The 115,343-nt window shown below is 63.3% G+C and carries 95 protein-coding genes, 1 tRNA gene, 2 pseudogenes and 1 riboswitch (1 of these 99 only partly in view); of the genes and pseudogenes, 58 read left to right on the top strand and 40 right to left on the bottom strand.

Going from position 1 to position 115,343, the window contains the following annotated elements:
- The 12 genes from AC07Y9_RS07145 to AC07Y9_RS07090 all read right to left on the bottom strand — a co-directional run.
- On the bottom strand, positions 1–546 hold the 5' portion of the coding sequence (locus AC07Y9_RS07145; protein WP_102678358.1) for an MMPL family transporter. It extends 1,794 nt beyond the left edge of the window; only the first 546 of its 2,340 coding nucleotides appear in the window; its start codon is at positions 544–546; its stop codon lies beyond the left edge, outside the window.
- Positions 530–1,222 carry an outer membrane lipoprotein carrier protein LolA gene (locus tag AC07Y9_RS07140; protein WP_102678357.1) on the bottom strand — a complete coding sequence of 231 codons (693 nt, stop codon included), beginning with the start codon at positions 1,220–1,222 and terminating at the stop codon, positions 530–532. The genes AC07Y9_RS07145 and AC07Y9_RS07140 overlap by 17 nt, the downstream gene beginning before the upstream one ends.
- Positions 1,219–1,644, bottom strand: coding sequence for an acyl-CoA thioesterase (locus AC07Y9_RS07135; RefSeq protein WP_102678356.1), 426 nt, complete (start codon positions 1,642–1,644; stop codon positions 1,219–1,221). Before AC07Y9_RS07135 ends, AC07Y9_RS07140 begins: the two co-directional genes overlap by 4 nt.
- Positions 1,637–3,181, bottom strand: a complete 1,545-nt coding sequence (locus AC07Y9_RS07130; RefSeq protein ID WP_087089808.1) for an HAL/PAL/TAL family ammonia-lyase — start codon at positions 3,179–3,181, stop codon at positions 1,637–1,639. The genes AC07Y9_RS07135 and AC07Y9_RS07130 overlap by 8 nt, the downstream gene beginning before the upstream one ends.
- A complete protein-coding gene (locus AC07Y9_RS07125; RefSeq protein WP_085533556.1) occupies positions 3,162–4,115 on the bottom strand; it encodes a lysophospholipid acyltransferase family protein in 954 nt (317 codons plus the stop codon). The genes AC07Y9_RS07130 and AC07Y9_RS07125 overlap by 20 nt, the downstream gene beginning before the upstream one ends.
- Positions 4,112–4,846, bottom strand: a complete 735-nt coding sequence (locus AC07Y9_RS07120; RefSeq protein ID WP_102678355.1) for a glycosyltransferase family 2 protein — start codon at positions 4,844–4,846, stop codon at positions 4,112–4,114. The genes AC07Y9_RS07125 and AC07Y9_RS07120 overlap by 4 nt, the downstream gene beginning before the upstream one ends.
- Positions 4,847–4,944: 98 nt before the next feature.
- Complete coding sequence (locus AC07Y9_RS07115; RefSeq protein WP_102678354.1) at positions 4,945–6,624, bottom strand: acyl-CoA synthetase family protein; 1,680 nt, start codon at positions 6,622–6,624, stop codon at positions 4,945–4,947.
- Positions 6,621–7,166 carry a COG4648 family protein gene (locus AC07Y9_RS07110; RefSeq protein ID WP_102678353.1) on the bottom strand — a complete coding sequence of 182 codons (546 nt, stop codon included), beginning with the start codon at positions 7,164–7,166 and terminating at the stop codon, positions 6,621–6,623. The genes AC07Y9_RS07115 and AC07Y9_RS07110 overlap by 4 nt, the downstream gene beginning before the upstream one ends.
- Positions 7,163–7,417, bottom strand: a complete 255-nt coding sequence (locus tag AC07Y9_RS07105) for an acyl carrier protein (RefSeq protein WP_102678352.1) — start codon at positions 7,415–7,417, stop codon at positions 7,163–7,165. Before AC07Y9_RS07105 ends, AC07Y9_RS07110 begins: the two co-directional genes overlap by 4 nt.
- A 9-nt stretch (positions 7,418–7,426) precedes the next feature.
- Positions 7,427–7,687: a phosphopantetheine-binding protein gene (locus AC07Y9_RS07100; RefSeq protein WP_007926834.1), complete on the bottom strand. Its 261-nt coding sequence runs from the start codon at positions 7,685–7,687 to the stop codon at positions 7,427–7,429.
- Positions 7,662–8,477, bottom strand: a complete 816-nt coding sequence (locus tag AC07Y9_RS07095) for a lysophospholipid acyltransferase family protein (RefSeq protein WP_102678351.1) — start codon at positions 8,475–8,477, stop codon at positions 7,662–7,664. The genes AC07Y9_RS07100 and AC07Y9_RS07095 overlap by 26 nt, the downstream gene beginning before the upstream one ends.
- Positions 8,453–9,184, bottom strand: a complete 732-nt coding sequence (locus AC07Y9_RS07090) for a beta-ketoacyl synthase chain length factor (protein ID WP_102678350.1) — start codon at positions 9,182–9,184, stop codon at positions 8,453–8,455. The genes AC07Y9_RS07095 and AC07Y9_RS07090 overlap by 25 nt, the downstream gene beginning before the upstream one ends.
- Before the next feature lie 333 nt (positions 9,185–9,517).
- Between AC07Y9_RS07090 and AC07Y9_RS07085 the strand changes: the two genes are divergently transcribed.
- Positions 9,518–10,288 carry a ParA family protein gene (locus AC07Y9_RS07085; protein WP_007926828.1) on the top strand — a complete coding sequence of 257 codons (771 nt, stop codon included), beginning with the start codon at positions 9,518–9,520 and terminating at the stop codon, positions 10,286–10,288.
- 125 nt (positions 10,289–10,413) lie between these two features.
- Here the strand turns inward: AC07Y9_RS07085 and trxC are convergent, their stop codons facing one another.
- Positions 10,414–10,848: a thioredoxin TrxC gene (trxC, locus tag AC07Y9_RS07080; protein WP_007926827.1), complete on the bottom strand. Its 435-nt coding sequence runs from the start codon at positions 10,846–10,848 to the stop codon at positions 10,414–10,416.
- Positions 10,849–11,074: 226 nt separating this feature from the next.
- On the opposite strand from trxC, the gene AC07Y9_RS07075 reads away from it, so the two are divergent.
- Complete coding sequence (locus tag AC07Y9_RS07075) at positions 11,075–11,371, top strand: type II toxin-antitoxin system HigB family toxin (protein ID WP_023970158.1); 297 nt, start codon at positions 11,075–11,077, stop codon at positions 11,369–11,371.
- Positions 11,368–11,769 carry a helix-turn-helix domain-containing protein gene (locus AC07Y9_RS07070; RefSeq protein WP_007926825.1) on the top strand — a complete coding sequence of 134 codons (402 nt, stop codon included), beginning with the start codon at positions 11,368–11,370 and terminating at the stop codon, positions 11,767–11,769. The genes AC07Y9_RS07075 and AC07Y9_RS07070 overlap by 4 nt, the downstream gene beginning before the upstream one ends.
- A 4-nt stretch (positions 11,770–11,773) precedes the next feature.
- Here AC07Y9_RS07070 and selO read toward each other — a convergent pair whose 3' ends face one another.
- The 5 genes and pseudogenes from selO to AC07Y9_RS07045 form a co-directional block, all read right to left on the bottom strand.
- A complete protein-coding gene (gene selO / locus AC07Y9_RS07065; protein ID WP_102678349.1) occupies positions 11,774–13,237 on the bottom strand; it encodes a protein adenylyltransferase SelO in 1,464 nt (487 codons plus the stop codon).
- 48 nt (positions 13,238–13,285) lie between these two features.
- Entirely contained in the window at positions 13,286–16,636 is a 3,351-nt protein-coding gene (mscK, locus tag AC07Y9_RS07060) for a mechanosensitive channel MscK (RefSeq protein ID WP_102678348.1), read from the bottom strand.
- A gap of 35 nt (positions 16,637–16,671) precedes the next feature.
- Positions 16,672–18,414 (bottom strand): potassium/proton antiporter, encoded by a 1,743-nt coding sequence (locus AC07Y9_RS07055; protein ID WP_007926822.1) that lies wholly within the window; start codon positions 18,412–18,414, stop codon positions 16,672–16,674.
- Positions 18,415–18,625: 211 nt separating this feature from the next.
- Positions 18,626–19,489, bottom strand: coding sequence for a methyl-accepting chemotaxis protein (locus tag AC07Y9_RS07050; RefSeq protein WP_371858162.1), 864 nt, complete (start codon positions 19,487–19,489; stop codon positions 18,626–18,628).
- Positions 19,481–20,236, bottom strand: a pseudogene (locus AC07Y9_RS07045) (MCP four helix bundle domain-containing protein); the annotation flags it as partial. The pseudogene AC07Y9_RS07045 and the gene AC07Y9_RS07050, both read right to left, overlap by 9 nt.
- Positions 20,237–20,531: 295 nt before the next feature.
- Here AC07Y9_RS07045 and AC07Y9_RS07040 point away from each other — a divergent pair.
- A complete protein-coding gene (locus tag AC07Y9_RS07040) occupies positions 20,532–20,762 on the top strand; it encodes a hypothetical protein (protein ID WP_007926810.1) in 231 nt (76 codons plus the stop codon).
- Complete coding sequence (locus AC07Y9_RS07035; protein ID WP_009041856.1) at positions 20,759–21,061, top strand: cell division protein ZapA; 303 nt, start codon at positions 20,759–20,761, stop codon at positions 21,059–21,061. Before AC07Y9_RS07040 ends, AC07Y9_RS07035 begins: the two co-directional genes overlap by 4 nt.
- A 101-nt stretch (positions 21,062–21,162) precedes the next feature.
- Here AC07Y9_RS07035 and AC07Y9_RS07030 read toward each other — a convergent pair whose 3' ends face one another.
- Both AC07Y9_RS07030 and putA read right to left on the bottom strand, forming a co-directional pair.
- Positions 21,163–22,965 (bottom strand): acyl-CoA dehydrogenase, encoded by a 1,803-nt coding sequence (locus tag AC07Y9_RS07030; protein ID WP_102678346.1) that lies wholly within the window; start codon positions 22,963–22,965, stop codon positions 21,163–21,165.
- Positions 22,966–23,241: 276 nt separating this feature from the next.
- The gene (gene putA / locus AC07Y9_RS07025; RefSeq protein ID WP_102678344.1) at positions 23,242–27,195 is read right to left on the bottom strand and encodes a trifunctional transcriptional regulator/proline dehydrogenase/L-glutamate gamma-semialdehyde dehydrogenase; all 3,954 of its coding nucleotides are present in this window, start codon (positions 27,193–27,195) and stop codon (positions 23,242–23,244) included.
- 461 nt (positions 27,196–27,656) lie between these two features.
- Here putA and putP point away from each other — a divergent pair, with 461 nt between their 5' ends.
- Together putP and AC07Y9_RS07015 are read left to right on the top strand one after the other, a co-directional pair.
- Positions 27,657–29,141, top strand: coding sequence for a sodium/proline symporter PutP (gene putP, locus AC07Y9_RS07020; RefSeq protein WP_007926806.1), 1,485 nt, complete (start codon positions 27,657–27,659; stop codon positions 29,139–29,141).
- A gap of 160 nt (positions 29,142–29,301) precedes the next feature.
- Entirely contained in the window at positions 29,302–30,138 is an 837-nt protein-coding gene (locus tag AC07Y9_RS07015; protein WP_007926805.1) for a 23S rRNA (adenine(2030)-N(6))-methyltransferase RlmJ, read from the top strand.
- 92 nt (positions 30,139–30,230) lie between these two features.
- Here the strand turns inward: AC07Y9_RS07015 and msrA are convergent, their stop codons facing one another.
- The 4 genes from msrA to aceE all read right to left on the bottom strand — a co-directional run bounded on the left by msrA (position 30,231) and on the right by aceE (position 38,544).
- Positions 30,231–30,878, bottom strand: coding sequence for a peptide-methionine (S)-S-oxide reductase MsrA (gene msrA / locus AC07Y9_RS07010; protein ID WP_087089829.1), 648 nt, complete (start codon positions 30,876–30,878; stop codon positions 30,231–30,233).
- 73 nt (positions 30,879–30,951) lie between these two features.
- Positions 30,952–33,645: a putative bifunctional diguanylate cyclase/phosphodiesterase gene (locus tag AC07Y9_RS07005; protein ID WP_102678343.1), complete on the bottom strand. Its 2,694-nt coding sequence runs from the start codon at positions 33,643–33,645 to the stop codon at positions 30,952–30,954.
- A gap of 310 nt (positions 33,646–33,955) precedes the next feature.
- Complete coding sequence (gene aceF / locus AC07Y9_RS07000; RefSeq protein ID WP_102678342.1) at positions 33,956–35,887, bottom strand: dihydrolipoyllysine-residue acetyltransferase; 1,932 nt, start codon at positions 35,885–35,887, stop codon at positions 33,956–33,958.
- Between the two features lie 11 nt (positions 35,888–35,898).
- Positions 35,899–38,544, bottom strand: coding sequence for a pyruvate dehydrogenase (acetyl-transferring), homodimeric type (gene aceE, locus AC07Y9_RS06995; protein ID WP_009041862.1), 2,646 nt, complete (start codon positions 38,542–38,544; stop codon positions 35,899–35,901).
- Positions 38,545–38,925: 381 nt separating this feature from the next.
- Between aceE and glnE the strand changes: the two genes are divergently transcribed.
- The 15 genes from glnE (at position 38,926) to AC07Y9_RS06920 (ending at position 57,424) form a co-directional block, all read left to right on the top strand.
- On the top strand, positions 38,926–41,865 hold the full coding sequence (glnE, locus tag AC07Y9_RS06990; protein ID WP_102678341.1) for a bifunctional [glutamate--ammonia ligase]-adenylyl-L-tyrosine phosphorylase/[glutamate--ammonia-ligase] adenylyltransferase: 2,940 nt from the start codon (positions 38,926–38,928) through the stop codon (positions 41,863–41,865).
- 140 nt (positions 41,866–42,005) lie between these two features.
- Positions 42,006–43,040, top strand: a complete 1,035-nt coding sequence (waaF, locus tag AC07Y9_RS06985) for a lipopolysaccharide heptosyltransferase II (RefSeq protein WP_007926799.1) — start codon at positions 42,006–42,008, stop codon at positions 43,038–43,040.
- Positions 43,041–44,102 carry a lipopolysaccharide heptosyltransferase I gene (gene waaC / locus AC07Y9_RS06980; protein WP_053259389.1) on the top strand — a complete coding sequence of 354 codons (1,062 nt, stop codon included), beginning with the start codon at positions 43,041–43,043 and terminating at the stop codon, positions 44,100–44,102.
- Positions 44,102–45,223 (top strand): glycosyltransferase family 4 protein, encoded by a 1,122-nt coding sequence (locus tag AC07Y9_RS06975; RefSeq protein WP_009041865.1) that lies wholly within the window; start codon positions 44,102–44,104, stop codon positions 45,221–45,223. The genes waaC and AC07Y9_RS06975 overlap by 1 nt, the downstream gene beginning before the upstream one ends.
- On the top strand, positions 45,223–46,029 hold the full coding sequence (rfaP, locus tag AC07Y9_RS06970) for a lipopolysaccharide core heptose(I) kinase RfaP (protein WP_053259391.1): 807 nt from the start codon (positions 45,223–45,225) through the stop codon (positions 46,027–46,029). Before AC07Y9_RS06975 ends, rfaP begins: the two co-directional genes overlap by 1 nt.
- On the top strand, positions 46,029–46,763 hold the full coding sequence (locus AC07Y9_RS06965) for a lipopolysaccharide kinase InaA family protein (RefSeq protein ID WP_007926795.1): 735 nt from the start codon (positions 46,029–46,031) through the stop codon (positions 46,761–46,763). The genes rfaP and AC07Y9_RS06965 overlap by 1 nt, the downstream gene beginning before the upstream one ends.
- Positions 46,760–47,512, top strand: coding sequence for a lipopolysaccharide kinase InaA family protein (locus AC07Y9_RS06960; protein WP_102678340.1), 753 nt, complete (start codon positions 46,760–46,762; stop codon positions 47,510–47,512). The genes AC07Y9_RS06965 and AC07Y9_RS06960 overlap by 4 nt, the downstream gene beginning before the upstream one ends.
- The gene (locus tag AC07Y9_RS06955) at positions 47,512–48,966 is read left to right on the top strand and encodes a lipopolysaccharide kinase InaA family protein (protein ID WP_102678339.1); all 1,455 of its coding nucleotides are present in this window, start codon (positions 47,512–47,514) and stop codon (positions 48,964–48,966) included. The genes AC07Y9_RS06960 and AC07Y9_RS06955 overlap by 1 nt, the downstream gene beginning before the upstream one ends.
- Before the next feature lie 278 nt (positions 48,967–49,244).
- Complete coding sequence (locus AC07Y9_RS06950; RefSeq protein ID WP_007922192.1) at positions 49,245–51,002, top strand: carbamoyltransferase family protein; 1,758 nt, start codon at positions 49,245–49,247, stop codon at positions 51,000–51,002.
- Entirely contained in the window at positions 50,986–52,116 is a 1,131-nt protein-coding gene (locus tag AC07Y9_RS06945; protein ID WP_102678338.1) for a glycosyltransferase, read from the top strand. The genes AC07Y9_RS06950 and AC07Y9_RS06945 overlap by 17 nt, the downstream gene beginning before the upstream one ends.
- Positions 52,116–53,012 (top strand): antimicrobial resistance protein Mig-14, encoded by an 897-nt coding sequence (locus tag AC07Y9_RS06940; RefSeq protein WP_101336652.1) that lies wholly within the window; start codon positions 52,116–52,118, stop codon positions 53,010–53,012. The genes AC07Y9_RS06945 and AC07Y9_RS06940 overlap by 1 nt, the downstream gene beginning before the upstream one ends.
- Entirely contained in the window at positions 53,009–54,415 is a 1,407-nt protein-coding gene (locus AC07Y9_RS06935) for a PIG-L deacetylase family protein (protein ID WP_102678337.1), read from the top strand. Before AC07Y9_RS06940 ends, AC07Y9_RS06935 begins: the two co-directional genes overlap by 4 nt.
- Positions 54,416–54,499: 84 nt before the next feature.
- Positions 54,500–55,456, top strand: coding sequence for a glycosyltransferase family protein (locus tag AC07Y9_RS06930; protein ID WP_102678336.1), 957 nt, complete (start codon positions 54,500–54,502; stop codon positions 55,454–55,456).
- Between the two features lie 54 nt (positions 55,457–55,510).
- Complete coding sequence (locus tag AC07Y9_RS06925) at positions 55,511–56,272, top strand: glycosyltransferase family protein (protein ID WP_102678335.1); 762 nt, start codon at positions 55,511–55,513, stop codon at positions 56,270–56,272.
- 48 nt (positions 56,273–56,320) lie between these two features.
- Positions 56,321–57,424 (top strand): glycosyltransferase, encoded by a 1,104-nt coding sequence (locus AC07Y9_RS06920; RefSeq protein WP_102678334.1) that lies wholly within the window; start codon positions 56,321–56,323, stop codon positions 57,422–57,424.
- Here the strand turns inward: AC07Y9_RS06920 and AC07Y9_RS06915 are convergent.
- Entirely contained in the window at positions 57,410–58,015 is a 606-nt protein-coding gene (locus AC07Y9_RS06915; protein WP_102678333.1) for a BUD32 family EKC/KEOPS complex subunit, read from the bottom strand. The two genes, AC07Y9_RS06920 and AC07Y9_RS06915, sit on opposite strands and share 15 nt — an antisense overlap.
- Positions 58,016–58,122: 107 nt before the next feature.
- Here AC07Y9_RS06915 and AC07Y9_RS06910 point away from each other — a divergent pair, with 107 nt between their 5' ends.
- From AC07Y9_RS06910 to hldE, 5 genes are all read left to right on the top strand, one after another.
- The gene (locus AC07Y9_RS06910; RefSeq protein ID WP_102678332.1) at positions 58,123–59,295 is read left to right on the top strand and encodes an O-antigen ligase family protein; all 1,173 of its coding nucleotides are present in this window, start codon (positions 58,123–58,125) and stop codon (positions 59,293–59,295) included.
- A 15-nt stretch (positions 59,296–59,310) separates the two neighbouring features.
- A complete protein-coding gene (gene msbA, locus AC07Y9_RS06905) occupies positions 59,311–61,119 on the top strand; it encodes a lipid A export permease/ATP-binding protein MsbA (RefSeq protein ID WP_007922170.1) in 1,809 nt (602 codons plus the stop codon).
- 186 nt (positions 61,120–61,305) lie between these two features.
- On the top strand, positions 61,306–62,010 hold the full coding sequence (locus tag AC07Y9_RS06900; RefSeq protein WP_087089857.1) for a sulfotransferase family 2 domain-containing protein: 705 nt from the start codon (positions 61,306–61,308) through the stop codon (positions 62,008–62,010).
- Complete coding sequence (gene cysC / locus AC07Y9_RS06895; RefSeq protein WP_087089859.1) at positions 62,003–62,614, top strand: adenylyl-sulfate kinase; 612 nt, start codon at positions 62,003–62,005, stop codon at positions 62,612–62,614. Before AC07Y9_RS06900 ends, cysC begins: the two co-directional genes overlap by 8 nt.
- 102 nt (positions 62,615–62,716) lie before the next feature.
- Positions 62,717–64,141 (top strand): bifunctional D-glycero-beta-D-manno-heptose-7-phosphate kinase/D-glycero-beta-D-manno-heptose 1-phosphate adenylyltransferase HldE, encoded by a 1,425-nt coding sequence (gene hldE / locus AC07Y9_RS06890; RefSeq protein ID WP_007921454.1) that lies wholly within the window; start codon positions 62,717–62,719, stop codon positions 64,139–64,141.
- A 53-nt stretch (positions 64,142–64,194) separates the two neighbouring features.
- Here hldE and AC07Y9_RS06885 read toward each other — a convergent pair whose 3' ends face one another.
- The 4 genes from AC07Y9_RS06885 to AC07Y9_RS06870 all read right to left on the bottom strand — a co-directional run bounded on the left by AC07Y9_RS06885 (position 64,195) and on the right by AC07Y9_RS06870 (position 67,636).
- On the bottom strand, positions 64,195–65,166 hold the full coding sequence (locus tag AC07Y9_RS06885; protein ID WP_007921453.1) for a hypothetical protein: 972 nt from the start codon (positions 65,164–65,166) through the stop codon (positions 64,195–64,197).
- Positions 65,167–65,207: 41 nt separating this feature from the next.
- Positions 65,208–66,020, bottom strand: a complete 813-nt coding sequence (locus AC07Y9_RS06880) for an aldo/keto reductase (RefSeq protein ID WP_102678331.1) — start codon at positions 66,018–66,020, stop codon at positions 65,208–65,210.
- Positions 66,017–67,192, bottom strand: coding sequence for an NAD(P)/FAD-dependent oxidoreductase (locus tag AC07Y9_RS06875; RefSeq protein WP_102678330.1), 1,176 nt, complete (start codon positions 67,190–67,192; stop codon positions 66,017–66,019). The genes AC07Y9_RS06880 and AC07Y9_RS06875 overlap by 4 nt, the downstream gene beginning before the upstream one ends.
- Positions 67,193–67,303: 111 nt before the next feature.
- Positions 67,304–67,636, bottom strand: coding sequence for a DMT family transporter (locus tag AC07Y9_RS06870; RefSeq protein WP_007921448.1), 333 nt, complete (start codon positions 67,634–67,636; stop codon positions 67,304–67,306).
- A 109-nt stretch (positions 67,637–67,745) separates the two neighbouring features.
- On the opposite strand from AC07Y9_RS06870, the gene AC07Y9_RS06865 reads away from it, so the two are divergent.
- Both AC07Y9_RS06865 and waaA read left to right on the top strand, forming a co-directional pair.
- Positions 67,746–68,630 carry a LysR family transcriptional regulator gene (locus AC07Y9_RS06865; RefSeq protein WP_162235116.1) on the top strand — a complete coding sequence of 295 codons (885 nt, stop codon included), beginning with the start codon at positions 67,746–67,748 and terminating at the stop codon, positions 68,628–68,630.
- A gap of 23 nt (positions 68,631–68,653) precedes the next feature.
- Positions 68,654–69,925, top strand: coding sequence for a lipid IV(A) 3-deoxy-D-manno-octulosonic acid transferase (gene waaA, locus AC07Y9_RS06860; RefSeq protein ID WP_102678329.1), 1,272 nt, complete (start codon positions 68,654–68,656; stop codon positions 69,923–69,925).
- Positions 69,926–70,049: 124 nt separating this feature from the next.
- On the opposite strand, the gene AC07Y9_RS06855 is transcribed toward waaA, so the two are convergent.
- Positions 70,050–71,489, bottom strand: a complete 1,440-nt coding sequence (locus AC07Y9_RS06855) for a TolC family outer membrane protein (RefSeq protein WP_102678328.1) — start codon at positions 71,487–71,489, stop codon at positions 70,050–70,052.
- A gap of 196 nt (positions 71,490–71,685) precedes the next feature.
- Positions 71,686–71,790: riboswitch (TPP riboswitch) on the top strand.
- Positions 71,791–71,965: 175 nt separating this feature from the next.
- On the opposite strand from AC07Y9_RS06855, the gene thiC reads away from it, so the two are divergent.
- Positions 71,966–73,855 carry a phosphomethylpyrimidine synthase ThiC gene (gene thiC / locus AC07Y9_RS06850; RefSeq protein ID WP_007921432.1) on the top strand — a complete coding sequence of 630 codons (1,890 nt, stop codon included), beginning with the start codon at positions 71,966–71,968 and terminating at the stop codon, positions 73,853–73,855.
- Positions 73,856–74,029: 174 nt separating this feature from the next.
- On the top strand, positions 74,030–75,322 hold the full coding sequence (cytX, locus tag AC07Y9_RS06845; RefSeq protein WP_102678327.1) for a putative hydroxymethylpyrimidine transporter CytX: 1,293 nt from the start codon (positions 74,030–74,032) through the stop codon (positions 75,320–75,322).
- Here the strand turns inward: cytX and AC07Y9_RS06840 are convergent.
- Complete coding sequence (locus tag AC07Y9_RS06840; RefSeq protein ID WP_102678326.1) at positions 75,291–76,037, bottom strand: RsiV family protein; 747 nt, start codon at positions 76,035–76,037, stop codon at positions 75,291–75,293. The two genes, cytX and AC07Y9_RS06840, sit on opposite strands and share 32 nt — an antisense overlap.
- 223 nt (positions 76,038–76,260) lie before the next feature.
- Between AC07Y9_RS06840 and AC07Y9_RS06835 the strand changes: the two genes are divergently transcribed.
- From AC07Y9_RS06835 to AC07Y9_RS06795, 9 genes are all read left to right on the top strand, one after another.
- Positions 76,261–76,878 (top strand): NUDIX domain-containing protein, encoded by a 618-nt coding sequence (locus AC07Y9_RS06835; RefSeq protein ID WP_087089873.1) that lies wholly within the window; start codon positions 76,261–76,263, stop codon positions 76,876–76,878.
- A complete protein-coding gene (locus tag AC07Y9_RS06830) occupies positions 76,869–77,321 on the top strand; it encodes a DUF1249 domain-containing protein (RefSeq protein ID WP_007921426.1) in 453 nt (150 codons plus the stop codon). Before AC07Y9_RS06835 ends, AC07Y9_RS06830 begins: the two co-directional genes overlap by 10 nt.
- Before the next feature lie 99 nt (positions 77,322–77,420).
- Positions 77,421–78,236 carry a 3',5'-cyclic-AMP phosphodiesterase gene (cpdA, locus tag AC07Y9_RS06825; RefSeq protein ID WP_102678325.1) on the top strand — a complete coding sequence of 272 codons (816 nt, stop codon included), beginning with the start codon at positions 77,421–77,423 and terminating at the stop codon, positions 78,234–78,236.
- A 116-nt stretch (positions 78,237–78,352) separates the two neighbouring features.
- Positions 78,353–78,961 carry a YqiA/YcfP family alpha/beta fold hydrolase gene (locus AC07Y9_RS06820; RefSeq protein WP_007921424.1) on the top strand — a complete coding sequence of 203 codons (609 nt, stop codon included), beginning with the start codon at positions 78,353–78,355 and terminating at the stop codon, positions 78,959–78,961.
- A gap of 42 nt (positions 78,962–79,003) precedes the next feature.
- A complete protein-coding gene (gene parE, locus AC07Y9_RS06815) occupies positions 79,004–80,911 on the top strand; it encodes a DNA topoisomerase IV subunit B (RefSeq protein ID WP_007921422.1) in 1,908 nt (635 codons plus the stop codon).
- Positions 80,911–81,894: an esterase-like activity of phytase family protein gene (locus tag AC07Y9_RS06810; protein WP_102678324.1), complete on the top strand. Its 984-nt coding sequence runs from the start codon at positions 80,911–80,913 to the stop codon at positions 81,892–81,894. The genes parE and AC07Y9_RS06810 overlap by 1 nt, the downstream gene beginning before the upstream one ends.
- On the top strand, positions 81,891–82,412 hold the full coding sequence (locus tag AC07Y9_RS06805) for a retropepsin-like aspartic protease family protein (protein ID WP_053259412.1): 522 nt from the start codon (positions 81,891–81,893) through the stop codon (positions 82,410–82,412). The genes AC07Y9_RS06810 and AC07Y9_RS06805 overlap by 4 nt, the downstream gene beginning before the upstream one ends.
- A 10-nt stretch (positions 82,413–82,422) precedes the next feature.
- Positions 82,423–84,681, top strand: coding sequence for a DNA topoisomerase IV subunit A (parC, locus tag AC07Y9_RS06800; RefSeq protein WP_009041892.1), 2,259 nt, complete (start codon positions 82,423–82,425; stop codon positions 84,679–84,681).
- Between the two features lie 179 nt (positions 84,682–84,860).
- Complete coding sequence (locus tag AC07Y9_RS06795) at positions 84,861–85,574, top strand: PqiC family protein (protein WP_102678323.1); 714 nt, start codon at positions 84,861–84,863, stop codon at positions 85,572–85,574.
- Between the two features lie 235 nt (positions 85,575–85,809).
- On the opposite strand, the gene AC07Y9_RS06790 is transcribed toward AC07Y9_RS06795, so the two are convergent.
- A complete protein-coding gene (locus tag AC07Y9_RS06790) occupies positions 85,810–87,354 on the bottom strand; it encodes an AhpA/YtjB family protein (protein WP_102678322.1) in 1,545 nt (514 codons plus the stop codon).
- Positions 87,355–87,488: 134 nt separating this feature from the next.
- Here AC07Y9_RS06790 and serB point away from each other — a divergent pair, with 134 nt between their 5' ends.
- Complete coding sequence (gene serB / locus AC07Y9_RS06785; protein ID WP_009041895.1) at positions 87,489–88,703, top strand: phosphoserine phosphatase SerB; 1,215 nt, start codon at positions 87,489–87,491, stop codon at positions 88,701–88,703.
- A 71-nt stretch (positions 88,704–88,774) separates the two neighbouring features.
- Here the strand turns inward: serB and asd are convergent, their stop codons facing one another.
- The 3 genes from asd to AC07Y9_RS06770 are packed head-to-tail and all read right to left on the bottom strand — an operon-like array spanning position 88,775 to position 92,050.
- On the bottom strand, positions 88,775–89,635 hold the full coding sequence (gene asd, locus AC07Y9_RS06780) for an archaetidylserine decarboxylase (RefSeq protein ID WP_053259415.1): 861 nt from the start codon (positions 89,633–89,635) through the stop codon (positions 88,775–88,777).
- Positions 89,636–89,652: 17 nt separating this feature from the next.
- Positions 89,653–90,468 (bottom strand): thiosulfate sulfurtransferase, encoded by an 816-nt coding sequence (gene rhdA / locus AC07Y9_RS06775; protein WP_102678321.1) that lies wholly within the window; start codon positions 90,466–90,468, stop codon positions 89,653–89,655.
- A 43-nt stretch (positions 90,469–90,511) separates the two neighbouring features.
- The gene (locus tag AC07Y9_RS06770; RefSeq protein WP_102678320.1) at positions 90,512–92,050 is read right to left on the bottom strand and encodes an HDOD domain-containing protein; all 1,539 of its coding nucleotides are present in this window, start codon (positions 92,048–92,050) and stop codon (positions 90,512–90,514) included.
- A gap of 166 nt (positions 92,051–92,216) precedes the next feature.
- Between AC07Y9_RS06770 and motA the strand changes: the two genes are divergently transcribed.
- Entirely contained in the window at positions 92,217–93,068 is an 852-nt protein-coding gene (gene motA / locus AC07Y9_RS06765; RefSeq protein ID WP_007921402.1) for a flagellar motor stator protein MotA, read from the top strand.
- A gap of 3 nt (positions 93,069–93,071) precedes the next feature.
- Positions 93,072–94,112 (top strand): flagellar motor protein MotB, encoded by a 1,041-nt coding sequence (gene motB / locus AC07Y9_RS06760; protein ID WP_102678319.1) that lies wholly within the window; start codon positions 93,072–93,074, stop codon positions 94,110–94,112.
- Between the two features lie 85 nt (positions 94,113–94,197).
- Here motB and rsgA read toward each other — a convergent pair whose 3' ends face one another.
- Positions 94,198–95,229, bottom strand: a complete 1,032-nt coding sequence (rsgA, locus tag AC07Y9_RS06755; protein ID WP_007921400.1) for a small ribosomal subunit biogenesis GTPase RsgA — start codon at positions 95,227–95,229, stop codon at positions 94,198–94,200.
- A gap of 107 nt (positions 95,230–95,336) precedes the next feature.
- Here rsgA and orn point away from each other — a divergent pair, with 107 nt between their 5' ends.
- Together orn and AC07Y9_RS06745 are read left to right on the top strand one after the other, a co-directional pair.
- The gene (gene orn, locus AC07Y9_RS06750; RefSeq protein WP_007921399.1) at positions 95,337–95,879 is read left to right on the top strand and encodes an oligoribonuclease; all 543 of its coding nucleotides are present in this window, start codon (positions 95,337–95,339) and stop codon (positions 95,877–95,879) included.
- A gap of 183 nt (positions 95,880–96,062) precedes the next feature.
- The gene (locus tag AC07Y9_RS06745; protein WP_169915460.1) at positions 96,063–96,677 is read left to right on the top strand and encodes a trimeric intracellular cation channel family protein; all 615 of its coding nucleotides are present in this window, start codon (positions 96,063–96,065) and stop codon (positions 96,675–96,677) included.
- Here the strand turns inward: AC07Y9_RS06745 and queG are convergent.
- Positions 96,659–97,738 (bottom strand): tRNA epoxyqueuosine(34) reductase QueG, encoded by a 1,080-nt coding sequence (queG, locus tag AC07Y9_RS06740; protein WP_007921396.1) that lies wholly within the window; start codon positions 97,736–97,738, stop codon positions 96,659–96,661. The two genes, AC07Y9_RS06745 and queG, sit on opposite strands and share 19 nt — an antisense overlap.
- Positions 97,739–97,801: 63 nt before the next feature.
- Here queG and AC07Y9_RS06735 point away from each other — a divergent pair, with 63 nt between their 5' ends.
- From AC07Y9_RS06735 to AC07Y9_RS06675, 13 genes and pseudogenes are all read left to right on the top strand, one after another.
- Complete coding sequence (locus AC07Y9_RS06735) at positions 97,802–98,662, top strand: NAD(P)H-hydrate dehydratase (RefSeq protein WP_102678318.1); 861 nt, start codon at positions 97,802–97,804, stop codon at positions 98,660–98,662.
- Positions 98,650–99,120 carry a tRNA (adenosine(37)-N6)-threonylcarbamoyltransferase complex ATPase subunit type 1 TsaE gene (tsaE, locus tag AC07Y9_RS06730; RefSeq protein ID WP_009041903.1) on the top strand — a complete coding sequence of 157 codons (471 nt, stop codon included), beginning with the start codon at positions 98,650–98,652 and terminating at the stop codon, positions 99,118–99,120. The genes AC07Y9_RS06735 and tsaE overlap by 13 nt, the downstream gene beginning before the upstream one ends.
- A gap of 3 nt (positions 99,121–99,123) precedes the next feature.
- Positions 99,124–100,551 (top strand): N-acetylmuramoyl-L-alanine amidase, encoded by a 1,428-nt coding sequence (locus AC07Y9_RS06725; protein WP_202949036.1) that lies wholly within the window; start codon positions 99,124–99,126, stop codon positions 100,549–100,551.
- The gene (mutL, locus tag AC07Y9_RS06720) at positions 100,548–102,458 is read left to right on the top strand and encodes a DNA mismatch repair endonuclease MutL (RefSeq protein ID WP_102678317.1); all 1,911 of its coding nucleotides are present in this window, start codon (positions 100,548–100,550) and stop codon (positions 102,456–102,458) included. Before AC07Y9_RS06725 ends, mutL begins: the two co-directional genes overlap by 4 nt.
- Positions 102,458–103,429, top strand: coding sequence for a tRNA (adenosine(37)-N6)-dimethylallyltransferase MiaA (miaA, locus tag AC07Y9_RS06715; protein WP_053259423.1), 972 nt, complete (start codon positions 102,458–102,460; stop codon positions 103,427–103,429). The genes mutL and miaA overlap by 1 nt, the downstream gene beginning before the upstream one ends.
- A 93-nt stretch (positions 103,430–103,522) precedes the next feature.
- Positions 103,523–103,783 (top strand): RNA chaperone Hfq, encoded by a 261-nt coding sequence (hfq, locus tag AC07Y9_RS06710; RefSeq protein WP_007921378.1) that lies wholly within the window; start codon positions 103,523–103,525, stop codon positions 103,781–103,783.
- A 12-nt stretch (positions 103,784–103,795) separates the two neighbouring features.
- Positions 103,796–105,097 carry a ribosome rescue GTPase HflX gene (gene hflX / locus AC07Y9_RS06705; RefSeq protein WP_007921372.1) on the top strand — a complete coding sequence of 434 codons (1,302 nt, stop codon included), beginning with the start codon at positions 103,796–103,798 and terminating at the stop codon, positions 105,095–105,097.
- Positions 105,098–105,193: 96 nt separating this feature from the next.
- A complete protein-coding gene (hflK, locus tag AC07Y9_RS06700; RefSeq protein ID WP_007921369.1) occupies positions 105,194–106,363 on the top strand; it encodes an FtsH protease activity modulator HflK in 1,170 nt (389 codons plus the stop codon).
- Complete coding sequence (hflC, locus tag AC07Y9_RS06695) at positions 106,363–107,232, top strand: protease modulator HflC (RefSeq protein WP_102678316.1); 870 nt, start codon at positions 106,363–106,365, stop codon at positions 107,230–107,232. Before hflK ends, hflC begins: the two co-directional genes overlap by 1 nt.
- Before the next feature lie 315 nt (positions 107,233–107,547).
- Complete coding sequence (locus AC07Y9_RS06690) at positions 107,548–108,735, top strand: ATP phosphoribosyltransferase regulatory subunit (protein WP_009046692.1); 1,188 nt, start codon at positions 107,548–107,550, stop codon at positions 108,733–108,735.
- Positions 108,736–108,789: 54 nt separating this feature from the next.
- Entirely contained in the window at positions 108,790–110,082 is a 1,293-nt protein-coding gene (locus AC07Y9_RS06685; protein WP_009041907.1) for an adenylosuccinate synthase, read from the top strand.
- A 474-nt stretch (positions 110,083–110,556) separates the two neighbouring features.
- Positions 110,557–111,249: pseudogene (locus AC07Y9_RS06680) on the top strand (methyl-accepting chemotaxis protein); the annotation flags it as partial.
- 21 nt (positions 111,250–111,270) lie between these two features.
- Complete coding sequence (locus tag AC07Y9_RS06675; RefSeq protein WP_371858161.1) at positions 111,271–112,155, top strand: methyl-accepting chemotaxis protein; 885 nt, start codon at positions 111,271–111,273, stop codon at positions 112,153–112,155.
- Between the two features lie 62 nt (positions 112,156–112,217).
- Here AC07Y9_RS06675 and AC07Y9_RS06670 read toward each other — a convergent pair whose 3' ends face one another.
- The 3 genes from AC07Y9_RS06670 to AC07Y9_RS06660 all read right to left on the bottom strand — a co-directional run bounded on the left by AC07Y9_RS06670 (position 112,218) and on the right by AC07Y9_RS06660 (position 115,096).
- Positions 112,218–113,783, bottom strand: a complete 1,566-nt coding sequence (locus tag AC07Y9_RS06670) for an ABC transporter permease (protein WP_102678314.1) — start codon at positions 113,781–113,783, stop codon at positions 112,218–112,220.
- Entirely contained in the window at positions 113,783–114,808 is a 1,026-nt protein-coding gene (locus tag AC07Y9_RS06665) for an extracellular solute-binding protein (RefSeq protein ID WP_053259427.1), read from the bottom strand. The genes AC07Y9_RS06670 and AC07Y9_RS06665 overlap by 1 nt, the downstream gene beginning before the upstream one ends.
- 201 nt (positions 114,809–115,009) lie before the next feature.
- A tRNA-Leu gene (locus AC07Y9_RS06660) sits at positions 115,010–115,096 on the bottom strand.
- Positions 115,097–115,343 lie beyond the last annotated feature (247 nt).

Below are 115,343 nucleotides of genomic sequence, written 5' to 3'. Positions count from 1 at the left end.
GCCGATGTCCAGTTGCACCGCGCCACGTTGCGGCTGGCTGTTCTGGATGCGTCCGGTCAGGCCCAGCCAGTCGTCCTGGCTCGGGACCAGGCTGAAACTGCTGAAGGGGTCGAACAGCGCCTGGACGCGTTGCTGGATAAAAGCGTCGGGGTGCTCGATCAACTGCTGGCGGTCGGCGGCGCCAAGCATCGCCAGGCGCCCTTGCAGCAATTGCGTGCGCAGCGCCGGCAGGTCGGCCTGCAGGTTCCACTGGACTTTCTCGAACAGCCCGCTGGCCTGCCATTGCTCACCCAGGCGCTGGGCCATGGCGATGGCCTGCTGGCGCTCGGCGTGGCCCACCAGCACCAGCATTTCGCGGTTCAGCGGCTCCTGCATGCGTTGCTCGGCCTTGAGCTCCAGGGCATCGGGGTCGGTGCCCGGCACCAGCTCCATGAGGTTGGCCGACAGCGGCGCGCCATGACGCCATTGCCAGCCGGCCAGGGCCAGCACGGCCACCAGCAGGAGCAGGAACAGCCGCGGCCACCAGCGCTCACTCGGCAAAGTCATGTTGCTCCGCGTCGCTCAACGGCTGGTTGCTGATGCTGTCGTGCATCTGCAGCACGGTGCTGTCGCCCTGGGTTTCCAGCAGCTCGATGCGCTGCACCAGTTCGCCACCGTCGATGTTGATCTGGTTGAACACCTGCTTGAGCAGCAGCGAACGTGGGGTCAGGGTCAGTTTCCAGGCCTTGGCGTCGCCGGCCAGGGCCAGCTCGAAGTCCCGTTGCAGGCCGCTGCTGTCGCCTTGCAGCACGGCGAGGAACAGGCGGTTCTGTTCGGCCCCGGCGCTCTTGTTCGGCAGCATTTGCCAGCCGCTGCCCTCCCGGCGGGCGATGCCTTGGCCGGTGATGCGGTAGTCCTGTTGCAGCGGTGTTTTCAGCAGCCACAGCAGGCCATGGTTTTTCGCCAGGACGAAGCTGCCCTTGCTGGTCAGCGGCTGGGGCAGGGCGCGCAGGTGTTTCTCCTGGACGAAGCTGCCGTGGATCACCTCGGGCTTGGCCAGCTGGTCGCTGAGCTGTTGCAGGTCGAAGGCATTGGCCAGGCCCGGCATCCCCAACAGCACGAACACTGTAGGAGCGAGCTTGCTCGCGAAAGAACGCAGAGCACCGCGGGGTGACAGGTAACGTGCGTAATGATTGACGATTTTCGCGAGCAAGCTCGCTCCTACAGGAAGTGGACGCGTCATGGCAGCGATCTCTCGACGGCATCGGTGAACACCTTGGGCGAGGCCAGTTGCATCTCGCGGCTGGCGATCTCCACCGCCACCTGCACCGAGCTGGCGCGGGTCAGGCGTTCGCCGGTTTCCAGGTCGCTGATCAGGTAGTTGATCTTCAGGCGGTTTTCCCACTCCACCAGGCTGGCGCGGACCTTGAGCTTCTGGCCGAACACTGCGCCGCGCACATAACGCAGTTGCAGGTCGATCACCGGCCAGGCGTAGCCGGAATCGCGCATCTGCTGGTAGTTGTGGCCGAGCTTGTCGAGCAGGGCGCAGCGCGCCACTTCCAGGTACTTCACGTAATGCCCGTGCCAGACCACATGCATGGTGTCGACGTCGAAAAACGGCACCTGGATCTCAGTGTCCGCGTGCAGCACGCCCCGACTACGCATGCAGCCTCCAGTGTTGCTCGGCAATGCGTTGCAGGCACAGGCGCAGTTCGCCTTCCAGGGCGCGGTCCTCGATCACCGGCGGGAAGTCCTTGGCCAGCTCTTGGTGCATGGCGGCCAGGGCCGGCGGCAACGGCCGCGCGTCCTCGGCCCGGCCGCGCAGCCAGACGCCCTGGTTGGCGGCCAGCAGGGTAGCGGCGGCGACCTGTTCGGTCAGCTCCAGCACGCGGATTGCATCGCGGGCGGCGATGGTGCCCATGCTCACCTTGTCCTGGTTATGGCATTCGGTGGAGCGCGAGAACACGCTGGCCGGCATAGTGTTTTTCAGCGCTTCGGCGGTCCAGGCGCTGGTGCCGATTTGCACCGCCTTGAAGCCGTGGTTGATCATGGCGCGGTCCGCCGGGGCGCCGGACAGGTTGCTCGGCAGGCCGTGGTTGTAGCGCTCGTCCACCAGCAGCGCGAGCTGGCGGTCCAGCAGGTCGGCGACGTTGGCCACCAGGTTCTTCAGGCTGTCCATGGCGAAGGCGATATGCCCGCCGTAGAAGTGCCCGCCGTGCAGCACGCGTTCGGCTTCGGCGTCGATGATCGGGTTGTCGTTGGCGCTGTTCAGCTCGGTCTCGATGAAGCCACGCAGCCAGCCCAGGCTGTCGGCCAGCACGCCCAGCACATGGGGCGCGCAACGCAGCGAGTAGCGGTCCTGCAGGCGGTGCAACGGTGCGGTCGGCGCGTCGATGGCCAGGTCCTGGCGCAGCCAGGCGGCGACTTGCATCTGCCCCGGGTGCGGCTTGGCGGCGAACAGGCGCTCGTCGAAGTGCTCCGGGTTGCCCTGCAAGGCGACTACGTTCAGCGCGGTGATGCGCGTGGCCAGTCGCAGCAGGTAGTCGGCGCGGGCGAAGGCCAGGCAGGCCAGGCCGGTCATCACCGCGGTGCCGTTCATCAGCGCCAGGGCTTCTTTCGGGCGCAGCACCAGCGGCTCCCAGCCCAGCTCGCGGTGCACCTCGGCCGAGGTCCGGCGCTCGCCGCGGAACATCACCTCACGCTCGCCGGACAGGGTCGCGGCCACGTAGGACAACGGCGTCAGGTCGCCGCTGGCGCCCACCGAACCTTCTTCGGGGATCAGCGGCAGGATGTCGTGTTCGAGGAACGCCTGCAGGCGCTCCAGCAGTTCCACGCGCACTCCGGACACGCCATGGCACAGCGACTGCAAGCGCGCCGCCAGTACCGCGCGGGTGGCTTGCGCGTCCAGCAGCTTGCCCAGGCCACAACCGTGGAAGGTGTACAGATGACGGGGCAGCGCCTCGACGTGCTGCAGCGGCACCGCGACCACACAGGAGTCGCCGTAGCCGGTGGTCACGCCGTAGATCACGCCTTCCTTGTCCAGCAGCGAATCGAGGAATTGCGCGCCCTTGGCGATGCGCTGGCGGAATGCGCTGTCGCCTTGCAGTCGGGTCGGCGCCTGACGGTTGGCCAGGGCCAGCACGTCTTCGATGCGCAAAGGGAGTTCGCCGAAGGTTACCGGCTCAAGCGGATGCGTCGTCATCGGTCTTCCAGAAAGGGTAAAAGTTGAACCATTGTTGGGGCGCTTCGAGGCAGTACTGGCCCAGGCGCTCGGCGTAGCGGGCAGTCCACTGGGCGATGACCTGTTCGCGGTCGCTGCGCTTCCACGCCACGGCCTCGGTGAAGGGTTCGAGGAACACTCGATAGCGGCCATTGTTCTTCAGGCACAGCAGCAGGTTGACCGGGCATTTCAGCAGGCCCGCCAGCAGCCACGGCCCTTGTGGGAAGGGGGCCGGATGGCCGAGGAAATCCACCCGTACGTTGCGCCCGCCATGCAGCGGTACACGGTCGCCGGCAATCGCCAGCCACTCACCGCGATCCAGGCGCTGGCTCAGTTGCAGCATGACCGCCGGATCCAGCTCGCTGACCTGGATCAGCCGCAGGTTGGTGGCCCCGGCCTCGCCCAGCAGGCGATTGAAACGCTCGGCGTGCTTGGTGTGCACCAGCACGTTCATGGTGACCTTTTCGCCCAGCTCGGCCAGGGCGCGGCAGACTTCCAGGTTGCCCAGGTGCGCGCCCACCAGCATCTGTCCGCGGGTGCCGCGCAACTGGTCGCGCAGCCGGGCCGGGTCGACGATCTCGATCTGTTCCAGGCGCAGCTTGCCGTTCCACACGTCGAGCTTGTCCAGCAGGGAATCGGCGAATGCCATGAACTGGCCGAAGACCCGCCAGTGGCTGGGACGCAGCTCGGCCTTGCCGCTCCAGTCGGCCAGGCGCTGCTGGTACAACCAGGCGCTGCGGCGGGCACCGCGGCCGAACAGGAAGAAATAGAACACGATGATGTACAGCACCGGGCTCAACACCCGGCGCCCGAGCACGCGCACGCCGAAGGCGGTGAGCTTCATCAGCCAGAAGCTGCCGCGCTCTTTGTGCTCGGCCCAATGTTGCTTGTCCTGCTTGTCGTGTAGCGCCGTCATGCTTGCCACCGTCGCCAGAGGATCAGCGGCGCGCGCAGCAACATGCCGAAGAACAGCCGGGCGTGCATGCTGGAGATCAGCAGGTTGTCGTGGAACAGGCGAAAGTGCGACAGGCCATCCGCCGGGTAACGGACCTGGGTCGGCAACCAGCGCATCGGCTGGTTGCGCCAGGCCAGGCGCACCAGGATATCGGTGTCGAAATCCATGCGCTGGCCGATCTTCACCGAGTCGATCAGCGCCAGGATGGGCGGCAGGGGGTAGACCCGGAAGCCGCACATGGAGTCGGGGATCTGCAACGACAGGGTATTGATCCAGACCCAGACGTGGGTCAGGTAGCGCGCGTAAAAACGGCCTTTGGGCACGCTGGCGTCGTACTGTGGATAACCGCAGACCAGCGCTTCGGGGTGGGTGCGGGAGGTGGCGATAAAGTTATCCACATCGCGCAGGTCGTGCTGGCCGTCGGCGTCCACTTGCAGGGCGTGGCTGAAACCCAGGCGCGAGGCTTCGCGCAGCCCGGCCATGACCGCGCCGCCCTTGCCCTGGTTGACCGCGAGCTTGACCAGGAACACCTGTTCGCGCTCGGCCAGCTGCTCCAGCACGGCGGCGCAGGCCGGGCTGCTGGCGTCGTCCACCAGCACGCAGGGCAGGCCGCTGGCGAGCAGGGCGTCGACCACCGTCGGCACGGCGGCTTCATGGTTGTAGACCGGGATCACGGCGCAGGGGTTATGCATGGGGGTTGCCTCCCGGGCGTCCGCTGCGCGGCCGATCGCAGCCTTCGGCAGCGGCTACAAGAAGCCGCTGGGGGCTGCGCTTGCCTGGGGTCAATAACTTATCCACAGGTGTTCTCCAGCAGGATGCGGCCGCTGGAGCAGGCGGCGCTGTCATTGCGATAGGCGAAGTAGAGTTTGCCGCGCTCATGATCGAAGCGCAGGTGCAATTGCACCTGGTCGCCGGGGCGCACCAACTGCTGGAACTTCAGCACTTCCATGCCGGCAAAGCGCCCCGGCAGATCGAGCAACTGCTGGCCCAGCGCCAATGCCCAGTCCACCTGGACCACGCCCGGCAGCACCGGGGTCTGGGGGAAGTGGCCACTGAAGTAGGCCAGGTCCGGCGGGATTGCCAGTTGCAGGCTCCATTCGCCGTCGGCCTCGAGCTGTTCCAGCACTTCCGGCGCCCGTGGGCGCGGGGCCAGCAGCAGGGCTTCGATGTCGGCCTGGGGCAGCTTGCCCTGGCTGTTCAGGGGCAACTGGCGCAGCAGGCGCCAGCGGCGCGGGAGCGCCAGGGCCTCGCAATGCTGGCTCAGGTGCTGGCGCAGCGCTTGCGTGAGGGCCCGACGACCCTGATTGCGCAAGGCGTGCAGGCCTTGTTCGCTGAGGACCAGCAGCGCGCCGAGGGAAGCGCGGTTTTCCCGGACCACCCCAAGGCGCGCTTCGGCGACCCAGGCATGCTCGGCCAGGGCCTGTTCCAGCATCGGCAGGGAAATGCGTTTTTCTTCCAGCTTGACGATCCGGTCCAGGCGCCCGAGCAGCTCGAAACGCCCATCGGCGGCGATGCACGCGGCATCGGCGGTGTGTTCGATATGCCCGGCCGGCAGGTAGGGCGAAGCGATCAGCAAGGCGCCGTCGCTGTCCTGGCTCAACTCGACCCCAGCGAAGGCTTGCCACAGGCTGTCGCCCTGGCGCCAGGCGATGCCGCCGGTTTCCGAGCTGCCGAGGATCTCCGTTGGCCATTGTCCAAGGCGCTGGTGCAGGCCTTGCGCGGCGTCGGCAGGCAGTGCGCCGCCGGAGGAAAACACCCGGCGCACCGGGCTCAGGGCCGGCCAGTCGAGGTTGTCGCCCATGCGCTTGAGCAATGCCGGGCTGGCGACCCAGGCAAAGGCCGGGTGTTCGCGGCTGGCGCGCTGCAGGTCTTCCGGGAACGGCAGTTGCCGACGCACGAAGGTGCGCCCGGCGCAGAGCGGCCAGAGCACACGGAACAGCAGGCCGTAAATATGTTGGGTGGCGACGCTGCCGATGATGCAGGCCTGGCCCAATCCCTCGCCCCACAGTTGCTCCAGGGCCTCGACTTCGTTGGCCAGCTGGCGCAGGGATTTGTCGATGCGCTTGGGTTCGCCGCTGGAGCCGGAGGTGCACAGGCTTAGGCGGCAGCCGTCGAGATCCAGTTCGGCGGCGGGCAATGGTGGCTGGTCGAAGTCGGCCAAGTGGGCATCGCCCGGCTGGTCGGTCAGCCACAGATCGACCTGGGTCGACCAGCGTTGCCGGGTCTGCAGTTGCAGGTCGGCGGGCAGCAGTACGCTGACCCCGGCGCGCCAGGCGCCGAGCAGGGCGATGGCCAGTTCGGCGGCATCTTCCAGGTGCAGGGCCAGGCGCTGTACGCCCCTGGTCTGCAAGCCCGCGGCCAGGCTCAGGGCCTGGTGCCGCAGGTGGCTGTGATCGAGTGCCGGTTCGACCGTGACGGCCCGTTCCGGCAGCGACTTGAGCAGCAGCTGCTCAAGTTTTATCCAATTCATGCGCGGCCTCGTACGCGTTGTCGTAACAGCCATTCAATGGCAAACAGCAAACCCATCAACCCGTAGGAGATCAGGCCGTTGTACAACGTCCACCAGCTCAGCGGCGCCCATAGGGTCAGGGCCGCGGCGAGCAATCCGTTACAGAGGAAAAACACACTCCAGGCGACAGTCACCTGGCGGGTATAGCGAATCGCCTTTTCCGGTAGCGCAGGCTCGCTGAGGCGGGCCAGGCGTTCAGCCACCGGCGGACCGAATTTCAGGCTCAGGCCGAACAGCGTGAGCATGAAGCCGCTGATCAGCACCGGGTACCAGCGCAGTAACAACGGGTTATCGAACAGCGCCAGCAGCAGGCAGAAGACCAGGGCGGCGCCCGCCATCCACAGGCTGCCGGGGCGCCGTTCGCCGGTCAGTGCCCGGGCCAGCCACAGGCCGCCGAGCAACAGGCCGAACTGCCAGGGAGCGAAATGCTCCATGCCGAAATACACCGCAAAGGGATACAACAGGCCCGCCAGCAGCAGGCCAAGGCCGATCAGCCGGCTCATGCGGCCGGCTGGACCAGACGGTATACCGCCTCGACCACGTCATTGACGGTACGCACCGACTTGAATTCCTCGGCGGCGATTTTCTTGCCGGTCTTGCGCTTGATGTGATCGATCAGGTCGACGGCGTCGATGCTGTCGATTTCCAGGTCCTGATACAGATTGGATTCCAGGTTTACGCGTTCCGGTTCCAGTTCGAAGAGTTCCACCAGGGCATCACGCAGGGTGTTGAAGATGTCGTCACGAGTTTGCATGGTCCGGTCTCAAGCTGCCTGTTTTGCAGTGACGAACGCCGCAAGGCTCGCCACGTTGGTGAAGTGATTGCGGGTGTCCTTGGCGTCGGCGTCGATCTTGATGCCGTAGCGTTTCTGGATCGCCAGGCCCAGCTCCAGGGCGTCGACCGAGTCCAGGCCCAGGCCTTCACCGAAGAGCGTCTGCTCGTTGCCGATGTCTTGCACGCTGATGTCTTCGAGGCCCAGGGCATCGATGATCAGCATTTTAATTTCCTGGTGCAGATCGCTCATCTTCGGCGAGCTCCTTAATGAAGTAGTGATGCAAATAATCGTTGAGCTTGCGCGAGGCCTGCGGTGCGGGGCCTTGGGCGGCAAAGGCATACGGGTCTATATCGGCTCCGACGCGAAAACTGAAGTGCACACGGCGCATCGGGATGCGATACCAGGGTTCGGCCTTGGTCAGGGTGGTCGGGCTGACCTTGATGACCACCGGGGTGATGATTCTCGCACCCCGCAAGGCGATTGCCGCGCCCCCCCGATGAAAGGCCGGCGCCTGGCCCGGCGGGGTGCGGGTGCCTTCGGGGAAGATCACCAGGGTCTGGCCGTTGCGCAGGGCTTCGCCGGCGGCGTCGAGCATGTCCATGCTGCCGTCGTTGCTGATGTATTCGGCTTCGCGTATCGGGCCGCGAGTGAACGGGTTCTGCCACAGGCTCTGCTTGACCACACAGTTGGCGTTGCGCACCAGGCCGATGAGGAACACCACGTCGATCAGCGACGGGTGGTTGGCGATGATCATTTGTCCGGGGCGGCCGAGCTTTTTCGCGCCTTCGACGTCATAGGTCAGCACGCCGCTGCGGGCCATGAACCGGATGAACAGCCAGAACAGCCGGCCAATGGTGCGCCGTGCGCGCTGGCGATGCGCTTCGGCGTCGCCGGGCAGGCAGGCGAGCAGCGGGAAAATCACCAGGCGCAGGCACAGGCCACCCAGGCCGAACAAGGCGAAGCTCGCCGCGGTGGCGACCAGGCGCCAGTAGTAGGCGTCGCGGGGTTTTGTGTTTACAGGTTGCGTTGCCAGTTCCATACACGGTTCTTCCAGGCATGTTGGCAAAAGGTTTGCTCGCCGAGCAGGGTACGCAAGAGATTCAGGGCATGGGGCCACTCGGCGCGTGGCGCTTCCTCGGTGGCGGTATCGAGCGTCAGTTGCCACTCTTTGCCGGGGGTCAGCAACAGGCCCACCGCATAGGGGAACGGCACGTCGTCGATCCAGGTGGCATAGGCGGCGGGCGGCTGCTCTTCGGTGACCACCAGCAGCACCGCTGGGGCGCCTTCCTCAAGCAGCGCCGCGGCCTCTAGCATGCCATGTTCGAGGCCGTCGCCGGCAGCGGCGAGGGCAGTCATTTCGCTGGTCTCGCCACGCATGATCGACCACAGGCCGATCACCGCGTTGTGCACCGAGAGGCTGAACTGGGTCGGGGACAACGGCTGGTCGGCCGCCAGGTCGCTGAGGATGTCGAAGGTGCGCGGCGTTTCGCCATGCCGGGAAATAAAGACCAACGGTAGCTGTTCCAGGCCTTCGGCCAGCGGCCAGCCCACGCTGAAGGCCATGCGGGCCAGACGGCTGAGGCGCCGGCGCTGCATGGCCGGTAGAAACGACACGTCCGGGGCCGCATCACTGCTCTGGAGCACGACCGGTTGTCGGCTCCAGGCCTGCCAATCGTCCACGCTTTCGAGCCCAGGGGCCCACGCGCGCCATTGAGCGATGTTGAAGTTGATCACTTGAAAATTCATCCCGCCCCTGCGGGCTTACTTGACGTGGTCAGGCGTTTCGATCGCGACTCACCTGCCACGGAGCTACAGCCGAGTGGCGCGCATTATCCCGGTGTGACTGGCTGGTAGCAAACATTGGTTATGTTTCGCTCAGTGAAAATGACCCGCTCGACAGCAGAAAAGTGTCATTTGGCCATTATCGAATGGTACAGGTCGGGAGCGCGGGGACTTTACAAGAAAGTCTAGGCTGATTCTGGCCACTGGAACTGGTTTGGCGGTCTGCCGTCAGCGAGGTAGCGAAGCGGCGGCACTGGCTACTACACTCGGTGATCTTTGATGCAGGGAGGTTCTGACATGCGGCGCGTGGTGTTCAATCAGAAAGGGGGAGTCGGCAAGTCGAGCATTGCCTGCAATCTGGCGGCCGTAAGCGCCAGCGAGGGGTATCGCACACTGCTGGTGGACCTGGATGCCCAGGCCAACTCCACTCAATACCTCACCGGCCTGACCGGCGACGACATCCCCATGGGGATCGCCGACTTCTTCAAGCAGACCCTGTCTTCCGGACCGTTCTCGAAGAAGAATCAGGTCGATATCTACGAAACGCCGTTCGACAACCTGCATGTGGTGACGGCCACCGCCGAGCTGGCGGATCTGCAGCCCAAGCTTGAGGCGAAGCACAAGATCAACAAGCTGCGCAAACTGCTGGACGAGTTGGCCGAGGACTACGACCGGATCTACCTGGACACCCCGCCGGCCTTGAACTTCTATGCGGTTTCGGCGCTGATTGCTGCCGATCGCGTATTGATTCCTTTCGACTGCGACAGCTTTTCCCGCCAGGCGCTGTACGGCCTGCTGGCGGAAATCGAAGAGCTCAAGGATGACCACAATGAGGATTTGCAGGTCGAGGGTATCGTGGTCAACCAGTTCCAGGCCCGCGCCAGCCTGCCCCAGCAAATGCTCGATGAACTGATCGCCGAGGGCCTGCCGGTATTGCCGGTGTACCTGGCCAGTTCGGTGCGCATGCGCGAATCCCACCAGGCCAGCCTGCCGCTGATCCACCTCGACCCCCGGCACAAGCTGACCCAGCAGTTCGTCGACCTGCACAACCTGCTGGAAAGCGCCTGACCTTCTTCCGTAGGAGCGGGGCCTGCCCGCGATGAGTGCCTGACATTCAACATCGTCGTCGGCTGTCAGACCGTTATCGCGGGCAAGCTTCGCTCCTACAGTTCAAGGCGATTTCGAAATAGCGATCAGATGCCCTGGCTACGCAGCCAGCTCATCAGCTGCGGTAACGGGAAGGCGCCACTCTGGCGTGCCACTTCCCGTCCGTTCTTGAACAGAATCAGGCTCGGAATCGAGCGAATTCCCAACTGCGCCGACAATTGCTGATTGGCCTCGCTGTCGAGCTTGGCCAGCCGGCACTTGCCTGCCAATTGCGCCGCCGCCTGCTCGAACACCGGCGCGAAGGATTTGCACGGCCCGCACCAATCCGCCCAGACATCCACCAGCAACGGCAGGTCGCCCTTGATCTGGCTGGCGTAGTCGCCTTGTTTCAACTCGAAAGGCTGGTTCAGTAACACCTGGCCTTTACAGCGTCCGCATTTGGGCTGATCGCCCAGGCGCTCGGCGGGGATGCGGTTCAACCCATTGCAATGGGGGCAGGGGATCAGCAGTGGATCGGACATGAGGGGGGCTCCAGGGTAAGTGGCCAATAGCTCCGATCTGGAGGCTGTGGACCGGTTTATCAAGCTGTTGCATGCGCTCATACATCTTTGCACGGCAACCGCAGGCTCGGTTCTAGGCTGGAGAGAGACGATGCTCCGTGCCATTGGTCCGAGAGCATTTATAGCAACTTGCGATAAGTTGTCTCACCCTCTAGGCTGCCATAGCAGTATGCGATAAGGACTTTGCATGCGTGTAATCACGGCTAAACGAATTTGGGATGCCAAGGAAAAATGGCCGCACTCGGCCAAGGCGTTGGATGATTGGTATCGCGCGCTTAAACGCAATCGGCTTGCGGATTTTGCCGCGATGAAGGCGATGTTTCCGGCGGTGGACAAGGTCGGGCCGCTGCATGTGTTCGATATCGGTGGCAACAAGATACGGCTGATTGCATTGGTCCGTTACACGACGCAAAAGCTCTATATCCGCCATGTGTTGGACCACCGTGAATATGACCGGGGTAAGTGGAAGGAGGATCGAGGATGAGTGCATTGATCGAGCAAGTGGCCGAACACTGGCAGTTCGTTGCGCCGTTGCTGCGCAAGCCAAAAACCGAGGCGGACTACGACAGGCTGGTTCAGGCCCTTGACGAGTTGCTGGACCTGACAGGGGAAGACGAGGCCCATCCTCTCAACAGCCTGGTGGACATCATCGGGGACTGGATCGAAGCCTACGATCTTGAACATCGCCCGATGCCTGTCGCCAGCGGAGTAGATGTGTTGCGCTACATGATGCGCGAACACGGCCTGACCCAGAGCGACCTGCCCGGTGTCGGCGCGCAGTCGGTAGTCTCGGAGATCCTGAGCGGCAAGCGTCAGCTCAACCTGCGGCAGATCCGCTGGCTGGCCGAACGTTTCAAGGTCTCGATGGAAACCTTTATCTGACCCCTCAGGACGAGCAACTGATTTCCAGGTGCTTGCCCCATTCGGGCGGGCGTTCGGCGTAGCTGTCCATGCCGGCCTGTTGTTTGAACGGCTTGCTCAGTACCGCGTGCAGGCGGCGCACCTCGGAGTAGTCCCCTTGTTCGGCGGCGTCGATGGCCTTCTGTGCCAGGTAATTGCGCAGGATGTACAGCGGGTTGACCGCGTGCATGCGTTCCCGGCGCAGCTCCTGACCCTGGATCGAATCACGGGCGACCCGGGCCTTGTACAGATCGGCCCAGGTATCGAAGCCCTGGCGGTCGACGAAGTCGTCGCGCAGCCGGGCCACGGCCAGTTCCGCCGGCTCATCCCCCAGGCGACGGAAGAACAGGCTGTAGTCCACGCCGCTGCCCTGCATCAGTTGCAGCAGCCGTTCCACCAGCTTCTGATCCTCGTCTTCGGCGCTGGTCAGGCCGAGGCGGCGGCGCATCAGGTCCAGGTAATGGGCCTGGAACAGCGGCAGGAACAGGCCGAGGGTTTCCCGCAGGGCCTCGACACTGATGAAGGGCGTCAGCGCCTGGGCCAGGGCGCTGAGGTTCCACTGGCCGATCGGCACCTGGTTGCTGAACGAGTAGCGCCCCTGGTCATCGGAATGGTTGCAGATGAAATGCGCATCGAAATCGTCGAGGAAGGCGAACGGCCCGAAGTCGAAGGTCACGCCGAGGATCGACATGTTGTCGGTGTTCATCACTCCGTGGCAGAAACCGTAGGCCTGCCATTTGGCGATCAGTTCGGCATTGCGCTCGACCACTTCGCGGAACATCGCCAGGTAGGGTTCGGGCTGCTCCAGGCACTCGGGGAAGTGCATGGCCAGCACGTGCTCGCCCAGCTGTTTCTGCTGCTCGGGGCGTTTTGTGTAATAGAAGTATTCGAAGTGGCCGAAGCGGACATGGCTGGGCGACATGCGCAGCAGCATCGCCGCGCGCTCCTGCTTCTCGCGCCAGACCGGGGTGTCGGAGCCGATCACGCACAGCGCCCGGGTGGTCGGAATACCCAGGGCGTGCAGCGCCTCGGAAGCCAGGAACTCGCGGATCGACGAACGCAGTACGGCGCGGCCATCGCCCATGCGCGAGTAGGGGGTCTGGCCGGCGCCCTTGAGGTGCAGGTCCCAGTGCTCGCCGGCGGCGTTGTACACCTCGCCCAGCAGCAAGCCGCGACCATCGCCCAACTGAGGGTTGTAGGAGCCGAACTGATGCCCGGAATAGACCATCGCCCGGGGCTCTGCTTCGGCCCACAGCTTGTGCCCGCCAAACAGTTCGGCGAACACCGGGCTTTGCGCGGCCTCGGGGTCCAGGTCCAGCAGCGCCATGGCCGCCGGGCTGGCCACCACCAGGCGTGGGCGGTCGATCGGCTCGGGCAGCACATGGGTTGAGAACGCATCGCCCAGGCGGGCGAAGCGATTGTCGAAGGTCAGTTCGTCGAGGGCTTTCAACGGCCATCTCCAGCAGAATGTCCGAGCATTCTGCTAGGGATAGCGTCCTTAGTCGAGCCTGCTGGGAGGCGGTTCCTGCAGCGGTTTGCCGTCGGGCAGCGGGACAATGGTCTTGGTCTCCGGCTCGATGGGCACCATCTTGTATTCCTGGCCATGGAGGTTCTTCAGGTAGACCTCCATCTGGCGGAACGAGATGTTGATGTGCTGCTTCTTGAACTCGCGGTTGATGAAGCGGTTGACCTCGTCGAGCACCGGGTTGCGGTCCCCCAGCTCGCGCACGTGCATGCGCAATTCGTGGTCCAGGGTGCTTTCGCCGAAGTTGAGGAAGTACACATGGGGCTCGGGTTCTTTCAGTACCCGCGGGTTATCGCGGGCCGCCTTGAGCAGCAGTTCCTTGACCAGGTCCAGGTCCGAGCCGTAGTCGACGCCGAGCTTGAGGGTCACCCGGGTGACGGTGTCGGTCAGCGACCAGTTGATCAGTTGCCCGGTGATGAAGGTCTGGTTCGGGACGATGATGTCCTTGCGATCGAAGTCGGTGATGGTGGTGGCGCGGATGCGGATCCTGCTCACCGTGCCCGACAGGTTGCCGATGGTGATGGTGTCGCCGATGCGCACTGGCCGCTCGAACAGGATGATGATGCCGGAGATGAAGTTGGCGAAGATCGCCTGCATGCCGAAGCCCAGGCCCACCGACAGCGCAGCCACCAGCCACTGCAACTTGTCCCAGCTGACGCCGAGGGTCGACAGGGTCGAGACGAAGCCGACGCCGGCAATCACATAGGACAGCAGCGTGGTGGTCGCGTAGGCGCTGCCCTGGGCCAGGTTCAGCCTGGACAGCACCAGCACCTCCAGCAGCCCCGGCAGGTTGCGCGCCAGGGCGAAGGTGATGCCGACGATGATCAGCGCGCCGAGCATGTCGCCGATGCTGATGGGCACCATGCTCATGTTGGCGCCGGTGCCGCTGGTGTATTCGTAGAGGGTGATGTTGTCCAGGTAGGAGAACACGCTGATCAGGTCCGACCAGACCCAGTACAGCCCGGCCATGAAACCACCGAGCAGGGCCAGGCGGATCAGGCGCAGGGACTGTTCGTTGACCTTCTCGATGTCCAGGGTCGGCTCTTCGACCACCGCTTCGCCGTCGCCGCTTTCCTTGGCGGCCTGGCGTTTGGCCAGGGCCCGCTGGTAGGCCAGGCGCCGGGCGGCGACGCCCAGTCCACGGACAAAAGTGGCTTCGATCACCAGCCAGAACATCAGCAGGTACAGGGTATTGATCAGGCGGTCGCTGAGCTTCAGCGCGGTGTAGTAGTAGCCGAAGCACACGGCGATGAACAAGGCGATCGGCAGCGCGGTGAACAGCACCGCCACCGCCTTGCGGAACAGCGAGGCGTTCTGGTGCGTCGGGCTGCTCAGCAGCAGGCGGCTGAGCAGCCAGGCCATCAGGGCGTAGCAGGTCAGGACCACGGCGATGCCGAGCACGTCATCGGCCAGCGCCGCCGGTTGATGTTCGGCCACGGCGACCACGGCCACCAGGGCCATGACCACCAGCCCGAGGCGGCGGATCCAGCCCTGGAGGAATTCGACCTGGGGCTTTTCCCAGCGAAAGTGCAGTTCCGCCACGCCGCCGGGGGCGAGGATCCGGTAGGCGGTATAGAACACCAGCCAGGCCTGGGCCATCTGCAACAACGCCGCGCCGAGGTTGGCGTTCTGTCCGCGGGCGTCGATCTGCAAGGCCAGGCCGCACAGCGCCAGGCCAAGGGCGACCGGCATCGCCAGCAGGATGTTGACCAGGATCGCCTGCGGCGTGTGCCATTGGCTGTCGCGCTTGAAGTGACCGATGTCCTTGTGAACCTTGGTCAGGCGCTGGTACAGGTTCTTGCGCCGCCACAGCAGGGCCGCGATCAGGAGCAGCAATGGCAGGAACAGCAGCGGCCGTTGCGCCAGGCCGTCGGCCAGCTCGCTCAGGCTGGACGACCAGGGCAGGGTGGTGACCTGTTTTTCCAGGCGCAGCGGCACAGCTTGCAGCCATTCGCCGTCCAGCGGCTTGTTGCTGGGAATCCAGAACATCTGTTCGTCGAGGGTCGCGCGCAGGCTTTGCGAGGTGCTCAGCAGCTGCTTCTGATTGAGCTGCAGGGTGATGGATTCGTTGAGCAGGGCGCTCAGCTCGCGGCTCAGGCGTTCCAGCAGGTCGGCACGGGTGATGGCCAGGTCCAGCAGGGTTTTGCGCAGCTGCGGGGTGATTTGCTCGGACGGTTGGGTCGCCAGCAGGTTGTCGACATAGCTGCTGGGGCTGCTGATCAGTTCGCGTTGCTGGTTGACCTCGAACTGATACAGGCGGATGTCGGCGATCTGGTCCGCCAGGTCGCGGTCGAGCCGCAGGTGCGGCAGCGCCTGCTTCTGTTTATAGAGGATCTTCGACAGCAGCAGGCTGCCCTTGAGCACGCTGATCTGTTCGTCCAGCGCGGCATCGCTCTGGGTCACGCTGTCGAGTTGCTGCTTGGTCTGCAGGTTCTGCTGGGTCAGCTCATTGAGGCGGTCAGTGCTTTTGAGCAGGTAGTCGGAGAGCTTCAGGTTGGCCGCGCTTTCGGTGGCCAGGAGGCTGCTGCTGCCGGCCTTTTGCGCTTCGATCGATTGCTGGGTGACGGTTTCCTGGGACTGGGCCAGGCGCTTCTGGTTGATCAGGGTCTGCAGGTCCTGGATTTCCTGCTCCAGGCGCGCGGTCTTTTCCATCAGCAGGTCATGCTGGCTGTTGCCCAGGTCCTGCAGCTGGCTGTTGCCGGCCAGCTCCTGGCGGCGCAACGGGATCAGCGCGTTGATGGCCGCCAGTTCGGCATTGAGCTGATTGCGCTGGTCGGCGTTGATCGGCTTGCCGGAGTCCTTGCCGTTCTTGAGGATCGTATTGATCTGCTGGGTGCGGGTCTGGCTGCTGCTGATCTCGGCCTGGGCGCGTTCGGGGCGGGTCTGCGCGGTAATGGCCAGGCTGTTGGCCTCGGCCAGGGCTTTCTGCATGTCGCCCTGCTGGGTGGTGCGTTCGGTCAGCAGTTGTTCGAGCTGCGACACCGGCAGGTTGGCATAGCGCTGGGCCACCGGCACCACCTTGGTGGCTTTCAGGCGGGTCAGCTCGCGCTGGTTTTCGCTGGTCTGGCGCGGTGCATTGCTCAGTTGCTGCTTGAGGTCGTTCAGGCGCTGTTCGTAATCCTGCTTGTTCGACAGCTGGGTCAGCGTCTGTTGCAGCACCGCTTGCAGGGCCTTTTGATCGGCCTCCGGCAATTTGCGCTCGGCGATTTTATCCAGGCTCTGCTGGACGGACTCGGCACTGGGCGGCTCGGCCGCTTGCAGTGGGCCGACAGAAAGGCTCAGGCCCAGCAGGGCAATGGCGAAAAGGGTACGCAGGGTTGGCATAGAGACCGGTCAAGCTGGATGAGAAGTTAGGCAGTTTAGAGGAAGAGTCCGGGGCCCGGGCGACTTCCTTCGGGGAATCTGACGCCCACTTTGCTGATCTTGTTCCCCTCCATCACGGCAACCGTCCAGATGGTGTTGTTCCATTCCACCTGGTCGCCGACCACTGGAGCGCCGCCCACTTTCTGGGTGATGAAGCGGCTCAGCGGCATGTCCGGATCGAGCCCTTCGAGCTTGAGCCCGTACAACGCCGAAACCGCGCCCAGCTGGGCGTCGCCTTCGAGAACGAAGTCGCCGAAGAAGCGCAGATCGAGGCCCCGTTGCGGCGCCTGGCTGAAGAGTTTTCCAAGGGCCGGCAGGTTGTGTTCATGGCCGATGACGCAGAGCAAATCATCGGCTTCCAGCACCGTACTACCCGACGGATGGAGCAGTTGCTGGTGACGAAACAGGGCGGCGATACGGGTGCCTTCGGGCATTTTCAGCTCGCGCAACGCCGCGCCGATGCACCATTTTTCCGCGCCGAGGCGGTAGACGAACAGCTCCCATTCGCTGGTGACATGCACCTCCAGGGCGGCGCGGGAGATCGGTGCCGGCTCCGGTGGCACCGTGACTTTCAGCAGCTTGGCGACCCACGGCAGGCTGGTGCCTTGCACCAGCAGGGACACCAGCACAATAAAGAAGGCCAGGTTGAAGTACAGCTGGGCTTCGGGCAGCCCGGCCATCAACGGGAACACCGCGAGAATGATCGGTACCGCGCCGCGCAGGCCGACCCAGGAAATAAAGGCTTTCTCGCGACCGTGGAAGGCCTTGAACGGCAACAGGCCGACCATCACCGACAGCGGGCGGGCGAACAGGATCATCCACAGCGCCAGGCCCAGCGCCGGCAGGGCAATGGGCAGCAGGTCGTGGGGCGTGACCAGCAGGCCCAGCACCAGGAACATGCCGATCTGCGACAGCCAGGCCATGCCGTCGAGCATATGCAGGATGCCGTGCCGGCTGCGCACCGGGCGGTTGCCGATCACCAGGCCGCACAGGTACACCGCGAGGAAGCCGCTGCCGTGCAGGGCGTTGGTCAGGGCGAAGACCACCAGGCCGCCGGCGATCACCAGGATCGGGTACAGGCCGGTGGCCAGGTTGATGCGGTTCACCAGTTGCAGCATCAGCCAGCCGCCGCTCAGGCCGATCAGGCCGCCGATGCCGAACTCGCGCAGCAGATGCCCCAGCAGGCTCCAGTGCAGGCCGGTCTGGCCGCTGGCGAGCATGTCGATCAGGGTCACGGTGAGGAACACCGCCATCGGATCGTTACTGCCCGACTCGATCTCCAGGCTGGCGGTGACCCGTTCGTTCAGGCCCTTGCCGCCCAGCAGCGAGAACACCGCCGCGGCGTCGGTGGAGCCGACGATGGCGCCGATCAGCAGGCCCTGGATCAGGTTCAGGTCGAACAGCCAGGCGGCCGCCATGCCGGTCAGGCCGGTGGTGATCATCACGCCGACGGTGGCCAGCGACAAGGCGGGCCACAAGGCCACACGGAAGCTCGAGACCCGGGTGCGCAAGCCACCGTCGAGGAGGATCACCGCGAGTGCGAGGTTACCCACCAGGTAGGCCGTCGGATAGTTGTTGAAGATGATGCCGCCACCGTCGACGCCGGCGGCCATGCCCACGGCCAGGATGATCACCAGGATCGGGATACCGAGGCGGGACGAAAGGGAACTCACCAGAATGCTCGCACCTACCAGCAACGCGCCGATCAAGAACAGGCTGTTGATGGTCGTCGCATTCAAAGGCAGTACTCCAGAAGCAGAAAGGCGGGCACAAACTGACCATGCAGTCTGCGTGCCAGCGATTCTAACCTGTTGAAATACGATGCTGTCAAAAAGCTTTTGCGCCTGTTTACAGGCGGCGGAAAAGCGTCGCCTGGCGCCGGCCACCGACGGACTTCATGGCGTTCCGCAGTGGCTGGCGCAGGTGGCGATCAGCGCGATTGGCCGGGTATTACAGGGTGAATCGCGCCACCATGCCGTTCAGGTCCACGGCCAGGCGTGACAGCTCGTGGCTGGCATCGCTGGTCTGGTTGGCGCCGGTGGCCGATTGCACCGACAGGTCGCGGATGTTCACCAGGTTGCGGTCCACTTCGCGGGCCACCAGGGCCTGTTCCTCGGCGGCGCTGGCGATGACCAGGTTGCGCTCGTTGATTTCGTTGACCGCGGTGTTGATGGTGTCCAGGGCACCGCCGGCGCCGCGGGCGATGCTCAGGGTCGAGTCGGCGCGCTCGGTGCTGGTGCGCATCGACTCGACGGCATGCTCGGTGCCGCTCTGGATGCTGCCGATCATGCGTTCGATTTCGCTGGTGGACTGCTGGGTACGGTGGGCCAGGGCACGTACTTCATCGGCGACCACGGCGAACCCGCGTCCGGCATCGCCGGCCCGGGCGGCTTCTATCGCGGCGTTCAAGGCCAGCAGGTTGGTCTGGTCGGCCAGGCCGCGGATCACATCCAGCACCTTGCCGATGTCGCGCGACTCCTCGGCCAGTTCGCTGATCCTGTTGGCCGAACTCTGCACTTCGCTGCTCATCAGCTCTATGGCGCTGACGGTTTCGCGTACCAGGTCGCGGCCTTCGCTGGCCGACTGGGTGGCGTCGTTCGAGGCCTCGGCGGTGCTCACGGCGTTGCGCGCGACTTCTTCGACGGCGCAGGTCATCTCGTTCACGGCGGTGGCGGCCTGCTCGATTTCGTTGTTCTGCTGGGTCAGGCCGCGGGCACTTTCGTCGGTGACGCTGTTCAGTTCTTCCGCGGCGGAAGCCAACTGGCTGGCGGAGCCGGAAATATGCAACAGGGTCTGGCGCAGTTTTTCCTGCATGCTCGCCATGGCCTGCAGCAGGCGTCCGGGTTCGTCGCGCCCGTTGACCCGGATGCTTTGGGTGAGGTCGCCTTCGGCGATGTGTTCCGCGGCATGCAAGGCGCTGGCGATGGGTTGGGTAATGCTGCGGGTCAGCAACCAGGCAAACACCACGGTCAGGGTGGTGGACAGGATCAGCAGGGCGACTACCAGGTTGAATGCCGAAGCGTATTCTTCGGCGGCCTGCTCGTTGGCGGCCTTGGAGCGCTGGCTGTTGATCTGTACCAGCAGGTTCAGAACCTTGTTGATCTGCTGCGAGTTCTTCATCAACTCGTTGTTCAGCATCTCTTGCAGCTCACCCAGCTGGTTATTGCGCGACAGCTCTTTGATGCGCTCTTCGAGCTTGCGGTATTCGGCCAGCAGCTTGAGGTAGTGGTCGTAGGCCTCGCTTTCCTCCGGGCTGCTGACCAGCTTTTCATAGGTGGTGCGGATTTTTTCGATCTGTTGGTTGCCGAGTTCGAGCGACTCGCGGGTCTTGGCCTGCACCTCGGGACCGCGGTTGATCACCAGGCGATAGGACAGCACTTGCAGGCGCAGCATCTGCTGGGTGAACTCATCGATGCTCTGGATGCTGGGCATATTGTCGGTGGAAATGGTGACGGTCGCCGCGCGAATCTTGCTCATCTGGTTCAGGGCGAAGATGCCCAGGAACAGCATCAGGCAGCCGATGAATGCAAAGCCGAGAAATGCCCTCGGTGCAATGTTCATGTTGCGAAGAGACATGGGGATCTACCTCGAGAATGCGCAATCCATGCCGCGGTGGTTGATAGGGCTCCCCTGACCTATCGCGCGGAAAAATGGATTCTTGAAGCAGGAGCGAGAGTTTCAGAAAGATCTGATGAGCGACGAAGTGTCAGGAACCAGATGGGGGAATGACAGTCTTTAAGGTTCGCAGGCAAGGTCACCCGCCAGGCAAATCAAGGCGTTGCGCCGGGAAAATCTGGCATCCGGGGTGACTTTTCTTTATCGTACGCGCCCTTTGAAAAATGCTCGGAAAATCAAAATGTTGGAAGCATCCCTAAGCCAATTGGAACAGCTTGTCAGTGATCTGGTGCAACAGAACCAGGAACTGTCGGGCACGAACGAAACCCTCAAGGCAGAACTGGCCCAGGCCAAGGATGAGAACGAAAGCCTGCAACTGAGCCTGATGGAACAGGAAGAGAAGCAAGGCGCCACCGCGGCCCGCATCCAGGCCCTGGTCGAGCGCGTCAGCGCCGGTCCTGTCAGCGCATGAGGCAGGGTGCCGACGGGGTAAAAGTCGTCTCGATTCTCGGCGAGGACTACTCGATCAAGGCGCCGGCCGGGGAAGAGCAGACCCTGCTGGACGCCGCGTTGATGTTGAAGGCCACCCTGGCCGAGACCAAGAAGAAATACCCGACGCTGATCGGTGACCGCTTGCTGGTGCTGGCGGCGATGAACCTGTGCTCCCAGCAGCTCGAGATGCAAAAGCGTCATCAGCAGGAGCTCGACCGTTACCAAGAGCAAGTCAGCGCCACGGTCGAAGTGATCTCCAAGACCATCAGCCAGAACTGATGGGTTTACCTACAACCTGCAACGCCGTTGCGGTTGTGTCGGACTGATTGTTTTCGCGAGCAGCCGGGCGGCGCTCGATTGCTCGCGATGCTTTTAGCGCTTCAGAACCACTCGTCCTGCATGCCCAGGCAGGTATCGTCCCGCGCCTCCAGCAATGCCAGCTCGTGATGACAGGCCGGCACTTCCCAGGTCAGGAAGTAACGCGCCGCCTGCAGCTTGCCCTTGTAGAAACCCACATCCGCCGGGCTGCCCTTGGCCAGGCCTTCCTGCGCGCGGATCGCCTGTTCCAGCCAGCGCCAGCCGATCACCGTATGACCGAAGGCTTTCAGGTACAGCGCCGAGTTGGCCAGGCTGCTGTTGACCTTGCCCTGGGCCAGGTCGCTGAGCAGGCCCAGGGTCACGCCTTGCAGGCGCGCCACCAGCTTTTCCAGCGGTTGGCGCAGTGCCGTCAGGGCGTCGTGGGCCTGGGCCCGCTCGCTGGTATCGGCGATCAGGCGGATCAGTTGCTTCAGGCCCGCGCCGCCGTTCTGCGCCAGCTTGCGCCCCAGGAGGTCCAGTGACTGGATGCCGTGGGTGCCTTCATGGATCGGGTTCAGGCGGTTGTCGCGGTAGTACTGTTCCACCGGGTATTCGCGGGTGTAGCCATGGCCGCCGAGGATCTGGATCGCCAGTTCGTTGGCCTTCAGGCAGAACTCCGAGGGCCAGGATTTGACGATGGGCGTCAGCAGGTCCAGCAGTTCGTGGGCCTGCTTGCGCTGATCTTCGTCGGGCAGGGTGGTGGTGTCGTCGAACAGCCGCGCGGCGTACAGGCCCAGATCGAAAGCGCCTTCGACATAGGCCTTCTGGGTCAGCAGCATGCGCTTGACGTCGGCGTGCTGGATGATCGACACCGGCGCGGTAGTCGGGTCCTTGCTGTCCGGCAGGCGACCTTGCGGGCGTTCGCGGGCGTATTCCAGGGAGTACAGGTAGCCGGCGTAGCCAAGCATCACCGCGCCCATGCCGACGCCGATCCGCGCCTCGTTCATCATCTGGAACATGTAGCTCAGGCCGTGGTGCGGCTTGCCCACCAGATAGCCGACACACTCCCCGTTATCGCCGAAGTTCAGCGCCGTGGAGGTGGTGCCGCGCCAGCCCATCTTGTGGAACAGCCCGGCCAGCAGCACGTCGTTGCGCGGGCCTAGGCTGCCGTCGTCGTTGACCAGGAACTTGGGCACGATGAACAGCGAGATGCCTTTCACCCCGGCCGGTGCGTCCGGCAGCTTGGCCAGCACCATGTGCACGATGTTTTCCGACAGCGGGTGATCGCCGCCGGAGATGAAGATCTTGTTGCCCTTGAGCCGGTAGGTGCCGTCCGCCGCCGGTTCGGCGCGGGTGCGGATATCCGACAGCGACGAGCCGGCGTGGGGTTCGGTCAGGGCCATGGTGCCGAAGAAGCGCCCGTCGATCATCGGCTGCAGGAAGCGCTGCTTTTGCTCGTCGGTGCCGAAGCTTTCGATCAGGTTGGCCGCGCCCATGGTCAGGAAGGGGTAGGACGTGGAGGCTGCGTTGGCCGCCTGGAAGTGCGCGAAGCAGGCCTGGGACAACAGCGTCGGCAACTGCATGCCGCCGGCCTCGAAGCTGCGCGCGGCGTTGAGGAAGCCGGCTTCGAGAAAGGCATCGACCGCGGGTTTGACTTCCGGAATCAGGATCGCCTTGCCGTCTTCATAACGCGGCTCGTTTTCGTCGCCCTTGCGGTTGTGCGGGGCAAAGAATTTCTCGGCGATGCTGCGCGCGGTGCCGAGGGCAGCGTCGAAGGTTTCCCGGTTGTGCTCGGCGAATCGCTCGCGCTGGGTCAGGCCCTCGGCATCGAGGACTTCATACAGCTCGAAAGCCAGATTGCGGGAACTGAGCAACGTCTCGGACATGGCGGCCTACCTGCTTTATAGGGAATGCGCCGAGTCTAGGCGGGTGAATAAACGCTGAACAGCAAGATTGATGCGGGTGATAAAGATGCCAAACAGGCACAGCCCCTGTAGCCGCTGCCGAAGGCTGCGATCGGTCGGAACGGCCGTAGCGATTTCATTGTCGCCGAAGTCCCTGCGGGACTTATCGCAGCCTGCGGCAGCGGCTACAGGGAATTGCATCGGGCAAAAAAAGGGCGCCGGTGAGGGCGCCCTTTTTCATGCCGCTGACTATCGGCTTCAGCCGATGGTCATCAGGCTGGCGTTACCGCCGGCCGCCGCGGTGTTGACGCTCAAGGCGCGCTCGATCACCAGGCGTTCCAGGGCAATCGAGGTTTCGCCTTGCGACAGGCCGTGAACTCCGACGATGGCGCCGGCACGCTTGGCCACTTGCTGGCAGACCGCGCGCAGCTGGTCGGAATCACCGTGATGCAGGACCGCGTCGAACACCACGTCGTCCTTGGTCCAGTCGGCCACGCGCTGGATGCGCGCTTGCACCTCCGCAGGCAGGCGGGCGTAGAGCGCCTTGCCCGGTTCGCCTTCCGGCCAGACCGCCGAACCACCCACGGCCAGGACCGCAGCCAGTTGAGTCAGCAGGTCGCCTTCGACTTCCGCCAGGCACAGCACGTGTTCGCGCGGCAGGATGGCGTAGCTGTTGCGTTCGCCGGTCGGGCCCGCCAGCACGCGGGTGACACCGCTCTGCGACTGCGCCGCGAACTGTACGCACAGGGCGCTGAGGTCCGCCAGCTTGTTGCTGTCGGCCCAGGCTTGCAGGGCGTTCAGCGGCTTGCTCATGGCGTCACGCAGGCGCACATCCGGTGCATTCAGGGCGTCGCCACGGGCGAACGACTGCTCGATGGCGTCGGTCGGACGGGTCGACAGCAGGCGGTACAGGTACAGCGGGCCGCCGGCTTTCGGGCCGGTGCCCGACAGGCCTTCGCCGCCGAATGGCTGCACGCCGACCACGGCACCGACGATGTTGCGGTTGACGTAGACGTTACCGGCGTTGACGTTGTCGATCACCTTGGCGATGGTCTCGTCGATGCGGGTGTGCACGCCCAGGGTCAGGCCGTAGCCGGAAGCGTTGATCTGCGCGATCAACTGGTCGATGTCCTTGCGCTTGTAGCGCACCACGTGCAGCACCGGACCGAAGATCTCCCGTTGCAGCTCGTCGAAGCTTTCCAGCTCTATCAAAGTCGGCATCACGAAGGTGCCGCGCTTGACCTCTTCGCCATCGGCGATCGCCACCTGATACACGTTGCGACCTTTGTCGCGCATGGCCTGGATGTGTTTCTCGATGCCAGCCTTGGCTTCGGCGTCGATCACCGGGCCGATGTCCACGGACAGGCGCTCCGGGTTGCCCAGGCGACTTTCCGCCATGGCGCCCTTGAGCATTTCGATCACGCGGTCGGCGGAGTCTTCCTGCAGGCACAGCACGCGCAGGGCCGAGCAACGCTGGCCGGCGCTGTCGAAGGCCGAGGAGACGACGTCGATCACCACTTGTTCGGTCAGGGCCGAGGAGTCGACGATCATCGCGTTCTGGCCACCGGTTTCGGCGATCAGCGGGATTGGTCGGCCCTGGGCGTCCAGGCGGCCGGCGACGTTGCGTTGCAGCAGGCGCGCGACTTCGGTGGAGCCAGTGAACATCACACCCTTGACTCGATCGTCGCCGACCAGACGGGCACCGACGGTTTCGCCACGGCCCGGCAGCAGTTGCAGCACGCCTTCCGGAATGCCGGCTTCGAGCATCAGGCGAACCGCTTGCGCGGCGACCAGTGGCGTCTGTTCAGCCGGCTTGGCCAGTACCGGGTTACCGGCGGCCAGGGCGGCGGCGACCTGGCCGCTGAAGATCGCCAGCGGGAAGTTCCACGGGCTGATGCAGACCACCGGGCCCAGTGGGCGGTGCGCGTCGTTGCTGAAATCGTTGCGAGCCTGCACCGCGTAGTAGCGCAGGAAGTCCACGGCTTCACGCACTTCGGCGATGGCGTTGGCGAAGGTCTTGCCGGCTTCGCGGGCCAGCAGGCCCATCAGCGGCTGGATCTCGCCTTCCATCAGGTCGGCGGCGCGTTCGAGGATCGCGGCGCGCTCGGCCGGCGGCGTGGCCTGCCAGATCGGCGCGGCGTTCAGCGCGCACTGGATGGCGTTGTCGACGTCTTCGACCGTGGCTTCCTGTACGTGGCCGACCACATCGCGGTGATCGGACGGGTTCAAGACCGGCGCCGGGGTTTCGCTGCTGGAAGCGCAACCGAGCATCGGCGCGGCTTTCCAGTGGTTGTGGGCGGTGGCCAGCAGGGCGCAGGACAACGACGCCAGGCGGTGTTCGTTGGCCATGTCGATGCCGGCGGAGTTGGCGCGCTCGCTGCCGTACAGGTCGCGCGGCAATGGAATGCGCGGATGCGGCAGGCCGAAACCGCCTTCCAGGGTCGCCATCTGCTCGATCTGGCTGACCGGGTCGGCCACCAGTTCCTGGATGGAGATCGACTGGTCGGCGATGCGGTTGACGAACGAGGTGTTGGCGCCGTTTTCCAGCAGGCGGCGGACCAGGTAGGCCAGCAGGGTTTCATGGGTGCCGACCGGGGCGTACACGCGGCACGGACGGTTCAGCTTGCCATCGGCAACCTTGCCTACCACCTGTTCGTACAGCGGTTCGCCCATGCCGTGCAGGCACTGGAACTCGTACTGGCCCGGGTAATAGTTCTGACCGGCGATGTGGTAGATGGCCGACAGGGTGTGGGCGTTGTGGGTGGCGAACTGCGGGTAGATGACTTCCGGTACCGACAGCAGCTTGCGGGCGCAAGCGATATAGGACACGTCGGTGTACACCTTGCGGGTGTAGACCGGATAGCCTTCCAGGCCTTCGACCTGGGCGCGCTTGATCTCGCTGTCCCAGTAGGCGCCTTTCACCAGGCGGATCATCAGGCGGTGACGGCTGCGGCGCGCCAGGTCGATCACGTAGTCGATCACGTACGGGCAGCGCTTCTGGTAGGCCTGGATCACGAAGCCGATACCGTTCCAGCCGGTCAGCTGCGGTTCGAAGCACAGGCGCTCGAGCAGATCCAGCGACAGCTCCAGGCGGTCGGCTTCTTCGGCGTCGATGTTCAGGCCGATGTCGTATTGCTTGGCCAGCAGGGTCAGCGACAGCAGGCGCGGGTACAGCTCGTCCATCACGCGCTCGTACTGGGCGCGGCTGTAGCGCGGGTGCAGGGCCGAGAGCTTGATCGAGATGCCCGGGCCTTCATAGATGCCACGACCGTGGGACGCCTTGCCGATCGAGTGGATGGCTTGCTCGTAGGACGCCAGGTATTTCTGCGCGTCGTGCTCGGTCAGTGCCGCTTCGCCGAGCATGTCGTAGGAGTAACGGAAGCCCTTGGCTTCGAACTTGCTCGCGTTGGCCAGGGCCTCGGCGATGGTTTCGCCGGTGACGAACTGCTCGCCCATCAGGCGCATGGCCATGTCGACGCCCTTGCGGATCATCGGCTCGCCGCTCTTGCCGATGATGCGGCTCAGGGACGAGGTCAGGCCGGCCTCATTGTGCGTAGACACAAGCTTGCCGGTAAGCAGCAGGCCCCAGGTGGCGGCGTTGACGAACAGCGACGGGCTGTTGCCCAGGTGCGGCTGCCAGTTGCCGGTGCTGATCTTGTCGCGGATCAGCGCGTCACGGGTGCCTTTGTCGGGGATGCGCAGCAGGGCTTCGGCCAGGCACATCAGGGCCACGCCTTCCTGGGACGACAGGGAGAATTCCTGCAGCAGGCCCTGGACGATACCGGCACGGCCGCCGGCGCTCTTCTGGTTGCGCAGTTTTTCGGCGATGGTCGCGGCCAGCTTGTTGGTGGCCTCGGCCATGGTGGCCGGCAGGCGCGCCTGCTCCAGCAGCATCGGCACCACTTCCGGTTCCGGGCGGCGATAAGCAGCGGTGATCGAAGCGCGCAGCACCGATTGCGGCAGGATGCTTTCGGCGAATTCGAGGAAGCACTGGTGAGCGTGGTCGGTCTGCACTTCGCCAGCGTCATCGCCGTCGGTGCGGGTCGAACCGCTCAGCTCGGTCAGGGTTGCACCACCCTCGAGTTTTTCCAGGTAATTGAAAATTGCCTGCTTGATCAGCCAGTGCGGCGTGCGATCGATCGAGGTCGCGGCAGCCTTCAGGCGTTCGCGGGTCGGGTCGTCGAGTTTGACCCCAAGGGTGGTGGTAGCCATATTTTTATCCTCATGTTTACCACGGTTGCGTGGCATCAGCTGGCGGCAAGATTAGCCGTGAGCCGAGAGAGGTGCAACCGGGTGCAACCTGTTTTTTATCGGAATAATTGGCAACTCATCAGGAATTAATTTCCGGTCCCTGGGCGGCGCTTCTGCTTGGTGCTTTTAATTCTGTCGCGATGGTTTTTTGCTCCAAAAAGGAGCAAAAACGGGGCGTTCGCCGGAAAAATCGCTTGGGTGCAACTTATTCTCGCGAAACAGGTTGCACCTTCTTTGAGTTGTTGAATAGCATTCGCGCCCAAGGTGCAACCGGCCCTCGCGACCGGTTCATCGGCTGATGGCTTTCCTGGGGAAACATCAGTCATAAATGCGCGGAGTACCCAACCGTCTCTCAAACGTAGTCGTTTGAGAGCGGTGGTGCTGACCGCCGCTACATAAAAACAAAGCCAGGGCGTAACTCAATGAGTGCAAGCAATCCAACCTTGATCACGTTCGTGATCTACATCGCAGCTATGGTGCTGATCGGCTTCATGGCCTATCGCTCTACCAACAACCTTTCTGACTACATCCTCGGTGGCCGCAGCCTGGGTAGCGTGGTGACCGCGCTTTCCGCCGGTGCTTCCGACATGAGCGGCTGGTTGTTGATGGGCCTGCCGGGCGCCATCTACATGTCCGGCCTGTCCGAGAGCTGGATCGCCATCGGCCTGATCGTCGGTGCCTACCTGAACTGGCTGTTCGTCGCCGGTCGTCTGCGAGTACAAACCGAACACAACGGCGATGCATTGACGCTGCCGGACTATTTCTCCAGCCGCTTCGAGGACAAGAGCGGGCTGCTGCGGATCATCTCCGCGATCGTGATCCTGGTGTTCTTCACCATTTACTGCGCTTCCGGCATCGTCGCCGGTGCCCGTCTGTTCGAAAGCACCTTCGGCATGCCTTACGAGACCGCCCTGTGGGCCGGTGCCGCGGCGACCATCGCCTACACCTTCGTCGGTGGTTTCCTGGCAGTGAGCTGGACCGACACCGTACAAGCCACCCTGATGATCTTCGCCCTGCTGCTGACGCCGATCATCGTGCTGCTGGCCACCGGTGGCGTCGACACCACCTTCCTGGCGATCGAAGCCCAGGACCCAAGCAACTTCGACATGCTGAAAAACACCACCTTCATCGGCATCATCTCGCTGATGGGCTGGGGCCTGGGCTACTTCGGCCAGCCGCACATCCTGGCGCGCTTCATGGCCGCGGATTCGGTCAAGTCGATCGCCAACGCCCGTCGTATCTCCATGACCTGGATGATCCTGTGCCTGGGCGGCACCGTGGCCGTGGGCTTCTTCGGTATCGCCTACTTCTCGGCGCACCCGGAAGTGGCCGGTCCCGTGACCGAGAACCACGAGCGTGTGTTCATCGAACTGGCCAAGATCCTGTTCAACCCATGGATTGCCGGTGTGCTGCTGTCGGCCATCCTGGCGGCGGTGATGAGCACCCTGAGCTGCCAGTTGCTGGTGTGCTCCAGTGCCCTGACCGAAGACTTCTACAAAGCCTTCCTGCGTAAACATGCTTCCCAGCTGGAGCTGGTGTGGGTCGGTCGCGCCATGGTACTGCTGGTTGCCCTGGTCGCCATCGCCATGGCCGCCAACCCGGAAAACCGCGTGCTGGGCCTGGTCAGCTACGCCTGGGCCGGTTTCGGCGCAGCCTTCGGTCCTGTGGTGCTGATCTCGGTACTGTGGAAAGGCATGACCCGCGACGGCGCGCTGGCCGGCATCATCGTCGGCGCCGTGACCGTGATCCTGTGGAAGCACTTCAATGTGCTGGGCCTGTACGAAATCATCCCGGGCTTTATCTTCGCCAGCCTGGCCATCCTGCTGGTGAGCAAGATGAGCGCGCCGAGCGCCGGCATGGTCCAGCGTTTCGAGGCCGCCGAGAAAGACTACAAGCTCAACCACTGATCGGGAGTCGCTGAGACGCTAACCCTGCAGTGATTCGAAAAGCCCGCATTCCCTGGGATGCGGGCTTTTTTATGGGCGTGCCTGCGCCGTGGAAGCTCCCGACACGACCTGACGCCGGCCGTGGCACAGGGTAAACTTCGCCCCCTGCGCAGGAGCAACCATGAACTATCGTCACGCCTTCCACGCCGGCAACCACGCCGACGTCTTCAAACACCTGACCCTGACCCGCCTCATCGCCCTGATGTCACGCAAGGAGCAGCCGTTCGCCTACCTCGACAGTCATGCCGGCATCGGCCTGTACGACCTCCAGGGCGATCAGGCCAACCGCACCGGCGAGTACCTGGAAGGCATCGCGCGCCTGTGGGGCGAGCAGGACCTGCCAGCGCTGACCGCCGACTACATGGCGGTGCTGCACAAGATGAACCCCGATGGCGAACTGCGTTATTACCCGGGCTCGCCCGAGCTGGCGCGGCGCCTGACCCGTTCCCAGGACCGGGTGCTGCTCAACGAGAAGCATCCGGAAGACGGGTTGCTGCTCAAGGAAAACATGAAGGGCGATCGGCGGGTGGCGGTCCACCTGGGCGAGGGCTGGCATGTGGCGCGGGCGCTGCTGCCGGTGGCCGAGAAGCGCGCGGTGATGCTGATCGACCCGCCGTTCGAACAGCTCGACGAGATGCAGCGTTGCGCCGCGTCGCTGAAAGAAGCCATCGGCCGGATGCGCCAGACCGTGGCGGCCATCTGGTACCCGGTCAAGGACCAGCGGGCGCTGCGCCGCTTCTACCAGGACCTGGCCGGTACCGGCGCGCCGAAGCTGTTGCGTGTGGAACTGCTGGTGCATCCGCTGGATACGCCTAACAGCCTGAATGGCTCGGGCCTGGCGATTGCCAACCCGCCGTGGGGGCTGGAAGAGGAGTTGCGCGAGCTGCTGCCGTGGCTGGCGCAGAAACTGGGCCAGACCCAGGGCGGCTGGCAGATGGATTGGCTGATCGCCGAATAATGAGGGGAGCTACAAGCTACAAGCTACAAGCTACAAGCTACAAGCTGAAGCAGGACAGCTTGCAGCTTGCCGCTTGTAGCTTGCCGCTGCTTTCAGATCGGGCAGGTCACGCCTGTGCCGCCGATCCCGCAGTAGCCTTCCGGATTCTTCGCCAGGTATTGCTGGTGGTAGGCCTCGGCGTAGTAGAAAGTCGGGGCTTCTTCGATTTCCGTGGTGATGGCGCCCAGCCCGGCCTTGGTCAGCTCGGCCTGGAACACTTTTTCGCTGGCCTTGGCCTGCTCCAGTTGGATCGGGTTGGTGGCATAGATTACCGAGCGGTACTGGGTGCCGATGTCGTTGCCCTGGCGCATGCCCTGGGTCGGGTTATGCAGTTCCCAGAACATCGCCAGCAGTTCCTGATAGCTGACTTTCTCCGGCTCGTAGACCACCAGCACCACTTCGCTATGGCCGGTCAGGCCCGAGCAGACTTCTTCGTAGGTCGGGTTCGGGGTAAAGCCGCCGGCGTAGCCCACCGACGTGCTGAACACACCCTCGCGCTGCCAGAACTTGCGTTCCGCGCCCCAGAAGCAACCCAGGCCGAAGATGGCGAATTCCACGTTGCCCGGGAACGGGCCCAGCAGCGGGTTGCCGTTGACGAAGTGTTCGGCTGGCACGGTCATCGGGGTTTCGCGGCCAGGCAGGGCTTGTTCTTTGGTAGGTAGCACGTTTTTGTTCACCAGAATTTCCGAGCGCAGAACCATGATCAGTCCTCTCAGTCAGGGTGGGATTGAGTAATTAACCAGACACGCAGTTTGCCCGAGTGTTACAGCGCTGTCAGGCGATTGGGCCGCGCGGATAACGTTTGAGCTTGTCGATCAGCTCCGAGCCGGGGATCGGCCGGTCGAACAGGTAGCCCTGGCCGACATCGCAGCGGTGGCGACGCAGGAAGGACAGCTGCTCCGCGGTTTCGATGCCCTCGGCCACCACCTGGATCTTCAGGTTGTGGGCCATGGCGATCACCGCCGAGGTGATTTCCATGTCGTCCTGGTTGGCGGGGATTTCATGGATGAAGCTGCGATCGATCTTGATGATGTCGATCGGGAATTTCTTCAAGTAGCTCAGCGACGAATAGCCGGTGCCGAAATCATCCATGGCCAGGGTCAGGCCGAGCTTTTTCAGCTGGTCGAGTTGCTGGTGGGTGTCTTCGGTGGCTTCCAGCAGCAGGCCCTCCGTCAGCTCAAGCTCCAGCAGCGAGGCGGGCAGCTGTTCTTCCTTGAGGATGCTGGCGATGGAGGCCACCAGGTCCGGGTCGGAAAACTGCTTGGGCGACAGGTTGATCGCTACCTGCAGATTGCCCAGGCCAGCGGCGGTGAGCTGCTTGCTCATGCGACAGGCCTGGCGCGCGATCCATTTGCCGATCGGGATGATCAGGCCGGTCTCTTCGGCGACGCTGATGAACTGGTCCGGGCGGATCATGCCCTTTTCCGGATGGTTCCAGCGCAGCAGCGCCTCCAGGCCCAGCAGGCGTCCGCTGCGCAGGCACAGCTTGGGCTGGTAGAACACGTCCAGCTCGTTCTGGGTCAGGGCGCGGCGCAGGTTGTTTTCCACGAACAGCTTGTAGCTGGCTTCGGCGTTCAGGGCCTCGGTAAATACCTGCACCTGATGTTTGCCGTTGGCCTTGGCCTTGTGCAGCGCCAGGCCGGCGTTGCGCATCAGGGTCTGCGGGTCGCGGCCGTGCAGTGGTGCGCAGGCCAGGCCCACGGAGCCGGTGACGCTGATGAGTTGGTTGTCGACGAACATCGGCTTGTCGAGGGTCATCAGCAACTGGCTGGCGATCTGTTGGCCGGCCTCCAGGTCGGTGTCGTCCAGCAGCACGGCGAACTCGTTACTGGCGAAGCGCGCCAAGCTGCCGCTCGGGCTCAGGCTGTTGCGCAGGCGCCGGGCCAGGCTGATCAGCAGCTTGTCGCCGGTCTGGTGGCCGAGGCTGTCGTTGATCCGCTTGAAATTGTCGATGTCCACCAGCAGCAAGCTGATGGGGCTGTCGCTGTCGCGGGCGAAGCGTTCGTCGAGGTTGCGGATGAAGGCGGGGCGGTTGCCCAGGTTGGTCAGGTTGTCGGTGTAGGCCAGGCGCTCGATGCGTTGCTGGGCCAGCTTGGTCTGGGTGATGTCTTCGTAGATGCCGATGTAGTGGGTCAGTTCGCGGTTGTCGCCATAGACCTTGGAGATCGACAGCTGGCCCCAGTACGGCTCCAGGTTCTTGCGCCGGCTCTTGAACTCGCCCTGCCAGCTGTTGCTCTTGGCCAGGCTGGAGGGCGCGTCGAACAGCAGTTCGCTGAGGTTCTCCAGCGCCGGCAGTTCCGCCAGCCGATGGCCGTGGACTTCCTCGGTGCTGTACTGGGTGATCGCAGTGAAGCTCGGGTTGACGTACTCCACCACGCCGTCGCAATTGACCAGCAGAAAGGCATTGGCGCTTTGCTCGACCGCACGTTGGAACAGGTGCAGGGCGCTGGTGGCGGTACGGCGGTTGTGGTTGTTGATGACCTGGGCGAACTGGTCGGCCAGCTCGCCGGCAAAGGCGATTTCATCGGATTGCCAGGCGCGGGTGTTACCCACTTGTTCCAGGCACAGCACGCCGACCACCTGGCCGTCGATGCGGATACTGGCGTCGAGCATGGCGTTGATATTGCGCGGGCGCAGGCTCTCGGCCATTTCCCGGGTGCGCGGGTCGCGCATGGCATTGTGCGCATCGATGGCCCGGCTGGTGTGCAGGGCTTCGAGGTAGTCGGGGAAGTCGCTGGCGTCGATCGTCTCCGGCAGGATGTATTCCTGCAGGTCGCGGTGATACACGCAGATGGGCACCAGCGACTGGCCTTCCAGGTTCCAGATGCTGGCGTAGTCGATCTCGTAGATGTCGCAGGCGCTGCGGGTGATCAGCTCGGCGGCTTCCAGCAGGGAGTTGTTGGCGCTATAGCGCTGGCGGGCCAGGAGCAGGATCAGGTCTTGCTGGGCGCGCACCCGTTCGAGGTGCTGGAGTTGTTCCTGCTGGGCGCGCTGATTGAGTTCCAGGGCGATTTGCAGGCGACTGTTCTGGGTTTCCAGGTCGGGCGCGGAGAGCGGCTGATCGTTGTCGAGCAGGCCATCGACCACCAGAAAATAGCCACGCAGCAGGTGTCGATTGTGCTGTTTGTAGGCTTCGCCGAGTTCCAGCAGGCTGAGTGAGCCCTTGGCGGTGTGCAGGGTGTAGCGAATCAGATAATGCGGGCTGTGGGTCAGTTGCTGCTGGATCGCATCGTGCAGCTGATAACGGGCTTCCGGCTCCATCAGGCTGGCATAGGGCGAGCCGACCAGGGCGCAGAGCTCGACGGCGGGCAGGCCGAATTGGCGTTCACAGTTTGGATCGAGAAACAGTAGGGCCCAGCTCGCTTCATTCAGCCGTTCGAAACGCAGCATGCCGAGCCGCGAGGGCACGGGCAACTGCGTCACTACCTCGGCCACCATACGGCTGGCGGCATCGGGTTGGCTTTTCATGGGGAAACTCGCTTGGTAAATGCTGATCGCGCCGGGCTCGCGCCCTCTTTACTGTTGCCTGCGGCAAGGTTGCATCATGCGGCACTGACTGACAAGTGAGATGAAGGCTAAGTGCTATAAGAATCTATCGGCAGAACGGAAGATTTCTGAAAGCTAATCTTTCTTGGTGTTTTACCGGGCTTTGGCGGCTGGTTACAGCGATTTTTCGGCAAAAAAAAGCCCCGCCAAATCGACGGGGTTGAGGTACGAGCGTGGCGCTCGAAAAGGGTGCAACGGCCGGCTTCCCCATGACAGGGAAACCGGCCGAGTCTTACAGCAGGATGGTGCGGATATCCGCCAGCAGATCGCTCAGACGCTTGGTGAAGCGTGCGGCAGCGGCGCCGTTGATCACGCGGTGATCGTAGGACAGCGACAGCGGCAGCATCAGCTTCGGCTGGAAGGCTTTGCCGTCCCAGACTGGCTGGATGGTGGCCTTGGAAACGCCGAGGATCGCCACTTCCGGTGCGTTGACGATCGGCGTGAAGCCGGTGCCGCCAATGTGACCGAGGCTGGAGATGGTGAAGCAGGCGCCCTGCATGTCGTCCGCCGAGAGCTTCTTGGTCCGGGCTTTTTCAGCCAGGGAAGCGGCTTCGGCAGCCAGTTGCAGCAGGCTCTTCTGATCGACGTTCTTGATCACCGGTACCAGCAGGCCATCCGGAGTGTCGACCGCGAAGCCGATGTTCACGTACTTCTTGCGGATGATCGCTTTGCCGCTAGGCGCCAGCGAACTGTTGAAGTCCGGCAGTTCCTTGAGCAGGTGCGCGCAGGATTTCAGCAGCAGCGGCAGGATGGTCAGCTTGACGCCGGCCTTCTCTGCAACGGCTTTCTGGGCGATCCGGAAGGCTTCCAGCTCGGTGATATCGGCCGAGTCGAACTGGGTGACGTGAGGCACGTTCAGCCAGCTGCGATGCAGGTTCGATGCGCCAGCCTGCATCAGGCGGGTCATCGGCACTTCTTCGATCTCGCCGAAGCGGCTGAAGTCCACCACCGGAATCGGCGGGATGCCTGCGCCACCGGTTGCGCCGCCAGCAGCTGGCGCTTCCTTGGCCTTTTGCATCATCGCTTTGACGTAAACCTGCACGTCTTCCTTGAGGATGCGACCGTGTGGACCGCTGGCGCCAACAGCGCTCAGCTCGACGCCGAACTCACGGGCCAGTTGACGCACTGCAGGACCTGCGTGAACTTTGGCGCCAGGCTTGGCAGGTGCCGCGGCCGGGGCGGCAGCAGGTGCAGCGGCAGCCGGAGCAGCAGCGGCAGGTGCCGGAGCGCTTGGCGCAGCCGCGGCGGCTGGAGCCGGGGCAGCAGCAGGTGCCGCGCCTTTGACTTTCAGCTTGAGGATCAGGTCGCCGGTACCGACTTCGTCGTCCAGCTTGATCGCAACGCTTTCCACGATGCCGGCGGCTGGCGATGGGATTTCCATGCTGGCCTTGTCGGATTCCAGGGTGATCAGCGACTGGTCGGCTTCAACGCTGTCGCCAGCCTTGACCAGCACTTCGATGATCTTGGCCTTGCCGGCCGAACCGATGTCCGGGACGTGGATGTCCTGGACGCTGTCGGCCACTGGGGCAGCCGGAGCTGCCGCAGGAGCAGGCGCAGCGGCAGGTGCCGGAGCAGCCGCCTGGGCCGGAGCGGCCGCAACAGGGGCCGCAGCACCTGCCACTTCCAGATCCAGGATCAGGTCGCCGGTGCCGACTTCGTCGTTGAGCTTGACGCTGATGGCCTTGACCACGCCAGCGGCAGGCGATGGGATTTCCATGCTCGCCTTGTCGGATTCCAGGGTGATCAACGATTGATCAGCCTCGACCTTGTCGCCGACCTTGACCTGGATCTCGATGATCTGGGCCTTGCCCGACGAACCGATATCCGGCACATGCACTTGCTGAACCGAAGCGGCAGCAGGAGCGGCAGCCGGTTTGGCCTCGGCTTTGGCAGCCGGTGCAGCGGCAGGCGCAGGAGCCGCTTGCGCGGCACCCTCGACTTCCAGTTCCAGCAGCTCGTCGCCTTCTTTCAGGCGATCGCCCAGCTTCACTTTCAGGCTTTTGATGACGCCGGCTTTGGGCGCCGGAACTTCCATGCTCGCCTTGTCCGATTCCAGTGTCAGGATGCTCTGGTCGGCTTCGATACGGTCGCCGACCTTCACAAACAGTTCGATTACTTCACCTTCACCGCTGCCGATGTCAGGTACGCGAATGAGTTCGCTCACAAAAAATCTCCTCAGCAGTCCAGTGGGTTGCGTTTTTCCGGGTTGATACCGAACTTGGTGATGGCCTCGGCCACGACCTTAGGTTCGATGTCACCACGGTCAGCCAAGGCTTCCAGGGCTGCCAACACCACGAAATGACGGTCGACTTCGAAGAAGTGACGCAGCTTCTTGCGGCTGTCACTGCGGCCGAAACCGTCGGTGCCCAGGACTTTGAATTCCTTGGACGGGACCCACTGACGAATCTGTTCGGCGAACAGCTTCATGTAGTCGGTAGAGGCGATGACCGGGCCCTTGCGGCCGCTCAGGCACTCTTCGACATAGCTCAGCTTAGGCTTCTGGCCCGGGTGCAGACGGTTGCTGCGCTCGACTGCCAGGCCATCGCGACGCAGTTCGTTGAAGCTGGTAACGCTCCAGACGTCCGCGCCCACGTTGAATTCTTCACGCAGGATCTTCGCCGCTTCACGGACTTCGCGCAGGATGGTGCCGGAGCCCATCAGCTGTACGTGGTGCGCCGCTTCGCGGGTGTCTTCCTCGAGCAGGTACATACCCTTGATGATGCCTTCCTCTACACCGGCCGGCATGGCTGGCTGCTGGTAGGACTCGTTCATCACGGTGATGTAGTAGAAGACGTCCTGTTGCTCTTCGGTCATCTTCTTCATGCCGTCCTGGATGATCACCGCCAGCTCGTAGCCATAGGTCGGATCGAAGGTACGGCAGTTCGGGATGGTGCCCGCCAGCATGTGGCTGTGACCGTCTTCGTGCTGCAGGCCTTCACCGTTGAGGGTGGTACGGCCGGCGGTACCGCCGATCAGGAAACCACGGGTACGGCTGTCGCCAGCGGCCCAGGCCAGGTCGCCGATACGCTGGAAGCCGAACATCGAATAGAAGATGTAGAACGGCAGCATCGGCTGGTTGTGGCTGGAGTACGAGGTACCGGCTGCAATGAAGGAGCTCATGGCGCCCGCTTCGTTGATGCCTTCCTCGAGGATCTGGCCCTTCTTGTCTTCGCGGTAGAACATCACCTGGTCTTTATCGACTGGCTCGTAGAGCTGGCCGACGGACGAGTAGATGCCCAACTGACGGAACATGCCTTCCATACCGAAGGTACGGGCTTCGTCCGGGATGATCGGCACGATGCGCTGGCCGATTTCCTTGTCCTTGACCAGCTGCGCGAGGATCCGCACGAAGGCCATGGTGGTGGAGATTTCGCGGTCGCCCGAACCGTCGAGGATAGCCTTGAGGGTATCCAGTGGCGGGGTCGGGATGTTGAAGCTCTTGGCGCGACGCTGAGGCACGAAACCGCCCAGCGCGGCACGACGCTCGCTCAGGTAGCGGGCTTCGGCACTGCCTTCTTCCGGCTTGAAGAACGGCAGGTTTTCGATCTCTTCGTCCTTGACCGGAATGTCGAAGCGGTCGCGGAACAACTTCAGGCTGTCGACATCGACTTTCTTGGTGTTGTGCGCGGTGTTCTTCGCTTCGCCGGCGCCGGTGCCATAACCCTTGATGGTCTTGGCCAGGATGACGGTCGGTTGCTCTTTGTGGTTGACCGCCTGGTGGTAGGCCGCATAGACCTTGTACGGGTCGTGGCCGCCACGGTTGAGTTTCCAGATTTCGTCGTCGGACAGGTCTTCGACCATCGCCTTGAGTTCTGGCGTGTTGAAGAAGTGCTCACGCACGAAGGCGCCGTCTTTGGCCTTGTAGTTCTGGTACTCGCCGTCGATGACTTCGTCCATGCGGCGTTGCAGGATGCCGTCGGTGTCCTTGGCCAGCAGTGGGTCCCAGAAACGGCCCCAGATGACCTTGTTCACATTCCATTGGGCGCCACGGAACACGCCTTCGAGTTCCTGGATGATCTTGCCGTTGCCGCGAACCGGGCCGTCGAGGCGCTGCAGGTTGCAGTTGATGACGAAGATCAGGTTGTCCAGCTTCTCGCGGCCGGCCAGGGAGATCGCGCCCAGGGATTCCGGCTCGTCGCACTCGCCGTCGCCCATGAAGCACCAGACTTTCTGCTTGCCCGGCTGGATGAAACCGCGGGCTTCCAGGTACTTCATGAAGCGCGCCTGGTAGATCGCCTGGATCGGACCCAGACCCATGGAGACGGTCGGGAACTGCCAGAAATCAGGCATCAGCCATGGGTGCGGGTAGGAGGACAGGCCGTTGCCGTCCACTTCCTGACGGAAGTTGTTCATCTGGTCTTCGCTGATGCGGCCTTCCATGAAAGCGCGAGCGTAGACGCCAGGGGAGGCGTGGCCCTGGAAGTAGATCAGGTCGCCGCCATGTTCTTCGGTTGGCGCCTGGAAGAAGTAGTTGAAGCCGATGTCATACAGCGTCGCACTGGAAGCGAAGCTGGAGATGTGACCGCCCAGGTCAGAATCTTTCAGGTTCGTACGCATGACCATGGCCAACGCGTTCCAACGTACCAGCGAGCGAATGCGGCGTTCCATGAACAGGTCGCCAGGCATGCGTGCTTCGTGGGTAACGGGAATCGTGTTGCGGTACGGCGTGGTGATGGCGTAGGGCAGTTGCGAGCCGCTGCGGGTCGCGAGTTCGCCCATACGGGTCATCAGGTAGTGAGCACGGTCTTCGCCTTCTTTGTCGAGAACCGATTCCAGGGCGTCCAGCCATTCCTGGGTTTCGACGGGATCGAGGTCTTGCATGGCTTGCTCCAGGGCGGAAAGGCTTCCAGAATCGGTTGCCTGAGTTTGCGACTGGCCTTGTGGGCAGACGATAAAATTCTTGGATTGCCGGAGGTTGATACGGCGGCGTGTAGTTTTACTACAAATCGTCGGCCATTTCAGCCTTTCGAATGTATAGACGAGTAGTAAAACTACAGAAGATTGGCTTGTGGCCTCCTGCTGCGTTGTGAGAATAATCGTTACTGTTGGTCGATTTCCAACACCAATGGGTAAGAATTTGATGCTGGCTGCCAAAATAATAAAAAACTCAGCTATTTCTAACTTTTGTTCGACAGTCCTTCAAGGGCCGCGCCCGCAGAATTTGCCCCGACCGCCCCTTTCTACGCCGATCAAGGATAGCCCATGAGCCTGCCCGCGCTTGCCGAACTCCCAGCGACTCTCCTGCCTTTTGTCAGCCGTGCGGAGCAGTCGTTCCGTAGTGCCGTGGCGACCCTGGACGACGATCACGGGCTCGCCGCCTGGACCCCCGAGCGCTGGGCCGAGTTCGCTCGGGTGAGCGCCGCCAGCGACTTTTTCATTGAACAGAGCCTTCGTGACCCTTTGATGTTGCTGGAACTGGTGCGCGGCGGTGAGCTCGACCGCGGCTTCGGCCCGGGCGAGCTGTGCGCGCAGATCGCCGCGGCGGTGCAGCAGGCCACCAGCGAAGACGAGTTGGGGCGGGTGCTGCGGCGTCAGCGCAATCGTCATCAGGTGCGGATCATCTGGCGCGACCTGACGCGCCAGGCGGATCTGGTGCAGACCTGTCGCGACCTCTCGGACATGGCTGACGCCTGCATCGACCAGGCCTATCAATGGTTGTACCAGCGCCACTGCGAGCAGTTTGGTGTTCCCACCGGCCGACGCAGCGGCGAGCCGCAGCAGATGGTCATCCTCGGCATGGGCAAGCTGGGCGCCGTCGAGCTGAACCTGTCGTCCGACATCGACCTGATCTTCGCCTACCCCGAAGGCGGGGAGACCGTGGGCGTGAAGCGTGCGCTGGATAACCAGGAGTTTTTCATCCGCCTGGGGCAGCGCCTGATCAAGGCTCTGGACCCGATGACCGTCGACGGTTTCGTGTTCCGCGTCGACATGCGCCTGCGGCCCTACGGTTCGGCGGGCGCCCTGGTGCTGAGCTTCAATGCGCTGGAGCAGTACTACCAGGATCAGGGCCGCGACTGGGAGCGCTACGCGATGATCAAGGCGCGGGTGGTGGCGGGTGACCAGATCGCCGGCGCGCAGTTGCTCGACATGCTGCGGCCTTTTGTCTACCGGCGTTACCTGGACTTCTCGGCGATCGAAGCGCTGCGCACCATGAAGCAGCTGATCCAGCAGGAAGTGCGGCGCAAGGGCATGGCCGACAATATCAAGCTGGGCTCCGGCGGGATTCGTGAAGTCGAGTTCATCGCTCAGGCTTTTCAGCTGATCCACGGCGGGCGCGACCTGAGCCTGCAGCAGCGTCCTCTATTAAAGGTGCTGACCACCCTGGAGGGGCAGGGTTACCTGCCGCCCGCGGTGATCGCCGAGCTGCGTGAAGGTTACGAATTCCTGCGTTACACCGAGCACGCGATCCAGGCGATCGCTGACCGGCAGACGCAGATGCTGCCGGACAATCCACAGGACCAGGCGCGTATTGCCTTCATGCTGGGTTTTGCCGACTGGGCGGCGTTCCATGAGCGGCTGATGTATTGGCGCGGTCGGGTGGAATGGCACTTCCGTCAGGTGATCGCCGACCCGGATGAAGACGAAGGCAGCGAATGCGAAGTGGTGGTCGGCGGTGAATGGCTGCCGTTGTGGGAAGAAGCCCAGGACGAAGAGGCTGCCTGCCGGCAGTTGCAGGAAGGCGGTTTCAATGACGCGCCCAAGGCACTCAGGGCGCTGGCCGGCCTGCGTGGCAGCCCGCAATTGCGGGCCATGCAGCGTTTGGGGCGCGAGCGTCTCGACGCCTTTATTCCCCGCCTGCTGGCCCAGGCGGTAGAGCATGCCGATCCGGACCTGGTGCTGGAGCGGGTGTTGCCGCTGGTCGAGGCGGTAGCGCGGCGCTCCGCCTACCTGGTACTGCTCACCGAGAATCCCGGGGCCTTGCGCCGCTTGTTGACCCTGTGTGCCGCCAGCCCGTGGATCGCCGAGCAGATCACTCGCTTCCCGCTGCTGCTCGATGAATTGCTCAACGAAGGCCGGCTGTTCAAGCCGCCACTGGCGCCGGAGCTGGCCGCCGAGCTGCGCGAACGCCTGACGCGCATCCCCGAGGACGACCTGGAGCAGCAGATGGAAGCGCTGCGCCACTTCAAGCTGGCTCACCGCCTGCGGGTGGCAGCCTCGGAAATCGCCGGCAGCCTGCCGCTGATGAAGGTCAGCGATTACCTGACCTGGCTGGCCGAGGCGATCCTCGAACAGGTGCTGGCCCTGGCCTGGCGCCAGACCGTGGCCAAATACGGCGCTCCGCAGCGCACCGATGGCAGCTTGTGCGATCCCGGCTTCATTATTGTCGGTTACGGGAAAGTCGGCGGCCTGGAACTCGGGCATGGTTCCGACCTGGACCTGGTGTTTATCCATGACGGCGATCCGCAGGCGGAAACCGATGGCCCGAAACCGATCGACGGCGCGCAGTTCTTCACCCGCCTGGGCCAGCGGATCATTCACCTGCTGACCACCCAGACCAACTCCGGCCAGCTGTACGAAGTGGACATGCGTCTGCGGCCGTCCGGGGCGTCGGGCTTGCTGGTGAGTTCGCTGGGGGCTTTCGCCCGTTATCAGGAGAACGAAGCCTGGACCTGGGAGCATCAGGCGCTGGTGCGTGCCCGGGTGCTGGTGGGTAGCCAGGATGTCGGCCAGGCCTTCGAGAAAGTGCGGGCGGCGGTGCTGGGTCGTGCCCGTGACCTGCCCAAGTTGCAGCAGGAGGTCAGCGAGATGCGGGCCAAGATGCGCGACAACCTGGGGACCAGAGCGACGGCTGCCGGAACCGCGGCAAATGCCTTCGAGGCCACGGCGCCGTTCGACCTCAAGCAGGACGCCGGAGGTATCGTCGACATCGAATTTATGGTGCAATACGCGGCCCTGGCGTGGTCGCAAGAGCACCCGTCATTGCTGCGCTACACCGACAATATCCGCATTCTGGAAGGTCTGGAGGAAGTCGGGCTGATGCCCGCGACCGACGCCAGTCTGTTGCGTGAGGTCTATAAGGCCTACCGCTCCGCGGCTCACCGCCAGGCCTTGCAGAACGAGGCTGGGGTCATCGCCGGCGACCAGTTCGCCAGCGAGCGACGGGAGGTATTGCGGATTTGGCGCGAGCTGGGGCTAAGCTAGGCAGCGTGCGCTGCGTTGCCACAAATGTATCCGGCGAGCCAGGTTGCGGCTCGTCCACAATGAGCTGGCGGTGAATGCCGCAGGGCTGGATTCTCGAGGCGGGGAGGCGTAAGCCCCCCCGGTTCGTTTTTGGAAACCACATGAATATTCTGATCGTTGGGCCCAGTTGGGTCGGTGACATGGTGATGGCGCAGACACTCTTCCAGTGTCTGAAACAGCGCCATCCTCAATGCGAGATCGACGTGCTGGCCCCCGAGTGGAGCCGGCCGATCCTGGAGCGCATGCCGCAAGTGCGGCGGGCCTTGAGCTTCCCGCTCGGCCACGGCGTGCTGGAACTGGCGACTCGTCGGCGCATCGGCAAATCCCTGGTCGGCCAGTACGACCAGGCCATCCTGCTGCCCAACTCGCTGAAGTCGGCGCTGGTGCCGTTTTTTGCCGGCATCGCGCAACGCACCGGCTGGCGTGGCGAGTTCCGCTACGGCCTGCTCAACGACGTGCGCACGCTGGACAAAGAACGCTATCCGCTGATGATCGAGCGCTTCATGGCCCTGGCTTACGAGCCGGGCGCCGAGCTGCCCAAGCCGTATCCGCGTCCCGACCTGCAGATCGATCCGGCCAGCCGAGAAGCGGCGCTGGCCAAGTTCGGCCTGACCCTGGACCGCCCGGTGCTGGCGCTGTGTCCGGGAGCCGAGTTCGGCGAGGCCAAGCGCTGGCCGTCCGAGCATTACGCCAAGGTTGCCGAGCTGAAGATCCGCGAGGGCTGGCAGGTCTGGCTGTTCGGTTCGAAGAACGATCACGTGGTCGGCGAAGACATTCGCGCCCGGCTGATTCCTGGGCTGCGCGAAGAGTCGGTCAACCTCTGCGGCGGCACCTCCCTGGCCGAGGCCATCGACCTGTTGTCCTGCGCCGATTCCGTGGTGTCCAACGACTCCGGGCTGATGCACGTGGCGGCGGCGCTGAATCGCCCGCTGGTGGCGGTGTACGGCTCGACATCGCCGGGTTTCACCCCGCCGCTGGCCGACCAGGTCGAAGTCGTGCGCCTGGGCATCGAGTGCAGCCCGTGCTTCGATCGCACCTGCCGCTTTGGCCATTACAACTGCCTGCGCCAGCTGTTGCCCGACTCGGTGGACCAGGCCTTGCAGCGGTTGCAAGGCACCGCGGTCGAGGTTCGGTAAGTGCGGGTACTGTTGATCAAGACCTCTTCCCTGGGTGACGTGATTCATGCGCTGCCGGCGCTGACCGATGCGGCGCGGGCGATCCCGGGGATCAAGTTCGACTGGGTGGTGGAAGAGGGGTTCGCGGAAATCCCGACCTGGCACCCGGCTGTGGATAAAGTGATCCCGGTGGCGATTCGCCGCTGGCGCAAGAACATCTGGCAGACCATCAAGAGTGGCGAGTGGCGGCGCTTCAAGCAAAGCGTGCGTGCCACCAAGTACGATCTGGTGATCGACGCCCAGGGCTTGCTGAAAAGCGCCTGGCTGACGCGCTACGTCAAGGCGCCGGTGGCCGGCCTGGACAAGCAGTCGGCACGCGAACCCCTGGCTGCGCGTTTCTATTCGCGGCGCCTGGCCGTCGCCCGCGGCCAGCATGCCGTGGAGCGTGTGCGCCAGCTGTTCGCCGTGGCGCTGGGGTATGACTTGCCCCAGGGCCTGGGCGATTACGGCCTGAACGTCGAGAAACTGGTGGAGTTGCCGCGGCCCAAGCCGTTCGTGGTGTTCCTGCACGGCACCACCTGGGACACCAAGCACTGGCCGCAAGCCTATTGGCGCGAGCTGGCCGAACGCATGGGCCAGTTGGGCGTCGAGGTCAAGTTGCCGTGGGGCAACCCGGCGGAGAAGGCCCGGGCCGAGCGTATTGCCCAGGGCCTGAGCAACGCCACGGTGCTGCCGAAGCTGAACCTGGCGGGCGTCGCCAAGGTGCTGGCGCAAGCCCGGGCCTGCGTCGCGGTGGATACCGGGCTTGGCCATCTCGCGGCAGCGCTGGATGTGCCGACCATCTCCCTGTTCGGCCCGACCAACCCGGGCCTGACCGGTGCCTATGGCAAGGCGCAGATCCACATGGCCAGCGACTTCCCTTGCGCGCCGTGCCTGCAGAAAAAATGCACCTATCAACCGACGGCTGAAGATCAGCGGCGGTTCGACCTGAAACGCGAGTGGCCGTTGTGCTTCACGCGTCTGAATCCTGAGCGTGTCGCCAGCCGGCTGAGCAGGTTGTTACTGGCTGAGGAGCTGCGCTGATGCAATTGGCTTTTGTCCTTTATAAATACTTCCCGTTCGGCGGCCTGCAACGGGACTTCATGCGCATCGCCCTGGAGTGCCAGAAACGCGGGCACCAGATTCGCGTCTATACGCTGATCTGGGAAGGCGATGTGCCGCCGGGTTTCGAGGTGCTGGTGGCGCCGGTCAAGGCGTTCTTCAACCATCGTCGTAACGAGAAGCTCAGCGCCTGGATGGAGGCCGACCTGGCCAAGCGCCCGGTGGACCGCCTGATCGGCTTCAACAAGATGCCCGGCCTGGACGTGTACTACGCCGCCGACGGCTGCTTCGAAGACAAGGCGCAGAACCTGCGCCACTCGCTGTACCGCCGCTGGGGCCGCTACCGGCACTTCGCCGAATACGAACGCGCGGTGTTCGCCCGGGACGCCAAGACCGAAGTGCTGATGATTTCCGAGGTCCAGCAGCCGCTGTTCATCAAGCATTACGACACCCCGGTGGAGCGTTTCCACCTGCTGCCGCCAGGCATCGCCCAGGACCGTCGCGCGCCGGCCAACGCGGCCGAGATCCGCGCCGAATTCCGTCGTGAGTTCGCCCTGAAAGACGATGACTTGCTGCTGGTGCAGATCGGCTCCGGGTTCAAGACCAAGGGCGTGGATCGCAGCCTCAAGGCCGTGGCCGCCTTGCCGCCGGAGCTGAAGAAACGCACCCGGCTATTTGTAATTGGCCAGGACGACCCCAAAGTATTCCAATTGCAGAGCGCGGCATTGGGCCTGGGCGAGCATGTGCAGTTCCTCAAGGGGCGCAGCGATATCCCGCGTTTCCTGCTGGGCGCCGACCTGTTGATCCATCCGGCGTACAACGAAAACACCGGCACCGTGTTGCTGGAAGCGCTGGTGGCCGGCTTGCCGGTGCTGGTCAGCGCGGTCTGCGGTTATGCCCATTACATCGCCGAGGCCGACAGCGGCCTGGTACTGGACGAGCCACTGGAGCAGGGACAGCTCAATCAATACCTGAACACCATGTTGACCGACGACGCTGCACGCGCGACCTGGAGCCGTAACGGCCTGGCGTTCGCCGAGACGGCCGACCTCTATAGCATGCCGCAGCACGCTGCGGATGTGATTCTGGCGGAGCAACACTGATGAAGTTGATTCTTGCCGAACCGTTCAAGACCCTTTGGGCCGGACGCGATGCGTTCGCCGAAGTCGAGCGTCTGGACGGCCAGGTCTACCGTGAACTGGAAGCCCGCCGTACCTTGCGTACCGAGGTGGCTGGCGAAGGGTTCTTCGTAAAGATTCACCGCGGTATCGGTTGGGGCGAGATCTTCAAGAACCTGCTCACCGTCAAGCTGCCGGTGCTCGGCGCGGGCCAGGAATGGCAGGCCATTCAGCGCCTGCAGGAAGCCGGCGTGCCGACCATGACCGCCGTGGCCTATGGCGAACGCGGCAGCAACCCGGCCAACCAGCATTCGTTCATCGTCACCGAGGAGCTGGCGCCGACCATCAGCCTCGAAGACTTCAGCATCGACTGGGTCAAGCAGCCGCCGCAGCCCAGGCTCAAGCGCGCGCTGATCGCCGAAGTGGCACGCATGACCGGTATGATGCACCGCGCCGGGGTCAACCATCGCGACTGCTACATCTGCCACTTCCTGCTGCACACCGACAAGCCGGTGACGCCGGATGACTTCAAGCTCTCGGTGATCGACCTGCACCGCGCCCAGACCCGCCCGGCCATCACCCGGCGCTGGCGCGACAAGGACCTGGCGGCGCTGTATTTCTCGGCACTGGATATCGGCCTGACCCGGCGCGACAAGCTGCGCTTCCTCAAGGGTTATTTTCAACAGCCGTTGCGCCAGATCCTGAGCGACGAAGCGCCTCTGCTGGCCTGGCTGGAGGGCAAGGCCAACAAGCTGTACGCACGCAAGCAGCGGTACGGAGATGCGCTCTGATGGCGGGTTGGAACCTTGAACCTGGGTATCGGGAGCTGGCGCAGGACTTCGGCAGTCTGGATGCGGTCTTTGCCCTCGAGGGCGAGCACCTGACCCGCGACCCGTTGTCGGAGGTCATCCGGGTCGAACGCAACGGCATCAACTATTACGTCAAGCGCTACACCGGCGCCGGCAAGAACCTGCGGCGCTATCTGGGCAAGCCGCGGGTCAAGTCCGAGTGGCAGAACCTCAAGCGTTTCGCCAAGTGGGGCATTCCCACGGCGGAGGTGGTGGCCTGGGGCCTGGAGCGCCGTGGCCTGGCTTACGACCGGGGGGCGATGATCACCCGCGAGCTGCCACGCACCGAAGACCTGTCGGTCCTGGCCGAGCGCAACGACCCGCTGCTGGCCGATCGGGCCTGGGTGGACCGGGTCAGCCAGCAGCTGGCGCGCTACACGCGGATCATGCATGAGCATCGCTTCACCCATAACGACTTGAAGTGGCGCAACCTGCTGATCGACGATGAGGTCCGGCTTTACCTGATCGATTGCCCCAATGGCGATTTCTGGCGCGGTTTCTGGCTCAAGTACCGGATCACCAAGGACCTGGCGTGCCTGGACAAGGTGGCCAAGTATCATTTGTCCGCCACCCAGCGCCTGCGCTTCTATTTGCAGTACCGCCAGCGCACCCGGCTGAATGCCGCGGACAAGTGCCGTATCCGGCATGTGCTGAGATTTTTCGAGGGACGCGAATGACCGATTTCCTGGCGGCTCAGGACCGTGCGTTGCTGGAGCGCCACGGCCTCGACAGCTTCGACGCGTTGTGGGCTAAGCAACTTGAGGCGGTGGACGAGCCCAACACCGATGGTGGGGGCTGGAGCAGCGTGTATCGCCTCGACCTGGAAGGCCACGGCTACTACCTCAAGCGCCAGAGCAACTACCTGACGCGGACCCTGCACCGGCCGTTCGGCGAGCCGAGTTTCGCCCGCGAGTTTCGCAATATCAGCCGCTACCAGCAGTTGGGCATTCCAGCGCTGCAGGCGGCCTTCTTTGGCGAGCGCAAGGTGGCAGGCGAAATCCGGGCGATCCTGCTGACCCGGGCGCTGGATGGCTGGAACGACCTGGATTCGCTGCTGCAGCAATGGGCGCAGCTCAGCCCGGACCAGCATGCGGCGATCCTTCGGGCCTGCGGCCTGCTGGCGCGCCAGTTGCACGCGGTGCGCCAGGTGCACGGCTGTTTTTATCCCAAGCATATTTTCCTGCGGGCCACCGGCGACGGTTACCAGGCGCAATTGATCGACCTGGAAAAGACCCGTCCGCTGTTGTTTGGCCAGCGTGACCGGGTCAAGGACCTGGAGCCGCTGTTGCGTCGCGCCCCGGTCTGGAGTGAGAGCGATGTGCGCGTCTTGCTTGCGACCTATCTGGATCAGCCGCGGGACAGCTCGCTGGTTGATGCCTGGCTGAACCGCCTGACTGCGCGCCGCAGCCACAAGGAGACTCGTTGATGCGTCTGTCCGAACTTGAACGGGCCGGCCGCGCGCCAAGCCTGCCGTTGAGCCTGGAACTGGCCGACGCTGCCGGGCCGGCCACGCTGCAGTTGCTCAGCCTGCTGCGGGTGCTACCGGGGCAGCGCTACGTCGGTGCCGGTGTATGGCGCGGGCGTCCGGTGCTGGCCAAGTTACTGGTGGGCGCCAAGGCGGCGCGGCATTTCCAGCGTGAGCTGCAAGGCGTGCGCTTGCTTGAAGAGCAGGGCATGACCACGCCGTTGCTGCTGGCAGACGGCCTGAAGGAAGGCGAGGGCGGCTGGCTGCTGTTCGAGTTCCTGGAAGGTTCCGAGAGCCTGGGCGATGCCTGGAAACAAGTGGAATCGTTGCCAGCGTTGGCCGATCAGCAGCAGACGGTACTCGCCGAGGCCCTGGCCGCCATCGCCGAATTGCACGGCAAGGGCCTGTGGCAGGAAGACCTGCATCTGGACAATCTGCTGCGTCATCAGGGCAAGCTGTACCTGATCGACGGCGCCGGCATCTGCGTGGAGCAGGCGGGCAAACCGCTGTCCCGGCAGAAAGTCCTGGAAAACCTCGGGGTGTTTTTCGCCCAGTTGCCCAAGAGCCTGGAGCCCTTCACCGAAGAGCTGCTGGTGCATTACCTGCTGAACAATGCCGAGCATGCCTTGCCGCTGGAAGCCTTGCAGAAGCAGGTGGACAAGGTGCGCAGCTGGCGCTTGAAGGATTTCCTCAACAAGGTCGGTCGCGAGTGCACCCTGTTCAGCGTGCTGCGCGGGCCCTTCGCCTTGCGGGCGATTCGGCGCGAGGAAGAGGCGGCGATGCTGCCGGTGCTGGAGCAGGCCGACGCGCTGCTGGACCAGGGGCACCTGTACAAGACCGGTGGCGCCGCCAGCGTCGGCCGGGTCGAAGTGGCGGGCCGCACCCTGGTGGTCAAGCGCTACAACATCAAGGGTTTTGCCCATTGGCTCAAGCGCTTCTGGCGTCCCAGCCGGGCCTGGCATTCGTGGCAGGAGGGCAATCGCCTGGCATTCCTCGGCATTGCCACGCCCAAGCCGCTGGCCTTGCTGGAGAAGCGTTTTCTCTGGCTGCGCAGTCGGGCCTATCTGGTGACCGAATACCTGGCGGGGCCGGACATCATCGAACGCTTCGCGCCCTATATCGACAGCGGCGCGGCTCCGGAAGCGGAGTTGCAGGCGCTGGACCGGCTGTTTGCCGAGTTGATCCACGAACGCATCAGCCATGGCGACTTCAAGGGGCACAACCTGTTCTGGCAAGAGGACCGCTGGGCGCTGATCGACCTGGACTCGATGTGCCAGCACCACGGCCTCGGCAGCTTCGCCCCGGCCTACGCCCGCGACCGTGCGCGCTTCATGCGTAACTGGCCAGAAAGCAGCGCGCTGTATCAGGTCATCGACCAGCGCCTGCCTAAAACCGCCGAACCTTTCGCCGGCTGACACCTGTAGCCGCTGCCGCAGGCTGCGATCGAGCGCGAAGCGGTCGCGCTCTTGAGATCGCAGAAAGGCTCTTCGAGCCTTGTCGCAGCCTGCGGCAGCGGCTACAGATCCCTCGCAAGCCATATTGGGCGCCAGTGCCCGGTGCTGAAACGTCAAGGATCATCCCGCGGCAGGTTTACGCTATAATCCCGCCCTTTAGCTGTTTCTCGTCCGTGGCGGGGAGCACATTAATTCCAGGCGCACGTCGCCTGCATGCAGACTTAAGAGGCTAGACCCCTGTGGCATTGACGATTCTTGGCCTGTCCGGCGCCCTTAGCCATGATCCTTCCGCAGCGCTGTACATCGACGGCAAGCTGGTGGCGGCGGCTGAAGAAGAGCGCTTCGTACGCGATAAACATGCAAAGAACCGCATGCCCTACGAATCGGCGAAGTTCTGTCTGGAACAGGCCGGCATCAAGCCTTCCGACGTTGACGTGGTGGCGATCCCGTTCGCCCCGATCAGCCTGTTCGGCAAGGCCCGCTGGCACTACGCCAAGCGTTACTGGTACGCCCCAGACCGCGCCCTCGACGCGATCCTGATGGGCAACCGCCGCTACAAGCGTTATCGCAACAAGATCGTCTGGTGCCTCGAGCAACTGGGCTTCGATCCCAAGAAGATCAAGATCGAGCCGGTCGAGCACCACCTGGCTCACGCTTCCAGCGCCTACCACTGCTCCGGCTTCAAGGAGAAGACCGCGATCCTCGGGATCGACGGCAAGGGCGAGTACGCCACGACTTTCTTCGGCTACGGCGAAAACGGCAAGATCCACAAGATCAAGGAATTTTTCGATCCGGACTCCCTCGGCGGCCTGTACGGCGCGATCACCGAGTTCCTCGGCTTCGAAATGCTCGACGGCGAGTTCAAGGTCATGGGTATGGCGCCGTACGGCGATGCCAGCAAGTACGACTTCTCCCGCCTGGCCAGCTTTGAAAACGGCGAACTGGTGATCAACACCGATTACGCCAACGTCATCGGCCTGCGCCGCTACAAAGAAAAGGGCAAGGGTTTCTACTTCTCGCCGAAGCTGATCGAGTGGCTGGGTCCGAAGCGCGAAGGCGACATCGCCGACGAGCCGTACATCCACTACGCGGCCAGCATGCAGGCGCTGTTCGAGAAGCTGGCGCTGCAGATGATCGACCACTATCTGGGCGACATCCTCAAGGAAACCGGCAAGCTGGCCTTTGCCGGCGGCTGTGCGCTGAACGTCAAGCTGAACCAGAAGATCATCGCCCGTCCGGAAGTCAAAGAGCTGTTCGTGCAGCCGGCGTCCGGCGATGCCGGTACCGCGGTCGGTGCCGCGGCCTATGTTTCCCACGCTCGCGGCGTGCCGGTGGAGAAGATGGAACACGTCTATCTCGGCCCGTCCTACAGCAATGAAGACGTGATCGCCGCCTGTGCCCGCCACCCGAACAAGCCGGCCTGGCGCCAGATCGACAACACCCCCGAGCGTATCGCCAAGATCATGGTCGATGGCAACCCGGTGGCCTGGTTCCAGGGTCGCATGGAGTTCGGTCCGCGCGCCCTGGGCGGCCGTTCGATCATCGGTTGCCCGAGCGCTACCGGCGTGGCCGACCGCATCAACGAGCAGATCAAGTTCCGCGAGCGCTGGAGGCCTTTCTGCCCGTCGATGCTCGACACCGTCGGTCCGCAGATGATCAAGGTCGATCACCCGGCGCCATTCATGACCTTCACCTTCGAAGTGGCGGAAGAGTGGAAGACCCGTGTGCCGGAAGTGGTCCACGAAGACGGCACTTCCCGGGCTCAGGTGCTCAAGCGCGAATACAACCCACGCTACTACGACATGATGAAGGCCCTGGAAGTCCTGACCGGCAACGGCGTGTCGCTGAACACCTCGCTCAATCGCCGTGGCGAGCCGATGATCTGCTCGCCGACCGACGCCCTGAACATGTTCTTCGGCTCCGATCTGCAGTACCTGATCATGGAAGACATCCTGGTAGTCAAAGACGGCGTGGATCCTTATGACACGCTCGGCTGAGCGCCACGTCCTGCAGTTCTGCCACGGCTATGACGGGCCGTTCCTGGACTGTGCCCGGCAATATGCCAGCCTGTTCGCGGGCAGCGGCTATCGCGTGACCACGGTGTTCCTCACCGGGGTTGCCGATGCCGAGGTGGCCGATGCCTGTGCCAGCGACGAAGTACTGTTCATGGAATACAGCTCCAAGGCCATTCGTGGCCTGAAGCTGGGGGCGATACGCGACCTGCGCAAGATTGCCGCGTCGCGCAACTTCAGCTTCTGTATCGCCCACCGTTTCAAGCCGATCTACATCGCATTGCTGGGCACCGCGTTGCCGGTGATCGGCGTGCATCACGCGTTTGGCGATTACCAGCGCGGCAGTCGCCGCCTGTTCGCCAACCTGTTCCGCAAGCGCCTGAGCTTGCTCGGCGTGTCCGACGCGGTGCGCGATGACATGCGCAGTTGCCTGCCACAATGGCCGGCGGCGCGGATCCAGACGCTGTACAACCGGATCGACGTCGAAGCCTTGCAGGCTACCCAACTGTCCAAGGCCCAAGCGCGCCAGGAGCTGGGGCTGTCGCCTTCCGCCTGGATCGTCGGCAATGTCGGGCGTCTGCACCCGGACAAGGACCAGGCCACCCTGCTGCGCGGGTTTGCCGCGGCATTGCCGGGGCTGCCTCGGGAAAGCCAGCTGGCGATTCTCGGTAGCGGGCGTCTGGAGCAGAACCTCAAGGACCTTTCTCGCGAGCTGGGCATTGCCGACCGCGTGCTGTTCCTCGGCCAGGTCACAGAAGCCCGGCGTTATTTCCGTGCTTTCGATGCCTTTGCCCTGAGCTCCGACCACGAGCCATTCGGCATGGTGCTGCTGGAGGCCATGGCCGCTGGCGTGCCTTTGCTGGCGACGGCCTGTGGCGGTGCCAAGGAAGTGGTCGAAGGCGTCGGCATCCTGTTCCCGCTGGGCGATGCCGAGCATATGGCCCAGGGCCTGCAACACCTGGCCGGGATGGATGAGAACCAGCGCTTGCTGTGCGCCGAGCTGATGTTCGAGCGCCTGCGCGAGCGCTTCTCCGACCGTGCTGTACGCGACGCCTTCTGGCGTCTGCCGCAAGTTATCGATCTGACCGCGAGGCCCTGATGCTCAATCGATTCCAAGGCTGGCGCGAGCGTGGCTGGTCGGTCGTCGACGCCTCGACTTATGCCGCCGCCTGGCAGCGTTTTGGCGGCAGCGTCGCCACCCACCCGCTGGTGGTGGAGCGCCTGGCGAACCTGGCGGGCATCCCGGTCCGCTACCTGGCCTGGGAACAGGCCGGTGAACTGCGGGCGGCGATCCCGACCTGGGGGCGCGACCTGGCGCTGTCCAAGGACGTGCTCAAGCGCCGTGGCAAGAAAGGCCTGTTCGACCTGGGCAACGCCGAGCTGATCCTGCCGGCGGCGCCTGAGACCCAGGCCCCGCTGCGTCATCGCGGTCGTTATCTGTCGGCCTTGAACCAGGGCCGGTTCAGCACCCTCAAGCTCCAGGCCGAGCAATTGGCCATGGCCCGCACGCCTGAAGAGCTGTCGAAGAAGTTTCGCTACAACCAGCGCCGCGAACTGCGCCTGCTGGAAGAGGCGGGCGGCGTGGTGCGCCCGGTCAGCGAGTTCTCCAGCCAGGAGCTGGCGGCCATCTACTGCGATCTGTTCCAGCGGCGCTGGGGGTTCCCGGCCACCGGTGCCGAGCGCATGGCCGAAGTCATCGAGTTGCTGCGCGAGTTGCTGATCGGCTCGGTGATTTTCCTCAACGATGCGCCGATCGCCATTCAGCTGGTGTACCGGGTCGAAGCGCCGGAGTGGATCAGTGTCGAATACATCAACGGTGGCGTCGATCCTGAAACCCGCGAGTTCAGCCCCGGCAGCGTGTTGAGTTTCCTCAATACGCAAAGCGCCTGGGAGCAGGCACGGGCCATCGACAAGCCGCTGCGTTTCTCCTTCGGTCGCGCCGATCGCGAATACAAGGATCGCTGGTGCAACCCCGTTCCGGTGTTCACGGTATGAATCAGCCGTCGAGTCGCAAGCAACAGTTGCTCAAACGCCATCGCCGGCAGAAGCGCCTGGGCCTGCTGATCGGCCTGCTGGTGCTGGTGGCCATCGGTGTGCTGGTGGTCTGGTGGCTGCCGCTGCTGCTCGCGGTGCTGGCCTGGGTGGCCCATGAGGCCTGGTTTGCCGACCACCTGTTTTATTCGCCCCGGGACGATTATCAGTACAGCTTTCCGTTCGGTACCGAGCAGCCCAAGGTCCACCTGGACCAGCAGCGCTTGGTGCTGGACCAGGCGATCGACCTGGCGGGGGACGAAACCCTGATCCTCGCGGTAAAGGTCAGCAGCAGCTGGCTGGGGCGCTTTTTCGATCCTTGCGTCTCCTTGGCGGGGCAGGATCGACAGACGTTCGAGCGTGGCGTGAACGGCCTGCGTTATCTCAATCTCAGTGGGCTGGCACGACCTCTGGCCAGCGGCGAGCTGCAATTGCGCGGACGTTTCTGCCGGGTGCACGGCGAACCGCTGTTGTCGGTGTTCCGTGAGCCGGACTATCGCCACCAGCGGGTGATGGTCATCGCCCCCCATGCCGACGATGCCGAACTGGCTGCCTTCGGCCTGTACAGCCAGGCCGACGAAGCCTGGATCGTCACGTTGACCGCGGGCGAGATCGAGGCCCAGCATTACCAGCAGATGGGCATGAACGCTGCGGATGCGGCGCGGATCAAGGGCCGGCTGCGGGCCTGGGACAGCATTGCGGTGCCGCGTTGGGCCGGGGTCGCCGAGGAACGTTGTGTGCAGCTGGGGTATTTCTGCCTGCAACTGCCGCCCATGCAGGCGGCGCCGAACCGGCCTGTGGCGTCCCGCGAGGCCGAGCTGTCGGACATCCGCCTGTTCCGCCAGTTCAACCCGTTCCCGTTGCCGGCGGATGCCGATGGCGCGCCGACCTGGAACAATCTCTTGGCCGACCTGCGGGCGCTGTTGCTCAAGGCCCGCCCCGAGGTGATAGTGCTGCCGCATCCGACACTCGATCCGCACCCGGACCACATCTGCGCCCAGCAGGCGGTATTGGAAGCGTTGCAGGGGCTGGAGTGGCAGCCAACCACCTTGCTCGGTTATGCCAACCATTTGCATGACAACGACCGCTGGCCGATGGGCGATTCAGGGGCGGGCATTGCTCTGCCGCCGGTGTTCGATCCGGCCCAGGTGCTCAGGCCCTGCAGCTTGCAGCTATCGATCGAGCAGCAACGGGACAAGGCGATGGCCCTGGGCATGATGCACGACCTGCAGTCGCGAGCGCCGTTCAAGCGCAGGCTGCGTCGGGTCTTGCAGCGTGTATTGGCCGGTCGCGCCGGTTCGCTTTATGGCGAGAACGAGTTTTTCCGCAAGGCGGTACGCCGGCATGAGCTGTTCTGGCGTTTGTAAATTGATATTGCATGACACCCTTTTGCCTGTCGGCCAGGGTAGTTTCGCTCTTTTGTCGGGTTGCTCACGGCTGCAAGGAAGATGATGAAGGTTCTATTTCTGGTGCAGAAAGAACAGCGGGCCATTCTGGACCGTCTGTACGAAGGCGTTGCCGCCCATTGCGAATGCGACCTGCGGTGGTTGAGCAGTGACGAGCAGCGCAACCTGCGTGGCTATTTCCGCCGTGAGGTGGATGTATCGCGCTACGACCGCATCGTGTTCTTCCTGCGTTTCAAGCAGGAAATTCGCCAAGTGAGCTTCATCCGCAGCATTCCCAACCTGGTGATCCTCGAGCACGACGCCTACCAGAACTACATCCCTTGCAAGTACACCGGCAAGTTCAGCGCGCACTACCGCCGCCTGCCGTGGGCGCGGGTGATCAGTTCGGGGTTCATGGTCAGCGAGCGCTTGCGCGAGGAAGGTTTCGACGCGGTATTCGTGCCCAAGGGCTACGACCAGACCCTGCTGCAGGATCAGGGGCGCGAGCGGGATATCGAACTGGCATTCGTCGGCAGCACCAACAGCGTGGCTTACAGCGGGCGCAAGGCGCTGCTCGATGAGCTCGGCCAGGTCGAACCCTTGGTGGTGACGCGGACCAAGTCGGGCGAAGAGTATTGCGACACCCTCAACCGCATCCGCTTTTTCGTCAGTGCCGACGTCGGCATGGGCGAATACATGATCAAGAATTTCGAGGCCATGGCCTGTGGCTGTGTGTTGCTGGCATTCGACCAGGGCGAGGCGGAAAACCGCGCGCTGGGTTTGCAGGACCTGCACAACGTGGTCTTTTATCAGAACATCCCGCAATTGCAGGAGAAGCTCGCCATGTTGCGCGCCAACCCGGCCCTGGCGCAGAGCATCGCGCGAAACGGACGCGATCTGGCGGTCTCTCAGTTCAGCTTCGCCCGTATCGGGCAGCGTATTGTCGAGGAACTCCAGCCCGCATTGCGGCCTCGTGCACCCTTGAGCTTTATCGAGCGCGTACGCTCGAAACTGGGTGTTTGACAGCGGTCACCGAGCCCTTAATAGTGATCGCACTTTGTCGTAGGTGAGAATCAAGTGCAGTTTAGTCAAGAGAGTGACATCACGTTGGTGGTCACCAGTTGCGGTCGCCTGGACCTGCTCAAGCTCACGCTGGAGAGTTTCGATCGCTTCAACAGTGCGCCGATCCGCGAAGTCTTCATCACCGAAGATGCTGGCGACGAGCGGGTGCGCACGGCTGTGCCCGCCCACTGGAAAGATCACTGTACCTTCTTCGTCAACCGGCCGAAGCTCGGGCAGTTGGCGTCGATCGACCTGGCCTACGAGCAGGTCAAGACCCCCTATATCTTCCATTGCGAAGACGACTGGGAATTCTACCGCCCGGGTTTCGTCGAGGATTCGAAAGCGATTCTCGAGCAACGCCAGGACATCCTGCAGGTCTGGTTGCGCAGTTATGCCCACGACCTGCGAATCCATAGCCCTTACATCCACTTGGGGGCTCGCGAGTTGATCGGCGGTGTGCCCTGTTATCCGCTGATCTCCGACAAACCCGAGTGGCAGAGCTTTTCCCTGAACCCGGGCTTGCGCCGGATGGCAGAGTATCGACTGTGCGCGCCTTTCGCCGGGCACGGCGGCGAGAAAGCGCTGTCCAAGCGCTATGCTGAGCTGAACCTGACAGCTGTCAGCCTGGAAGGCGACGCGGTGCTGCATACAGGCTTCGGTCTGCATGTGGAGACTGCCGTGGAGCGGCAGCGTAAGGCTCGGCGCAGTCGTCGCGAGCAAATCAAGCTTGTTTTAGTCCTGTTGGTTGGAGTCGGTATTGGCTGGTTTATCAATTAGTTCTACCGGTTTCACTTTCCCGAATACCGCGAAAGGGCTATGTGCCCAATGAGCATTCTCAACATCATGTGGGCAGGCGGCAGTGCATTTGCCTCCGTTCACAAGGTTCACCAGCAGATCCTCTCTCAGGCCGAGCCAGGCACTGTGGTCAAGACCTGGCTGCTGCAAGGCTCGTCCACCGGATGCGTTGCCGAAGTGGGGGAATGCCGGGAGTGGAACCTGTCGTCGGCGCGGGTGAAGGGCAAGCATTTCTGGCGCTTGCTCAAACCCTGGCTGCGGGCCAGTTTTCGCAAGGCGTTGCGGGAAAGCGATGCCCAGGTGTTGTTGCTCGATGGCCTGGGGGTGGCGCGTACCTTGTTGCCGGTCCTCAAGTCATTGCCGCACATGCGTGCGGTGGTGGTGATCCACGGCTCCACGCGCTTGCACCGCAAGGATCAACAGCTGTTTCGGCAGTTCCCCGCTTCGCAGCTGACTCTCGCGGCTGTTTCGCAGACCCTGGCTTCATCCCTCGAAGACGATTTGCTGATGCCGGTGACGGCCTTGCGCAGCGCGTTCAATCCGCACGAGTTCAACGCAAGGCTGCTACCGCGTGCCGAGGCCCGGGCAACCCTCGGCCTGCCCGCAGGCGATGCTCCGGTATTCGGCGCGGTCGGGCGTCTGGTGGACGATAAGGGTTTTGCTTGCCTGTTGGAGGCCTTCGCCAAGGCCCTGGCGAGCCGGCCGGAGATGCGTCTGGTGATTATCGGCGAGGGTTCGAATCGCGCAGCGCTCGAGGCCCGCATCAACCGGCTGGGCCTGCAAGACAAGGTTTCGCTGCCTGGGCATCTGAAGCATGCGGCGATGCTTTACAAGGCATTCGACTGGGTGGCCATCCCGTCGCTGGACGAGGGCCTGGGGCTGATCCTGCAGGAAGCGGTGATGTCCGGTGTACCGGTGCTGACCAGCGATTTGCCCGTGTTTCGTGAGCAGTTGGCTGCAACCGGGCGTTATGCGCCGGTGAATGACATCGACGCCTGGCAGGAGGCGATTCTTCAGGCCCTCGGCCTGCCCACCCAGAGCATCGCGGCGGATCAGTACGCTGCTCTGGCTCCCGACCTGGCTTGGCAGCGCTTCAGCCAGGCCGCCACCAGCCTGCTGTCATGCCGAAAGTAGGGCCTGTTCCAGCGCTTGTATCGGAAAGCTCCCGTTCAGCTTCTCCCGGGCAATATAGCGAGCGAAGTGTTGCAGGTTGCGTTTGACCAGATGGCGCGGCAATGGCCCGCGGAAGAAGCGCATGTCGGCCACGTCGATCAGGCCGAAGCGGTTATCCGGGGTGATGACGATGTTGCCCAGGTGCAGCGAGCGAAAGTAGATCCCCGAGGTGTGCAGGCTACGAATCAGCTCGACCAGGGTCGGCAAGGTCTGTTGCCAGTCGAAACCTTCCTTGCTGGCGACCTGGCGCAGGGTTTCGCCTGGCAGCGGTCGGTAAAGCACCGCGGTCATGCCGGGTTGTTCCAGGCGGTAGAAGTCCAGAACCTGCAGCGTGGGAACGCCGAGTTGTTCCAGGCGTGCGGCGTTGTCGATGAAGCGTGTCGAATAGGGGCGAAACAGGGCGGATGAAAAAAGACGCTTGCGCCGGAACAGTTTCAGAATATTCCCATCCTGCAACAGGTAGACTTTCGGGCCGTAACTGTCGGCCTCCAGAATCCTGGCGCCTTCAATCATCTGATTCAAAGTGGCTTGGGGAAGCCGGGAGCATTGCATCGTAGGAAGCCTTGTCGAAGTGGCGGGCACAGTGACGGGCAATGATGCCGAAAAGTTGTTGTTTTAACCATGCCGGTTTGGCTGGTGAACCATTTAGGAGCGAATAAATGCAGGCCACACGTTGGGCGCAAGTATGGATGACAATCGGGTTGCTATGGTTTTTGCTGGCCATCGCACTGGCGCCCACCAACAAGCTCTACCAACAGGGGCTGGTGGCCTTCTTGTGGTTGCCAGCAATGATTCTGGCCTGGTCCGCGCGTGAGCGCCTGATCGAGTGGTGGCGTGCCCAGCGCTGGCTTGGCCTGGCATTGCTGGGGCTGGCGATATGGGGGCTGATCAGCCTGACATGGACGCAAGCGGCGGACCCGTCGCGCGAGGCCAAGCGCTTGTTGTACATCGCGGTGTTCCTGCTGTTCTTCCCGATTTTCGCCAATGCCCGGCCTGAGCGGGTGATCCGTGTCATGCAGTGGGGTGGATTGGGGCTGGCGGTGACGGCGCTGATGGCCATCATCCAGTTCTACTGGATCAAGGAAAACGTCTGGTGGGCGCGTCTTGAGGGGCTTGGCGAGCTGGCTCATCCGATCCTGGGTGGTTATGTCATCGGCCTGGCCGCGATCTGGCTGCTGCATTGGATGCCGCGTACTCGCGGTCTTCAAGCCGTATGGCTGGTGGCTTTGGCGCTGCTTGGTGGGTTTGTCGTGCTGTGCCAGAGTCGCGGTGCTGCCCTGGCCCTGTTCCTGACCGTGCTGGCGATGCCGATCTGGTGTCGTGATCGACTTAGCCGAATTTTCGCGGCGGCGGCATTGTTGCTGGCAATGTCGGCATTCTGGTTTCTCGAACCTTTGGTCCTGGCGCGTGGAGTTTCCTATCGTCCGCAGATCCTGATGGCCAGCCTGCAGATGATCGCCGAGCACCCATGGACAGGTCTTGGCCTGGGTTCAGGCTATAACGTATTTGCTGAAGGACTGCCGTTCGATCACGCCCACAACCTGTTCAGCCACATTGCCATTGAATTGGGCATCCCCGGGCTGCTGCTCTGGGTCGTGGCCTGGTTTGCAGCGCTGCGTGAAGCCTGGCGCGCCCGTGAAACGCTTTATGGTCGGGGTGTCATCGGGATCTGGCTGTTCTCCTTCCTGGCCATGCAGTTCGATGCCGCCAGCCTGACCGGAACCCCTCGCGCCGAATGGTTCATCAGTTGGCTGCCGATCGGTCTGGCCACTGTTTTGGTCTGGGCACGGGGCGGTCACACAGGCTGTGATAAAATCCCGCGTTCCTCCTAAACAGTGAGCTCGACGATGAGTGATGCACCGCTCAAAGCGGAACAGGATTCCAGCCTGAAAATCTATTTTCGGCTGTTGGGGTATGTAAAACCCTACATAGGCATTTTCCTGCTGAGTATCGTGGGCTTCGTGATATTTGCATCCACCCAGCCGATGCTGGCGGGCATTCTCAAATATTTCGTCGACGGCTTGAGCAATCCCGAAGCGGTGCTCTTCCCCAACGTTCCCTATCTGCGCGACTTGCAGCTATTGATGGCGGTGCCGCTGCTGATCATCCTGATCGCGGCGTGGCAGGGGCTTGGCTCTTTCCTTGGCAACTACTACCTGGCGAAGGTTTCCCTGGGGCTGGTGCATGACCTGCGGGTCGAGCTGTTCAACAAGCTGCTGGTCCTGCCGAACCGCTATTTCGATACCCATAACTCCGGGCATCTGATTTCCCGCATCACCTTCAACGTCACCATGGTCACCGGTGCCGCCACCGACGCCATCAAGGTGGTGATTCGCGAAGGCCTGACGGTAGTGTTCCTGTTCGTCTACCTGTTGTGGATGAACTGGAAGCTGACCCTGGTGATGCTGGCGATCCTGCCGTTGATTGCGATCATGGTTGGCAGCACCAGCAAGAAATTCCGCAAGCAGAGCAAGAAGATCCAGGTGGCGATGGGCGATGTGACCCATGTGGCCTCCGAGACCATTCAAGGCTATCGCGTGGTTCGCAGCTTCGGTGGCGAAAGCTACGAGCAGCAGCGTTTCGTCGACGCCAGCCAGAGCAACACCGACAAGCAGCTGCGCATGACCAAGACCGGTGCGGTCTACACGCCGATGCTGCAACTGGTGATCTACTCCGCCATGGCGGTGCTGATGTTCCTGGTGCTGTTCCTGCGTGGCGATGCCACCGCGGGCGACCTGGTGGCCTACATCACCGCGGCAGGCCTGCTGCCCAAGCCGATTCGCCAGCTCTCGGAAGTCAGTTCGACCATCCAGAAAGGCGTGGCGGGCGCGGAAAGCATCTTCGAACAGCTGGACGTCGAGCCTGAAGTCGATCGGGGACAGATCGAGCGTGAGCGCATAGAGGGTCGCCTGGACGTGCGCAACCTGAGCTTCACCTATCCGGGCACCGACCGGGAAGTGCTGAAGGACATCAGCTTCTGCGCGGCTCCCGGGCAGATGATCGCGTTGGTCGGCCGCTCCGGCAGCGGCAAGTCGACCCTGGCCAGCCTGATTCCGCGCTTCTATCACCACGAAACGGGGCAGATTCTTCTCGATGACGTGGAGATCGAGGATTACCGCCTGCGCAACCTGCGCCGGCATGTGGCCCAGGTGACCCAGCATGTGACCCTGTTCAACGACAGCGTGGCCGCCAATATTGCCTATGGCGACCTGGCCGGGGCGCCGCGGGAAGACATCGAGAAGGCGGCGACGGATGCCTATGCCATGGACTTCATTTCGCAGTTGCCCGAAGGCCTGGACACCCAGGTCGGCGAGAACGGCGTGCTGCTCTCCGGCGGTCAGCGCCAGCGTCTGGCGATTGCCCGGGCCCTGTTGAAGAATGCGCCGTTGCTGATTCTCGACGAAGCCACCTCGGCCCTGGATACCGAGTCCGAGCGGCATATCCAGGCGGCCCTGGACAAGGTGATGAAGGGGCGCACCACCCTGGTGATCGCGCACCGCCTGTCGACCATCGAGAAGGCCGACCTGATTCTGGTCATGGATCAGGGGCGGATCGTCGAGCGCGGTACCCATGTCGACCTGCTGGCGCAGAACGGCTACTACTCGCGCCTGCATGCCATGGGCCTGGACGAGCCAGCTTCCGAAGGCATTGCCTGAGCCAACGCCAGGGTGGGCACTGCCCACCCTGGAACGGTCCCGGCGTGCAATGCGCCGGCGGTCTTTGTATCCAGCCCCTTACAGTCTTGACCAAGCCTAAATAATCCAACGCCTCGTGCTTGTTATGGTTCCAGCCTCAATCGTCGACTGAATCGAGGGGGCCAACCCCGTCGCGCGGGTACTGGAATGCTGCAACGTTATCTGTGGAAGTTATTGCCCAAGTCGCAACGGGCGTTCTTGCTTGGGCGCCTGTCGGTGGTGGACCGGCAGGTGGTGAACAAGGCCATGTCCGCCAACGTCCGTTTTCCGGCGCCATTCCGTCAGCGCGGTTGTGTGTTCATCCATGTGCCCAAGTGCGCGGGGAGCAGCCTGTGCTCGGCATTGTTCGACGGCTGGACGCCCGGCCATCTGCCCCTGTACTGGTACGAGCAACAGTTTCCCCAGCAATTCGCCAGCAGTTTCAAGTTCGCCGTGGTCCGCGATCCCCTGGAGCGGGCCTATTCGGCCTATGCCTTCCTGCGTGGCAACGAGCTCAGTCGTCGCGACCAGGCCGCCCAGCGGCTGGTCAGCCACTATCGCGATTTCGACGATTTTGTCGGTCGCTGGCTGCACCCGGAAAATATCCACAAGCAGCTGCACTTCGCCCCGCAGACCGATTTTCTGGTGGACTCCATGGGACGCCTGGACATGGATTTCATCGGCTATCAGGAGCACCTGCAGCGCGACTATCAGTTGCTCAGCGAGCACCTGGGCGTGAGCAGGGCTCTGCCGCATCTCAATGAATCGCGGCAACGGAGCGAGGCGCCCGCCCGGGACTTCTGCACGGTGCGCACTCGACGGTTGGTACGTCGGGCCTACCAGCGCGACTACGAGATGCTCGGTTATGAATGAGCCCCTGCCGCCAAGTTGCCCACAACCGGACATCCGCCCCTGCAGCCTGTCCCTGACCGCGATCGAGCGGGCGGCGCTCAAGCAGCAACGTCCGCGCTGTATCTGGCTGACCGGTTTGTCCGGCGCCGGCAAATCGACCCTGGCCAACCTGCTGGAGTTGCGGTTGAACGGGCAGGGCCTGCATACCTTTGTCCTCGATGGCGACAACGTGCGCGGCGGCCTGTGTCGTGACCTGGGCATGGACGCCGAGGCGCGCAAGGAAAATATCCGGCGCCTGGCCGAGGTGGCGAGGTTGATGGTGGAGGCGGGGTTGATCGTGATCGTTTCGGCGATATCACCGTTTCGCGCGGAGCGCGCCGCTGCCCGGGCCTTGTTCGCGGCGGACGAATTTCTCGAGGTGTACGTGAGCACTGCGTTCGCTGTCTGTGCCCGACGCGATCCCAAAGGCCTGTATCAGGCGGCGAGCGAAGGGCGTATCCGGGACTTCACCGGGCTCGACAGCCCCTATGAAGCGCCACTGGATCCTGACTGCGAGATCGATACCGAAACGGTTGGACTGGCCTGCGCGACAGACCGGCTCATGGCGCTTTTGCTCAATAAATGAACAGTTTGGGGCGATCGCGAATACTCGTGCAGCGGTAGAACTAGGCAGCGTTCACCCTGTGTTAATATCGCGCCCCTGTTCATTTTGTATGTGGGTTGCTCCATGAAGTTGTCCATGCCGCGATTCGATCAAGCCCCTGTCTTGGTGGTCGGCGATGTCATGCTCGACCGTTACTGGCATGGTGGTACCTCACGGATTTCCCCTGAGGCGCCGGTACCGGTAGTCAAGGTCGAGCAAATCGAGGACCGCCCGGGCGGTGCCGCGAACGTTGCCTTGAACATTGCCGCGCTCGGCGCACCGGCCTCGCTGGTTGGCGTCACCGGCGACGACGAGGCTGCCGACAGTCTCTCCAACAGTCTTGAGGGGGCGGGCGTCCGCGCCTTGTTCCAACGCATTGCCCACCAGCCGACCATCGTCAAGCTGCGGGTCATGAGCCGGCACCAGCAACTGCTGCGTATCGATTTCGAAGAACCTTTCGCCACCGACGCCCTGGCGTTGGGCGCTGAAGTCGACCGGTTGCTCGACGGCATCAAGGTGCTGGTGTTGTCCGACTACGGCAAGGGAGCCCTGAGGAATCATCAGGCGCTGATCCAGGCCGCGCGTGCCCGTGGCATCCCGGTGCTGGCGGACCCGAAAGGCAAGGACTTTTCGATTTACCGCGGCGCCAGCCTGATCACCCCGAACCTCAGCGAGTTCGAAACCATAGTCGGCGGTTGCATCGACGAGCACGACCTGGTCAGCAAAGGCGCCAAGCTGATGCACGACCTGGAGCTGGGCGCCTTGCTGGTGACCCGTGGCGAACACGGCATGACCCTGCTGCGTCCCGACCACCCGGCGCTGCACTTGCCGGCCCGGGCCCGTGAAGTGTTCGACGTCACCGGTGCCGGCGATACCGTGATTTCCACCCTGGCGGCGGCAATCGCGGCGGGTGAAGAGCTGCCGCACGCGGTGGCCCTGGCCAACCTGGCCGCCGGCATCGTGGTCGGCAAGCTGGGTACCGCGGCCATCAGCGCACCGGAGCTGCGTCGCGCGATCCAGCGTGAAGAAGGTTCCGAGCGCGGTGTGCTGAGCCTCGACCAGCTGCTGCTGGCGATCGACGATGCGCGTGCGCACAAAGAGAAGATCGTCTTCACCAACGGCTGTTTCGACATCCTCCATGCCGGCCACGTGACCTACCTCGAGCAGGCGCGGGCCCAAGGCGATCGCCTGATCGTGGCGATCAACGACGATGCCTCGGTCAGCCGCCTGAAAGGGCCCGGACGTCCGATCAACAGCGTCGACCGGCGTATGGCGGTACTGGCCGGCCTGGGCGCGGTGGATTGGGTCATCAGTTTCCCCGAGGGTACGCCGGAAAACCTGCTGGCCCAGGTCAAGCCGGACGTGCTGGTCAAAGGCGGGGATTACTCGGTCGACCAGGTGGTCGGCGCCGATATCGTCAAGGCTTATGGCGGTGTGGTGAAGGTGCTGGGCCTGGTGGAGAACAGTTCCACCACGGCCATAGTCGAGAAGATCCGCAAGACCGAATAAGGCTTGCCGCCAATCCGCCCACTCTCGCGAAAGCTGGAGTGGGCGGGAGGCGCTCAACGTTGCCGGCTGGTCTTGGTCGGTACCATCTTGCGCAATATCTGCCGTGCCTTGCCGGTAAGACGCTGGAGTTTGGAGTCCTTCTCCGGCGCGCTCAATCCCTGCTGCTTCAGCCAGTCCTTCCAGCGAATCCGCTCGTCACGCACCAGCCAGCCTTGCTGCCGGGCGAAGCTTTCGGCCAGATACAGGCCGCGGGTGCTCGCCGGGTGCAACTGATCCTTCTTCAACGTATAGAGCTCGGCGCAGGGCTGACCGTCCTTGAGTGGCATCAGGTACAGGTCCGGGCGCTTGCGATCCAGGCGCGCCACCAGCTGGTCGCCCTCCAGGCGTTCGTCGACATGGAACAGGCTCAGGGACTTGGCCTCTTTCGGCACGTCCAGGCGCAGGTCATAGATCAGCTGCAGTGAAGCGGTGGGCAGGTGCACATAGGCCCGCGGCCGTTCCAGCAACTGCAGGTTGGCGCAGCGTACCGGGCGTGCCGCGCCTGACAGTGGCGTCAGGCGAAAGGGCAGGGCCTCGCGATAATGCAGGGCCGCCGAGTAGGGGGCGGGCAGCCAGGTGTCGTTGAAGCGCCCGCCGAGCCAGCCTTCCGGGGTTTCCAGCAGGCATTCCTCGGCGATTTCCTGGATGGCGGTATGCAGCGGCAGGTTCAGCTCATGGGCCGGGACGTAGCCGGAAATCAGCTTGAGCACCACGTCGCCGCGATCCTGCCGGCGCTGGCGCACCAACACCCAATAGTCGCGGTTCTGCCAATGCAGGGTCAGGCGTACCGAGACGCCGAGGTTGGCCAGCTCCAGGGCGAAGCGCTCGGCGTCGGCCACCGCAACCGGGCGCCGGCGCTGCAGGGTCTGCGCAAAGTTCAGCGGCATGCCGACGCTCTGGTAGCTGAGGCCTTCGGGCGTCGCTTCGACGAACAGCGGCAGGGTCTTGAAGTTGCTGGGGTTCTTTCTTATGAGCGTACGCGGCATGTCGGCTCCTTCTTGCGTCGGGGTCGGCCGCGTGGGCGGCATCAGTTCTTGCGCAACACCTGCGCGACAGTGGCGACATTATGGGCCAGGTGCAACGGATTGATGGTCCCGACAATAGCACTGGCGACGCCCGGTTGATCGAACAGCAGTTCGAAGCTGGCGCGCACCGGGTCGACACCGGGGCTCAGGCACACATGGCCGCTGGCCAGGGCTTTTTTCACCAGAATGCCCTTGCCGTGGGCTGCGGCGTAATCGATGACGGCTCGCTCGTTCTGTTCGTTCAGATTGTAGGTGACCATGGCACAGTCGCCTTGTTCCAGGGCCTTGAGGCCACCCTCGACGGTTTTCCCGGAGAAGCCGAAGCCACGGATCTTGCCTTCCTGCTTGAGCTCGGCCAGCGTCTGGTAGACCTCGCACTGGTCAAGGATGTACAGGTCATTGCCGTCGGAATGCACCAGCACCAGGTCGATGAAGTCGGTTTCCAGGCGCTGCAGGCTGCGTTCCACCGACAAGCGGGTATGCGCGGCGCTGAAATCATGGCGCGACAGGCCGTTTTCGAACTCTTCACCCACCTTGCTGACAATCACCCAGTCCTGGCGTTGCCCGCGCAGCAGCGGGCCCAGGCGCTCCTCGCTGCGGCCATAGGCCGGCGCGGTGTCGATCAGGTTGATGCCCAGGTCGCGGGTCAGCTTGAGCAGCATGCGGGCTTCGGCGTCATCCGGAATCTGGAAGCCGTTGGGGTACTTCACCCCTTGGTCGCGTCCGAGCTTCACGGTGCCCAGGCCCAGTGGGGAGACCAGCAGCCCGGTGCTGCCGAAGGGGCGATGCAGGTCGTGCAGGGTCGCTTGGCTCATGGCAGCAGTTGCTCCCAGGCCGGTTGGGCGATGGCGGGTTTCGGCAGCGTCGGCAACGCAGTCGCGGGGCCCGGCTTGATACCGTCGCGCTCGAGGGCGGCGAACACCCGGTCGGCGAAGTCCGGGGCCAGGGCCAGCTTGGTCGGCCAGCCGACCAACAGGCGGTCCTGTTCGGCGAGAAAGGCATTGTCCGGACGGGTCAGGCCCGACTGCGCGGGCTCGGCGCGGTCCACCCGCAGGGTGGCCCATTGCGCCTGGCTGAGATCGACCCATGGCAACAGGTTGCCGAGTTCTTTCTGGGCGGCCGCGATCTGCGCCGCCGGCTCGCGCGCCACGCCTTCGGCTTCGGCGATGTCGCCGCCGAGGTACCAGACCCACTGGCCGTCGGCCGCCGGGTGGGTGGTCACGGTGATCCGTGGCTTCGGCCCGCCGCCCAGGCAGTGGGCGTACAGCGGTTTCAGGCTCGGGCCCTTGACGATCACCATGTGCAACGGCCGGTGTTGCATGGCCGGCTGGCTCAGGCCGAGGCTGCTCAGCAGCTCGGCATTGCCGGCGCCGGCGCTGAGCACGATGCGTTGTGCGCGGATTTCCCGCTCATCGACCCGCAGGCCCAGCAATTGTCCGTTTTCCCGCAGGGGTTCGATTTTCTGCCCGGCCAGCAGGCTATCGCCGCCCAGTTCGGCCAGGCGCCCGATCAGGCTCGGCACGTCCACCACCAGCTCGGCCAGGCGATACACCTTGCCCTTGAAGCGGCGGTCCTGCAGGGCCGGCGGCAACTGGTCGCCCTTGACCTGATCGACACGGCCACGCACGGCCTTGCTGGCGAAAAAACTGGTGAGGTTGCCGGCCAGGGTGCCGGGGGACCACAGGTAATGGGCCTCGGACAGCAGGCGCACACCGGACAGGTCCAGCTCGCCGTTGCCGGCCAGGGCCTCGCGCCAGCGGCGCGGCATGTCGGCGATGGCTTCCGAGGCGCCGGTCAGGGCGCCGTGCAGGGCGTACTTGGCGCCGCCGTGAATGATTCCCTGAGACTTGACGCTTTGTCCGCCGCCGAGGCTGGCGCTCTCCACCAGCACGGTGGAAAAGCCCTGGCGACGCAGGCGGGCGTTCAGCCAGAGGCCGGCGACTCCGGCGCCGACAATCAGCACGTCGGTGGAAATAACGGATGGCATGCAGCGACCTCGGAGAACAAATCGAAGGCGCAAGTTTCAAGCCTCAAGCCTCAAGCTGCAAGCGTGACGCTCACTCTTGCTGCTTGAGGCTTGTAGCTTGCCGCTGCTTTTCTAATGCCCGGCGGTCTTGGAAAACAGCTGGATCACCACCACGCCCAGGACGATCAGGGCCATGCCGAGCATTGCCGGGATATCCAGCTTCTGCCCGTAGAGGAACAGCGCGGCCACGCTGACCATGACAATGCCCATGCCGGCCCAGACCGCGTAAGCCACGCCCACCGGCACGGTACGCACCACCAGGGTCAGCATCCAGAAGGCCACGCCGTAACCGACGATGATCAGCAGCAGCGGCAGTGGAGTACTCAGGCCTTTGACCGCTTTCATCGAAACAGTGGCGATCACTTCGGCGCAGATGGCGATGGCCAGGTAGGTGTAAGCGTTCATGGGAGAGTCCTCGTGTTTGGGCTTGCTTGATGAGGTCGGCATTCTAGAGATTGTGCAGATGGGGTAAAGTCATTACCTATCTGCTTTGAAGATGGGTTGCCTTATGAATGTGCAGTGGAATCTGGAGCAGATGCGGCTGTTCGTCAGCGTCGCCGAGCAACGTTCGTTTTCCGCGGTGGCCCGTGACCAGCACAAGGCGCAATCGGCGGTCAGCAGCGCGATTGCGCTGCTCGAGGCCGATCTCGGCGTGCTCTTGTTCGAGCGCAGCAGCGGTCGCCAGCCGAAACTCACCGAGGCGGGTCGTGCCTTGCTTGCGGAGGCGCGGGAAGTGCTGCGCCAATGCGAGCGCTTGAACGGGCGGGCACTGGCTTTGATGCGGGGTGAGGAGGCGCGCTTGCGGCTGGCCCTGGACGAGGCGATGCCTTTCCAGCCGGTGCTCGATAGCCTTGAGGCGTTGTCCGAGCGTTTCCCCAGTCTTGAGGTTCAACTGGCCAGCAGCGCCCAAGGTGATGTGGCGCGCAAGCTGCTGGAGCGTCGGGCCGACCTCGGTTTGCTGTTTCACCATGAACAGATGTCCGAGGCCCTTGAGCGACGGGCCCTGGGCAGCGTCGAGATGGTCACGGTGTGCGCGGTCGGGCACCCGTTGGCCGGCGAAAAACAGGTGGATCGCCAGCAACTGGGGCGGCATCGACAGTTGTTGATTTCCCCGCAGTTGAGCACTTACCCCAGTGGCGAGCAGGTCAGCCCGCAAGTCTGGCGCGCCGACAGCTTCTACGCGATGGCCGAGCTGCTGATGCGCGGCCTGGGCTGGGCCTGGCTGCCGCGGCATGTGGTGCAGTATCCGGCCTATCAGAACCAGATGGTCGAGTTGGCCAGCGAATGGACCCCGCCGGCGCTGGTGGTGGAACTGGTCTGGCGCCGCGATGAACCCCTGGGGCCGGCGGCGCATTGGCTGGCGGAGCGTTTTGCCGTGCACTTGCGGGCGATTGGCTGAAAAAGCCGATAAACTCCGCCGCCATGAATAGAACTCTCTACACCGCGCTGTTTTACCTGGGGCTGCCATTGGTGGCGATTCGTCTGTGGCTGCGGGCGCGCAAGGCGCCGGCCTATGCCAGGCGGATTGGCGAACGTTTTTCCTGGGGGCTGCCGGCGATGCAGCCGGGCGGGATCTGGGTGCACGCGGTGTCGGTAGGCGAGAGCATCGCCGCCGCGCCGATGATCCGTGCCTTGCTGGCGCGTTATCCACAGATGCCGATCACGGTCACCTGCATGACCCCCACGGGCTCGGAACGTATCCAGGCGCTGTTCGCCAACGAGCCGCGCATCCAGCACTGCTACCTGCCTTACGACTTGCCTTGCGCCGCCGCGCGTTTTCTCGATCGGGTCCGGCCGAAGCTGGCGGTGATCATGGAAACCGAGCTGTGGCCCAATCACATTCACCAGTGCGCCAAGCGCGGGATTCCGGTGGCGCTGGCCAATGGGCGGTTGTCGGAGCGCTCGGCCCGGGGTTATGGGCGCTTTGCCAAGCTGACCGCACCGATGCTCGCTGAAATGAGCCTGTTCGCGGTGCAGACCGAGGCCGAGGCCGAGCGTTTTCGCCAGCTGGGCGCGCGCCCGGAAACAGTCGAGGTGACGGGCTCGATCAAGTTCGACCTGAGCATCGACCCGCAACTGCTGGTGCGCGCCAGCGAGCTGCGCGAGCAATGGCAAGCCGGCGAACGCCCGGTGTGGATCGCCGCCAGTACCCATGAAGGCGAAGACGCCGTGGTGCTGGATGCCCATCGCCAACTGCTGGCCAGCCACCCGGATGCCTTGCTGATCCTGGTGCCGCGTCATCCGGAGCGTTTCAATCCGGTGTTCGAGCTGTGCCGGCAGCAGGGCTTCGCGACCATTCGCCGCTCGAGCGCCGATCCGGTCACCGCCAGCACATCGGTGCTGCTGGGCGACACCATGGGCGAGCTGCTGTTTCTCTATGCCCTGGCGGACAGCGCTTTTGTCGGTGGCAGCCTGGTGCCCAATGGCGGGCACAACCTGCTGGAGCCGGCGGCCCTGGCCAAGCCGGTGCTGAGCGGGCCGCACCTGTTCAACTTCCTGGAGATCGCGGCGATGCTGCGCGAGGCGGGCGCCCTGCAGGAAGTGGACGATGCCCATGGCCTGGCGGTGGCGGTGCAGCGCCTGTTCGAGTTGCCTCGGGATGCGCAGAAGATGGCCGATGCCGGACTGCGGGTGATGCGCAGCAACCAGGGCGCCCTGCAGCGCCTGCTCGACGGGTTGGATCGCTTACTGTAGCCGCTGCCGCAGGCTGCGATCGACCGGAACGGTCGTAAAAAAGGCCACCGCCATTCAATTGAATCGCGGTGGCCTTTTTGCGTGTCCTGCGGACAGGATCACAGCCTGCGGCAGCGGCTACAGGTTACTGCCCCGGCCGGGCCTTGAGCTGTTCCGCCGCGGCCTTGGCCAGGTCCGGCGGCAGGAAGTCGCGGTCCGGGTTGTAGTCGGCTTTCAGGTAGCGCGACAGGTCCTGCAAGTCGCCCGGATTGAGGGTGCCGGCGGCTTGCTTGAGGCGCAGGTTGTCGAGGATATAGTCGTAGCGGCTGTTGTTGTAGTTGCGCACCGAGGTGTACAGCTGGCGCTGGGCGTCGAGCACGTCGACGATATTGCGCGTACCGACCTGGTAGCCGATTTCCGTGGCTTCCACAGCGCTCTGGTTGGAGATGATCGACTGGCGCCGGGCCTGGACCTGCTCGACATCGGTGTTCACCGCGCGGTGCAGGTTACGGGTGTTTTCCACCACCTGGCGCCGCAGGGCTTCACGGCGCTGCTCGCTCTGGGTCAGGCGCGAGTAGGACTCGCGGACCTGGGAGCTGGTCAGGCCGCCGCTGTAGATCGGAATGCTCAGTTGCAGGCCGATGCTGCGTTGCTCAACGTCACTGCCGTAACGCTGGCCCAGCGGGGCCGGGTTGCTGAAGCCGAGGGCGTCGTTGTCGCCTTTCTTGTATTGCGCCACGGCGTCGAGGGTCGGGGCGTGGCCGGCCTTGCGCTGCTTGAGGGTTTCCTCGGCGGCGCTGACCGCGTAGTTGCTGGCCAGCAGGTTGAGGTTCTGCTTGGCCGCGGTATCGACCCAGGCTTTGGCGTCATTCGGGGCCGGCGCCAGCACCGGCAGGCTGTGGACGATGCCCTGGATCGAGTTGTACTGACGGTTGGTCAGGGTGATCAGGGCTTCGAAGGCGTCATCCACCTGGCGCTGGGCGAGGATCCGGTTGGCCCGCGCGGTGTCGTAGCTGGCCTGGGATTGCAGGACGTCGGTCTTGTCCGACAGGCCGACGTCGAAGCGTTCGTTGGACTGGTCGAGCTGACGCTTGAAGGCGGCCTCTTCGGCCTTGGTCGAGGCCAGGTTGTCCTGGGCGCGCAGCACTGAGAAATAGCTCTCGGCGCTTTGCAGGATCAGGTTCTGCTCGGTGGCCGAGAGTTCCAGCGCGGCTTGTTCGTTGACGTCCTTGGCCGCCTGCAGCTGGAACCAGCGGTCGGCGCGGAAAATCGGCTGGGCCAGGGTCGCCTGGTACACGGTGCCGCTGCGGGTGGCGGTCATCGACGGTTCGTCGAACTTGGTCCGGGTGTTGTTCAGGTCGGCACCGGCCGAGAGGTTGGGCAGCAGCCCGGCGCGCGCCTGTGGCACCACTTCTTTGCGTGCGTCGTAATCGGCGCGGGCGGCGGCGAGGTCGGCGTTGTTGTCCACCGCCTCCTGGTAGACGCTGACCAGGTCGGTTTTGGTGGTCAGGGGCGCTTCTGCTGCCCAGGCCATTCCATTGGACGCACAAGACACGGCGATGGCCAGTGAGAGTTTGCGCAGCATTCGGCGATCCCTAGAGTTGATATTACGAGGATAATTCTGGCGCCAAGGCTAAGTCTCGGCCTGTGCAGCGTCAAGGTTCGACGCAACCCATCGAGTGTAGATGCGCCTGCGAAGGGCAACAATCCTGCATTTACGCCATTCATCATGCTGTTTGCCGTGGGGTTGGCGTTCTGCACCGGCTTTGTCTAGACTGGCCGGGTTCTTGTCGGGGTGCCTTGCTATGAGGCTGAGATCGGATAATCCGGATCCCGTTGAACCTGATCAGGTTAGCGCCTGCGTAGGGAACAAGATTTCTCGTCACCCGGCGAGTCCTCTTGTGCTTCGTCCGGGATGTTGTTCGACAATCGAACACCCCTCGAGCACCAAGCACTGCACCAGCTGGTTTTCGCCTCTGGCTCCAGCCATGGTTGCGTCCGTTCGTTACAGGTTCGCTCCGACAAAAATCCACTGCCTGGATGCTGTCTGGAGAGCCCGTGATGACTACAAAATTAAAAAACGCTACCCACCTTAGCGAATCGGCCAAGGTCGATGAGCAGTCGGTTCAGCCCTTTACCCGCTCGCAAAAAATCTATGTCCAGGGTTCGCGCCCGGACATTCGCGTGCCGATGCGCGAAATCAGCCTCGACGTGACCCCGACCGACTTCGGCGGCGAGATCAACGCGCCAGTCACCGTCTATGACACCTCCGGCCCGTACACCGACCCCAACGTGGTGATCGACGTGCGCAAGGGCCTGGGCGATGTACGCTCGGCCTGGATCGATGACCGTGGCGACACCGAGCGCCTGCCCGGCCTGAGTTCCAACTTCGGCCAGGAACGCCTCGCCGATCCCGAGCTGACCAAGCTGCGCTTCGCCCACGTCAACAACCCGCGCCGGGCCAAGGCCGGGGCCAACGTCAGCCAGATGCACTACGCGCGCAAGGGCATCATTACCGCCGAGATGGAATACGTCGCCATCCGCGAAAACATGAAGCTGCAAGAGGCTCGCGCCGCGGGTCTGCTTGATCAGCAGCACGCCGGCCACAGCTTCGGCGCCAGCATCCCGAAAGAAATCACCCCCGAGTTCGTCCGTGAGGAAATCGCCCGCGGTCGCGCGATCATTCCGGCCAACATCAACCACGTCGAACTGGAACCGATGATCATCGGCCGCAACTTCCTGGTGAAGATCAACGGCAACATCGGCAACAGCGCCCTGGGTTCGTCCATCGAAGAAGAAGTGGCGAAGCTGACCTGGGGCATCCGCTGGGGTTCGGACACCGTCATGGACCTGTCCACTGGCAAGCACATCCACGAAACCCGCGAGTGGATCATCCGCAACTCGCCGGTGCCGATCGGTACCGTGCCGATCTACCAGGCGCTGGAGAAGGTCAACGGCGTGGCCGAAGACCTGACCTGGGAGCTGTTTCGCGACACCTTGATTGAGCAGGCGGAGCAGGGCGTCGACTACTTCACCATCCACGCCGGCGTGCTGCTGCGCTATGTGCCGCTGACCGCCAAGCGCGTGACCGGCATCGTCTCCCGCGGCGGTTCGATCATGGCCAAGTGGTGCCTGGCGCATCACAAGGAAAACTTCCTCTACACCCACTTCGACGAAATCTGCGAAATCATGAAGGCCTACGACGTCAGCTTCTCGCTGGGCGACGGCCTGCGTCCTGGCTCGATCGCCGACGCCAACGACGAAGCGCAGTTCGGCGAGCTGGAAACCCTCGGCGAGCTGACCAAGATCGCCTGGAAGCATGACGTGCAGTGCATGATCGAAGGCCCCGGCCACGTGCCGATGCAACTGATCAAAGAGAACATGGACAAGCAGCTGGAGTGCTGCGACGAGGCACCGTTCTACACCCTCGGCCCGCTGACCACCGACATCGCCCCGGGCTACGACCACATCACCTCCGGTATCGGCGCGGCGATGATCGGCTGGTTCGGCTGCGCCATGCTCTGCTACGTGACGCCGAAGGAGCATCTGGGCCTGCCGAACAAGGATGACGTGAAGACTGGGATCATCACCTACAAGATCGCCGCGCATGCTGCGGATCTCGCGAAAGGCCACCCGGGTGCGCAGATCCGTGACAACGCGCTGTCCAAGGCGCGTTTCGAATTCCGTTGGGAAGATCAGTTCAACCTTGGCCTCGACCCGGACACCGCGCGCTCCTACCACGACGAGACCCTGCCCAAGGATTCGGCCAAGGTCGCGCACTTCTGCTCCATGTGCGGGCCGAAGTTCTGCTCGATGAAGATCACCCAGGAGGTCCGTGAGTACGCGGCCAACCAGCGCATCGAAGCGGTGGACGTGGATGTCGCCAAGGGGCTGGCGGAGCAGGCCGAGCGCTTCAAGCAGGAAGGTAGCCAGCTGTACAAGAAGGTTTGATCCTGCGTTGGTGATCGCTTCGCCAGAAGCGATCACTCATCACCCGTAGGAGCGAGCGGGCGGTGATCCGACTTGCCCGCGATTGCGTTGTGACTGACACGACGCTATCGCGGGCAAGCCTCGCTCCTACAGGGTGTGGATAGTTTCCCAACCCTGTCCCTTCGAGATGCACCCTTGAATACATCCAGAAGCACCTACTCTCCCGATCTCGCGGTCCCCGCCGACAGGCGCGTATTCGGCGCGCGCGATCTGTTTTCCCTGTGGTTTTCCCTCGGCATCGGCCTGATGGTGTTGCAGACCGGCGCGCTGCTGGCGCCAGGCCTGGGCCTGTCCGGTGCCTTGCTGGCGATCTTTCTCGGTACGGCGGTCGGCGTCTTGCTGCTCGCGGCAGTCGGGGTGATCGGCAGCGATACTGGCCTGTCGTCCATGGCGGCGCTCAAGCTCAGCCTCGGTACGTACGGCGCGAGCCTGCCGGCGTTGCTCAACCTGTTGCAACTGGTGGGCTGGGGCTCGTTCGAGATCATCGTCATGCGCGATGCCGCCAGCCTGTTGGGCACTCGTGCGTTCAGCGAAGGCAGCCTGCTGGCCAGTCCTTTGCTCTGGACCCTGTTTTTCGGCGCACTGGCGACTTTGCTCGCGGTCAGCGGGCCGCTGACCTTCGTACGCAAGATCCTGCGCAAGTGGGGCATCTGGCTGCTGTTGGCGGCCTGCCTGTGGCTGACCTGGAACCTGTTCGCCAAGGCCGATCTGGCCGCGCTCTGGGCCCAGGCCGGCGACGGCTCCATGCCGCTCGGCGTGGGCTTCGATATCGCGATCGCCATGCCGCTGTCGTGGCTGCCGCTGATCGCCGACTACTCAAGGTTCGGCAAGCGTGCGCGCAATGTCTTTGGTGGTACGGCGCTGGGGTTCTTTATCGGCAATCTGTGGTTGATGAGCCTGGGCGTGGCCTACACCCTGGCCTTTGCGCCGAGTGGCGAAGTCAATGCTCTGTTGTTGGCCCTGGCTGGCGCGGGCCTGGGGATTCCGCTGTTGCTGATCCTGCTGGACGAGTCGGAAAACGCCTTTGCCGATATCCACTCGGCCGCGGTCTCCAGCGGCATTCTGTTGCGCCTGAAAGTCGAGCACCTGGCTTTGGCCATTGGCGTGCTCTGCACTCTGATCGCCTGCCTGGCGCCGTTGGCCCAGTATCAGAACTTCCTGCTGCTGATCGGCTCGGTGTTCGCGCCGCTGTTCGGCGTGGTGCTGGTGGATCACTTCATCCTGCGCAAGCGCAGTGCACAGGAACTGTCCGAGGGGTGGCGCTGGCCGGCGTTGCTGGCCTGGCTGGGCGGGGTCAGCACCTATCACCTGCTGGCCAACTTCTATCCGGATGTTGGCGCAACCCTGCCGTCACTGGTGCTGGCAGGGCTGCTGCAGGGGCTGCTGGGATGGGCCTTCAGCCACGGCCAGGAAACAGCTCGGGCTTGAGAATGCCGTTCAGGCGGTTGTAAGGGATCTTCAGTTCGATGTGGCCCAGCGCGTAAGGCGCGATCACCGACACGTTGTACTTGAGGATCACGCCGCCGTAGGTCAGCGCCACGTTCGGGGTTTTCTGGAACGGCCAGCTCTTGATGAACTCCGGCTCCTGGTCCAGCTTGGTGCTGATCAGCCAGCTGTTGTGAGCCACTTGGGCGGCTTTCCAGAACGCGGCTTCCTGGCCCGGGCGCAGCATGTCGGACAGGGTCAGCTCCTTGTGCAGCTCGCGCGAGTAGTTGATGAAACCACGACCGGGCGTGCCGTGGGCGCCGCCGGTGTCCAGGTAGCTGGCCAGTTCGATGATCACCAGGCCGTCATGCTGTTCGCGTACCTTGGCTTGCAGGTACATGCTGTTGCGGCTGTCGGCCTCGCGCAGGAACTTCTCCCGATAGGTGTTCAGCGTCGCTGGCACGGCCTGATCCGCAGTGGTGCGGGTCATCTGCAGCAGGCGCTTTTCAATCAGCGCATCCAGCTGCGGCTCGTCGGCGAAGTGCACGGTGTCGATGTTCACCAGCGGGCAATCCTGATTGCTGCAGCCGGGCTTGATCTGTTCCGACTTGTCGCTGGTGCTTTGCAGGGGCTTTTGATAGCTGGGTTGGAACAGGCTTTGGCAGGCGCCCAGGGTCAGGGCCAGGCAAGCCACGGAAGCGATTTTAAGAAGCGACATGTGCGTCCTTGATAAACCAGAGGTAGGCAAAAGTTACCGGCTTCGACTGCCTGCGGGGCAATCAGTTCGCCACTAAGCTCAATAGAGGCAATTAGATTAGGTTTGCCCCCTTGCCGTCTATCCCGCTGATGGCAAAGGGGCTGCATCATCGGTCAGCGGCGCGTTAGGATGGCGCGAAGTCGAGGGGGAGCCTCGGATCGAATTGCAGGATACGAGGATTGCTATGACGGACTTTGCCAACACCACGCCGACCACTGTCGATATCGTTCGGCGCGAGAAATGCTTCCAGGGTTTTTATCAGCTTGACCGTGTGCACCTGCGCCACGAACTGTTCGCCGGTGGCATGGGGCGCGAGATCAGTCGTGAAATCTTTGTCCGTCATGATGCTGTCTGCGTGCTGCCGTACGATCCGCAACGCGATGAAGTGGTGTTGATCGAGCAGTTTCGCGTCGGCGCCATGGGGAAAACCGCGAACCCCTGGTTGATCGAGCTGGTCGCCGGTCTGATCGACAAGGACGAGCAGCCGGAAGAAGTTGCTCACCGCGAGGCGCAGGAGGAAGCTGGACTGACATTCTCCGCGCTGTGGCCGATGATCCAGTATTTCCCGTCGCCGGGGGGCAGTACCGAGTTCGTGCATCTGTACCTGGGGCGCTGCGACAGCAGCGGTGCCGGTGGCCTGCACGGATTGGAGGAAGAGGCGGAGGATATCCGTGTGTCGGTCTGGGCTTTCGAAGACGCACTGCAGGCGGTAAGGGATGGGCGGATTTCCAACGCGGCGAGCATTATTGCCTTGCAATGGCTGGCTTTGAACCGCGTTGAAGTGAGGGGGTTATGGTCGTAAACAAAGTGCGCGATCGCTATCGGGTCGACCTCGTGGGGCTGCAAGCGTCCTGCGAGGCGAACTATGCCCGGCTGATGCGCCTGTTGCCCGACATGCGCAACCAGCCGGTGGCGCGGCGGATCGCGGTGACCCAGGGCGACCAGATGCTGGGCGTGCTGGCGCTGGAGGTGCTGCTGGCCTGCCCCTATACCACCACCCTGCAGGTGCGTCAGGAACACAGCCTGCCCTGGCTGCCGGTGCCGCAGTTGGAGGTCCAGGTCTACCACGACGCGCGCATGGCCGAGGTCATCAGTGCCGAGCATGCTCGGCGCTTTCGTGGCATCTATCCGTATCCGAATGCCTTCATGCACCAGCCGGACGAGAAGGCTCAGCTCAATGTGTTTCTCGGTGAATGGCTGAGCCACTGCCTGGCTTGCGGTCATGAGTTCGAGGCCGTGCGGTAGATGTGAACTGCGTCCGGTTCGCCGGTTTCCTCTTTTGAATTTCCCCCAGCATAATTGCTCCCATTCCTCACTTCCCGTGACACGCCCTGGGAGGCCGCCTTGCCGAGCGTATCCACTCTGACCACCGACGATCCCGTGTGGCTGGTGCAGTTGTCCGACAGCCACCTGTTCGCCGAAGCGGACGGCACGCTGTTGGGCATGAATACCCGCGACAGCCTGCAGCGGGTGATCGACCTGGTACTGGAACAGCAACCGCGGATCGACCTGATGCTGGCCACGGGCGATTTGTCCCAGGACGGTACGCTGCAGTCCTATCAGCTGTTTCGTGACATGACCCGGCAGATTCCGGCGCCGGCGCGCTGGATTCCCGGTAACCACGACGAGCCGCAAATCATGGCGCAGGCGGCGACCCAGAGTTCGTTGCTGGCGCCGGTGGTGGACATCGGCAACTGGCGGATCACTCTGCTCGATTCGGCCGTACCCGGTTCGGTGCCGGGCTATCTGCAGGACGATCAATTGCAGCTGCTCGCCAGTGCCCTGAGCGAAGCCCCCGAACGCCATCACCTGGTATGCCTGCACCATCATCCGGTCTCCATCGGGTGCGCCTGGATGGAGCCCATCGGGCTGCGCAATCCGCACGCGCTGTTCGCCGTGCTGGAGCGCTTTCCACAGGCGCGCGCGGTGCTCTGGGGCCATGTGCATCAGGAAATCGACCGCCAGCAAGGGCCTTTGCGCCTGCTGGCGTCGCCCTCGACCTGCATCCAGTTCGAGCCTGGCAGCGACGATTTCAAGGTCGGCGAGACCGCGCCGGGTTATCGCTGGCTGCGCCTGCTGCCCGACGGGCGCCTGGAAACCGGTGTCGAGCGGGTCACCGGCTTCGATTTTGAGGTCGATTACGGCAGCGACGGCTACTGATTCCGGCCCGGAGCCGCAGTCTGCGGCGGCAGGACAAAGGGATACACCTGAACACAAGTCAAGCGGCGATACACCCTGTAAACTGCGCCTTTTTGCACGATGCAAAGGGAGTGCGCATGTCCGGTTCGATCCTGTATATCCACGGCTTCAACAGCGCACCGGCGTCGAAGAAAGCCAGCCAGCTGATCGCTGTCATGGAGGCGATAGGCCGCGGTGAACAGCTGCGGGTGCCGGCCTTGCATCATCATCCACGCGAGGCCATTGGCCAGTTGGAGCAGGCGATTGCCGAACTCGGACGGCCGCTGCTGGTCGGCAGCTCTCTCGGCGGCTACTATGCGACTCACCTTGCCGAGCGTCACGGCCTGAAAGCCCTGCTGATCAACCCCGCGGTCAGTCCGCACCGGATGTTCGACGGCTTTCTGGGCACGCAGACCAACCTCTATACCGGGGAAACCTGGGAACTGACCCACGACCACGTGACGGCCCTGGCCGAGCTGGAAGTGCCGGCGCCCCAGGACCCGCAGCGGTTCCAGGTCTGGCTGCAGACAGGTGACGAGACGCTGGACTATCGCAGCGCCCAGCTGTATTACCGAGCCTGTGCCTTGCGCATCCAGGCCGGCGGCGACCATAGTTTCCAGGGTTTTGCCGGACAATTGCCGGCGTTGTTGAATTTTGCCGGCATCGGCCCGGATCAGTACCAGGCGATCGATTTCACCTCGCTGTGAACCCTCGCTTCTATTTCATTGAACGACTAACGACGAGACCCCATGGCCACTCCCAGCGCTAGCTCTTATAACGCAGACGCCATCGAAGTCCTCTCGGGCCTCGACCCGGTGCGCAAACGCCCGGGCATGTATACCGACACCACCCGGCCGAACCACCTCGCCCAGGAAGTCATCGACAACAGTGTCGACGAAGCCCTGGCGGGGCACGCGAAGTCGATCCAGGTCATCCTGCATGCCGACCATTCCCTGGAAGTGTCCGATGACGGTCGCGGCATGCCGGTGGACATTCACCCGGAAGAGGGCGTGTCCGGTGTCGAGCTGATCCTCACCAAGCTCCATGCGGGCGGTAAGTTCTCCAACAAGAACTACCAGTTCTCCGGCGGTCTGCACGGGGTGGGTATTTCCGTGGTCAACGCCTTGTCGAACCAGGTACGGGTGCGGGTCAAGCGTGATGGCAACGAATACCAGATGACCTTCGCCGACGGCTTCAAGGCCACCGAACTGGAAGTGGTCGGCAGCGTCGGCAAGCGCAATACCGGGACCAGCGTGTACTTCGCCCCGGATCCGAAATACTTCGATTCGCCGAAATTCTCCGTCAGCCGCCTCAAGCATGTGCTCAAGGCCAAGGCCGTGTTGTGCCCGGGGCTGCTGGTCAGCTTCGAAGACAAAGGCACTGGCGAGAAGGTCGAGTGGCATTACGAAGACGGCCTGCGCTCCTATCTGGTGGACGCGGTCAGCGAATTCGAACGCCTGCCGGCTGAACCTTTCTGCGGCAGCCTGGCCGGTAACAAGGAAGCGGTGGACTGGGCCCTGCTGTGGTTGCCGGAAGGCGGCGACAGCGTGCAGGAAAGCTACGTCAACCTGATCCCGACCGCCCAGGGCGGTACCCACGTCAACGGTTTGCGCCAGGGCCTGCTGGACGCCATGCGCGAGTTCTGCGAGTTCCGCAACCTGCTGCCGCGTGGCCTGAAGCTGGCACCGGAAGATGTCTGGGAGCGCATCGCCTTCGTGCTGTCGATGAAGATGCAGGACGCGCAGTTCTCCGGCCAGACCAAGGAACGCCTGTCGTCCCGTGAGGCGGCCGCCTTCGTTTCGGGCGTGGTCAAGGACGCGTTCAGCCTGTGGCTCAACGCCAACCCGGAACTGGGCATGCAACTGGCGGAGCTGGCCATCAGCAACGCCGGCCGTCGCCTCAAGGCCAGCAAGAAGGTCGAGCGCAAGCGCATTACCCAGGGCCCGGCATTGCCCGGCAAGCTGGCGGATTGCGCCGGCCAGGACCCGATGCGTTCCGAACTGTTCCTGGTGGAAGGTGATTCCGCCGGTGGTTCGGCCAAGCAGGCGCGGGACAAGGAATTCCAGGCGATCCTGCCGCTGCGCGGCAAGATCCTCAACACCTGGGAAGTCGACGGCAGCGAAGTCCTGGCCAGCCAGGAAGTGCACAACATCGCCGTGGCCATCGGGGTCGACCCGGGCGCCGAGGACATGAGCCAGCTGCGCTACGGCAAGATCTGCATCCTCGCCGACGCCGACTCCGACGGCTTGCACATCGCGACGCTGCTCTGCGCGCTGTTCGTCCAGCATTTCCGTCCTCTGGTGGATGCCGGTCACGTCTACGTGGCGATGCCGCCGCTGTACCGCATCGACCTGGGCAAGGAGATCTACTACGCCCTCGACGAAGCCGAGCGCGACGGCATTCTCGATCGCCTGGTGGCCGAGAAGAAGCGTGGCAAGCCGCAGGTCACCCGATTCAAAGGCCTGGGTGAAATGAACCCGCCGCAACTGCGCGAAACCACCATGGACCCGAACACCCGGCGCCTGGTGCAGTTGACCCTCGGTGAAGACTTCGCCGCGACTTCGGAAATGATGGACATGCTGCTGGCGAAGAAACGCGCCGGCGATCGCAAGAGCTGGCTGGAGTCCAAGGGCAACCTGGCCGAGGTTCTGGCCTGATGCGCAGAGGCTTTGCCCTGGCGTTACTGCTATTGGCAACCTCGGCGATGGCCGACCCCTTGCCCGAGTTGAGGCTGCTGGCCGAGCATCCGGTGGACGGCATGCGTGGCGGCAACCTGTCGGGGCTGGCGTCGTGCGGCAAGGAGCTGTGGACGGTCTCTGACCGCGACGACGATCAGATCTATCGGCTCGATACCAGCGACCGCGTCTGGCAGGCCGAAACCGTGCGCATCGACGTGCCGCCGGTGCCGGACAGCGGTTTGCCCTGGGGCTTGAACTCGCGCACCTGGGTCGCGTCGTTCGTGCGCGGCGGCGACCTGGATTTCGAGGGCATTACCTGCGACAGCGCCGGCAACAAGTATGTGGTCAGCGAGTCCCATGCGGCAGTGTTGCAGCTGCCGCCGACGGGTTCGGCCGCGTGGCTGAAGATTTCGCCGATCATGGTTCGCGAGGCGCGGGCCAGCGGTATGTTGCTGCACTTCAATGCCCTGTTCGAAGGCCTGGCGGTCAACCCGGCCGGCGACCGGATCTGGCTGGCCGCCGAGCGCGAGCGCCGCGGGCTGCTGTTGATCAAGCGCCAGCAGAGTGTCTGGGATTGCGACGGCGGCTGTGTGCTGCTCAGCGAGGCCGGGTTGGAAATGCAGCCACCACAGATGCCCAAGGCCAAGGCGGTGTCCCGGGATTTCGCCGACCTGTCGCTGTTCGAGGGCAAGTTGTTCACCCTCGAGCGCAATGCGTTCCAGGTCTGTCGTCGTGATGCGTCGACGGCCAAGGTCGAGCGTTGCTGGTCGTTTGCCGCCGAGGCGTTGCAGGAAAACCGGCGTTATCCACAGGCCTATGGCCTGACCGAGGCCCTGGTGGTGGATGCCGACGGCGCCTGGATCGGTGTGGATAACAACACCGGAGCCCGTGCCGACGGTGAAAAACGCCCGATCGTCTGGCGCTTCGCCGCGCCCGAGGGCGGTTGGAGTGCCAAGCCGTGAGCCAGCAGCCACCGGGCAAACGTGCCGGGCGCGTGCTGCTGGTGCTGGCCTGGGGCGCCGGCCTGTTCCTGGCGACACGGTTTTTTGGCGAGTGGGAACAGCGTCAGGAGAACCCCAATGCTGTCGTCACTTCGCAACAACATGAGGGTTACATCGAAGTGAAACTGGTCGGCAACGGCCAGGGGCATTTCGTCGCCAGCGGCCAGATCAACGGCCAGCCGGTGAGTTTCATGCTCGATACCGGAGCGACCGATGTGTCGATCCCGTCCGGGCTGGCCGAGCGTCTTGGCCTGGAGAAGGGCGCACCGGTGACCCTGAGTACCGCCAACGGTCGTAGCGAGGGTTATCGAACCCGCCTCGACCGCCTGCAACTGGGCGATATCGTCCTGCGCGATGTCCGTGCGCTGGTCGCGCCGGGCCTGGGTGGCGAGCAGGTGCTGCTGGGCATGAGCGCTTTGAAAAAACTTGAATTTACCCAGCGCGGCGGCACTTTGCTGCTGCGCCAGACAACGAACTGATGAGGCCCGCATGAGCGACTCCCTGGATCTCAGCCTGGATGGCGTAGAACGCCGATCGCTGGCTGACTTCACCGAAAATGCCTACCTCAACTACTCCATGTACGTGATCATGGACCGTGCTTTGCCGCATATCGGCGACGGCCTGAAACCGGTACAGCGGCGTATCGTCTACGCCATGAGTGAGCTGGGGCTGGATGCCGATTCCAAGCACAAGAAGTCCGCCCGTACGGTCGGTGACGTGCTGGGTAAGTTCCACCCCCACGGCGACTCGGCCTGCTACGAAGCCATGGTGCTGATGGCGCAGCCTTTCAGCTATCGCTACACGCTGGTGGACGGCCAGGGTAACTGGGGTGCGCCGGACGATCCCAAGTCCTTCGCCGCCATGCGTTACACCGAAGCGCGCCTGTCGCGTTACTCCGAAGTGCTGCTCAGCGAGCTGGGCCAGGGCACTGCGGACTGGGGGCCGAACTTCGACGGTACCCTGCAGGAACCCCTGGTATTGCCGGCACGTTTGCCGAATATCCTGCTCAACGGCACCACTGGCATCGCCGTGGGCATGGCCACTGACGTGCCGCCGCATAACTTGCGCGAAGTCGCCACTGCTTGCGTGCGCCTGCTGGATGAGCCCAAGGCCACGGTCGAACAGCTCTGCGAGCACATTCAGGGCCCGGACTATCCGACCGAGGCGGAAATCATCACGCCGCGCGCCGACCTGCTGAAAATCTACGAAACCGGTCGCGGTTCGGTGCGCATGCGTGCCGTCTATCGCATCGAGGATGGCGACATCATCGTCACCGCGCTGCCGCACCAGGTGTCCGGCGCCAAGGTGCTGGAACAGATCGCCGCGCAGATGCAGGCCAAGAAGCTGCCGATGGTCGCCGACCTGCGCGACGAGTCGGACCACGAGCACCCATGCCGGATCGTGATCATTCCGCGTTCCAACCGGGTCGATCCCGACGAGCTGATGCAGCATCTGTTCGCCACCACCGAGCTGGAATCCAGCTACCGGGTCAACGTCAACATCATCGGCCTGGACGGCAAGCCGCAACTGAAGAACCTGCGCGCCCTGCTGGTGGAGTGGCTGGAGTTCCGCGTACTGACGGTGCGCCGCCGCCTGCAGTTCCGCCTGGACAAGGTCGAGCGCCGCCTGCACCTGTTGGACGGCTTGCTGATCGCCTACCTCAACCTGGATGAAGTGATCCACATCATTCGTACCGAGGACCAGCCGCGAGCCAAGCTGATCGAACGTTTCGCCCTGAGCGAAGTGCAGGCCGACTACATCCTCGATACTCGCCTGCGTCAGTTGGCGCGGCTGGAAGAGATGAAGCTGCGCGCCGAGCAGGACGAGCTGCTCAAGGAGCAGGCCAAGCTGCAAGCTCTGCTCAACAGCGAAGCCAAGCTGAAGAAGCTGGTGCGCACCGAATTGTTGCAGGACGCCGAAACCTACGGCGACGACCGTCGTTCGCCGATCGTCGAGCGCGCCGAGGCCAAGGCCCTGTCGGAAAACGAGCTGATGCCGACCGAGCCGGTCACCATCGTTCTGTCGGAAAAAGGTTGGGTACGTTGCGCCAAAGGGCATGATATCGACGCCACGGGGCTGTCCTACAAGGCCGGCGACGGCTTCAAGACCTCGGCCATCGGGCGCTCCAACCAGTTCGCGGTGTTTATCGACTCCACCGGGCGCAGTTATTCGGTGGCGGCGCATACGCTGCCATCGGCCCGTGGCCAGGGCGAGCCGCTGACCGGACGCCTGACGCCGCCGCCTGGGGCCAGTTTCGAATGCGTACTGCTGCCGGACGATGAGGCGCTGTACGTGATCGCCTCCGACGCGGGTTACGGCTTCGTGGTCAAGGGCGAGGATCTGCAAGCCAAGAACAAGGCCGGCAAGGCGTTGTTGAGCCTGCCGAACAACGCCAAGGTGCTGTTGCCGCGGCCGGTGAGCGATCGTGAACAGAACTGGCTGGCTTCGGTGACCACCGAAGGGCGTTTGCTGGTATTCAAGATCAGCGACCTGCCGCAGCTGGGCAAAGGCAAGGGCAACAAGATCATCGGGATTCCGGGTGAGCGAGTGGCCAGCCGCGAGGAGTACGTGACCGATATCGCGGTACTGCCGGAAGGCGCGACACTGGTGCTGCAGGCCGGAAAACGTACCCTGTCGCTCAAGGCCGATGACCTCGAACATTACAAGGGCGAGCGCGGTCGCCGGGGTAACAAGCTGCCACGAGGCTTCCAGCGAGTGGATGCGTTGTTGGTAGAAACTCTCAATTGATGCGGGTTAGAGCGTCCGATCTGCGATTTAACCGGTAGATCGGCGCTACAACACTGGAGTCATGGCGCATATTCACGGATGATATGCGCTTTCAAGCGCCGGCGTGGCTGAGCGTTATTCAGGGTTATTTTGAGTATTTACACTGTGGCTAGCCTTGTGGCCGCCACCTGGATGGGATGATGACTGCTCTGCGCCTTCCTCTTGTTTTCTTGCTCGCTGGCGTTCTTGGCCTGGCGGGTTGCAGCGTACACCAGCCGGTGTCGCTGTATCAGCTGGACAGCGGAAGTCCAGCTCAACCGGCACAAAGCGCCGGTATGGCCGTATTGCTGGGGCCGGTACTGGTTGCCGACTACCTGCAACGTGAAACCTTGCTGCAACGTCAGAACGACGGCAGCCTGCAGGCTTCGACCGACGGTCGCTGGGCCGGCAGCCTGTCTTCCGATATCGATCAGTTGCTGTTGCGTCAGGTCGCCGGCCAGCTGGACAGCCAGCGTGTAGTGCTGGCGCCGGCGAGCACCGGTTTCACTCCGGATGTTCAGGTGTTGCTGTCGATCACTCGCCTGGATTCGGGCGCCTCGCAACCGGCGGTTCTCGATGCGCAATGGCGCCTGATCGATCGCCGTGGGCAGGTTCGCGACAACCGTATCGTTCATCTGCAGGAGCAGCATGCGGGTACCACCGCGTCCCAGGTCCAGGCCCAGGGCGTATTGCTGCAACGCTTGGCCGAGCAGCTGTCGGGTGCCCTCAAGCCGCTGGCCAACCAGCCTACGGTAGCCGAGGTACCCCGCAAGGCGGTGCCTGCGCCGGCGGCAAAGCCGGCCGAGCAGGAGAAGCAGCCGAAGATTCCAATGGCCACGCCTATCCGCACGGATATGGAAGTGTTCCGCTTCTGAGTGTTGCGGTTCCAGGACAAAGCCCGCTGATCAGCGGGCTTTGTCGTTTCTGGGGAGTTGTTCGGTGGCTCGGGCGCTCTGCGGTGTTCTGCAGATTGCTATTGCGGGCAATCGAGCGTCGACCGGCCGCTCCTACAGAAGCAGATAGGTGCGAGGCTTGCCCGCGATGGCGTCAGCCCGATCAACGCCCAACAAAAAGCCCGCATCGCTGCGGGCTTTTTGTTGGGCGGCTGGCTTAGAGCTTGGCTCGGGTCTCGTGCATCCGCGCCAGTTGCCGTTCCAGCATCGATGGGTAGGGCTCCATCAGGCGTTCGACGCAGCAGGCGCCTTCCGGGCTGGCGATCGGACGGATGCGCGCGCGCTGACGAATCAGGGCGTCATCGTTGATCTTGCGCTCGACCAGCAGCAGGTTGCGGCTGTGCTGGGACAGCGCCAGGGCATCCTGGGCGGTCTCGGTCAGCAGCAGATCGATCTGGCTCAGGCCGAACAGCTCTTCGCCAAGGGTCAGGCCCAGTTGCAGCTGCAGGGTGATGCCGCTGTCGGCCACTTCGATTTGCAGGGCGTGGCCCAGGGCGCGCAGCAACTCGCCACAGCAGATGGCATTGGTCAGGTAGTCGTCGCCGCTGTCTTCGCTGTGGAACAGCATCAGCGTGCTGCCGTCGTTCAGGGTATGCAGTTCGCTCTGGTACAGCGAGGCGGCTTGGTCGAGGCAGTCGCGATAACGTTCCAGCAATTCTGTCAGGCGGGCGCGGGGCAGGCGGCGCAGTTGCTCCTGGGCGCCCAGTTGCACGGCCAGGACCGCACTGTGCTGCGGCTGTGCCGGTACTGTGGGTTTCACGATCGGCTTGGCAGCGGTCGCGGTGGACGAGCTGTCGCGAAGATCGGCGAACGGGTCTTCATCGTCGACCAGATCCTCTTCGGCGTTGACCACGTGCCGTGGCGCGGGCTTGAGCCCGGCTACGGGAGCGCTTTCATCGAAACTCGGGTCACGCAGGTTGCGCACCTCGAAGGTCGGTTCCGCGTCCTCGCTGTCGTCGTAGTCGGTGTCGTCGATCTCGGCTTGCGGTTCGGGTTCCGGCTCGACCTTCTCGGGGGCGAAGCTGGCGTGCAGCTGGCGCGCCAGGTCGCCGATTTCGTCCTGGCGCTGGGTGGCCGGGGTGTTTTCGTCGATATCCCGCAGCCAGACCCGCAGTTGCATCAGCGGTGTGGAGATGTGCCGTCCCAGGCGCAGGCTCAAGGCCAGGGCCAAAGCCAGCAGGATCGCGCTGAGAATGCCCATGCTCTGCAGGCTGATGGTCATCGGCTGCTGAAATTGTTCCATGTCCAGGCTGATGCGCAGGTTGCCCGCGGTCACGTCCTGGAAGGTGATCTTGGTCTGGTAGACGCCTTCGGTTTCACCCAGCAGGCTGCTTTTCGGGCGCTGACCGGCTTCGGCGAGGATGCGGTTGTCCACGCTGTAGATCGCCGCATGGGCAACCAGCGGGTTCTTGGTCAGGTTATTCAGCAGCACGTTGAGGCTGAGGATGTCGTTGGACACCAACAGCTCGGTGGCCGAGGTCGCGGTCTGGGTAGTCAGGCTCTGACCCAGGGCGTCGGCTTGTTCGTGCATGGCCTGCTTGAATTGCAGGCCCATCACGCAGGCATAGATCACCAGGGCCAGGGCGACCAGGATCACGTTATGGCTGGCAATGCGCAATGCAATCGGTACACGGCGGTGACGCAGTGCACGGAAGATCAGCAGGAAGAAGTTATCGGTTTTAACTGGCGTGGGCCGGTTCACTGAGCTCGGCTCTTTTGTCCGTGAAGTTGAGGCGCAGTATAGCGACAGGCCCTAGACCGGCAAAGCGCTGGCTGTGCCCGATGGTCACTGAAAGTGGGTAGAATGCGGTTTTTTTCCACCTGCGGGGGTGCGCCTTGCGCGAAATCGTCCTGATAAACATCACTGGTGAAGACCGTCCGGGTCTCACTGCGGCCATTACCGGCGTTCTGGCCCAGGGTGGTGTGAACATTCTCGACATCGGTCAGGCGGTGATTCACGACACTCTGTCGTTCGGCATCCTGGTTGAAATTCCGGACAACGAGCAGAGTTCGTCGGTGCTCAAGGACATTCTGTTCACCGCCTATGAGCTGGACCAGCAGGTCCGTTTCACGCCGGTTTCCGAAGAGGATTACCAGCAGTGGGTCGGCGGCCAGGGCAAGAAGCGCCATATCGTCACCTTGCTGACCCGCAAGGTCACGGCCGAGCAGTTGCAGCGCGTCAGTTCGATCACCGCCAAGTACGGTTTGAACATCGACCACATCGATCGCCTCTCCGGGCGCATGCCGCTGGACACCCCGGCCGACAAGGGCAAGGGGTGCATCGAGTTCTCCGTGCGGGGCGAAGCGGCCGATCCGCAGGCATTGCGCGCCGAGTTCCTCAGCGTCGCCCAGGAGCTGAACGTCGATATCGCCTTCCAGGAAGACTCGCTGTTCCGTCGCAACCGCCGCCTGGCGGTGTTCGACATGGACTCGACGCTGATCGAGGCGGAAGTCATCGACGAACTGGCCAAGGCGGCCGGCGTGGGTGACCGGGTGGCGGAAATCACCGAGCGGGCGATGGCCGGCGAGCTGGACTTCCGTGCCAGCTTCAAGGAACGCCTGGCCTTGCTCCAGGGCCTGGACATCAAGGTGCTGGACTCCATCGGCGCATCGCTGCGCCTGACCGAAGGCGCCGAGACCCTGTTCGCCGAACTCAAGCGCCTGGGCTACAAGACCGCGATCCTCTCGGGTGGTTTCACTTACTTCGCCAAGCAGCTGCAGGCCAAGCTGGGGATCGACTACGTATTCGCCAACGAGCTGGAAGTGGTCGACGGCAAGGTGACCGGTGTCGCGGTCGAGCCGATTGTCGACGCCCAGCGCAAGGCCGATCTGCTGCGCGAGCTGGCCGCCAAGGAAGGGTTGCGCCTGGAGCAGACCATCGCGGTCGGCGACGGCGCCAACGACCTGCCGATGCTGGCGATTGCCGGCCTGGGCGTGGCCTTCCGCGCCAAGCCGTTGGTCAAGCAGTCGGCCAAGCAGGCGATTTCCACCCTGGGCCTGGATGGTGTGCTTTATCTGCTGGGCTTCCGCGATCGCGACGGCCAGCTCTGAGCCGAATCCAAGGCAAAAAAAACGCCGCGATCTGCGGCGTTTTTTTATGTCCGGCTTGTTATGCCCAAGGCTCAGGCCTTGGCCAGGCCGATGCCCTGGCCCATCTGCACCGGCGAGCCGGCCGCCAGTTCTTCGGCCCACTGCACTTGCTCCGGCCCGAACAGCACGATTGCGGTGGAACCCAGCTTGAAACGGCCCAATTCGGCGCCCTTTTCCAGGTGGATCGGCGCGCGGGCGGCTTCGTCGTAGCGCACGGTCTTCAGTTCGCGCTTGGGCGGAGTCACCAGGCCGGCCCAGACGGTTTCGATCGATGCCACGATCATCGCGCCGACCAGGACCACGGCCATCGGGCCGCGCTCGGTATCGAAAACGCATACCACGCGCTCGTTGCGGGCGAACAGCTCCGGCACGTTTTCCGCGGTGGTCTGGTTGACCGAGAAGATCCGTCCCGGCACGTAGACCATTTCCCGCAGGGTGCCGGCCAGCGGCATGTGCACGCGGTGGTAGTCCTTCGGCGACAGGTAGATGGTGGCGAAATCGCCGCCCATGAACGGGGCTGCCAGGGCCGAGTCGCCACCCAGCAGTTCCAGCACACTGAAACTGTGGCCCTTGGCTTGGAATACCCGACCGTGCTCGATCGGGCCAAGCTGGCTGACCGCGCCGTCGGCCGGGCTGAGGATCGCGCCCGGGGTCTGGTCCAGCGGGCGGGCACCGTCTTTCAACGCGCGGGTGAAGAAGGCGTTGAAGTGCTCATAGGCGGTCAGGTCTTCCACCAGCGCTTGAGACATGTCCACCTGATAACGCTTGGCGAACCAGGCGGTGAAGGCATTCTTGAACCAGCGCACGCGGCACTCGGCAATGCAGCCGGCCAGGCGCGACAGCAGGTGGTGAGGCAGCAGGTACTGGCTGAGGATAAACAAACGCTTTTTCATTGACTGTCCTTAAAACCTTAAATCTCTACGGGCGTGTCAGGGTGATTGCCCCATTCGCCCCAGGAACCGGCATAGCCTTTGACTCGCGGATAACCGAGCGCCTTGGCCACCAGATAGGTGAAGCCAGAGCGATGGTGAGTCTGGCAGTGGGTGATCACTTCTTTGTCTTTGCTGATGCCGAGCTGTTCGAGGATCTGCGGCATGTCGCTGCGGATCCGCAGGTTGCGCGCCGGGTCCATGCCCGCCGTCCACTCGAAGTTGATCGCACCGGGAATGTGCCCACCCTTGGCGGCGAGGACTTTCTCCCCCGAGTACTCCAGGGGGCCGCGGGCATCCCAGATCGCCAGGTCGGCCGCGCCAAGACGGCTTTGCAGGTATTCGCGGGTGGCGGTAGGTTCGTCGTGCAGGGTCAGGGCGACAGGGCCGCCGACGGTCGCCGGGACTTCATTCGAGACCGGCAGGCCGTCGGCCAGCCAGGCCAGTAACCCACCGTCCAGGTAGTGGTAACGGGAGTGGCCGATGACATCCAGCAGCCAGATGAAGCGCCCGGCCCAGCCGCCGCCTTCGTCGTCATAGACCACGTAGACCGCGTCCGGGTTATGCCCCAGTTCGCCGAACAGGGCCTCAAGGGCTGCCTGTGGCGGCATCAGCCCTGGCGCCGGTGCCTGACCGAGCTGGGTACGCTTGGGGTCGACGAAGTGCGCGCCGGGGATATGGCCCGCGGCATAGCGGGCGGCGCTGGTCAGGTCCACCAGAATCAGTTCGCGGGCGTCGAGGCGAGGGAGCAGGTCGCTCGGCTCGATCACCAGCGGCAAGCCAGAGAAGTCAGGCATGTGAGGTCTCCAGGGCACAAAGGGAGGGATTGTAGCGCAAGCGTCAGCGGCTGCGGTTGGTAAAGCTGTGCAGGGCCTTTTCGATGCACTGCGCGGTCTTGCCGAACGCCTGTACGGAGATTTCCGAGAAGGGTTGGCCGCCCTGGTCAGCGACGATCAGCATGATTACCCGGCCATTGCTGGGCACCGAGCGCATCAGCAGGTGCTCGCCACGAAACAGCGTGCGCAGGCTGGCGGGTAGACGGGCGGAGAACTGGGCGTTGTTGGTCGGCGTCAGGCGCACTTGCGCCGGAGCGTCCAGCAGCCTTTGCAATACGCTGCTCTGGTTGATCGTCAATGCCAGGTTCATGGCGGGCGCAGGCAGCCCGGCGATCTGATGCACGCGCAACTGGGTCCGCGTGCGGTCGACCATCAGCAGCATCACCCGGCGCATGCCGCACGCCACCAGGGCGTCGCGGGCAAAGGTGGTCAGGTGCATGGCATTGCTGAAGCGGCTGGGTTCCACCAGCAATTCGCTGCATTGCTTGCGCCACTTGGCCAGATCTTCTGCGGTCGGTGCGGGAACCGGGAGCTCGCCGCGATGCACGCGCCGGGCCTCCCAGGGCCAGAGTAGCGCCTCGGCCGGATGCCACAGATCGGGCATGCGGTGATGTCGGGCGCTCTGCGCGGCTTGCTGGTGCAACTGTTGTTGCAGTTCGTCCATCGGCATTTGCAGGTACAGGCTGGTCAGGTATTGCCAGCGCATGCAGTGCGGGCCGGTCCAGGACTCTTGCGCCGACAGGGCCAGGGCGTTGGCCAGCAGCACGCTGTTGGCCGGTTGGTTCAGCCAGCGCTGCAGGGCCGGATCGGCATCCAGGCATTGTCGCTGGTGCAGCGGATGGGCATTGTCCCGGGCGATATGCAGGGCCTTGACCAATTGGTCCTGCTCGTCGATCAGCAGGCGGTAGCCTTGCTGTACCCAGATCGGCAAGTGCCAGACCTCGACCAGGGCCTGGCCCAACTGAAGCAGGCCGACGCCGAACAGTTCCTGCTCGACCTCCTGGGCCGGTTCGGTTTTATGGACGACACGCAGCTCCCACTCTTCGAGCAGTTTTGGATAGGCCAGCGCCAAGGGCCACAGCGGCGAGAGAAACAGTAGGCTGCCCCAGTGAATGTCCTGCCAGAGCCTGGCCAGGCGCCCGGCGAAAAAGCCGTTGGCCTGTTGGGTCGCGTGCTGGCTGATCAGTTGCAACTGGCGCAGCCCGACCGGGATCTCCTGCTCGGGCTGGGCGGGCAGGCGGGCGAGCAATTCTTCGGTACGCGCCAGGCCCAGGCGGTTGAGGGCGACCTCGAGGTTCTCGGCCGGCTCGCTCATGCTGCCGTGGGTGTGGCGATTGGCTTCGCGAATCACGCTCAAGGCCAGCGCGGGGCTGTCCTGCATCAGGTCGGCAATGTCGCGCAATGAGCTGCGATTGTCCCTGATGGCTTTGCAGACCCGATCATGGCTGGCCTGCGGCACCGGCAGGCGGACCGCGTCAAGCAGCTTTATCCAGGATTCGAGGGAGTGGGGGGCGGTAGTTGGGACTGTCGTTTCATTAGACATGGCTGGGCGCAATCATCGTCTGCTGTAAACACGCCCAGAGCGGGCCAAACTGGCTTTTCGCCTTAACGGCCTATAGTCTGGCGCAGTTTTGCCGATAAGTAGAAGAAGAGTTTTAAGAACTTCCGAATATGACCTTGAACCCGACTCAGTAAGTACCTTCCTACCTATGGCTAAAATTATCGGCATCATCGTCGTGTTCGCGAGCGTGCTCGGCGGATACGTGCTTTCTCACGGCAAGATTGCCGCCCTGATCCAGCCTTTCGAGGTCTTGATTATCGGCGGCGCCGCGCTGGGGGCGTTCCTGCAGGCGAACCCCGGCTACATGACCATGCACGTGCTCAAGAAGTCCTTGGGGATGTTCGGTTCGCGTTTTTCCCAGACCTTCTACCTGGAAGTGCTGGGCCTGATCTACGAGATCCTCAACAAGAGCCGCCGCGAAGGCATGATGGCGATCGAGGGCGATATCGAAGACGCCGCCGCCAGCCCGATTTTCGCCAAGTATCCATCCGTGCTCAAAGACGAGCGCATGACCGCGTTCATCTGTGACTACCTGCGCATCATGTCCTCCGGCAACATGGCTCCCCACGAGCTGGAAGGCCTGTTCGACATGGAGCTGTTCAGCCTCAAGGAAGACCTAGAGCATCCGTCCCATGCGGTCAACGGCATCGCCGACGGCATGCCGGGCTTCGGTATCGTCGCGGCGGTGCTGGGTATCGTGGTGACCATGGCCTCCCTGGGCGATGGCGACCAGAAATCCATCGGCCTGCACGTAGGTGCGGCGCTGGTCGGTACCTTCTTCGGTATTCTCGCGGCCTACGGCTTCTTCGGCCCGCTGGCCCATTCCCTGGCGCACGATGCCAAGGAAGAGCTGAACGTCTACGAAGCCATCAAGGCCTCCCTGGTGGCCTCGGCTTCCGGCATGCCGCCATCGCTGGCCGTGGAGTTCGGGCGCAAGGTCCTGTACCCGGCGCACCGTCCGAGCTTCGCCGAGCTGGAACAAGCGGTTCGCGGTCGTTAAGCCATGGAAAACAATCAGCCGATTATCATCAAGCGCGTCAAGCGCTTTGCCGGCGGGCATCACGGCGGGGCATGGAAGATCGCCTTCGCCGACTTCGCCACGGCGATGATGGCGTTCTTCCTGGTGCTGTGGCTGCTGTCCACCGCCACCCCGGAACAGAAGATCGCCATCGCCGGTTACTTCAAGGACCCGATCGGCTTCTCGGAAAGCGGCACGCCCTACATCATCGACCTGGGCGGTTCTCCCGAGCTGGCGCCGGAAAACACGCTCAACCCCGAGATCAAGTCGCAGCCGCAACCGGACAAGGTCACGGTCGACACCGATCAGGTCGAGAGCATGGCCGAGCAGGTGGAAAGAGAGCGCCTGGAGCTGTTGCTTCAAGAGCTGCAGAACAAGGTCGAAGAAAACCCGCAATTGCAGAAGTTCAAGGACCAGATCCTGTTCGAGATCACTCCGGACGGCCTGCGTATCCAGATCATCGATTCGGAAAACCGGCCGATGTTCGACTCCGGCAGTGCGCGCCTGAAGCCGTACTTCGAGGACATCCTGCTGGCCATGGCCGACACCATCAAGGCGGTGCCGAACAAGATCAGCATCAGCGGTCACACCGATGCCAAGCCTTACGCGGGCACCGGCGATTTCGGCAACTGGGAGCTTTCGGCCAACCGTGCCAACGCCGCGCGCCGGGCGCTGGTGGCGGGCAGCTATCCGGACGGCCAGGTGGCTCGCGTGGTGGGGTATGCCTCGTCATCGCTGTTCGATCGCAAGGACCCGTTCAACCCGATCAACCGGCGTATCGACATCGTGGTGCTGACCAAAAAGGCCCAGCGCGCGATTGAAGGCGAAGTCGCTCCCGAGGTCCCGGCACCGACCCAGGGCCAGGGCGCCCCGGGCGAAGTGCCGGTCGACCCGAACGCCTTGCCGCCGGAGCAGGAGCCGCTGCCGGCCCATGAGCTGCGCGAGCGCCTGAATATCTTCGACGACGCAGCTCCGAAGACCGAAGGCGCGGCTGCACCTGCAGCTACGCCTCCAGCTGCGCGGTGAGATAAAAGCAGGCTCTGTATAAAGAGTGCTCGATAAAAAGGCCGCGATCATCGCGGCCTTTTTTGTTTCTGCGTGGGGCTACTTATTAATAGCTGCTGTCCGGCAGGCTGGCGATGATCGAGCGATAGCTGTTCATCCGCTGCTGCTGGATCCGCCCGTCTTCCAGGGCCTTGAGCAGGGCGCAGCCCGGTTCGCGGTCATGCTTGCAGTCGCGGAAACGGCAGGTGCCCAGCAGGTCGTTGAACTCGATGAAACCTGCTTCGACATCGGCGCGACTGACGTGGCCCAGGCCGAATTCGCGAATCCCCGGGGAGTCGATCAGTTCGCCACCGCCCGGGAAGTGGAACAGGCGCGCGGTGGTGGTGGTGTGGGTGCCCTGGCCGGACAGCTCCGACAAAGGCCCGACGCGGGTTTCGACTTCCGGCAGCAGGCTGTTCACCAGCGACGACTTGCCCACGCCCGACTGGCCGACGAACACGCTGATCCGTCCGTCCAGCTGCGCTTGCAGCTGTTCCATGCCGTCGCCGTGGTGCGCCGAGACTTCCAGCACCGGGTAGCCCAGTTGCCGATAGACCGCCAGCAAGGCGTTCAGGGCGGGGGCATTCTGCTCGTCGATCAGGTCGAACTTGTTGAGCAGCAGCAGCGGACGGATGCCGGCATGTTCGGCGGCTACCAGGTAGCGGTCGATCAGGTTGGCATGGGGCTCGGGCAGCGGGGCGAAGACGATCACGATCATGTCGACGTTGGCGGCCACCGGCTTGAGCTGGCCGCGGCTGTCGGGACGGCAGAGTTCGGTGTGGCGCGGCAGTTGCGCGACGATCACGCCGATACCCTGGTTGCCCGGACGCCAGACCACCTGATCGCCGGTCACCAGCGCCGGCAGGTTGGCCCGCAAGTGGCAGCGGAACACCTGGCCGGCCAGTTCGCCCTCGCGCGCCTCGACCTCGACCTGCACACCGAAGTGGGCGATCACCAGGCCGGTCTGTTCGGGGCCGAGATCGCCGCCTTCCAGTGCTTCCACGGCAGAGGATTCACGTTTGGCGGCGCGGGCGGCGCGTTCGCCTTGAATCTTTTCGATGCGCCAGTTTTGGCGACGATTGAGCTGGCGTTTGGCCATTGGTGTTCCGTGTCGATAATGCGGCGGTTAGGTAAAACGGCCGCGAGTTTAGCACGCCGGCAGGTCCCTCTAGGCTAAACTGCGCAACTACGCCGAGGAGCCCACACATGCAAAACCCGCAGAATCTGATCTGGATCGATCTGGAAATGACCGGTCTGAACCCTGATACCGACGTCATCATCGAGATGGCGACCATCGTCACCGATAGCAATCTCAATACCTTGGCTGAAGGTCCGGTCATCGCCATCCACCAGAGCGATGAAATTCTCGCCGGCATGGATGAGTGGAACACCCGCCAGCACGGCGGTTCGGGGCTGACCCAGCGCGTGCGTGAAAGCCGCATCAGCATGGCTGAAGCGGAAGCGCAGACCATCGCCTTCCTGGAGCAGTGGGTGCCCAAGGGTAAGTCGCCGATCTGTGGCAACAGCATCTGCCAGGATCGCCGCTTCCTGTATCGCCATATGAAGGCGCTGGAAAGCTACTTCCACTACCGCAACCTTGATGTTTCCACCCTCAAGGAACTGGCCGCCCGCTGGGCGCCGGACGTGCGCGACAGCTTCAAGAAAGGCAGCACCCACCTGGCCCTGGACGACATCCGCGAGTCGATTGCCGAGCTGCAGCATTACCGCAAGCACTTCATCAAGCTCTGATGATCCGGGGGCGTCGGTTCTGACGTCATCGCGGGCAAGCCTCGCTCCTACAAGTCCGCGTGATCCGTAGGAGCGAGGCTTGCCCGCGATAGGCGCGTTGAGCTCTCCAGCAATTCCAGCTGGCGCCCCCTTTTGGTGCCGGCAGCAACTGAGTAGACTGGGCGCCTTCCTGTAAGGACCGCCATCATGCTGCTGATGCTTTACCTGATTGCCATTACCGCCGAAGCCATGACTGGCGCCTTGTCTGCCGGTCGTCGCGGCATGGACTGGTTCGGGGTGGTGTTGATCGCCTGCGTCACGGCCCTGGGTGGCGGTTCGGTGCGTGACGTGCTGCTGGGGCATTACCCGCTGACCTGGGTCAAGCACCCGGAGTACCTGGTGTTGACCTCGGTCGCGGCCCTGGTGACGATCTTCATCGCGCCCTTGATGCGCCACTTGCGTTCGCTGTTCCTGGTGCTCGACGCCGTGGGGCTGGTGGCGTTCACCCTGATCGGTTGCATGACCGCCCTGGAAATGGGCCACGGCATGGTGGTGGCTTCGGTCAGCGGGGTGATTACCGGGGTGTTCGGCGGCATCTTGCGGGACATCTTCTGCAACGATATTCCGCTGATCTTCCGTCGCGAACTGTATGCCAGCGTCTCGTTCGCCGCGGCCTGGTGCTACATGCTCTGCATCTATCTGCAATTGCCCGGCGAGCAGTCGATCCTCATCACCCTGTTCGGCGGTTTCCTACTGCGCCTGCTGGCGATCCGTTTCCACTGGGAAATGCCCAAGTTCGTCTACAACGACGAGCAATGACGGCTGGCGTGCTGCTTCAGCGCCCATTCCACGTGTTCGCGCACCAGTTCTGACGGGTAATCCCGCCGGGCTTTCAGGGCTTCCAGCACCGGAATGCTCGACGGCGCGTTACCCAGCCCCACCGCCAGGTTGCGCAGCCAGCGCTCATAGCCGGCGCGGCGCAGCGGCGAGCCCTCGGTGCTGCTGAGAAACTTGTCCTCGTCCCACATGAACAGTTCGGCCAGCTCGGCATTGTCGAGGTTGTGGCGTGGCTTGAAATCGCCTTCGCCGGAAGGGCGGGCGAAGCGGTTCCACGGGCAGACGATCTGGCAATCGTCGCAGCCGAACACCCGGTTGCCGATCAGCGGGCGCAGGTCTTCGGGAATGGCGTTTTTCAGTTCGATGGTCAGGTACGAAATGCAGCGCCGGGCGTCCAGTACATAAGGGCCGACGAAGGCCTTGGTCGGGCAGATGTCCAGGCATGCTGTGCAGCGGCCGCAATGCTCGGTGGCGTGTGGCTCGTCCACCGGCAAGGGCAGGTCGACGAACAGTTCGCTGAGGAAGAAATAGCTGCCGGCCTTGCGGTTGAGTACCAGGGTGTTCTTGCCGATCCAGCCGAGCCCGGCTTGTTCGGCGATGGCTTTTTCCAGCACCGGGGCGCTGTCGACGAAGGCGCGATAGCCGAACGGGCCGATTTCCTTCTGGATGCGCTCGGCCAGTTGCTGCACGCGCTTGCGGATCAGCTTGTGATAGTCGCGGCCCAGGGCGTAGCGCGAGACATAGGCCTTTTCCGGCTGGGCCAGGCGCTGCGCCATCTGGGTGTCGCCGGGCAAGTAATCCATGCGCAGGGACACCACGCGCAGGGTGCCGGGCACCAGTTCATCCGGATGGGAGCGTTTGCTGCCGTGGGCGCCCATGTAGTCCATTTCACCGTGGTAGCCGGCCTCGAGCCAGCGTTCCAGGTGCTGCTCATGCTCGGCCAGGTCCAGGCCGCTGATGCCGACTTGCTGAAAGCCCAGCTCGCGGCCCCAATCCTTGATCGATTGGGCGAGGGCGGGCAGATCGGTGGTAATGGCAGGCATGAGGCGAGAGAAACCGGGGCTGAGGTGCGTATAATTCTGCCAGACATCGGAGCCCGAAGACGCATGCCGCAGACAAAACACCCTTTACCCGACATTCAGCCGTTGACGCTCGACACGCTGCCGCGGCTGGCTGCCCGTTCACCAAGCGCCCATAAAGGCCAGTTCGGGCACCTGTTGCTGATCGGCGGCGATCGCGGTTTTGGCGGCGCGGCGCTGCTCTGCGCCGAGAGCGCCCTGCGCAGCGGTGCCGGGATGGTTTCTCTGGCGACCCGCAGCGAGCACGTTGCAGCCGCTCTGGCGCGGGTCCCGGAGGTCATGGCCCTGGGCACCGACTCGGCCAACCAGTTGATGGGCTTGCTGGAGCAGGCCTCGGTCATCGTGGCGGGCCCCGGGCTGGGGCAGGCGGCCTGGGGGCGCAGCCTTTTATCTGCCGCTGCCAATGCGCCGCGGCCCCAGGTCTGGGATGCCGATGCGCTCAATCTGCTGGCCAAAGGCGGTTTGACCTTGCCGTCGGGCAGCGTGATCACCCCGCACCCGGGGGAGGCCGCACGGCTGCTGGGGGGTTCCACCGCGCAGGTGCAGGCGGATCGCCCGGCCGCCGCGCGGGCGCTGAGCAAAAAATACACAGCTGTCGCCATCCTGAAGGGCGCCGGAAGTCTGGTGGCCAGCCCTGATGGCCGCCTGGCCCGTTGCGACCGGGGGCATCCGGCCATGGCCACGGCGGGGCTGGGGGATGTGCTGGCCGGTCTGGTCGGGGCGCTGCTGGCCCAGGGGATGCCGGCGTTCGATAGCGCTTGCCTGGCGGTCTGGCTGCATGCCGTCGCGGGCGAGCATCAAGGTAAATTGGGCCGGGGGCTGGCGGCCAGCGATCTGATCCCGGTCATTCGTCAGTTGCTGGAGGAACAATCATCGTGTCTGAAATAACCCTGTATCTGGCAGACGAAGACGCCATGATCGCCTTTGGCGCGCGCCTGGCGCAGGTCACTCAAGGGGTGGGTGTGATCTTTCTGGAAGGTGATCTGGGGGCGGGGAAAACCACATTGTCCCGGGGGCTCATCCGTGGCCTGGGACATGCCGGCGCGGTGAAAAGCCCGACCTTTACCCTGGTCGAGCCCTACGAGATCGGCGATGTGCGGGCCTTCCACTTCGATCTTTATCGCCTGGTCGATCCGGAAGAGCTGGAGTTTCTCGGCATCCGCGATTATCTCGAGGGCGATGCACTGTGTCTGATCGAGTGGCCCCAGCGTGGTGCGGGCTTTTTGCCAAAGCCGGACCTGACCATTACCATTAGCCCGCATAACAGCGGGCGCTCCCTGCATTTGTTGTCGCAAGGCTCGCGTGGCGAGGCCTGGTGTGCCGCTTTGGCGTTGGAATTCAAATAATTGATGGGGTTAGGTATGCGCATTCGCGCGTTGGTTGCTGTCGTAGGACTGTTGCTTACGGCATTGGCCGTCGACGCTCTGGCCGCTACACAGGTCCGCAGCGTTCGCCTGTGGCGGGCACCGGATAACACTCGACTGGTATTTGACCTGTCCGGGCCGGTCCAGCACAGCGTCTTCACCCTGACGGCCCCTGATCGTCTGGTGATCGATATCAACGGTGCGACCCTTGGCGGGCCGCTGAATGTCTCCACGGCGAATACGCCGATTACCGCCATGCGTTCGGCCCAGCGCACGCCTACCGACCTGCGGGTGGTCATCGACCTGAAAAAGGCCGTCACCCCCAAGAGTTTTACCCTGACGCCCAATGCCCAGTACGGCAATCGCCTGGTGGTCGACCTGTTCGACAACCCGGCCGATGCCGCGCCGACACCACCGCCCGCGCCGAATGTCGCGACTGTGCCGGCGGTCCCGGTAACGCCGACCAAGCCTGAGATCAAGCTGCCACCGGCCCCGGCCGGCAAGCGCGATATCGTCGTGGTCATCGATGCCGGTCACGGTGGCGAGGACCCGGGTGCCTCCGGCTCGCGCGGCCAGCATGAGAAAGACGTGGTGCTGGCCATCGCCCGCGAACTGCAGCGCCAGATCAACGGCCTCAAGGGCTTCCGCGCCGAGCTGACCCGTACCGGCGACTACTTCATCCCGCTGCGCGGCCGCACCGAGATCGCCCGCAAGAAAGGCGCCGACCTGTTCGTCTCGATCCACGCCGACGCGGCACCGTCCCGCGCGGCCTTCGGGGCTTCGGTGTTCGCGCTCTCCGACCGTGGCGCCACGTCCGAGACGGCCCGCTGGCTGGCGGACAGCGAAAACCGTTCCGACCTGATCGGCGGGGCCGGCAACGTCAGCCTCGATGACAAGGACCGGATGCTCGCCGGCGTACTGCTGGACTTGTCCATGACGGCCTCGCTGACTTCCAGTCTCAACGTCGGCCAGAAAGTGCTCAGCAACATCGGCCGGGTCACCCCGCTGCACAAACAGCGCGTCGAACAGGCCGGGTTCATGGTGCTCAAGTCTCCGGACATTCCGTCGATCCTGGTGGAAACCGGCTTTATCTCCAATGCCAACGAAGCGTCCAAGCTGGCCACTGTCAGCCACCAGCAGGCATTGGCGCGCTCCATCAGCAGCGGTGTGCGGCAGTTCTTCCAGCAGAATCCACCGCCGGGCACCTACATCGCCTGGCTGCGTGATTCCGGGAAGATTGCCCAGGGACCTCGCGACCACCGCGTGAGCCCGGGGGAAACCCTGGCGATGATCGCCGTGCGTTATCAGGTTTCCGCCGCCACCCTGCGCAGCGCCAACAACCTGAGCAGCGATGAGCTGAAAATCGGTCAGACCCTCACCATCCCGGGTACAGAACTGGCGGCCAAGGAATGAATGACGCAGTCATCAGCAGCGCCCGCATCGAGCTGCTCAGCCCGCGACTGGCGAACCAGATTGCCGCCGGTGAGGTGGTCGAGCGTCCGGCCTCGGTGATCAAGGAGTTGCTGGAAAACAGCCTCGATTCTGGAGCCAAGCGCATCGATGTGGATGTCGAGCAGGCGGGTGTGAAGCTGCTGCGGGTACGCGACGACGGTAGCGGCATTTCCGCAGACGATCTGCCGCTGGCCCTGGCGCGCCACGCCACCAGCAAGATTCGCAACCTTGAGGACCTGGAGCAGGTCATGAGCCTGGGCTTCCGTGGAGAGGCACTGGCTTCCATCAGCTCGGTCGCGCGCTTGACCCTGACTTCCCGTACCCGCGACGCCGATCAGGCCTGGCAGGTGGAAACGGAAGGCCGCGACATGGCCCCGCGCGTGCAGCCGGCGGCCCATCCGGTCGGTACCTCGGTGGAAGTCCGCGACCTGTTCTTCAATACCCCGGCCCGGCGCAAGTTTCTCAAGGCCGAGAAAACCGAGTTCGATCACCTGCAGGAAGTGATCAAACGCCTGGCCCTGGCGCGTTTCGACGTGGCTTTTCACCTGCGTCATAACGGTAAAAGCGTTCTCAGCCTGCATGAAGCCAACGATGATGTGGCGCGTGCGCGGCGGGTAGCGGCGGTGTGCGGTTCGGGCTTTCTCGAGCAGGCGCTGCCGATCGAAGTCGAACGTAATGGCTTGCATCTGTGGGGCTGGGTAGGCTTGCCGACCTTTTCCCGCAGCCAGGCGGACCTGCAGTATTTCTACGTCAATGGCCGCGCGGTGCGCGACAAGCTGGTGGCCCATGCGGTGCGCCAGGCTTACCGCGACGTGCTGTTCAACGGTCGGCATCCGACCTTTGTGCTGTTCTTCGAAGTCGACCCGGCGGTGGTCGACGTCAACGTGCACCCGACCAAGCACGAAGTGCGCTTTCGCGACGGACGCATGGTCCACGACTTCCTGTATGGCACCCTGCATCGCGCCTTGGGCGATGTCCGGCCGGAAGACCATCTGGCGGCGCCGGCCGCGGTCGCCGGCATTGTGCGGCCGAGCGGGATTGAGGCCGGCGAGTTCGGCCCCCAGGGCGAAATGCGCCTGGCGGCGAACATGACGCTGGAGCAGCCGCAGGCCCAGCCGGTGTTCAATCCGCCGGGGACTGGCTCGGGCGCGGGTTATCAGTATCAGTACACGCCGCGTCCGCAGCCAGTGTTGCCGGCGGCCGAGGCGCAAAGCGCCTATCGTGAGTTCTTCGCGCCACTGCCGGAATCCGGCGCAGCGTCCTTGCCGGATGCCCAGGGCGATATCCCGCCGCTGGGCTATGCGCTGGCGCAGCTCAAAGGCATCTATATCCTCGCGGAAAACGCCCAGGGCCTGGTGCTGGTGGACATGCACGCGGCCCACGAGCGGATCATGTACGAGCGCCTGAAGGTGGCGATGGCCAGCGAAGGCCTGAGTGGCCAGCCGCTGCTGGTGCCGGAGTCGATCGCTGTCAGCCAGCGCGAAGCGGATTGTGCCGAGGAGCATGTCAGCTGGTTCCAGCGCCTGGGCTTCGAGTTGCAGCGCCTGGGCCCGGAATCGCTGGCGATCCGGCAGATTCCGGCCTTGCTCAAGCAGGCGGAAGCCAATCGCCTGGTGCATGACGTCCTGGCCGACCTGATGGAGTACGGCACCAGCGACCGTATCCAGGCGCACCTCAACGAGTTGCTGGGTACCATGGCCTGCCACGGTGCGATCCGTGCCAATCGCCGCCTGGCCCTGCCGGAAATGAACGGCTTGTTGCGCGACATGGAAAACACCGAGCGCAGCGGTCAATGCAACCATGGCCGACCGACCTGGACCCAGTTGGGCCTGGACGATCTGGACAAACTCTTCTTGCGCGGTCGTTGATGAGCCAGCTTCCTCCAGCGATCTTCCTGATGGGCCCGACTGCCGCTGGCAAGACCGACCTGGCCATCGAGCTCACCAAGGTTCTGCCTTGCGAACTGATCAGCGTCGATTCGGCGCTGGTCTACCGTGGCATGGACATAGGCACCGCCAAGCCGTCCAAGGAAATCCTGGCCGAGTTTCCGCACCGTCTGATCGATATCCTCGACCCGGCCGAGAGCTATTCGGCGGCGGATTTCCGCACCGATGCGCTGGCCGCCATGGCCGATATCACCGCGCGCGGCAAGATTCCGCTGCTGGTGGGCGGCACGATGCTCTATTACAAGGCTTTGCTCGAAGGCCTGGCAGACATGCCGCCGGCCGACCCACAGGTTCGCGCGGAGCTGGAAGAAGAGGCCGCACGCCTTGGCTGGCAAGCCTTGCATGATCAATTGGCGATAATCGACCCCGAATCGGCGGCGCGGATTCATCCCAATGATCCGCAGCGCCTGACCCGGGCCCTGGAAGTCTATCGGGTCAGCGGCCTGAGCATGACCGCCCACAGACTGCGACAATCTGCGCAAAGTACTGAAGCAGCCGCTTCGGGACGGGGACAATTGCCCTATACTGTCGCGAACTTGGCCATTGCCCCGGCAAACCGTCAGGTACTGCATGAGCGTATTGCACAAAGATTCACAATTATGTTGGAACAGGGATTCGTCGACGAGGTCGTAGCTCTGCGTTCTAGAAGTGACCTGCATGCCGGGTTGCCGTCTATACGTGCTGTAGGCTACCGACAGGTCTGGGATCATCTGGATGGCAAGCTGACATTCGCCGAGATGCAGGAGCGCGGCATCATTGCCACGCGCCAATTGGCGAAGCGCCAGTTCACCTGGTTACGCAGCTGGGCTGATTTACACTGGCTGGACAGCCTGGATTGCGACAATCTGCCACGCGCCTTGAAATACCTGGGAACGGTCTCCATATTGAGCTGAGTCCTTGCAATTGCCGTCTATCCTTGGGGGTGGGGCGGTTTTAGCCATCTGTTTTCCGATTTTTTATTATTGATCCTTAAAGGAGTGCGGCACATGTCAAAAGGGCATTCGCTACAAGACCCTTACTTGAATACTTTACGTAAAGAGAAAGTTGGGGTTTCCATCTATCTGGTCAACGGGATCAAGCTGCAAGGTACGATCGAGTCTTTCGACCAGTTCGTCATCCTGCTGAAGAACACCGTCAGCCAAATGGTTTACAAGCACGCTATCTCGACAGTGGTGCCGGTTCGTCCAATTCGCCTGCCTAGCGCATCCGAATCCGAACAGGGTGACGCTGAGCCAGGTAACGCCTGATAGGAGTCTCCTTTGTTCTTTGAGCGCCACGGTGGTGGTGAACGTGCAATTCTCGTTCACTTGGATGGTCAGGACCCTGAGGCGCGCGAAGATCCGCAGGAGTTTCAGGAGTTGGCAATATCGGCCGGCGCCGAGACCGTCGCGTTTGTTAACGTGCCGCGTCATCGGCCAACCGCCAAGTACCTGGTTGGCAGCGGCAAGGTCGAAGAATTACGCGACCTGGTCAAAGCCGAACAGGTCGACCTGGTGATTTTCAATCACATCCTCACACCCAGTCAGGAACGTAACCTCGAACGTGCTTTCGAGTGTCGCGTGATTGACCGCACGGGTCTGATTCTCGATATTTTCGCCCAGCGCGCCCGCACTCACGAAGGCAAGCTCCAGGTAGAACTGGCCCAGCTTGAATATATGAGTACCCGTCTGGTTCGTGGCTGGACTCACCTTGAGCGGCAGAAGGGCGGTATCGGCCTGCGTGGTCCGGGTGAAACCCAGCTTGAAACCGACCGGCGTCTTCTGCGGGTTCGCCTGCGGCAGATCAAGGCCCGGCTGGAGAAAGTTCGCAGCCAGCGTGAGCAGGCCCGTCGCGGGCGCAAGCGTGCCGACATTCCTTCGGTATCGTTGGTGGGCTACACCAACGCCGGCAAGTCCACCTTGTTCAACTCCGTGACCGAGTCCGATGTGTTTGCGGCCAACCAACTGTTCGCCACCCTCGATCCGACCTTGCGCCGGCTCGAACTGGACGATCTTGGTCCGGTCGTGTTGGCCGATACCGTGGGGTTCATTCGTCATCTGCCGCACAAACTGGTCGAGGCGTTTCGGGCTACGCTCGAAGAGTCGAGCAACTCCGACCTGCTGTTGCATGTGATCGATGCCCATGAGCCGGAGCGCATGGCCCAGATCGAACAGGTCATGGTGGTGCTCGGCGAGATCGGGGCCCAGGACTTGCCGATACTGGAGGTCTATAACAAACTCGATTTGCTCGAGGGAGTAGACCCGCAGATCCAGCGCGATGCCGATGGCAAGCCGCAGCGGGTCTGGTTGTCGGCTCGTGAAGGGCAAGGGCTGGACCTGCTCAAGCAGGCCATTGCCGAGTTGCTCGGCGAGGATTTGTTTGTAGGCACCTTGCGCTTGCCGCAGCGTTTTGCTCGACTGCGAGCGCAGTTCTTCGAGTTGGGCGCAGTGCAGAAAGAAGATCACGACGAGGAAGGTGTCAGCCTGCTGGCTGTCCGCTTGCCGCGAGTCGAGCTGAATCGACTGGTAAGCCGCGAAGGCATGCAGCCGCTGGAGTTCATCGAGCAACACACTTTGCAATAAAAGCCTGAGAAAGCGGTTGTGCCGCTGTAGCAGGCATTCTGTAGCATTGGTCGGCGCGCCGTGGGTGCGTCTTTGCTTTATCAGATGGAGAGCGCTATGGCTTGGAATGAGCCGGGTGGCAACTCGAATAATCAGGATCCTTGGGGTGGTAAGCGCCGCAACAATGGCGACCGCAAGGGGCCACCGGATCTCGACGAGGCCTTCCGCAAGCTGCAGGAAAGCCTGAATGGGTTGTTCGGTGGTGGCAAGAAACGTGGTGACGATGGTGGCAGTTCCGGCAAGGGCGGCGGTCTCGGCCTGCTCGGTATCGGTCTGGTCGTGCTGGCGGCCGTGTGGCTGTACAGCGCGGTGTATGTCGTGGACGAGCAGGAGCAGGCCGTGGTACTGCGCTTCGGCAAGTACTACGAAACCGTCGGCCCGGGCCTGAACATCTACTTCCCGCCGATCGATCGCAAGTACATGGAAAACGTCACGCGCGAGCGTGCCTATACCAAGCAGGGTCAAATGCTGACTGAAGACGAGAACATCGTCGAAGTGCCGCTGACCGTGCAGTACAAGATCAGCAACCTGCAGGACTTCGTGCTGAACGTCGATCAGCCGGAAATCAGCCTGCAGCACGCCACCGACAGTGCGCTGCGCCACGTAGTGGGTTCCACCGCGATGGACCAGGTGCTGACCGAAGGTCGTGAGTTGATGGCCAGCGAAATCAAGGAGCGTCTGCAACGCTTCCTCGATACCTATCGCACCGGTATCACCGTTACCCAGGTGAACGTACAGAGCGCAGCGGCACCGCGTGAAGTGCAGGAAGCCTTCGATGACGTGATCCGTGCCCGTGAAGACGAGCAGCGTTCGCGCAACCAGGCTGAAACCTACGCCAACGGCGTCGTGCCGGAAGCCCGTGGTCAGGCCCAGCGCATCATCGAGGATGCCAACGGTTACCGTGGTGAAGTGGTTTCCCGCGCCAAGGGTGAGGCCGATCGCTTCACCAAGCTGGTGGCCGAATACCGCAAGGCACCTGAAGTGACCCGTGAGCGTCTGTACCTGGACACCATGCAGGAAGTCTTCAGCAATACCAGCAAGGTTCTCGTGACCGGCAACAAGAACGGCCAGAGCAATCTGCTGTACCTGCCGCTGGACAAAATGGTCGAAAGTGGCCGCAGCACCAGTGCTCCGGTGACCGGCGCAGCAGCCAGCAGCAACGAAGCGAATGCGCGTGCGGCAGCTGATCTGCAGCAACAGCAAGCGCGTACCAGGGAGAGTCGCTGATGAGCAATAAATCGCTGATCGCCCTTATCGGTGGCGTCGTCGTGGCGATCGCTGCCTGGAACTGCTTCTACATCGTCGCTCAGACCGAGCGCGCGGTGTTGCTGCAGTTCGGTCGTGTGGTCCAGGCTGACGTTCAGCCGGGCCTGCATGTGAAAGTGCCCTATGTGAACCAGGTGCGTAAGTTCGACGCTCGCCTGATGACCCTGGATGCACCGACCCAGCGTTTCCTGACGCTGGAAAAGAAAGCCGTGATGGTCGATGCCTATGCCAAATGGCGCGTGAAGGATGCGGAGCGTTTCTATACCGCGACTTCCGGCCTCAAGCAGATCGCCGACGAGCGTCTTTCCCGTCGTCTGGAGTCGGGCCTGCGTGACCAGTTCGGCAAGCGCACCCTGCACGAAGTGGTTTCCGGTGAGCGTGATGCGCTGATGGCGGACATTACGGCTTCGCTCAACAAGATGGCCGAGAAAGAGCTGGGCATCGAAGTGGTCGATGTCCGGGTCAAGACCATCGACTTGCCGAAGGAAGTGAACCGCAGCGTCTTCGAGCGTATGAGCACCGAGCGTGAGCGTGAAGCGCGTGAGCATCGCGCCAAGGGTAACGAGCTGGCGGAAGGTATTCGTGCCGACGCCGATCGTCAGCGCCGCGTACTGCTGGCCGAAGCCTATCGTGAGTCGGAAGAGATTCGCGGTGATGGTGACGCCCAGGCCGCAGCCATCTACTCCAAGGCCTACGGTCAGGACCAGGAATTCTACGGTTTCTACCGTAGCCTGCGTGCCTATCGTGAAAGCTTCGCGAACAAATCCGACGTCATGGTCCTGGATCCAAGCAGCGACTTTTTCCGTTACCTGGAAAAGGCCAAGCCTTGATGCGACGTTGACCTGAATCGCCCCGCCCGGCGGCTAAAGTGTCTGGCGGGGTGATCCTTTGGGAAAACGAGTGTATGATGCGGCAGCCGGGAAATCCCCGGCTTTTTTGCGTCTGCACGTTTGATTGTGGTTGTTGGTGCAAGACGGCGAGTTGAACGACTCGACAGTTTTTTTCGAGGAAAGTGAGTGGCGAAGCCGGTTTCAGGCTTTTCGCCCCGTCGCCCATGCGCGTGGTTTGCACATGGGCCGATCATTTTCTGCTTCACTCAAGGCCCGCCCATAGGCTGGCCGCCTGGATCACAGGGGAATGGCGTAATGGCAACGGTAGACCGCTGGCTGCTGCCAGATGGCATCGAAGAAGTACTGCCACCTGAGGCGGCGCGCATTGAAGTTGCGCGTCGCCAGGTGTTGGATCTGTTCCAGAGCTGGGGTTACGAGTTCGTCGTGACCCCTCATATCGAGTACCTGGAATCCTTGCTGACTGGCGCGGGCCAGGACCTCGATCTGCGTACCTTCAAGGTCATCGACCCGCAATCGGGTCGGCAGATGGGTTTCCGCGCCGACATTACGCCGCAGGTGGCCCGTATCGATGCGCATACCCTGCGTCGCGAAGGCCCGAGCCGCCTGTGTTACGCCGGTAGCGTGCTGCATGCGCAGCCGCGTGCCTTGTCGTCCTCGCGCAGCCCGATCCAGCTGGGTGCCGAGTTGTATGGCGATGCGAGCCCGAGCAGCGACGTGGAAGTCATCAGCCTGATGCTGGCGATGCTGCAACTGGCCGATGTGCCGGATGTGCACATGGATCTGGGGCATGTCGGTATCTATCGTGGCCTGGCCCGCGCGGCCGGTCTCTCCGGCGAAGTGGAACAGCAATTGTTCGATGCCCTGCAACGCAAGGCCATCGACGAAGTCATTACCTTGACCGAAGGCCTGCCGGCCGACCTGTCCGGCATGCTGCGGGCGCTGGTCGACCTGTGCGGCGGCCGTGAAGTACTGGCTGCAGCCCGCGAACGCCTGGCCAATGCGCCGGCGCCGGTGCTGGCGGCCCTGGACGACCTGTTGGCGATTGCCGAGCGTCTTTCCGTGCGTTTCCCTGAATTGCCGCTGTACTTCGACCTGGGCGAGTTGCGTGGCTACCACTACCACACCGGTGTGGTATTCGCGGTGTTCGTGCCGGGCGTTGGCCAGTCCATTGCCCAGGGCGGTCGTTACGACGACATCGGCGCCGACTTCGGTCGCGCCCGTCCGGCAACCGGCTTCTCTACCGATTTGAAAACCCTGGTGACCCTGGGGCGTGCTGAGATCGAGCTACCGTCTGGCGGTATCTGGATGCCGGACAGTACGGATGCAGCCCTCTGGCAGCAGGTTTGCCAGTTGCGCAGTGAGGGTCAGCGCGTGGTTCAGGCCTTGCCTGGACAACCATTGGCCGCCGCCCGTGAAGCGGACTGCGACCGGCAATTGATTCAGCAGAACGGGCTTTGGCAAGTATTGCCGCTGGCTTCTTGAGTTTTCCCGCCGGCCGTTGCCGGCACCAAGTTTGCGCGAATGAGGACAAGTGTTATGGGTAAGAATGTCGTAGTCCTGGGCACCCAGTGGGGTGATGAGGGCAAAGGCAAGATCGTTGATCTGCTGACCGAACATGCTGCCGCCGTAGTGCGCTACCAAGGTGGCCACAACGCTGGCCACACCCTGGTGATCGACGGCGAGAAAACCGTCTTGCACCTGATCCCTTCGGGTGTGCTGCGCGAAGGCGTCCAGTGCCTGATCGGCAACGGCGTGGTGGTTGCGCCGGACGCCTTGCTGCGTGAAATCGTCAAGCTGGAAGAGAAAGGCGTACCGGTGCGTGAGCGCCTGCGTATCAGCCCATCCTGCCCGCTGATCCTGTCCTACCACGTAGCGCTGGATCAGGCGCGTGAAAAGGCCCGCGGCGAGCAGAAGATCGGTACCACCGGTCGCGGCATCGGCCCGGCTTACGAAGACAAGGTCGCTCGTCGCGGCCTGCGTATCGGCGACCTGTTCCACCGCGAGCGTTTCGCCGCGAAGCTGGGCGAGTTGCTGGACTACCACAACTTCGTACTGGTCAATTACTACAAAGAGCCGGCCATCGACTTCCAGAAGACGCTCGACGAGTGCATGGAATACGCCGAGCTGCTCAAGCCGATGATGCTGGACGTGACCGCCGAGCTGCACCAGCTGCGTCGCGCGGGCAAGGACATCATGTTCGAAGGCGCCCAGGGCTCGCTGCTGGACATCGACCACGGTACCTATCCGTACGTCACCAGCTCCAACACCACTGCCGGCGGCATCGCCACCGGTTCGGGCGTTGGCCCGATGTACCTGGACTACATCCTCGGTATCACCAAGGCTTACACCACTCGTGTAGGTTCGGGTCCGTTCCCGACCGAACTGTTCGATGACGTGGGCGCTTTCCTGGCCAAGCGTGGCCATGAGTTCGGTGCAACCACCGGCCGTGCCCGCCGTTGCGGCTGGTTCGATGCCGTCATCCTGCGTCGCGCCATCGACGTCAACAGCATCTCGGGCCTGTGCCTGACCAAGCTGGACGTACTGGACGGCCTGGAAACCATCAACATCTGCGTGGGCTACAAAAACCAGGATGGCGCAGTCATCGACGCGCCAACCGACGCTGACAGCTATATCGGCCTGGAGCCGGTATACGAGCAGATGCCAGGCTGGAGCGAGTCGACCCTGGGGGCCAAGACCCTGGAAGAGCTGCCGGCCGCTGCCCGTGCCTACATCAAGCGTATCGAAGAGCTGGTCGGCGCGCCGATCGACATTATTTCGACAGGCCCGGACCGCAACGAGACCATCGTTCTGCGTCACCCGTTTGCTTGATAAGCTGTTGATGTAAAAAACAAAGGCCCCTTCATAGGGGCCTTTGTCGTTTCTGCCTGCCGGGCGGCACGACCCTTGCTGTGATTTGCTCTTCCAGAGTGCCATCAATTTGATGGCGTTGAAGTAGAGGGATTTCCTGTGTCGGCCGTTCTCTCACTGTTACAAAGCCGTTTGTTGCGGCCTGTGTTCGTTACCCTTGGTATCGCCCTTTTGGTGCAGGTGCTGGTTGCCGTTGCCCTGACCCGGAGCACGGTAACGGCGCTGGAGGCGGATCTGGCCGCTCGTCTGGGCGTCGATAGCCAGAAGCTGTCCGGCGAACTGGAACAGGCGGCTCGTGAGGTCACCTCGAGCCTGGAAAGCCTTTCCAGCAACACCCGGCAACGCTTGACCGCCGGGCTCTCCTCGCGCCTGGAAGAGGAGCAGGCGCAATTGCGCGCGACGCTGGAGAAGGATCTCAAGGATTCAGCCAACGATATGGCCCAGTTGCTCGCTTCGGTGGCCCCGCGCGCCATGTGGGACAGCGACGTTCCGACCCTCTCCGAGTTCGCCCGGCGCGCCCAGCGCAATCCCAACGTGCTGTTCGTGGTGTACGACGATGCCAATGGCGAGCACCTGACCCGCTATCTGAACCGGGAAAACCCGATCAACAAGGCGCTGCTGGAAAAGGGCAAGGGCGAGCGTGCCCTGGACAAGGTGCTGGACGCGGCCAAGAACGATCCATCGGTCTACTACCTGGAAGCCTCCATCAGTCCTAACGGCGTGGAGATCGGCAAGGTGCTGATGGGGGTTTCCACGGCGTCGGTCGAGGCGGATGTGGCGGCGCTGGACAAGCGTTTCGAGGCCTTGATCGCCAGCAGCGACCAACTGGTTGGCGATAGCCTCAAGGGCGCTTCGGCGGACAGTTCGGCGGCCATGCGTGCGCGCCTGCAGTCGGCGCAGACCACCGCTTCGGATATGCAGGCCAACACCGCGGGTACCGTGCAGGACGCGGCGGCCACCCTGCGCTGGCGCATCGGCATGAGCCTGGCGCTGGTCGGCTGCGGGGTCTTGCTGTTGCTGGCGGTGGTGCTGGGGCGGCGAGTGGTCAGCAAGCTGCATCTGCTGATCGCCGCGTTAAACGATCTGGCCGCCGGTGAGGGTGATCTGACCAAGCGGGTCCAGCTCAACAGCAATGACGAGATCGGCGACATGGCCTCGGCGGTCAATCGTTTTGTCGACAAGTTGCAGCCGATCGTGCGTGAGGCCGGCGATGTGGCGCAGCGTACTGGCGTCGAAATCGGCGCGATGAGCCTGCGTAATGCTGGGGCGGACGCCGCGGCCGAGGCCCAGCGTGACGAGGTGGCGGAGAGTTTGCGGGCGCTGTCGCAGATGGCTGACGAAGCCCAGGCGGAAAGCCAGGCGATGCAGGCGGCCTTGCAGCAGGTGGTGGAGATCCGCCAGGCGACCGACGAAAACACTCGGACCTCGGCCCAGGTGGGCGGTCTTATCGAGGCACTGGCGGGGCAGGTCGACACGGGGGCCAAGGTCATCGAACGCCTGGCGCAGCAGAGCGAACAGATCGAGGTGGTGTTGACGGTGATTCATGGGATTGCCGAGCAGACCAACCTGCTGGCCTTGAATGCGGCCATTGAAGCGGCGCGGGCCGGGGAAACCGGGCGCGGCTTTGCGGTGGTGGCCGACGAGGTCAGGGCGCTGGCGAGCAAAACGCAAAGCTCTACCGGCGATATCCAGGCGCATATCGGTGCGCTGCAGCAGGGCGCGCGCGAGGCGGTGGCGGCGATCGGCCAGGCTGGAAGGCAGGCCAACGAAGGGTTGCTGGTGTTGCGCGACAGTGCGCGGTTGCAACAATCGGTGCAGTCGTCGGTGGAGCAGGTGCACGCGGCGATTGGCCTGGCGACCCAGGCGGCCGCCCATCAGGCTCAGGGCGCGCAAGCGGTGCGCGGCCGGGTCGAGACCATTCATGCCCAGGCTGAGCGGGCAGCTCAGGCTGTGGTGGAGACCACGGCCAGCGGCAAGGTACTGGATAGCCTGGCAGCCCAATTGAAGGCCAGCCTGGGGCAGTTCCGGGCTTGAGTGTTCACGAGGTTTGAATGCTCGGGCGGGGCTCCTACAGAAAGCTTTCTGTAGGAGTAGGCTCAGCGGCTCAGATACATCCGTGTCGTCAGCAGATAGACCGGTAGTCCCGATACCAGGATCAACAGCGCCGCATAAGGCGCTGCGGCGGCAAACTCCACATTTGCCGTGTGTGCCCAGACTTCCGTTGCCAGCGTATTCAGTCCGGTCGGGCTGAGCAGCAAGGTGGCCGTCAGTTCCTTCATGGCATCCAGGAATACCAGGGCAAAGGCGGCGCCCAAAGCCGGAAAAATGATCGGCAGGGTCACGCGGCAGAAGGCCGTGAATGACGAGGCGCCCAGGGTGCGGGCGGCTTCCTCGAGTTGCGGCGCCGCCTTGTTCAGGGCGGTGCGGATCGGAGCCTGCGCCAGGGGCAGGAACAGCAGGGCGTAGGCGATCAGCAACAGGGCTGAGGTCTGATACAGTGCCGGCACGTAGTGCAGGGCAAAGAACACCAGCGTCAGGGCGATCACCAAGCCTGGCAGGGCGTGCAGCAGGTAAGGCAGGCGTTCGGCCCAGAGTGCCAGGCGACCCTTGTGGCGCACCACCAGCAGTCCGACCGGTACCGCCAGCACCAGGCACAGTGCCGCGCCACCCAACGATAGCGCCAGGGAGGAGAGCAGGGCTTCGCTGATGGCGGCTACCGGGAAAGCGGCCGATGAGCCGACGGCCAGCCAGTACGCCAGCATGCCCAGCGGAATGCCGCTGCCGATCAGGGTCAGCAGCGCGCAGTACAGTTGTCCGCCAATCGCCCATTTGCCGAGGCGCACTTGCTCGGCATGTCGTGCCGCGCCCTGGCCGGTTCGTACATGGCGGCCTTTGCCGCGAACCCGCAATTCCAGCCACAGCAGGGCCAGGCACAGCGCTAGCAGCACGGCGGAAAGCATCGCCGCGTTGGCATTGCTGAACTCCAGTTCGAACTGCTGATAGATCGCGGTGGTGAAGGTTTGCAGGCCAATGATCGACAGTGCACCGAACTCCACCAGCATGTGCAGGGCGATCAGTAGCGAGCCGGCCAGCAATGAGGGCCAGAGCAGGGGCAGGGTAATCCGGAAAAACACGCCCCAGCGATTCTGCCCGAGGGTGCGGGCCGATTCCTCCAGGGAGGGATCGAGATTGCGCAAGGTGGCCGCGACAGGCAGGAATACCAGCGGGTACTTGGACAGACTCATGACCAGGATGGCCCCGCCCAGGCCTTCGAAACTGGCGCTGAGGGAGACCCAGGTGAAGCTGCTGACAAAGGCCGGTACGGCAAAGGGCAGGCACAAGATCACACCCCAGAGGCGTCGCCCCGGCAAGTCGCTGCGTTCCAGCAGCCAGGCCAGGGACAGGCCGACGATGGCGCAGGTAGCGGTCACGCCAATGAGCAGTAGCAGGGTGTTGCGCAGCAGGCCGAATACATAGGGTCGCCACAGCAGGTGCAGGGCTTCGGCCCAGCCGGCCTGCCAGGCCTTGAGCCCGACATAGAGCAATGGCAGCAGGCTGAGCCCGACCAGCAACAGGACCGGTAGCAGCAGCCAGATTGATGGCCCCTTGCGCCTCGGTATGTAGTTCGTGCGCGAGGCGGGGGTGGGCAGCGATGGGCTCATCAGTTCAGGCCGACTTCGCGTTCCAGTTCCAGGGCTTCTTCGGCGTTGCCGAGGTCGGCCGGGGTGACTTTCGGCGCTTGCAGTTCACTGAACGGCTTGAGGCCTCGATCCGATTCCAGGCCTTTGCGCAGCGGATATTCTGCGGTGGTCTGGGTGATTACGCGCTGGCCTTCTTCGCTGGCCATATAAGCGAGGAATTGCTGGGCTTCTTTGGGGTGTTTGCTGGACTTGAGTACCGCGGCGCTGGATACGGTGATCAATCCGCCGGCATCGCCGCCGGTGAAATAGTGCAGCTTCGAGTCAAGCTGGCCTTTTTCACGTTGCAGGGCGAACCAGTAGTAGTTGTTCACCAGCACGGTGGCGACTTCGCCGTTTTCCACGGCCTTCAAGGCCACCATATTATTGCTGTAGGTCTTGCCGAAAGCGCGCAGGCCGGTCAGCCATTCTTCGGCGGCGTCCATCCCGTGCAGCTTGATGATTGCCACGGCCTGTTCCTGGAATGCGCCGCTGGTGGGAACGAAGCCTACCTTGCCTTGCCATTGTGGCTGGGAGAACTCCATCACCGATGCAGGCAGGTCTTTTTCGTCGATCAGCTTCGGGTTGAACGCTACCACACGAACTCGGGCGGTAATGCCGATCCAGGTGCCGTTACCGGCGACGTAGTCCTTGGGCAGGACTTCAAGGGTCGCAGCATCGGTCTTGGCCAGCAGGCCTTGCTCGCCGAGTTTGTTCAGGGGCGGCGATTCTTCGGTGTAGATCACGTCGGCGGGGGAGCGCTCGCCTTCTTCCACGATCTGGCTGGCGAGCTGGTTGCTGCTGCCCTTGCGCACATTGACGTGAATGCCGGTCTTGGCCTCGAAAGCCTTGGCGATGGCGTCGCCGACTTCCTTGTGCTGGCCGTTGTACAGCGTCAGGGAAACCGGATCGGCTGCTTGAGTGAGTGGAGATGCCAGGGCCAGGCCCAGCAAAGTGATGGTCAAGCCACGCAGAAGGGATGTTGGAAGGGAGGTGTTTCTAAACATCATTCGCAGGGTTCCTCACTGTGGTGCCGCAAAAACTTGTAACAATCATAAACGATATTGTTTCTCATGTGCGGCTTGACGGGCTGGAGAGTCCTGGAGGAGGGGCGCTTGGGCGGGGGAAATGATTGTTGTGGGCCAGAAACGCAAAAACCCGCTTTCGCGGGTTTTTGTGAGGCTTCACAGCTATGCTGTGAAACTTGAATGTGGTGCCCAGAAGAAGACTCGAACTTCCACGGCCTTGCGGCCACCAGCACCTGAAGCTGGCGTGTCTACCAATTTCACCATCTGGGCAGTATCAGCAGCGTTGCCGCTGTTGATGGGGCGAACTATACGGAGCGCCTTTGAATCTGTAAAGCCCTGTTTTGACTTAGATTCAATAAATCAAACACTTAGAATGCAAAAACCCGCTTTCGCGGGTTTTTGGAGGAGTCTGAAGATTCAAACGATCTACAGCTCTGAATTGGTGCCCAGAAGAAGACTCGAACTTCCACGGCCTTGCGGCCACCAGCACCTGAAGCTGGCGTGTCTACCAATTTCA

The organism is Pseudomonas sp. GW456-L12 (assembly GCF_059424045.1).
Note: the sequence above shows the minus strand (reverse complement) of the source record. Positions and strands in the feature narration are given on the sequence as shown.

Coding starts and splice junctions, on each gene's coding strand:
- AC07Y9_RS07140 (WP_102678357.1), bottom strand. CDS start 1,222: ATGACGCGTCCACTTCCTGTAGGAGCGAGCTTGCTCGCGAAAATCGTC.
- AC07Y9_RS07135 (WP_102678356.1), bottom strand. CDS start 1,644: ATGCGTAGTCGGGGCGTGCTGCACGCGGACACTGAGATCCAGGTGCCG.
- AC07Y9_RS07130 (WP_087089808.1), bottom strand. CDS start 3,181: ATGACGACGCATCCGCTTGAGCCGGTAACCTTCGGCGAACTCCCTTTG.
- AC07Y9_RS07125 (WP_085533556.1), bottom strand. CDS start 4,115: ATGACGGCGCTACACGACAAGCAGGACAAGCAACATTGGGCCGAGCAC.
- AC07Y9_RS07120 (WP_102678355.1), bottom strand. CDS start 4,846: ATGCATAACCCCTGCGCCGTGATCCCGGTCTACAACCATGAAGCCGCC.
- AC07Y9_RS07115 (WP_102678354.1), bottom strand. CDS start 6,624: ATGAATTGGATAAAACTTGAGCAGCTGCTGCTCAAGTCGCTGCCGGAA.
- AC07Y9_RS07110 (WP_102678353.1), bottom strand. CDS start 7,166: ATGAGCCGGCTGATCGGCCTTGGCCTGCTGCTGGCGGGCCTGTTGTAT.
- AC07Y9_RS07105 (WP_102678352.1), bottom strand. CDS start 7,417: ATGCAAACTCGTGACGACATCTTCAACACCCTGCGTGATGCCCTGGTG.
- AC07Y9_RS07100 (WP_007926834.1), bottom strand. CDS start 7,687: ATGAGCGATCTGCACCAGGAAATTAAAATGCTGATCATCGATGCCCTG.
- AC07Y9_RS07095 (WP_102678351.1), bottom strand. CDS start 8,477: ATGGAACTGGCAACGCAACCTGTAAACACAAAACCCCGCGACGCCTAC.
- AC07Y9_RS07090 (WP_102678350.1), bottom strand. CDS start 9,184: ATGAATTTTCAAGTGATCAACTTCAACATCGCTCAATGGCGCGCGTGG.
- AC07Y9_RS07085 (WP_007926828.1), top strand. CDS start 9,518: ATGCGGCGCGTGGTGTTCAATCAGAAAGGGGGAGTCGGCAAGTCGAGC.
- trxC (WP_007926827.1), bottom strand. CDS start 10,848: ATGTCCGATCCACTGCTGATCCCCTGCCCCCATTGCAATGGGTTGAAC.
- AC07Y9_RS07075 (WP_023970158.1), top strand. CDS start 11,075: ATGCGTGTAATCACGGCTAAACGAATTTGGGATGCCAAGGAAAAATGG.
- AC07Y9_RS07070 (WP_007926825.1), top strand. CDS start 11,368: ATGAGTGCATTGATCGAGCAAGTGGCCGAACACTGGCAGTTCGTTGCG.
- mscK (WP_102678348.1), bottom strand. CDS start 16,636: ATGCCAACCCTGCGTACCCTTTTCGCCATTGCCCTGCTGGGCCTGAGC.
- AC07Y9_RS07050 (WP_371858162.1), bottom strand. CDS start 19,489: ATGCAGGAAAAACTGCGCCAGACCCTGTTGCATATTTCCGGCTCCGCC.
- AC07Y9_RS07040 (WP_007926810.1), top strand. CDS start 20,532: ATGTTGGAAGCATCCCTAAGCCAATTGGAACAGCTTGTCAGTGATCTG.
- AC07Y9_RS07035 (WP_009041856.1), top strand. CDS start 20,759: ATGAGGCAGGGTGCCGACGGGGTAAAAGTCGTCTCGATTCTCGGCGAG.
- AC07Y9_RS07030 (WP_102678346.1), bottom strand. CDS start 22,965: ATGTCCGAGACGTTGCTCAGTTCCCGCAATCTGGCTTTCGAGCTGTAT.
- putA (WP_102678344.1), bottom strand. CDS start 27,195: ATGGCTACCACCACCCTTGGGGTCAAACTCGACGACCCGACCCGCGAA.
- putP (WP_007926806.1), top strand. CDS start 27,657: ATGAGTGCAAGCAATCCAACCTTGATCACGTTCGTGATCTACATCGCA.
- AC07Y9_RS07015 (WP_007926805.1), top strand. CDS start 29,302: ATGAACTATCGTCACGCCTTCCACGCCGGCAACCACGCCGACGTCTTC.
- msrA (WP_087089829.1), bottom strand. CDS start 30,878: ATGGTTCTGCGCTCGGAAATTCTGGTGAACAAAAACGTGCTACCTACC.
- AC07Y9_RS07005 (WP_102678343.1), bottom strand. CDS start 33,645: ATGAAAAGCCAACCCGATGCCGCCAGCCGTATGGTGGCCGAGGTAGTG.
- aceE (WP_009041862.1), bottom strand. CDS start 38,544: ATGCAAGACCTCGATCCCGTCGAAACCCAGGAATGGCTGGACGCCCTG.
- glnE (WP_102678341.1), top strand. CDS start 38,926: ATGAGCCTGCCCGCGCTTGCCGAACTCCCAGCGACTCTCCTGCCTTTT.
- waaF (WP_007926799.1), top strand. CDS start 42,006: ATGAATATTCTGATCGTTGGGCCCAGTTGGGTCGGTGACATGGTGATG.
- AC07Y9_RS06975 (WP_009041865.1), top strand. CDS start 44,102: ATGCAATTGGCTTTTGTCCTTTATAAATACTTCCCGTTCGGCGGCCTG.
- rfaP (WP_053259391.1), top strand. CDS start 45,223: ATGAAGTTGATTCTTGCCGAACCGTTCAAGACCCTTTGGGCCGGACGC.
- AC07Y9_RS06965 (WP_007926795.1), top strand. CDS start 46,029: ATGGCGGGTTGGAACCTTGAACCTGGGTATCGGGAGCTGGCGCAGGAC.
- AC07Y9_RS06960 (WP_102678340.1), top strand. CDS start 46,760: ATGACCGATTTCCTGGCGGCTCAGGACCGTGCGTTGCTGGAGCGCCAC.
- AC07Y9_RS06955 (WP_102678339.1), top strand. CDS start 47,512: ATGCGTCTGTCCGAACTTGAACGGGCCGGCCGCGCGCCAAGCCTGCCG.
- AC07Y9_RS06945 (WP_102678338.1), top strand. CDS start 50,986: ATGACACGCTCGGCTGAGCGCCACGTCCTGCAGTTCTGCCACGGCTAT.
- AC07Y9_RS06940 (WP_101336652.1), top strand. CDS start 52,116: ATGCTCAATCGATTCCAAGGCTGGCGCGAGCGTGGCTGGTCGGTCGTC.
- AC07Y9_RS06935 (WP_102678337.1), top strand. CDS start 53,009: ATGAATCAGCCGTCGAGTCGCAAGCAACAGTTGCTCAAACGCCATCGC.
- AC07Y9_RS06930 (WP_102678336.1), top strand. CDS start 54,500: ATGAAGGTTCTATTTCTGGTGCAGAAAGAACAGCGGGCCATTCTGGAC.
- AC07Y9_RS06920 (WP_102678334.1), top strand. CDS start 56,321: ATGAGCATTCTCAACATCATGTGGGCAGGCGGCAGTGCATTTGCCTCC.
- AC07Y9_RS06915 (WP_102678333.1), bottom strand. CDS start 58,015: ATGCAATGCTCCCGGCTTCCCCAAGCCACTTTGAATCAGATGATTGAA.
- AC07Y9_RS06910 (WP_102678332.1), top strand. CDS start 58,123: ATGCAGGCCACACGTTGGGCGCAAGTATGGATGACAATCGGGTTGCTA.
- msbA (WP_007922170.1), top strand. CDS start 59,311: ATGAGTGATGCACCGCTCAAAGCGGAACAGGATTCCAGCCTGAAAATC.
- AC07Y9_RS06900 (WP_087089857.1), top strand. CDS start 61,306: ATGCTGCAACGTTATCTGTGGAAGTTATTGCCCAAGTCGCAACGGGCG.
- cysC (WP_087089859.1), top strand. CDS start 62,003: ATGAATGAGCCCCTGCCGCCAAGTTGCCCACAACCGGACATCCGCCCC.
- hldE (WP_007921454.1), top strand. CDS start 62,717: ATGAAGTTGTCCATGCCGCGATTCGATCAAGCCCCTGTCTTGGTGGTC.
- AC07Y9_RS06885 (WP_007921453.1), bottom strand. CDS start 65,166: ATGCCGCGTACGCTCATAAGAAAGAACCCCAGCAACTTCAAGACCCTG.
- AC07Y9_RS06880 (WP_102678331.1), bottom strand. CDS start 66,020: ATGAGCCAAGCGACCCTGCACGACCTGCATCGCCCCTTCGGCAGCACC.
- AC07Y9_RS06875 (WP_102678330.1), bottom strand. CDS start 67,192: ATGCCATCCGTTATTTCCACCGACGTGCTGATTGTCGGCGCCGGAGTC.
- AC07Y9_RS06870 (WP_007921448.1), bottom strand. CDS start 67,636: ATGAACGCTTACACCTACCTGGCCATCGCCATCTGCGCCGAAGTGATC.
- waaA (WP_102678329.1), top strand. CDS start 68,654: ATGAATAGAACTCTCTACACCGCGCTGTTTTACCTGGGGCTGCCATTG.
- AC07Y9_RS06855 (WP_102678328.1), bottom strand. CDS start 71,489: ATGCTGCGCAAACTCTCACTGGCCATCGCCGTGTCTTGTGCGTCCAAT.
- thiC (WP_007921432.1), top strand. CDS start 71,966: ATGACTACAAAATTAAAAAACGCTACCCACCTTAGCGAATCGGCCAAG.
- AC07Y9_RS06840 (WP_102678326.1), bottom strand. CDS start 76,037: ATGTCGCTTCTTAAAATCGCTTCCGTGGCTTGCCTGGCCCTGACCCTG.
- AC07Y9_RS06835 (WP_087089873.1), top strand. CDS start 76,261: ATGACGGACTTTGCCAACACCACGCCGACCACTGTCGATATCGTTCGG.
- AC07Y9_RS06830 (WP_007921426.1), top strand. CDS start 76,869: ATGGTCGTAAACAAAGTGCGCGATCGCTATCGGGTCGACCTCGTGGGG.
- AC07Y9_RS06820 (WP_007921424.1), top strand. CDS start 78,353: ATGTCCGGTTCGATCCTGTATATCCACGGCTTCAACAGCGCACCGGCG.
- parE (WP_007921422.1), top strand. CDS start 79,004: ATGGCCACTCCCAGCGCTAGCTCTTATAACGCAGACGCCATCGAAGTC.
- AC07Y9_RS06810 (WP_102678324.1), top strand. CDS start 80,911: ATGCGCAGAGGCTTTGCCCTGGCGTTACTGCTATTGGCAACCTCGGCG.
- parC (WP_009041892.1), top strand. CDS start 82,423: ATGAGCGACTCCCTGGATCTCAGCCTGGATGGCGTAGAACGCCGATCG.
- AC07Y9_RS06795 (WP_102678323.1), top strand. CDS start 84,861: ATGACTGCTCTGCGCCTTCCTCTTGTTTTCTTGCTCGCTGGCGTTCTT.
- asd (WP_053259415.1), bottom strand. CDS start 89,635: ATGAAAAAGCGTTTGTTTATCCTCAGCCAGTACCTGCTGCCTCACCAC.
- rhdA (WP_102678321.1), bottom strand. CDS start 90,468: ATGCCTGACTTCTCTGGCTTGCCGCTGGTGATCGAGCCGAGCGACCTG.
- AC07Y9_RS06770 (WP_102678320.1), bottom strand. CDS start 92,050: ATGTCTAATGAAACGACAGTCCCAACTACCGCCCCCCACTCCCTCGAA.
- motA (WP_007921402.1), top strand. CDS start 92,217: ATGGCTAAAATTATCGGCATCATCGTCGTGTTCGCGAGCGTGCTCGGC.
- motB (WP_102678319.1), top strand. CDS start 93,072: ATGGAAAACAATCAGCCGATTATCATCAAGCGCGTCAAGCGCTTTGCC.
- rsgA (WP_007921400.1), bottom strand. CDS start 95,229: ATGGCCAAACGCCAGCTCAATCGTCGCCAAAACTGGCGCATCGAAAAG.
- orn (WP_007921399.1), top strand. CDS start 95,337: ATGCAAAACCCGCAGAATCTGATCTGGATCGATCTGGAAATGACCGGT.
- queG (WP_007921396.1), bottom strand. CDS start 97,738: ATGCCTGCCATTACCACCGATCTGCCCGCCCTCGCCCAATCGATCAAG.
- AC07Y9_RS06735 (WP_102678318.1), top strand. CDS start 97,802: ATGCCGCAGACAAAACACCCTTTACCCGACATTCAGCCGTTGACGCTC.
- AC07Y9_RS06725 (WP_202949036.1), top strand. CDS start 99,124: ATGGGGTTAGGTATGCGCATTCGCGCGTTGGTTGCTGTCGTAGGACTG.
- mutL (WP_102678317.1), top strand. CDS start 100,548: ATGAATGACGCAGTCATCAGCAGCGCCCGCATCGAGCTGCTCAGCCCG.
- miaA (WP_053259423.1), top strand. CDS start 102,458: ATGAGCCAGCTTCCTCCAGCGATCTTCCTGATGGGCCCGACTGCCGCT.
- hfq (WP_007921378.1), top strand. CDS start 103,523: ATGTCAAAAGGGCATTCGCTACAAGACCCTTACTTGAATACTTTACGT.
- hflK (WP_007921369.1), top strand. CDS start 105,194: ATGGCTTGGAATGAGCCGGGTGGCAACTCGAATAATCAGGATCCTTGG.
- hflC (WP_102678316.1), top strand. CDS start 106,363: ATGAGCAATAAATCGCTGATCGCCCTTATCGGTGGCGTCGTCGTGGCG.
- AC07Y9_RS06690 (WP_009046692.1), top strand. CDS start 107,548: ATGGCAACGGTAGACCGCTGGCTGCTGCCAGATGGCATCGAAGAAGTA.
- AC07Y9_RS06685 (WP_009041907.1), top strand. CDS start 108,790: ATGGGTAAGAATGTCGTAGTCCTGGGCACCCAGTGGGGTGATGAGGGC.
- AC07Y9_RS06675 (WP_371858161.1), top strand. CDS start 111,271: ATGGCCTCGGCGGTCAATCGTTTTGTCGACAAGTTGCAGCCGATCGTG.
- AC07Y9_RS06670 (WP_102678314.1), bottom strand. CDS start 113,783: ATGAGCCCATCGCTGCCCACCCCCGCCTCGCGCACGAACTACATACCG.
- AC07Y9_RS06665 (WP_053259427.1), bottom strand. CDS start 114,808: ATGATGTTTAGAAACACCTCCCTTCCAACATCCCTTCTGCGTGGCTTG.